Source organism: Nocardioides turkmenicus, from assembly GCF_011045035.1.
Classification (GTDB): domain Bacteria; phylum Actinomycetota; class Actinomycetes; order Propionibacteriales; family Nocardioidaceae; genus Nocardioides; species Nocardioides turkmenicus.
In genome coordinates this window covers 55,862-169,248 of sequence record NZ_JAALAA010000005.1, presented here as the reverse complement: position 1 = coordinate 169,248, position 113,387 = coordinate 55,862, and the positions used below count along the sequence as shown (strand labels likewise).

General features: G+C 70.2%; 104 protein-coding genes and 3 tRNA genes (2 of these 107 running past the window's edge). 30 read left to right on the top strand and 77 right to left on the bottom strand.

Annotated elements, in window-relative coordinates; all coding sequences use genetic code 11:
• The 3 genes in view from G5C66_RS07630 to G5C66_RS07620 are tightly spaced (at most 50 nt apart) and all read right to left on the bottom strand, a layout consistent with a single transcriptional unit that may run on beyond the window.
• On the bottom strand, window positions 1–913 hold the beginning of the coding sequence (locus G5C66_RS07630; protein ID WP_165110364.1) for a [protein-PII] uridylyltransferase. Its footprint begins 1,298 nt before the window's first position; 913 of the gene's 2,211 nt are visible here — the first part of the coding sequence; the start codon lies at window positions 911–913; its stop codon lies beyond the left edge, outside the window.
• A gap of 22 nt (window positions 914–935) precedes the next feature.
• The gene (locus G5C66_RS07625; RefSeq protein ID WP_008363338.1) at window positions 936–1,274 is read right to left on the bottom strand and encodes a P-II family nitrogen regulator; all 339 of its coding nucleotides are present in this window, start codon (window positions 1,272–1,274) and stop codon (window positions 936–938) included.
• Window positions 1,275–1,324: 50 nt separating this feature from the next.
• Window positions 1,325–1,663 (bottom strand): P-II family nitrogen regulator, encoded by a 339-nt coding sequence (locus G5C66_RS07620; protein ID WP_165110363.1) that lies wholly within the window; start codon window positions 1,661–1,663, stop codon window positions 1,325–1,327.
• Window positions 1,664–1,859: 196 nt separating this feature from the next.
• On the opposite strand from G5C66_RS07620, the gene G5C66_RS07615 reads away from it, so the two are divergent.
• Window positions 1,860–2,906, top strand: coding sequence for a class I SAM-dependent methyltransferase (locus G5C66_RS07615; RefSeq protein WP_165110362.1), 1,047 nt, complete (start codon window positions 1,860–1,862; stop codon window positions 2,904–2,906).
• A gap of 57 nt (window positions 2,907–2,963) precedes the next feature.
• Here the strand turns inward: G5C66_RS07615 and G5C66_RS07610 are convergent, their stop codons facing one another.
• Window positions 2,964–4,532 carry a glycosyltransferase gene (locus G5C66_RS07610; RefSeq protein WP_165110361.1) on the bottom strand — a complete coding sequence of 523 codons (1,569 nt, stop codon included), beginning with the start codon at window positions 4,530–4,532 and terminating at the stop codon, window positions 2,964–2,966.
• A gap of 102 nt (window positions 4,533–4,634) precedes the next feature.
• Here G5C66_RS07610 and G5C66_RS07605 point away from each other — a divergent pair, with 102 nt between their 5' ends.
• Window positions 4,635–6,530: a rhamnan synthesis F family protein gene (locus tag G5C66_RS07605; protein ID WP_165110360.1), complete on the top strand. Its 1,896-nt coding sequence runs from the start codon at window positions 4,635–4,637 to the stop codon at window positions 6,528–6,530.
• Window positions 6,531–6,536: 6 nt separating this feature from the next.
• On the opposite strand, the gene G5C66_RS07600 is transcribed toward G5C66_RS07605, so the two are convergent.
• The 19 genes from G5C66_RS07600 to G5C66_RS07510 form a co-directional block, all read right to left on the bottom strand.
• Window positions 6,537–7,487 (bottom strand): sugar phosphate isomerase/epimerase family protein, encoded by a 951-nt coding sequence (locus tag G5C66_RS07600; RefSeq protein ID WP_165110359.1) that lies wholly within the window; start codon window positions 7,485–7,487, stop codon window positions 6,537–6,539.
• A 41-nt stretch (window positions 7,488–7,528) separates the two neighbouring features.
• Window positions 7,529–8,536 carry a sugar phosphate isomerase/epimerase family protein gene (locus G5C66_RS07595; protein WP_165110358.1) on the bottom strand — a complete coding sequence of 336 codons (1,008 nt, stop codon included), beginning with the start codon at window positions 8,534–8,536 and terminating at the stop codon, window positions 7,529–7,531.
• 28 nt (window positions 8,537–8,564) lie between these two features.
• On the bottom strand, window positions 8,565–9,923 hold the full coding sequence (locus G5C66_RS07590) for an alkaline phosphatase family protein (RefSeq protein WP_165110357.1): 1,359 nt from the start codon (window positions 9,921–9,923) through the stop codon (window positions 8,565–8,567).
• Entirely contained in the window at window positions 9,920–11,104 is a 1,185-nt protein-coding gene (gene eboE / locus G5C66_RS07585; protein WP_165110356.1) for a metabolite traffic protein EboE, read from the bottom strand. Before eboE ends, G5C66_RS07590 begins: the two co-directional genes overlap by 4 nt.
• Window positions 11,101–11,958 (bottom strand): TatD family hydrolase, encoded by an 858-nt coding sequence (locus G5C66_RS07580; RefSeq protein ID WP_165110355.1) that lies wholly within the window; start codon window positions 11,956–11,958, stop codon window positions 11,101–11,103. The genes eboE and G5C66_RS07580 overlap by 4 nt, the downstream gene beginning before the upstream one ends.
• A complete protein-coding gene (locus G5C66_RS07575) occupies window positions 11,958–12,560 on the bottom strand; it encodes an EboA domain-containing protein (protein WP_165110354.1) in 603 nt (200 codons plus the stop codon). The genes G5C66_RS07580 and G5C66_RS07575 overlap by 1 nt, the downstream gene beginning before the upstream one ends.
• A complete protein-coding gene (locus G5C66_RS07570; RefSeq protein ID WP_165110353.1) occupies window positions 12,557–13,435 on the bottom strand; it encodes a sugar phosphate isomerase/epimerase family protein in 879 nt (292 codons plus the stop codon). Before G5C66_RS07570 ends, G5C66_RS07575 begins: the two co-directional genes overlap by 4 nt.
• Window positions 13,432–14,280, bottom strand: a complete 849-nt coding sequence (locus G5C66_RS07565) for an SCO3242 family prenyltransferase (RefSeq protein ID WP_165110352.1) — start codon at window positions 14,278–14,280, stop codon at window positions 13,432–13,434. The genes G5C66_RS07570 and G5C66_RS07565 overlap by 4 nt, the downstream gene beginning before the upstream one ends.
• A complete protein-coding gene (locus G5C66_RS07560) occupies window positions 14,277–15,449 on the bottom strand; it encodes an inositol-3-phosphate synthase (RefSeq protein WP_338144099.1) in 1,173 nt (390 codons plus the stop codon). Before G5C66_RS07560 ends, G5C66_RS07565 begins: the two co-directional genes overlap by 4 nt.
• Complete coding sequence (locus G5C66_RS07555; protein ID WP_165110351.1) at window positions 15,446–16,261, bottom strand: ThuA domain-containing protein; 816 nt, start codon at window positions 16,259–16,261, stop codon at window positions 15,446–15,448. Before G5C66_RS07555 ends, G5C66_RS07560 begins: the two co-directional genes overlap by 4 nt.
• Window positions 16,262–16,318: 57 nt before the next feature.
• Window positions 16,319–17,494, bottom strand: coding sequence for a Gfo/Idh/MocA family protein (locus G5C66_RS07550; protein WP_165110350.1), 1,176 nt, complete (start codon window positions 17,492–17,494; stop codon window positions 16,319–16,321).
• Between the two features lie 89 nt (window positions 17,495–17,583).
• Window positions 17,584–18,621: a substrate-binding domain-containing protein gene (locus G5C66_RS07545; protein WP_165110349.1), complete on the bottom strand. Its 1,038-nt coding sequence runs from the start codon at window positions 18,619–18,621 to the stop codon at window positions 17,584–17,586.
• 69 nt (window positions 18,622–18,690) lie between these two features.
• Window positions 18,691–19,755 (bottom strand): ABC transporter permease, encoded by a 1,065-nt coding sequence (locus tag G5C66_RS07540; RefSeq protein ID WP_165110348.1) that lies wholly within the window; start codon window positions 19,753–19,755, stop codon window positions 18,691–18,693.
• On the bottom strand, window positions 19,752–21,311 hold the full coding sequence (locus tag G5C66_RS07535; RefSeq protein ID WP_206443822.1) for a sugar ABC transporter ATP-binding protein: 1,560 nt from the start codon (window positions 21,309–21,311) through the stop codon (window positions 19,752–19,754). Before G5C66_RS07535 ends, G5C66_RS07540 begins: the two co-directional genes overlap by 4 nt.
• Entirely contained in the window at window positions 21,308–22,588 is a 1,281-nt protein-coding gene (locus G5C66_RS07530; RefSeq protein ID WP_338144098.1) for an ROK family protein, read from the bottom strand. The genes G5C66_RS07535 and G5C66_RS07530 overlap by 4 nt, the downstream gene beginning before the upstream one ends.
• A gap of 231 nt (window positions 22,589–22,819) precedes the next feature.
• Window positions 22,820–24,949: a PQQ-dependent sugar dehydrogenase gene (locus G5C66_RS07525; protein WP_165110346.1), complete on the bottom strand. Its 2,130-nt coding sequence runs from the start codon at window positions 24,947–24,949 to the stop codon at window positions 22,820–22,822.
• A 155-nt stretch (window positions 24,950–25,104) separates the two neighbouring features.
• Window positions 25,105–26,310: an ROK family transcriptional regulator gene (locus G5C66_RS07520; protein WP_165110345.1), complete on the bottom strand. Its 1,206-nt coding sequence runs from the start codon at window positions 26,308–26,310 to the stop codon at window positions 25,105–25,107.
• A gap of 29 nt (window positions 26,311–26,339) precedes the next feature.
• On the bottom strand, window positions 26,340–27,488 hold the full coding sequence (gene ftsY / locus G5C66_RS07515; RefSeq protein WP_165110476.1) for a signal recognition particle-docking protein FtsY: 1,149 nt from the start codon (window positions 27,486–27,488) through the stop codon (window positions 26,340–26,342).
• A gap of 18 nt (window positions 27,489–27,506) precedes the next feature.
• Window positions 27,507–27,758, bottom strand: coding sequence for a hypothetical protein (locus G5C66_RS07510; RefSeq protein WP_165110344.1), 252 nt, complete (start codon window positions 27,756–27,758; stop codon window positions 27,507–27,509).
• 162 nt (window positions 27,759–27,920) lie between these two features.
• Between G5C66_RS07510 and G5C66_RS07505 the strand changes: the two genes are divergently transcribed.
• Together G5C66_RS07505 and G5C66_RS07500 are read left to right on the top strand one after the other, a co-directional pair.
• Entirely contained in the window at window positions 27,921–28,913 is a 993-nt protein-coding gene (locus G5C66_RS07505; RefSeq protein ID WP_241248319.1) for a glycosyltransferase family 2 protein, read from the top strand.
• Window positions 28,914–28,938: 25 nt separating this feature from the next.
• The gene (locus G5C66_RS07500) at window positions 28,939–29,982 is read left to right on the top strand and encodes a methyltransferase domain-containing protein (RefSeq protein ID WP_165110343.1); all 1,044 of its coding nucleotides are present in this window, start codon (window positions 28,939–28,941) and stop codon (window positions 29,980–29,982) included.
• 16 nt (window positions 29,983–29,998) lie between these two features.
• On the opposite strand, the gene G5C66_RS07495 is transcribed toward G5C66_RS07500, so the two are convergent.
• From G5C66_RS07495 to G5C66_RS07395, 21 genes are all read right to left on the bottom strand, one after another.
• Entirely contained in the window at window positions 29,999–31,039 is a 1,041-nt protein-coding gene (locus tag G5C66_RS07495; RefSeq protein WP_165110342.1) for an FUSC family protein, read from the bottom strand.
• A gap of 56 nt (window positions 31,040–31,095) precedes the next feature.
• Window positions 31,096–31,503 carry a maleylpyruvate isomerase family mycothiol-dependent enzyme gene (locus G5C66_RS07490; RefSeq protein ID WP_241248318.1) on the bottom strand — a complete coding sequence of 136 codons (408 nt, stop codon included), beginning with the start codon at window positions 31,501–31,503 and terminating at the stop codon, window positions 31,096–31,098.
• Window positions 31,504–31,521: 18 nt separating this feature from the next.
• Window positions 31,522–34,680, bottom strand: a complete 3,159-nt coding sequence (locus G5C66_RS25870) for a glycosyltransferase (RefSeq protein ID WP_165110341.1) — start codon at window positions 34,678–34,680, stop codon at window positions 31,522–31,524.
• Window positions 34,681–34,786: 106 nt separating this feature from the next.
• Entirely contained in the window at window positions 34,787–35,239 is a 453-nt protein-coding gene (locus G5C66_RS07480) for an acyl-CoA thioesterase (RefSeq protein ID WP_165110340.1), read from the bottom strand.
• A gap of 18 nt (window positions 35,240–35,257) precedes the next feature.
• Window positions 35,258–37,327 carry an acyltransferase family protein gene (locus tag G5C66_RS26740; protein ID WP_165110339.1) on the bottom strand — a complete coding sequence of 690 codons (2,070 nt, stop codon included), beginning with the start codon at window positions 37,325–37,327 and terminating at the stop codon, window positions 35,258–35,260.
• Window positions 37,324–39,042 (bottom strand): glycosyltransferase family 2 protein, encoded by a 1,719-nt coding sequence (locus G5C66_RS07470; RefSeq protein WP_165110338.1) that lies wholly within the window; start codon window positions 39,040–39,042, stop codon window positions 37,324–37,326. The genes G5C66_RS26740 and G5C66_RS07470 overlap by 4 nt, the downstream gene beginning before the upstream one ends.
• Window positions 39,042–40,127, bottom strand: coding sequence for a glycosyltransferase (locus G5C66_RS07465; protein WP_165110337.1), 1,086 nt, complete (start codon window positions 40,125–40,127; stop codon window positions 39,042–39,044). The genes G5C66_RS07470 and G5C66_RS07465 overlap by 1 nt, the downstream gene beginning before the upstream one ends.
• Window positions 40,128–40,341: 214 nt before the next feature.
• The gene (gene smc / locus G5C66_RS07460; protein WP_165110336.1) at window positions 40,342–43,881 is read right to left on the bottom strand and encodes a chromosome segregation protein SMC; all 3,540 of its coding nucleotides are present in this window, start codon (window positions 43,879–43,881) and stop codon (window positions 40,342–40,344) included.
• A 199-nt stretch (window positions 43,882–44,080) separates the two neighbouring features.
• Window positions 44,081–45,568 carry a glycosyltransferase family 61 protein gene (locus G5C66_RS07455; RefSeq protein ID WP_165110335.1) on the bottom strand — a complete coding sequence of 496 codons (1,488 nt, stop codon included), beginning with the start codon at window positions 45,566–45,568 and terminating at the stop codon, window positions 44,081–44,083.
• A 5-nt stretch (window positions 45,569–45,573) separates the two neighbouring features.
• Window positions 45,574–47,235, bottom strand: coding sequence for a glycosyltransferase family 2 protein (locus tag G5C66_RS07450; RefSeq protein WP_165110334.1), 1,662 nt, complete (start codon window positions 47,233–47,235; stop codon window positions 45,574–45,576).
• A gap of 69 nt (window positions 47,236–47,304) precedes the next feature.
• Entirely contained in the window at window positions 47,305–49,104 is a 1,800-nt protein-coding gene (locus G5C66_RS07445; protein ID WP_165110333.1) for a glycosyltransferase, read from the bottom strand.
• A 58-nt stretch (window positions 49,105–49,162) separates the two neighbouring features.
• Window positions 49,163–51,199, bottom strand: a complete 2,037-nt coding sequence (locus G5C66_RS07440) for an acyltransferase family protein (RefSeq protein ID WP_165110332.1) — start codon at window positions 51,197–51,199, stop codon at window positions 49,163–49,165.
• 309 nt (window positions 51,200–51,508) lie between these two features.
• Window positions 51,509–51,706 carry a hypothetical protein gene (locus tag G5C66_RS07435; protein WP_165110331.1) on the bottom strand — a complete coding sequence of 66 codons (198 nt, stop codon included), beginning with the start codon at window positions 51,704–51,706 and terminating at the stop codon, window positions 51,509–51,511.
• Window positions 51,707–51,877: 171 nt separating this feature from the next.
• Window positions 51,878–52,678: a DUF6576 domain-containing protein gene (locus tag G5C66_RS07430; protein WP_165110330.1), complete on the bottom strand. Its 801-nt coding sequence runs from the start codon at window positions 52,676–52,678 to the stop codon at window positions 51,878–51,880.
• A 108-nt stretch (window positions 52,679–52,786) separates the two neighbouring features.
• Window positions 52,787–53,908, bottom strand: coding sequence for a glycosyltransferase family 2 protein (locus G5C66_RS07425; RefSeq protein WP_165110329.1), 1,122 nt, complete (start codon window positions 53,906–53,908; stop codon window positions 52,787–52,789).
• Window positions 53,909–54,239: 331 nt separating this feature from the next.
• On the bottom strand, window positions 54,240–55,109 hold the full coding sequence (gene mutM, locus G5C66_RS07420; RefSeq protein WP_165110328.1) for a bifunctional DNA-formamidopyrimidine glycosylase/DNA-(apurinic or apyrimidinic site) lyase: 870 nt from the start codon (window positions 55,107–55,109) through the stop codon (window positions 54,240–54,242).
• Between the two features lie 9 nt (window positions 55,110–55,118).
• A complete protein-coding gene (gene rnc, locus G5C66_RS07415) occupies window positions 55,119–55,760 on the bottom strand; it encodes a ribonuclease III (RefSeq protein ID WP_050800711.1) in 642 nt (213 codons plus the stop codon).
• 77 nt (window positions 55,761–55,837) lie between these two features.
• Window positions 55,838–56,023, bottom strand: a complete 186-nt coding sequence (gene rpmF / locus G5C66_RS07410; protein ID WP_008358292.1) for a 50S ribosomal protein L32 — start codon at window positions 56,021–56,023, stop codon at window positions 55,838–55,840.
• A gap of 68 nt (window positions 56,024–56,091) precedes the next feature.
• Window positions 56,092–56,655 (bottom strand): YceD family protein, encoded by a 564-nt coding sequence (locus G5C66_RS07405; protein WP_165110327.1) that lies wholly within the window; start codon window positions 56,653–56,655, stop codon window positions 56,092–56,094.
• A gap of 40 nt (window positions 56,656–56,695) precedes the next feature.
• Window positions 56,696–58,066: a hypothetical protein gene (locus G5C66_RS07400; RefSeq protein ID WP_165110326.1), complete on the bottom strand. Its 1,371-nt coding sequence runs from the start codon at window positions 58,064–58,066 to the stop codon at window positions 56,696–56,698.
• Entirely contained in the window at window positions 58,030–59,025 is a 996-nt protein-coding gene (locus G5C66_RS07395) for a lysylphosphatidylglycerol synthase domain-containing protein (protein WP_165110325.1), read from the bottom strand. The genes G5C66_RS07400 and G5C66_RS07395 overlap by 37 nt, the downstream gene beginning before the upstream one ends.
• A gap of 94 nt (window positions 59,026–59,119) precedes the next feature.
• Here G5C66_RS07395 and G5C66_RS07390 point away from each other — a divergent pair, with 94 nt between their 5' ends.
• The 5 genes from G5C66_RS07390 to G5C66_RS07370 all read left to right on the top strand — a co-directional run bounded on the left by G5C66_RS07390 (window position 59,120) and on the right by G5C66_RS07370 (window position 66,006).
• Window positions 59,120–60,226, top strand: a complete 1,107-nt coding sequence (locus G5C66_RS07390; RefSeq protein ID WP_206443821.1) for a glycosyltransferase family protein — start codon at window positions 59,120–59,122, stop codon at window positions 60,224–60,226.
• Between the two features lie 32 nt (window positions 60,227–60,258).
• A complete protein-coding gene (locus tag G5C66_RS07385; RefSeq protein WP_165110324.1) occupies window positions 60,259–61,014 on the top strand; it encodes a class I SAM-dependent methyltransferase in 756 nt (251 codons plus the stop codon).
• 81 nt (window positions 61,015–61,095) lie between these two features.
• The gene (locus G5C66_RS07380) at window positions 61,096–63,843 is read left to right on the top strand and encodes a YfhO family protein (protein WP_165110323.1); all 2,748 of its coding nucleotides are present in this window, start codon (window positions 61,096–61,098) and stop codon (window positions 63,841–63,843) included.
• A 145-nt stretch (window positions 63,844–63,988) separates the two neighbouring features.
• On the top strand, window positions 63,989–65,038 hold the full coding sequence (locus G5C66_RS07375) for a glycosyltransferase (protein ID WP_165110322.1): 1,050 nt from the start codon (window positions 63,989–63,991) through the stop codon (window positions 65,036–65,038).
• Complete coding sequence (locus G5C66_RS07370; RefSeq protein ID WP_165110321.1) at window positions 65,035–66,006, top strand: lysylphosphatidylglycerol synthase domain-containing protein; 972 nt, start codon at window positions 65,035–65,037, stop codon at window positions 66,004–66,006. Before G5C66_RS07375 ends, G5C66_RS07370 begins: the two co-directional genes overlap by 4 nt.
• On the opposite strand, the gene G5C66_RS07365 is transcribed toward G5C66_RS07370, so the two are convergent.
• From G5C66_RS07365 to G5C66_RS07335, 7 genes are all read right to left on the bottom strand, one after another.
• Entirely contained in the window at window positions 65,915–67,459 is a 1,545-nt protein-coding gene (locus tag G5C66_RS07365) for a phospholipid carrier-dependent glycosyltransferase (protein WP_165110320.1), read from the bottom strand. The genes G5C66_RS07370 and G5C66_RS07365 overlap by 92 nt on opposite strands.
• Window positions 67,460–67,818: 359 nt before the next feature.
• The gene (locus G5C66_RS07360; protein ID WP_165110319.1) at window positions 67,819–69,534 is read right to left on the bottom strand and encodes a hypothetical protein; all 1,716 of its coding nucleotides are present in this window, start codon (window positions 69,532–69,534) and stop codon (window positions 67,819–67,821) included.
• Window positions 69,535–69,595: 61 nt separating this feature from the next.
• Window positions 69,596–70,294 carry a class I SAM-dependent methyltransferase gene (locus G5C66_RS07355; RefSeq protein WP_165110318.1) on the bottom strand — a complete coding sequence of 233 codons (699 nt, stop codon included), beginning with the start codon at window positions 70,292–70,294 and terminating at the stop codon, window positions 69,596–69,598.
• An 89-nt stretch (window positions 70,295–70,383) separates the two neighbouring features.
• On the bottom strand, window positions 70,384–70,875 hold the full coding sequence (gene coaD / locus G5C66_RS07350; protein ID WP_165110317.1) for a pantetheine-phosphate adenylyltransferase: 492 nt from the start codon (window positions 70,873–70,875) through the stop codon (window positions 70,384–70,386).
• 26 nt (window positions 70,876–70,901) lie between these two features.
• Window positions 70,902–71,465, bottom strand: a complete 564-nt coding sequence (rsmD, locus tag G5C66_RS07345; protein WP_165110316.1) for a 16S rRNA (guanine(966)-N(2))-methyltransferase RsmD — start codon at window positions 71,463–71,465, stop codon at window positions 70,902–70,904.
• Window positions 71,466–71,474: 9 nt separating this feature from the next.
• Complete coding sequence (locus tag G5C66_RS07340) at window positions 71,475–73,739, bottom strand: helicase-related protein (RefSeq protein ID WP_165110315.1); 2,265 nt, start codon at window positions 73,737–73,739, stop codon at window positions 71,475–71,477.
• Between the two features lie 13 nt (window positions 73,740–73,752).
• Window positions 73,753–75,387 carry a DAK2 domain-containing protein gene (locus G5C66_RS07335; protein WP_165110314.1) on the bottom strand — a complete coding sequence of 545 codons (1,635 nt, stop codon included), beginning with the start codon at window positions 75,385–75,387 and terminating at the stop codon, window positions 73,753–73,755.
• A 235-nt stretch (window positions 75,388–75,622) separates the two neighbouring features.
• Between G5C66_RS07335 and G5C66_RS07330 the strand changes: the two genes are divergently transcribed.
• Entirely contained in the window at window positions 75,623–76,651 is a 1,029-nt protein-coding gene (locus G5C66_RS07330; RefSeq protein ID WP_165110313.1) for a class I SAM-dependent methyltransferase, read from the top strand.
• Window positions 76,652–76,776: 125 nt separating this feature from the next.
• Window positions 76,777–76,962 carry a 50S ribosomal protein L28 gene (gene rpmB / locus G5C66_RS07325; protein ID WP_008358326.1) on the top strand — a complete coding sequence of 62 codons (186 nt, stop codon included), beginning with the start codon at window positions 76,777–76,779 and terminating at the stop codon, window positions 76,960–76,962.
• Window positions 76,963–77,143: 181 nt separating this feature from the next.
• On the opposite strand, the gene G5C66_RS07320 is transcribed toward rpmB, so the two are convergent.
• Window positions 77,144–78,100: a thiamine-phosphate kinase gene (locus tag G5C66_RS07320; protein ID WP_165110312.1), complete on the bottom strand. Its 957-nt coding sequence runs from the start codon at window positions 78,098–78,100 to the stop codon at window positions 77,144–77,146.
• 155 nt (window positions 78,101–78,255) lie between these two features.
• On the opposite strand from G5C66_RS07320, the gene G5C66_RS07315 reads away from it, so the two are divergent.
• Together G5C66_RS07315 and G5C66_RS07310 are read left to right on the top strand one after the other, a co-directional pair.
• A complete protein-coding gene (locus G5C66_RS07315; protein WP_008358330.1) occupies window positions 78,256–78,492 on the top strand; it encodes an Lrp/AsnC family transcriptional regulator in 237 nt (78 codons plus the stop codon).
• Window positions 78,493–78,532: 40 nt separating this feature from the next.
• Entirely contained in the window at window positions 78,533–79,489 is a 957-nt protein-coding gene (locus G5C66_RS07310) for a D-alanine--D-alanine ligase family protein (protein WP_165110311.1), read from the top strand.
• Window positions 79,490–79,635: 146 nt separating this feature from the next.
• Here G5C66_RS07310 and G5C66_RS07305 read toward each other — a convergent pair whose 3' ends face one another.
• The 3 genes from G5C66_RS07305 to G5C66_RS07295 are packed head-to-tail and all read right to left on the bottom strand — an operon-like array spanning window position 79,636 to window position 83,022.
• On the bottom strand, window positions 79,636–80,751 hold the full coding sequence (locus G5C66_RS07305; protein WP_165110310.1) for a D-alanine--D-alanine ligase family protein: 1,116 nt from the start codon (window positions 80,749–80,751) through the stop codon (window positions 79,636–79,638).
• 19 nt (window positions 80,752–80,770) lie between these two features.
• Window positions 80,771–82,261: a UDP-N-acetylmuramoyl-tripeptide--D-alanyl-D-alanine ligase gene (locus G5C66_RS07300; RefSeq protein ID WP_165110309.1), complete on the bottom strand. Its 1,491-nt coding sequence runs from the start codon at window positions 82,259–82,261 to the stop codon at window positions 80,771–80,773.
• Between the two features lie 23 nt (window positions 82,262–82,284).
• Entirely contained in the window at window positions 82,285–83,022 is a 738-nt protein-coding gene (locus tag G5C66_RS07295; protein WP_165110308.1) for an alpha/beta fold hydrolase, read from the bottom strand.
• Between the two features lie 86 nt (window positions 83,023–83,108).
• Here G5C66_RS07295 and G5C66_RS07290 point away from each other — a divergent pair, with 86 nt between their 5' ends.
• Window positions 83,109–84,176 (top strand): trans-sulfuration enzyme family protein, encoded by a 1,068-nt coding sequence (locus tag G5C66_RS07290; RefSeq protein WP_165110307.1) that lies wholly within the window; start codon window positions 83,109–83,111, stop codon window positions 84,174–84,176.
• On the opposite strand, the gene ggt is transcribed toward G5C66_RS07290, so the two are convergent.
• Complete coding sequence (gene ggt, locus G5C66_RS07285; protein ID WP_241248315.1) at window positions 84,173–86,017, bottom strand: gamma-glutamyltransferase; 1,845 nt, start codon at window positions 86,015–86,017, stop codon at window positions 84,173–84,175. The genes G5C66_RS07290 and ggt overlap by 4 nt on opposite strands.
• 146 nt (window positions 86,018–86,163) lie before the next feature.
• Here ggt and G5C66_RS07280 point away from each other — a divergent pair, with 146 nt between their 5' ends.
• On the top strand, window positions 86,164–87,804 hold the full coding sequence (locus G5C66_RS07280; protein ID WP_165110306.1) for a glycosyl hydrolase family 18 protein: 1,641 nt from the start codon (window positions 86,164–86,166) through the stop codon (window positions 87,802–87,804).
• A 117-nt stretch (window positions 87,805–87,921) separates the two neighbouring features.
• On the opposite strand, the gene G5C66_RS07275 is transcribed toward G5C66_RS07280, so the two are convergent.
• Together G5C66_RS07275 and G5C66_RS07270 are read right to left on the bottom strand one after the other, a co-directional pair.
• The gene (locus G5C66_RS07275; protein ID WP_206443819.1) at window positions 87,922–88,935 is read right to left on the bottom strand and encodes an NAD(P)H-dependent glycerol-3-phosphate dehydrogenase; all 1,014 of its coding nucleotides are present in this window, start codon (window positions 88,933–88,935) and stop codon (window positions 87,922–87,924) included.
• Window positions 88,932–89,696 (bottom strand): 1-acyl-sn-glycerol-3-phosphate acyltransferase, encoded by a 765-nt coding sequence (locus tag G5C66_RS07270; protein ID WP_165110304.1) that lies wholly within the window; start codon window positions 89,694–89,696, stop codon window positions 88,932–88,934. The genes G5C66_RS07275 and G5C66_RS07270 overlap by 4 nt, the downstream gene beginning before the upstream one ends.
• 59 nt (window positions 89,697–89,755) lie before the next feature.
• On the opposite strand from G5C66_RS07270, the gene cofC reads away from it, so the two are divergent.
• Window positions 89,756–90,397 carry a 2-phospho-L-lactate guanylyltransferase gene (gene cofC / locus G5C66_RS07265; RefSeq protein ID WP_165110303.1) on the top strand — a complete coding sequence of 214 codons (642 nt, stop codon included), beginning with the start codon at window positions 89,756–89,758 and terminating at the stop codon, window positions 90,395–90,397.
• On the opposite strand, the gene G5C66_RS07260 is transcribed toward cofC, so the two are convergent.
• On the bottom strand, window positions 90,394–91,092 hold the full coding sequence (locus G5C66_RS07260; RefSeq protein WP_165110229.1) for a hypothetical protein: 699 nt from the start codon (window positions 91,090–91,092) through the stop codon (window positions 90,394–90,396). The genes cofC and G5C66_RS07260 overlap by 4 nt on opposite strands.
• Before the next feature lie 163 nt (window positions 91,093–91,255).
• On the opposite strand from G5C66_RS07260, the gene G5C66_RS07255 reads away from it, so the two are divergent.
• Window positions 91,256–92,542 (top strand): YncE family protein, encoded by a 1,287-nt coding sequence (locus G5C66_RS07255; RefSeq protein WP_165110302.1) that lies wholly within the window; start codon window positions 91,256–91,258, stop codon window positions 92,540–92,542.
• A gap of 151 nt (window positions 92,543–92,693) precedes the next feature.
• Here G5C66_RS07255 and leuD read toward each other — a convergent pair whose 3' ends face one another.
• Together leuD and leuC are read right to left on the bottom strand one after the other, a co-directional pair.
• Entirely contained in the window at window positions 92,694–93,299 is a 606-nt protein-coding gene (leuD, locus tag G5C66_RS07250; RefSeq protein ID WP_165110301.1) for a 3-isopropylmalate dehydratase small subunit, read from the bottom strand.
• 1 nt (window position 93,300) lies between these two features.
• On the bottom strand, window positions 93,301–94,713 hold the full coding sequence (gene leuC / locus G5C66_RS07245) for a 3-isopropylmalate dehydratase large subunit (protein ID WP_165110300.1): 1,413 nt from the start codon (window positions 94,711–94,713) through the stop codon (window positions 93,301–93,303).
• A 143-nt stretch (window positions 94,714–94,856) separates the two neighbouring features.
• Here leuC and G5C66_RS07240 point away from each other — a divergent pair, with 143 nt between their 5' ends.
• On the top strand, window positions 94,857–95,579 hold the full coding sequence (locus G5C66_RS07240; RefSeq protein WP_008358359.1) for an IclR family transcriptional regulator: 723 nt from the start codon (window positions 94,857–94,859) through the stop codon (window positions 95,577–95,579).
• 99 nt (window positions 95,580–95,678) lie between these two features.
• Here G5C66_RS07240 and G5C66_RS07235 read toward each other — a convergent pair whose 3' ends face one another.
• From G5C66_RS07235 to G5C66_RS07225, 3 genes are read right to left on the bottom strand one after another with little or no spacing between them, the layout of a single operon-like run.
• On the bottom strand, window positions 95,679–96,161 hold the full coding sequence (locus G5C66_RS07235; protein ID WP_165110299.1) for a hypothetical protein: 483 nt from the start codon (window positions 96,159–96,161) through the stop codon (window positions 95,679–95,681).
• Window positions 96,161–96,640, bottom strand: a complete 480-nt coding sequence (locus G5C66_RS07230) for a methylated-DNA--[protein]-cysteine S-methyltransferase (RefSeq protein WP_165110298.1) — start codon at window positions 96,638–96,640, stop codon at window positions 96,161–96,163. Before G5C66_RS07230 ends, G5C66_RS07235 begins: the two co-directional genes overlap by 1 nt.
• A complete protein-coding gene (locus tag G5C66_RS07225) occupies window positions 96,640–98,127 on the bottom strand; it encodes an Ada metal-binding domain-containing protein (protein ID WP_165110297.1) in 1,488 nt (495 codons plus the stop codon). The genes G5C66_RS07230 and G5C66_RS07225 overlap by 1 nt, the downstream gene beginning before the upstream one ends.
• A gap of 173 nt (window positions 98,128–98,300) precedes the next feature.
• Here G5C66_RS07225 and G5C66_RS07220 point away from each other — a divergent pair, with 173 nt between their 5' ends.
• On the top strand, window positions 98,301–99,467 hold the full coding sequence (locus G5C66_RS07220) for an LCP family protein (protein ID WP_165110296.1): 1,167 nt from the start codon (window positions 98,301–98,303) through the stop codon (window positions 99,465–99,467).
• A 15-nt stretch (window positions 99,468–99,482) separates the two neighbouring features.
• Here G5C66_RS07220 and G5C66_RS07215 read toward each other — a convergent pair whose 3' ends face one another.
• The gene (locus G5C66_RS07215) at window positions 99,483–100,055 is read right to left on the bottom strand and encodes a helix-turn-helix domain-containing protein (RefSeq protein ID WP_338144097.1); all 573 of its coding nucleotides are present in this window, start codon (window positions 100,053–100,055) and stop codon (window positions 99,483–99,485) included.
• A gap of 18 nt (window positions 100,056–100,073) precedes the next feature.
• Here G5C66_RS07215 and G5C66_RS07210 point away from each other — a divergent pair, with 18 nt between their 5' ends.
• On the top strand, window positions 100,074–100,571 hold the full coding sequence (locus tag G5C66_RS07210; protein ID WP_165110295.1) for an arsinothricin resistance N-acetyltransferase ArsN1 family B: 498 nt from the start codon (window positions 100,074–100,076) through the stop codon (window positions 100,569–100,571).
• Window positions 100,572–100,639: 68 nt separating this feature from the next.
• On the opposite strand, the gene G5C66_RS07205 is transcribed toward G5C66_RS07210, so the two are convergent.
• On the bottom strand, window positions 100,640–101,269 hold the full coding sequence (locus G5C66_RS07205; RefSeq protein ID WP_165110294.1) for a TetR/AcrR family transcriptional regulator: 630 nt from the start codon (window positions 101,267–101,269) through the stop codon (window positions 100,640–100,642).
• A gap of 56 nt (window positions 101,270–101,325) precedes the next feature.
• Between G5C66_RS07205 and G5C66_RS07200 the strand changes: the two genes are divergently transcribed.
• Window positions 101,326–101,838 carry a VOC family protein gene (locus G5C66_RS07200; protein WP_165110293.1) on the top strand — a complete coding sequence of 171 codons (513 nt, stop codon included), beginning with the start codon at window positions 101,326–101,328 and terminating at the stop codon, window positions 101,836–101,838.
• Window positions 101,839–101,859: 21 nt separating this feature from the next.
• Here the strand turns inward: G5C66_RS07200 and G5C66_RS07195 are convergent.
• The 8 genes from G5C66_RS07195 to G5C66_RS07160 form a co-directional block, all read right to left on the bottom strand.
• Window positions 101,860–101,932 (bottom strand) — tRNA-Glu (locus G5C66_RS07195).
• Between the two features lie 84 nt (window positions 101,933–102,016).
• A complete protein-coding gene (locus G5C66_RS07190; protein WP_338144096.1) occupies window positions 102,017–102,544 on the bottom strand; it encodes an RNA polymerase sigma factor in 528 nt (175 codons plus the stop codon).
• Window positions 102,541–103,110: a hypothetical protein gene (locus G5C66_RS07185; RefSeq protein WP_165110292.1), complete on the bottom strand. Its 570-nt coding sequence runs from the start codon at window positions 103,108–103,110 to the stop codon at window positions 102,541–102,543. Before G5C66_RS07185 ends, G5C66_RS07190 begins: the two co-directional genes overlap by 4 nt.
• A 123-nt stretch (window positions 103,111–103,233) precedes the next feature.
• Window positions 103,234–103,306, bottom strand: a tRNA-Glu gene (locus G5C66_RS07180).
• A 63-nt stretch (window positions 103,307–103,369) separates the two neighbouring features.
• Window positions 103,370–103,441 (bottom strand) — tRNA-Gln (locus G5C66_RS07175).
• Window positions 103,442–103,562: 121 nt separating this feature from the next.
• Window positions 103,563–104,501 (bottom strand): CPBP family intramembrane glutamic endopeptidase, encoded by a 939-nt coding sequence (locus G5C66_RS07170; protein WP_165110291.1) that lies wholly within the window; start codon window positions 104,499–104,501, stop codon window positions 103,563–103,565.
• A gap of 19 nt (window positions 104,502–104,520) precedes the next feature.
• Window positions 104,521–106,050 carry a glutamate--tRNA ligase gene (gltX, locus tag G5C66_RS07165; RefSeq protein ID WP_165110290.1) on the bottom strand — a complete coding sequence of 510 codons (1,530 nt, stop codon included), beginning with the start codon at window positions 106,048–106,050 and terminating at the stop codon, window positions 104,521–104,523.
• Window positions 106,047–106,859 carry a fumarylacetoacetate hydrolase family protein gene (locus tag G5C66_RS07160; RefSeq protein WP_165110289.1) on the bottom strand — a complete coding sequence of 271 codons (813 nt, stop codon included), beginning with the start codon at window positions 106,857–106,859 and terminating at the stop codon, window positions 106,047–106,049. Before G5C66_RS07160 ends, gltX begins: the two co-directional genes overlap by 4 nt.
• Before the next feature lie 70 nt (window positions 106,860–106,929).
• On the opposite strand from G5C66_RS07160, the gene G5C66_RS07155 reads away from it, so the two are divergent.
• From G5C66_RS07155 to G5C66_RS07145, 3 genes are read left to right on the top strand one after another with little or no spacing between them, the layout of a single operon-like run.
• On the top strand, window positions 106,930–107,799 hold the full coding sequence (locus tag G5C66_RS07155; protein WP_338144095.1) for a 3-methyladenine DNA glycosylase: 870 nt from the start codon (window positions 106,930–106,932) through the stop codon (window positions 107,797–107,799).
• Entirely contained in the window at window positions 107,796–108,059 is a 264-nt protein-coding gene (locus G5C66_RS07150; protein WP_165110287.1) for a hypothetical protein, read from the top strand. Before G5C66_RS07155 ends, G5C66_RS07150 begins: the two co-directional genes overlap by 4 nt.
• A 35-nt stretch (window positions 108,060–108,094) precedes the next feature.
• Window positions 108,095–108,385 (top strand): hypothetical protein, encoded by a 291-nt coding sequence (locus G5C66_RS07145; RefSeq protein WP_165110286.1) that lies wholly within the window; start codon window positions 108,095–108,097, stop codon window positions 108,383–108,385.
• Between the two features lies 1 nt (window position 108,386).
• On the opposite strand, the gene G5C66_RS07140 is transcribed toward G5C66_RS07145, so the two are convergent.
• A complete protein-coding gene (locus G5C66_RS07140; protein ID WP_165110285.1) occupies window positions 108,387–108,623 on the bottom strand; it encodes a hypothetical protein in 237 nt (78 codons plus the stop codon).
• A 53-nt stretch (window positions 108,624–108,676) separates the two neighbouring features.
• On the opposite strand from G5C66_RS07140, the gene G5C66_RS07135 reads away from it, so the two are divergent.
• A complete protein-coding gene (locus G5C66_RS07135; protein ID WP_241248314.1) occupies window positions 108,677–108,871 on the top strand; it encodes a hypothetical protein in 195 nt (64 codons plus the stop codon).
• 61 nt (window positions 108,872–108,932) lie between these two features.
• Here G5C66_RS07135 and G5C66_RS07130 read toward each other — a convergent pair whose 3' ends face one another.
• Complete coding sequence (locus G5C66_RS07130; RefSeq protein ID WP_165110284.1) at window positions 108,933–109,517, bottom strand: TetR family transcriptional regulator; 585 nt, start codon at window positions 109,515–109,517, stop codon at window positions 108,933–108,935.
• A 123-nt stretch (window positions 109,518–109,640) separates the two neighbouring features.
• Between G5C66_RS07130 and G5C66_RS07125 the strand changes: the two genes are divergently transcribed.
• Together G5C66_RS07125 and G5C66_RS07120 are read left to right on the top strand one after the other, a co-directional pair.
• Window positions 109,641–110,093: a GNAT family N-acetyltransferase gene (locus G5C66_RS07125; protein ID WP_241248313.1), complete on the top strand. Its 453-nt coding sequence runs from the start codon at window positions 109,641–109,643 to the stop codon at window positions 110,091–110,093.
• Window positions 110,094–110,160: 67 nt separating this feature from the next.
• Window positions 110,161–111,249 carry an alpha/beta fold hydrolase gene (locus G5C66_RS07120; protein ID WP_165110282.1) on the top strand — a complete coding sequence of 363 codons (1,089 nt, stop codon included), beginning with the start codon at window positions 110,161–110,163 and terminating at the stop codon, window positions 111,247–111,249.
• Between the two features lie 11 nt (window positions 111,250–111,260).
• Here G5C66_RS07120 and G5C66_RS07115 read toward each other — a convergent pair whose 3' ends face one another.
• Complete coding sequence (locus tag G5C66_RS07115) at window positions 111,261–111,830, bottom strand: TetR/AcrR family transcriptional regulator C-terminal domain-containing protein (RefSeq protein ID WP_165110281.1); 570 nt, start codon at window positions 111,828–111,830, stop codon at window positions 111,261–111,263.
• A gap of 112 nt (window positions 111,831–111,942) precedes the next feature.
• On the opposite strand from G5C66_RS07115, the gene G5C66_RS07110 reads away from it, so the two are divergent.
• The 3 genes in view from G5C66_RS07110 to G5C66_RS07100 are tightly spaced (each overlapping or abutting the next) and all read left to right on the top strand, a layout consistent with a single transcriptional unit that may run on beyond the window.
• Window positions 111,943–112,551, top strand: a complete 609-nt coding sequence (locus G5C66_RS07110; protein WP_165110280.1) for a biotin transporter BioY — start codon at window positions 111,943–111,945, stop codon at window positions 112,549–112,551.
• Window positions 112,544–113,248, top strand: coding sequence for an ATP-binding cassette domain-containing protein (locus G5C66_RS07105; RefSeq protein ID WP_165110279.1), 705 nt, complete (start codon window positions 112,544–112,546; stop codon window positions 113,246–113,248). Before G5C66_RS07110 ends, G5C66_RS07105 begins: the two co-directional genes overlap by 8 nt.
• Window positions 113,245–113,387 carry the beginning of a CbiQ family ECF transporter T component gene (locus G5C66_RS07100; RefSeq protein ID WP_165110278.1) on the top strand. 463 nt of this gene lie beyond the right edge of the window, so the window shows 143 of its 606 coding nt (coding positions 1–143); its start codon is at window positions 113,245–113,247; the stop codon falls past the right edge of the window. The genes G5C66_RS07105 and G5C66_RS07100 overlap by 4 nt, the downstream gene beginning before the upstream one ends.

Genomic DNA, 113,387 nt, shown 5'->3' with positions numbered 1-113,387 from the left:
GCAGCAGCATCAGCGGGTCGCGCGCCGGCCGGGCGCCGGGCACCAGCACCACCTCGCCGGAGGCGAGCGCCAGGCCACCGCCCAACGGCGCCAGCCTGGGACGCCGTGGCGCTCCGGGGCGCGAGCGCTCGAGCACCCCGTCCACCCGCCGCCAGGCCAGCCGGGAGAGGTGGGTGAGGCGGCGGCCGATGGTGCGGACGTGGGCCTGCGCGGTGCGAGCGTCGGCCAGCTCGAGCCGCTCGGCGAGCTGGTCCCACATCTCCGGCACGACCCGGTCGGTGGCCCGGCCGGCGATCTCCTGCACCAGGTCACGCACGTCGAGCAGGGCGCGGCGCGACTTCTCCAGGTCGACCGCAGGCACGTCGACCAGCCAGGTCGCCACGATCGCCTTGATCACGACCGCGTCGCGCAGCCCGCCGTACATCTCCTTCAGGTCGGGCACCGAGGCGTGTGCGAGCTCACCGGCGCGCCGGTGCCGCTCCACGCTCATCGTCCTCAGCTCGGGCAGCAGGGAGCGGGCGTGCTTGCGCCAGTGCGCCAGCATCGTCGTACGCAGCCGCAGCACGAGCCCGCGGTCGCCGGCCAGGTGCCGGATGTCGAGCAGCCCCAGCGCGACCCGGAGGTCGCCGGTCGAGGCGGAGAGCATCTCCGAGAACGACCGTACCGAGTGGTCGAGCTTGGGTGCGACGTCCCAGAGCGGGTACCAGACCTGCTCGGCGACCTCCCCGACGACGACATCGTCGTCGTGCACCAGCACCAGGTCCCAGTCGGAGAAGGGCGCGAGCTCCCCGCGCCCGTATCCCCCGACCGCGACCAGGGCGACCCCGACCTCGGGGCCGCCGGCCGCGGCGTACGCCTTGGCGCAGTGCTCGTCGGCCTGGGCCGTGCGCTCCGCCCGCCCCTCAGCGGTCACACTCGCCCCCTGGCTATGAGATTCAGATCGCGGCGTCGTCGCGGTCGCCGGTGCGGACCCGCACGATGGTCTCCAACGGGGAGACCCAGACCTTGCCGTCGCCGATGCGCTCGGTCTTCGCCGAGGTCTCGATGGCGCTGACCACCGACTCGACCTCCTCGTCGGGCACGGCGATCTCGATGCGGATCTTCGGGACCAGGGCGACGTCGTACTCAGCACCCCGGTAGACCTCGGTGTGACCCTTCTGCCGGCCGTAGCCCGAGACCTCGGAGACGGTCATGCCGGTGACACCGACAGCTTCGAGAGCGACGCGGACGTCCTCCCACTTGTGGGGTTTGATCACTGCCGTGACGAGCTTCATTTGTCTCCTCCGGTGGGGATTCGATGGACCGACACTGCCAGGAAGCCTAGTCAGAGCGCGTCCGTGTCGCGCGCACCGGTCCGTACACGGACGACGGACTCGATCGGGCTGAGCCAGACCTTCCCGTCGCCGATCCGTCCGGTCTGCGCGGTCTTCACGACGATGCCGACGACGTCCGCGGCGTCCTCGTCCTCCACCACGATCTCGATGCGGATCTTCGGCACCAGCGCGATGTCGTACTCCGCACCGCGATAGACCTCGGTGTGACCCTTCTGCCGGCCGTAGCCGGAGACCTCCGAGACGGTCATCCCGGTCACACCGAAGGCCTCCAGGGCCTCGCGCACGTCCTCCCACTTGTGGGGTTTGATCACTGCGGTCACGAGCTTCACGAGAGGGCGCCTCCAGAGGTCCTTGATCCTGCCATCTTCACCGCCACCCTCACCCGGGGACGTTTCGACACCCCGTGGCGTCTGTTTCCACTGTGTAACAGACCTTTTCCCCGTACGTCGCCATAGCACCGAAACAGCCCGCAAATCACCCGTGCCGGACCCGCGCGAGGCCACCAAAGGTCGCTACCCTCGTCGCATGTCGCACTACGCCGTCGAGATCGACCTCGATCACCGCAACACCAGCCACGTGCAGGTCCTCGACCTGGCTGAGTCGGCCGCCTCGGCGGGCGAGGGGAAGCGGGTCCTCGACGTGGGCTGCTGGACCGGCGAGGTCGGCCGGATCCTCACCGAGCGCGGCTGCACGGTCACCGGCATCGAGATCGACCCCGAGGCGGCCGGCCTGGCCGAGAAGGTGCTGGAGAAGGTCATCATCGCCGACCTCGACGCGACGCCCCTGACCGAGATCGTCGAGCCCGGCTCCTTCGAGGTGGTGATCTTCGCCGACGTCCTCGAGCACCTCGTCGACCCTCGGGCCGCGCTGGAGCAGGCCCGTGAGCTGCTCGCCCCCGGCGGCCGGGTGGTCATCTCGATCCCCAACGTCACCCACGGCTCGGTCCGGCTCGCCCTCCTGCAGGGCCGCTGGCAGACCACCGACACCGGCCTGCTGGACCGCACCCACATCAAGTTCTACTCGCGCGAGGGGCTGCTGGCGCTCTTCGCCGAGGCCGGCTACGCCGTCGAGGAGCTGCGCGGCACCACCGCCGACCCGCTCAACGTGGAGGTCTCGGTCGACCCCCGCCAGCTTCCCGAGGTCGCCGTGGAGTGGGTGCGTCAGCAGCCCGACGCGCTGGTCTACCAGTTCCAGCTCTCCGCCCGGCCGCTCGCCGAGGGCGAGGTCGCGCCGGCGCCGCCCGAGCTCGTCCAGGCCGCCCCGGCCGACGAGGTCCGGCTCCGCGACGAGCACACCCGGCAGTTCGAGGAGGTCACCCGCTCGCGGCTGGCCACCCGCGACCACATCCTCGGCATCCAGGCCTCGGCCAACTCCGCCCAGGCGCGGGTCGGCACCCTGTCCAAGCAGCTGCGCGAGGCCCGCGAGGTCAACCGCCGCCGCCGCGAGCGCATCGAGCGGCTGCGCGGCAAGGTCGCCGGCCTCGAGGCCGACCTGACGTACGCCAACCGGCACCCGGTGCGGAACTTCGGCCGCCGGGTCGTCCGCCGCCTCCGTCGCGCCGCCCAGAGCTGACCTCCCGTCGAGTCGGCCCGTCTTGACGAGCCGACTCGACGGGAGGTTCACCTCGGTTCACCTCACGTTGTTGGAGTAGCCCTCGCGGACGTGCTTGTAGTTGCCCCAGCGGTTGTTGACGAAGTCCTTCTCCCAGTCGTGGACGGCGTTGTCGCGGCTGACCGACTCGAAGTGGAAGAGGACGACGTCGTGGAGCCAGACCAGCCGCAGGCCGAGTGAGCGACGGACCTTGAGGCACAGGTCGACGTCGTTGTAGTTGACGGGCAGGCGCTCGCTGAACCCGCCGGCGTCGAAGAAGACCTCGCGCCGCATCGCCACGCAGGCGCCGGTGAGCGCGGAGGTCTCCCGGTTGATGTGCAGCTCGCCGTGGTTGCCACGCTCCTCGGGGCGGGCCCGGTAGTAGGCGTGGGTGATGGTGCCGCTGCCGTAGACGAGGCCGGCGTGCTGGATGCGGAGGTCCTCGAAGAGGAGCTTGGGGCCGGTCATGCCGACGTCGGGCTCGCGCAGCGGCGCGATCAGGTTCTCGATGACGCCCTCGGAGTACGCCTCCATGTCGTCGTTGAGGAAGACCAGCACGTCTCCACGCGCGTGCGCCGCGCCGACGTTGCACTTGGCGCTGAAGCTGAACTTCTCGGTGAACTCGACGAGCTTGATGTCGGCGCCCTCGATGGCCCGCAGCGCCTCCAGCACCGGGGCCGGGGTCGGGGTGTCGTAGACGATCACGAACTCGAGGTCGCGGTGCTTGCTGGTGGCGACCACGGAGCGGACGGTCTCGACGACCATGGCGCGCTTCTCGCCCCACACGATCGCGCTGGTGCCGATCGTCGGGATGATCACGCTGACCGGGGTCTCCAGGTCGGGCTCGCGCTCGACACGGTAGAGCCCGGGCGAGACCCCGCGGGTGGCCGTCGCCCGGATCCCGACACGGTCCAGGTGTGCCTGCACGGCGCGCACGCCGGCGTCCCAGGCGTACGGCTTGGCCTGGTTGTCGGCGGCGGCCGAGCCCGGGACCTGGCGCCAGTGGTAGAGCACGCCGGGGACGTGCACGATGCGCCGGGCTCGCTCGCTGACCCGCAGCACGAGGTCGTGGTCCTGGGATCCGTCGAAGCCCTCCCGGAACCCGCCGGCCTCCTCCACGACGGAGCGGCGGAAGACCGAGAAGTGGGTGCAGTAGTTGTGGTGGCGCAGCCGCTCCGGCGACCAGTCGGGCTTGTAGTAGGCGTCGCGGAGCTCGCCCGCGTCGCTCATCAGGTCCTGGTCGCTGTAGGCGTAGTCGAGGTCGTCGAACCGGTCGTAGGCGTCGACCATCTTGGCCAGCGCGTTGGGCTCGAGCACGTCGTCGTGGTCGAGGAGGGCGACCAGCTCACCGGTCGCCTCGGCCAGCGAGGAGTTCGACGCGGCCACGATCCCGCCGTTCTCCGGGCGCTCGACGATCCGTACGCGTCGGTCCCTCGCGGCCAGCTCACGCAGCCGCGGAAGCACCCAGGACTCCGGCGACTTGTCGTCGCTCAGGATCCACTCCCAGTCGTCGTAGGACTGGGCGAGGACCGACGCGATCGTGTCCTCGAAGGCATCGGCGGGCGGGTTGTAGACAGCAGTGATAAGCGATACCCGGGGCGATGGCATGGGCTTCAGCCTATGCCGCCCACCAGGGTTGGGCGGAACCCGACACGGGCCGCGACCTGGTTAGGGTGAAGGCCGACATCCCATCTTCTCGGAGGTTTCACCGTGCCGCGGTTGGTAGTGCTGGCGACGTACGACACCGAGGGCAGGCTGTGGCCCCATGTGCGCCACCAGATCGAGACGTACGCAGCCGCGGCCGAGGTCGTCGTGGTCTCCGCAGGGGGCCTGCGCGACGAGGACCGCGCTTGGGCGCAGGCCCGCGCACAGGTGGTCGAGCGCGACAACCGGGGCTACGACTTCGCCTCCTACCGGGCCGGGCTGGATGCCGCCGGCGACCTGGCGCGGTTCGACCTCGTGGTGCTGGCCAACGACAGCTTCATCGGGCCGGTGGTGCCGCCCGAGCAGATCTTCGAGGAGATGGCCGGACGCGGGGTCGACTTCTGGGGGCTGACCCGCAACCAGGAGATGGACGACCACGTCCAGAGCTACTTCGTGGGCTTCACCCCCGCCGCCGTCGCCTCGGAGGCGTTCGTCGCGTTCTGGCGCGACTTCGAGCCGCTCGACGACCGCGCCGAGGTGATCGTGCGCTACGAGGTCGGCCTGACCCGCCGGCTCGCCGAGGCCGGCCTGACCTACGACGCCTACTTCGTGCCGCGGGCGTACGAGCACCGGCGCGCCCGGGCACGCCGGTCCTGGATGGGCGTCAACATCACCTTCGACCCCGACGTCGACCCTCACCTGCTCCCGGCCACGACCGCCGAGTGGAACCTCGTACGCAACATCGGCAACCAGCCGCCCAACCCGTGCAACACGATGGCCGACAGCGTGCTCGACGGCGGCCGGCTGCCGATCGTGAAGATCGAGACGCTGCGCGACGACCCCTACGCCCTCGACGCCGAGGCGCTGCTGCGCCACTGCGAGCAGGCCTATCCCGACGAGTTCTCGGGTGTGCGCGCCTACCTCGACGAGACCCGGGAGGCGCGCGGGCGCCGACTCACCAAGGTGGTGCCGCTGACCGCCGAGCGTCGCCTCGACGGCAGGTCGCTGGCCTACTGCGCCGGCTACGGCACCACCGCCGGCCCCGCCGCCGGGCTGCGGCCCTCCAACCGGTTCGCGACCGGGTCGCTGGACGGTGACAACGCTCCCCCGGCCCAGATCGCGGCCCTGGTCGGCTCAGCCCCGGAGGTGCTCGAGGTCGGCTGCTGGACCGGCGAGATCGGCCGCCGGCTCGGCGCCCAGGGGTGCCAGGTGACGGGTGTCGAGAGGGACGAGGAGGCTGCTGCGTACGCGGGCCGGGAGCTGGCCGACGTGGTCGTCGCCGACCCGCTCGCCACTCCCCTGACCGATCTCTTCGCGCCGGGCAGCTTCGACGTGGTGGTGCTCGCCGAGCTCCTCGAGTACGCTCCCGACCCGGCCGCCGTGCTCGAGGACGCCCGCGGACTGCTTGCCCCGCAGGGGCGGATCGTGGTCTCCACCCCCAACGCCACCCACGGCTCGCGCAGGCTGGCGGTCCTGCAGGGACACTGGTCGACCACGCCGCTGCCGGTGGACCGGGAGCCGCTGCGGTCGTTCGACCGCGCTGGCCTGATGCGCCTGCTGGCCGACGCCAGTCTGGTCGCGACCGAGCTGCGCGGCACCCTCGCCGACCCGCTGGTCTCCGCCTTCGGGGTGCCGCAGAAGACCCTGCCGTACGCCGTCGCCGAGTGGGTCCGGGACCAGCCCGACGCGATGGTCGAGACCTTCCAGGTCGCCGCCCGCCCGGCCGTCCCCGGCGAGACCGTCGACGCCCCCGAGCTGGTCCCCGCCGTGGCCCCCGAGACCGTACGCCTCACCGACGCCCACTCCGAGAAGGCCCAGCTGATCAGGGCCGAGCGCCGCGCCGGCCGCCGGCTTCCCGAGCGGGTGGCCGAGCTCGAGGAGCAGGTACGCCACCTGGAGGAGGAGCTGGCCCGCAACCCGTTGCGGCGGGCGGCGGGCCAGCTCAAGCGGCGCGCGTTCTGACGCGGGTCAGTAGCGCAGACGGCGCAGGTAGGAGTAGCCGACCTCCGCGGTCTGGATCGGAGTGACCTCAGGGGTGTCGTTCTCGACGATGTACTCCTCCACCGCGTGGGCGGCGAAGATCTTCGAGAAGTCGATGAAGCCGGTGCCGAGGTCGCAGTGGTCGCCAGTGGCGGGGTTACGGTCCTTGACGTGGTACTGCCGCACCGCCTGCGGGGCGGCGGCGATCGTGTCGATGGCGAAGTCGATCGCGTCCTCGTTGGACATGCCGAGGTTCACGCCGCCCGTCACCGCCCAGTAGAGATCCACCTCGAGGTGGACGTAGGCCGGGTCCAGCTCGCTGGTGAAGACGTCCCACGGGGTGACGCCGCCACCGAGGTCGGTCGTGAACTCGTGGGCGTGGTTGTGGTAGCCGTACGCCAGCCCGCGGGCCTTCGCGGCCTGTGCCTCGACGTTCATCTGCGCGGCCCATCGCTGCCAGTCGGCCAGCGAGCTCGACGCCAGGTAGGGCACGTTGATGAACCGCTGACCCATGGTCTCGGCGTTGTCGAGCTTGGCCTCGAGCGCTGCCGGCGAGGCGCTGATGCCGTCGTGGCTCGAGGAGGACCGCAGCCCCAGGGAGTCGAGCGTGCCCCGCATGGCGGTGGCCGTACGCCCGTAGAGACCGGCGAGCTCGACCCGCGGATAACCGAGATCGGCCAGGGTCGCCAGCGTGCGGTCGACGCCGTCACCGCTCATCACGCTGCGCAGCGTGTAGAGCTGGATGCTGATCCGGCCCGGCGGGACCCGGCGGGTCCCGGCCACGGCCGCCGCGGCCGGGGACGGCAGGCCTGGTGCGGCGGCCAGGACGGCACCACCGGCGACGGCGCCCAGGGCGCCCTTGAGCATCGAGCGGCGGCTCAGACCTCGCTCGGCGAGTGATCGCCGCAGCGCGCTCTCACCGTCGTATCCGTAACACATGGATGGTTCCTCTCGGGGTTGTCGAACTCTCGGGGGTCGAGTCAGTCGTTGGTGCTGAACGCGGCGTCGAAGGCGGCGTCCGGGGCGTCGAAGGCGAGCCGGCGCACGAACTCGAGCGCCTCGGGGGCACCGACGAGGCGGTCCATGCCGGCGTCCTCCCACTCGATCGAGATGGGGCCCTCGTAGCCGATCGCGTTGAGCGTCCGGAAGCACTGCTCCCAGGGCACGTCGCCGTGGCCGGTGGAGACGAAGTCCCAGCCGCGGCGCGGGTCGGCCCAGGCGAGGTGGGAGCCGAGGCGGGCGTTGCGGCCGTTGCCGGTCTGCATCTTCGTGTCCTTGCAGTCCACGTGGTAGATCCGGTCGCGGAAGTCCCACAGGAACCCGACCGGGTCGACCTGCTGCCACACCATGTGGCTGGGGTCCCAGTTGAGCCCGAACGCCTCCCGGTGGCCGATCGCCTCCAGCGTCGCGACGGTCGACCAGTAGTCGTAGGCGATCTCGGAGGGGTGGACCTCGTGGGCGAACCGCACCCCGCACTCGTCGAAGACGTCGAGGATCGGGTTCCACCGGTCGGCGAAGTCCTGGTAGCCGGCCTCGATCGTCTCCTGGGAGACGGGCGGGAACATCGCGACGTACTTCCAGATGGCGGAGCCGGTGAAGCCGACGACGGTCTTGACGCCGAGGTTCTTCGCCGCCCGGGCGGTCATCTTCATCTCCTCGGCGGCCCGCTGGCGTACGCCCTCGGGGTCGCCGTCGCCCCAGATCTTGGCGGGCAGGATGTCCTGGTGGCGCTGGTCGATCGGGTCGTCGCAGACCGCCTGGCCCTTGAGGTGGTTGGAGATCGTGAAGACCTTGAGGTTGTGCTTCTCCAGCAGGTCCAGCTTCGCCTGGACGTACGTCTCGTCCTCGGCCGCCTGCCAGACGTCGAGGTGGTCGCCCCAGCAGGCGATCTCCAGGCCGTCGTAGCCCCACTCGGAGGCGAGGCGGCAGACCTCCTCGAACGGCAGGTCGGCCCACTGGCCGGTGAAGAGGGTGATCGGTCGGGTCATGGTTGTCCTTCCACGTGGGGTCTGAGGGTCAGAGCAGAGAAGCGAGCAGGTCGCGGACCTCGGTGGCCTCGAACCGGTCGCGCTTGGCGGAGGCCTCGGAGCAGATGAGCACGGGACCGTGCTCGGGGTCGTCCGGCAGCCGGCCGTGGCTGCCCGAGACCGGGGCGGGGTCGAGCGGCACGACGCTCATCGCGTAGCGCAGCCCGGCCGTCTTGCGGGCCAGGGTGGCGGCGGCCCGGAGCTTGACCCAGCGGTCCTCGGGGTCGAGGAACAGCTCGGCGGGGTCGTAGCCGGGCTTCTTGTGGATCTCGACGCCACGGGCGAAGTCGGGCGCGTTCGCGTCGTCGAGCCAGTAGTAGTAGGTGAACCAGGCGTCCGGCTCTGCCACCACGACGAGCTCGCCGGCACGCTCGTGGTCCAGTCCGTACGCCGCCTGGCCGGTGCGGTCGAGGACCTCGGCGACGCCGTCGAGGCGGGTGAGCAGGTCCCGGACTCGCTCCAGGTCGGCGGGGTCCTTGATGTAGACATGGGCGATCTGGTGGTCGGCGACCGCGAAGGCGCGCGACGTCCACGGGTCGAGCAGCTCGCCGGTGGCGTTGTGGTGCACGTGCAGGAGGCCCTCGCGGCGCAGCAGCCGGTTGACGTCGACCGGGCGGGACGCCTTCGTGATGCCGTACTCGCTCAGCAGCACGACGCGAACGCCAGCGGCGTCGGCGTCATCGAGCAGCGGCGCCAGGGTGGCGTCGACGTCTCGAGCCGCCTGGATCGCCTGCGGACTGTCGGGGCCGAACCGCTGCAGGTCGTAGTCGAGGTGGGGGACGTAGACGAGGGTGAGGTCGTGGTCGGGCATGACCTTGCGGGCGGCGGCGACGATCCAGGCCGAGCTCTTGATCGAGGCGGTCGGTCCCCAGTAGGTGAACAGCGGGAACGGGCCGAGCTCCTCGGTGAGGGTGTCGTGGAGCGACGGCGGCCAGGTCCAGCAGTCCGGCGACTTCTTGCCGTCAGCGTGGTAGGCCGGACGCGGGGTGACGGTGGTGTCGACGTCGGCGCCCATGGCGTACCACCAGCAGATGTTGGCGACCTTCGCGCCCGGTCGCCGGCGGCGTACGACGTCCCAGAGCTTCTCGCCCTGCACCAGCGCGTTGTGCTGGCGCCACAGCAGCACCTCGCCGAGGTCGCGGAAGAACCAGCCGTTGCCGACGATGCCGTGGTCGCGCGGCAGGGCGCCGGTCAGGAAGGTCGACTGGACCGAGCAGGTGACCGCGGGCAGCACGGTGCCGAGCTCGGCGGTGAACCCCGACTCCCCCACCTGACGCACCCGCGGCATGTGCCGGAGCAGGTCGGGGGTCATCCCGACCACGTCGATCACCAGAAGCCTGTCGCTCATGCCGATGCCTCCTGCAGCTGTTCCAGACCGGACTCGAGCAGCCGGTCGCGGGTCCAGGCCAGCTCGGCCGCGATGCCCGCGACGAGCCCGGCGTCACCGTCCGGGCGGGCCTGCTCGGGCAGGACACCCCAGGTGTAGGTCTCGACCTCGAGGTGGTCGGTGTGCGCCACCGGGCCGCCGAGCAGCGCGTCGAGCGTGCCGGCGAGGTGGTCGCGGGTGCTGCGCAGCGGCGGCGCCGGATCGGCATGAAGAGGTACGTGGAAGTGCACCCGCCAGGGATGCTCGGCCGGCAGCGGACGATGGCCGCCGAGCGCCTCGGGCAGGTCGTCGCGGCTGTCCACCCGCGCCCCGCGGGGCTCGCGGGTCTGGTGGAGGAAGCGGTCCTCGGCGTAGGACGCCAGGGCCTCGCGGGTCGCCGGGTCGCTCGGGTCGTCGGCGTGCAGGGCGGCGGAGACCTGGACCTTCACGACCGGCAGGTTCGCCACCTGCAGCCGGTCGAGCGCCTCGGCGGCGTCCTCGAACTGGGTGGCGAGGTGGCAGGTGTCGACGCAGATCCCGAGGTGGTCAGGCGCCAGCCCGGCGAGCCGGGTCACCGCGTCGCGGGTGGTCTCCACGACGCACCCGGGCTCGGGCTCGAACCCGACCCGGATCGTCCGGCCGTGCTCCGCCTCGAGGCCGGCCAGGCCGTCGGCGAGCTCGCCGATCAGCTCCCGGGCGGCCCGGTCGCGGTCGGTGAACCACGGGGTGCGCCAGCCGAGCGGCAGGGTCGAGATGCTGCCGCGGGCAGCGTCGTCAGGCAGCAGCGCCGCCAGCACCCGGGCGCAGTCGAGGGTGTAGTCGAGGCGGCGCCGCGTCGACCAGTCCGGTGAGTAGACGTCGCGCTTCACGACCGGGGCGTGGAACCCGGCGTACGGGAAGGCGTTGAGGGTGACCACCTCGAGGCCGTGGCGGTCCAGGTCGGCGCGGAGCCGGTCGAGGGTGGCCGGGTCGCCGGCGAGCTCGTGGGCCGTCGCCGCCGGAAGCCAGAGGCCGAGGCCGAGCCGGGTCTCGCCGAGGCGCGACCGGACCTCACCGGCGTAGCGGCGCAGCTGGTCGAGGATGCCGTCGACGTCCTCGGCCGGGTGCACGTTGCTGCAGTAGCCGAGGTGGACGACGGTGCCGTCGCGGTGCCGGAACCTCATGCCCGCTCACCTCGCAGCAGCGAGTTGCCGGCGAAGGTCGCACCCTCGTCGGCCGAAGGTACGTCCAGCAGCAGCCGCCCGCTCTGACCGAAGAACTCCACCGGGTTGCGCCACAGGACCTTGTCGACGTCGTCCTCGGAGAACCCGGCGGCGAGCATCGCCTCGCCGGTCGCCCGTGTCCGCAGCGGATCCGACCTGCCCCAGTCGGCGGCGGAGTTGACCAGCACCCGGTCGAGACCGCGGCGCTGAAGGATGGCGACCATCCGGTCGGGGTCCATCTTCGTGTCGGGGTAGATCGAGAAGCCCATCCAGGCGCCCGCCTCGTCCACGATGTCGACGGTGACCTCGTTGAGGTGGTCGACGACGACCATGCGGGGCTCCATCCCGGCCGCCTCGACCAGGTCGAGGGTGCGGCGGGTGCCGGCGAGCTTGTCGCGGTGGGGCGTGTGCACCATCGCCGGCAGCGCGAACTCCCGAGCCAGCTCCAGCTGCCGGCTGAAGGCCTTCTCCTCGTCCTCGGTCATCGAGTCGAAGCCCACCTCGCCGACCGCGACGACGCCGTCCTTGGCGAGGTAGCGCGGCAGCAGGTCGAGCACCGGCGTGCAGCGCGGGTCGTTGGCCTCCTTCGGGTTGAGCGCGATCGTGCAGTGGTGGGCGATCCCGAACTGCGAGGCCCGGAACCGCTCCCAGCCGACCAGCGAGTCGAAGTAGTCGACGAACGAGTCGACGCTGGTCCGCGGCTGGCCGAGCCAGAAGGCCGGCTCCACCAGGGCGCGGACGCCCGCGGCGTACATCGCCTCGTAGTCGTCGGTCGTACGCGAGCTCATGTGGATGTGCGGGTCGAAGATGCGCATCAGGACTCCCGAGTGGTGGTGGGGACGGGGGCGGAGAGGAACGGCAGGGCGTCGGAGGGCACCTCGCGGCCGGCGGCCTGCCGCTCGGCGGCGTAGTCGGCGACCATCCGGCGCAGCTCGTCGTCGGCGCGATCATCGAGACCCGACACCAGACGGAGCGGCACACCGACGAAGAGGCACTTCAGGACTGCCTGGCGCCACATCGCGTCGTCGAGACGAGCCGCGTACGTCCCCACGGCAGCGGCCACCAGCCGAGGGTCGTTGGTGCGCAGCGCGTCGTGGAGCAGGTCGACGGCCCGGTCCCCCAGCTCCTCGGAGAGGAGGCCGAGGCCGAGCACGACCGCGCGCCGCTCGTCGGCGTCGCCGAAACGGTAGAGGTCGTGCACCTCCGTGCTCAGTCGGTCGGCGTCGTCGGCGAGGCCACGCCCGAGGGCGCCCAGCAGCCGCAGGCGTACGTCGTCCTCGACCCGCTCCTCCCCCGGCTCGGTCGCGGTGCCGGGACTCCGTCCGAGCTCGCGCGCCGCGGCCGGGAACCGGGTGCGGATCCGGGTCGGTTCGGTCTGGATCTCGGCGCACCACTCGGTCAGCAGCGTCTCGTTCATGCGCGCACCTCCTCGGGGTCGGGAAGCGCCGCGAGGGTCTCGCGCAGGAACGCGAGGGAGCGCTCGGCAACGACCGGCGCGGCGTGGGACTGGCGGGGCAGCTCGAGCGCGGCGAGACCGGTGTAGCCGATCTCGACGAGCGCCCCGAGCGCCTCGGCGAAGTCGACGCGCCCGGTGCCGAGCTCGAGGTGCTCGTGGACGCCCTCGACCATGTCGTCGACCTGCACGTTGGCCAGCAGCAGCCCGGCCCGGCGGATGGTCTCGGCCATCCCCCGCGGCTCGTTGCAGACCACGTGTCCGATGTCGAGCGTGACCCGGAGCAGGTCGGGGTCGTCGAGCCGTCGGCGCAGCTCCAGCACGGCGTCGAGGGTGTCGACGAAGTGACCGGGCTCGGGCTCGACGGCGCACACGACCCCACGACGCTGCGCGAGGTCGAGGACCCGCCAGACCCCGTCGCACAGGCGTCCCCAGGCGCGATCCTCCTCGACGCCCTCGGGCAGGGTGCCCGACCAGAACGAGACGGCCTCGGCGCCGAGGTCGGCGGCGACCTCGACGGCCCGGTGCAGGTAGTCGACCCGCCGGCTGGCGTCCTGGCCGGGATGGAGCAGGGTCGGGTAGTGCTTGCGGCGCGGGTCGAGGATGTAGCGGGCGCCGGTCTCGATCACGACCGCAAGGCCGAGCTCGTCGAGCCGGCGTCCCACCTGCGCGACGCGGCTCGCCAGGTTGGGCCGGTAGGGATCGAGGTGGAGGTGGTCGAGGGTCAGCGCGACGCCGTCGTAGCCGAGGTCGGCCAGGATGGTCAGGGCGTCCTCGAGCCGGTGGCTGTGCATGCCGTTGGTGCCGTACCCGAACCGCAGGGTGCTCGTCGCGCTCATGTCGGGGACACCACCTTCGAGGCGGTCTTCACGATCGGCCCCGCAGCCAGCAGCCCGATCGCGGCCAGCGGCGAGCGCCGGGCGACGAGCGCGGCCTGCAGCGGGATCATCCCGCGGATCCCGGCCCCGGTCGCCCGCCGGACCGTGCCGGCATCCGGCGAGGAGACCGCGGCGAGCTGGGCGGAGCCGACACTGCCTGCGTACGTCGCGGCGAGGGCGACGGGAAGCGCCGCCCTCCCGTGGCCGGCCGCCACGGCCGCGGTCGCGACCGTGACCCCGCCGGCGAGACCGGCTGTGACGGGCTGGGTGCCGCGCACCTCGCCTCGGCTGAGCAGGGTGACCCCCGCGGTGTGGGCCGCCAGCAGCCCGGCGGGCACCAGCCCGGCCCTCGTACGCCCCGCGGCGCTCGCCCCGAGGAGCACGTCGAGACCTCGGGCCGCGGCCATCGCGACCGGCCCGGCGGCGGTGTCCTTGAGCACGGTGTCGTAGGCCCACACCGCCCCGGCCAGGGCGGCAGCCGTGGCCGCGGCCGGACGCCCTCCGGCGAGCGCGGCCAGCCCGACACCGGCCGCGGTCAGCCCGACGGCGGTCCCCAGCGCCTGGCGCGGGCTGATCCGCCCGGACGGGATCGGTCGCTCCGGCCGTTCGACGGCGTCGAGATCGCGGTCGGCCCAGTCGTTGAGCGCCATCCCGGCCCAGTAGAGCGCCACCGACGCGGCCGGCATCGCCAGCGACCGGGCGCCGAGCGGCCCGGCCGCGGCCGCACCGGCCAGGGTGTCGCCCGGCACGGTGAGGGCCGCCGGCAGCCGGACCAGCTCGGCGAAGGCTCGGGCACGAGACGTCATGCGCCCACCCGGGCACACCACGCGACCAGCTCGTCCCACTGCGTACCGAGACGGTGCTCGGTCGAACCGGCCGGGTCCTTGAAGAAGAACCCGAACGGCAGCGGACCGGCCTCCCCGACCTCGTGCGCGCGCAGGGTCAGCCGGGCCAGGTCGAGCACCAGCGGAGCGGCCAGCGCCGAGTCGCAGCCGCTCCAGGTGAACTGCAGCGACATCCGCACCCCGAGGAAGCCCTCGAAGGAGACGTGGTCGATGGCCGTCTTCCAGTCGCCGTGGTCGGGGACGTAGTCGATGTGCATCGGCCCCTCCACCGGGTGACCGAGCATCGCCTCCAGCCCTTGGGCCTTGGTGACCAGCTTGCTGCGCGCGTTGTCCGGGTCGGCGAGCGTGGCACCGTCGCCGCCGCCGAGCATGTTGTAGGACGCCCAGGCGTTGACCTGCAGCGCCCGGGTGGCGAACATCGGCGCCAGCGCCGACTTGAGCAGCGTCTCGCCCGTCTTGCCGTCCGAGCCCGCCCACGGCAGCCCGGCCCGCTCGGCGAGCGTGACGAGCACCGGCAGGCGTGGCCCCGGGCTGGGGGTGAACGAGACCACCGGGCAGCCGGCCCGGTAGGCCGCCAGCACGTAGACGGAGCTGGCCGGCAGCGGCGACTCCCCCGCCGCCAGCGCCGCGTCCAGAGCGTCGGGGTCGGCCAACGGCCCGCCGTGGACGACCTCTGCCGGCGGCTCGGTGCTGGCGACGTCCACCACGACCACCCGCTCGAGTCCGTGGGCCTCGCGGAAGGCGACGAGATCGGCACTCAGCCTCTCGATCGCCTCTCGTTGGTGCTCCTCGCTCGAGACGTCATACCCCGTACGCAGCCGCCCCTCGACCTCCTCGAGCTCGCTCGCGATCCCCGGCAGGATCCCGGCGGGGACGACCCCGCCGGCGGCAAGCCGCTCGGCCCGCTTCACCAGGGGGTCGGTGGCGAGGTCGTGGCCTCCGATGACGAGCTCGTCGAGGGAGGGCAGGCCTGCCGCAGCGATCTCCGGCTGCTCGGCCACGAGCCCGACCCGGCCGGCGAGCCCTGCCCGGACGGCCAGGGCTCCGACGATCGTCGTGACCCCGACCGAGCCGCGGGCACCGATCAGCCAGAGGCCGACTCTCCCCGAGCCGGTGCCCTGCCCGGTCACCGGTCTGCCCCGGCCCTGAGCGGCGCGACTCCGGCAGCCATCTGGATGCCGCCGAGCACGTGGGAGAGAAACTCCGGCTCGGTGAACGACTCGTTGGTGTGGCCCATCCCGGTGTAGAAGGCCCGGCCACCGTCGTACTCGTGGCACCAGGCGATCGGGTGCGGCTCACCCATCGCGAACCGGCCCGGGTCGTAGCTGCGCTCGTCGAGGTCGGCGAGGATCCTGACCGAGTCGGCCGGACGGGCGCGGAAGCTGTACCACTCGTCCCAGCGCGTCCACCGCTTCGGCAGCTCGGCCGTGGCAGCGGTGTTGTGCGCACGCACCTTCACCGTTGCGGTCTGCTGGGCGGGATGGCCGGCGAAGTACGCACCGACCAGGCCGCCGTACCAGGGCCAGTCGTACTCGGTGTCGGAGGCGGCGTGGATGCCCACGTACCCGCCGCCGCCCTGGATGTAGCGCTCGAAGGCCGCCTGCTGGCCGGCGTCGAGCACGTTCCCGGTCGTGGAGAGCCACACCACCGCCGCGTACGCCGCCAGGTCGGTGTCGTTGAACACCGCCGCGTCCTCGGTGGCGGTCACCGTGAAGCCGTTCTCGACCCCCAGCTTCTCGATCGCCGCGATGCCGTAGGGGATGGAGCCGTGCCGGAACCCGGCGGTCTTGGAGAACACCAGGACCTGGTACGTCCCCGCCGCCTCGCCCAGGCCGGAGCCGGCTGCTCGCGCGGCCGGTGCCGACGACAGACCCGGGGCCACTGCGGCCGCGGCCACCAGGCCAGCTCCCGCGATCACGTTTCTTCTCGATGCGTACTTCATGGTGCGTCCTTTCCGAACTGAGTGGCAGAGTCGTTCCAGGCGAGAGCGGGGGATGGGTCAGGCGGGGATCTCCTGCCACGTCCTGGTGTCGGAGCTGGTCTCGACGGCGGCGAGAACGCGCTGCACCTGGAGCCCGTCGGCGAACGTCGGTGTGGGCTCGGCACCGTCACCGAGTGCGCGGACGAGGTCGACGACCTGGTGGGTGAAGCCGTGCTCGTAGCCGAGACCGTGTCCCGGCGGCCACCAGCCCGCCACCCACGGGTGGTCCGGCTCGGTGACCACGATCCGCCGGAAGCCGCCCTCGGCGTCCGGCAGGGTCGCGTCGTGGAAGTGCAGGACGTTCATGTCCTCGAAGTCGAAGGCCAGGCTGCCCTTCGACCCGTTGATCTCGATCCGGATCGCGTTCTTGCGGCCGGTCGCGAAGCGGGTGGCCTCGAAGGAGCCGACCGCTCCCCCGGAGAACCGGGCCAGGAAGACCGCAGCGTCGTCGACGGTGACCGGACCGCGTCCGGCCCCGGCCGTCGCGGACAGCCCCGAGGAGGCCGAGGCCACCGGGCGCTCCTTGACGAAGGTCTCCAGCATCCCGGAGACCTCCTGGATCCGGTCCCCGGTGATGTGCTGCGTCAGGTCGATGACATGGGCGCCGATGTCGCCGAGCGCGCCCGAGCCGGCCTTGGTCTTGTCGAGACGCCAGCTCAGCGGGGTCTCGGGGTCAGCCAGCCAGTCCTGCAGATACTGCGCCCGCACGTGGTGGAGCTCCCCGAGCCGACCGTCCGCGACGAGCTTCCGGGCCAGCGCGATCGCGGGCACCCGGCGATAGGTGAACCCGACCATCGCCCGTACGCCCCGCTCCGCGGCCTGGGCAGCGGCCGCAGCCATCCGCTCGGCCTCGGCCACGGTGTTGGCCAGCGGCTTCTCGCACAGCACGTGCTTGCCGGCCTCCAGCGCAGCGATCGCGATCTCCACGTGGGTGTCGCCGGGCGTGCACACGTCGATCAGGTCGACGTCGTCGCGGGCTATCACCTCGCGCCAGTCGGTGGCGCTCTCCGCCCAGCCGAAGCGGGTCGCGGCCTCGGCCACGCGGTCGGCGTCACGGCCGCAGACGACCTGCATCCGCGGGGTGAGGGGGAGGTCGAAGAAGCGGTGGGCGCTGCGCCAGGCGTGGGAGTGGACGGCGCCCATGAAGGCGTACCCGATCATCCCCACCCCGAGTGTGGCGTTCTGCTCGGTCATCGGAACTCGATCCTGTGTTCGGTGGTGTCGCCCCGCGCCCGAGCGCGGAGCGACCTTGCGGTCTGGCTGGGTCTGGCTGGGTCAGGCGGTCAGGACTCGAAGGCCGTGGGGAGGAACTCCGCCACGTTCTCCTTGGTGACGACCGGCGCGTCCAGCTGGATCGTGCGCGGCACGGTCACCTCGACCAGGTCGGACATCGCCTTGTCCTGCGCCAGGAGCCGGGCGAGCTTGATGCCGTCGGCGGCCTGGGTCGACGGGTAGATGACCGTCGCCTTGAGGACGCCCTTGTCCGCCTCGATCTCGCGCATCGCGTTGGCCGAGCCGGCGCCGCCGATCATCGTGAACTCGTCGCGGCCGGCGTTGTTGATCGCGGCGAGGACGCCGACGCCCTGGTCGTCGTCGTGGTTCCACAGGAAGTCGATCTTCGGCGCTGCCTGGAGCAGGTTGGAGGCCGCCTTCTCGCCGCCCTCGACGGTGAAGTCGGCGGCGACCCGGTTGTCGACGTCGAGGTCGCACTTGGCCAGCGCGTCCTTGAAGCCCTGGCTGCGGTCCTGGGTCAGCGGCAGCGAGTCGATGCCGGCGATCTCGGCCACGACGGCGTCCGTCTTGCCGTCGGCCTGCTCGCAGACGTACTCACCGGCCGAGACGCCCATGCCGTAGTTGTCACCGAGCACGGTGACGCGGGCGGCGTTGGGGTCGTTGAACTCACGGTCGACGTTGATGACCGGGATGCCGGCCTCCATCGCCTTGAGCGCGACCGGCGTCAACGCAGCGCCGTCGAAGGGCAGCAGCACGATGGCGTCGACCTTGTCGTTGATGAAGGTCTCGACCTGGCTGATCTGCAGGCCGACCTCGTTGGTGCCTTCCGCCAGGCGGAAGTCGACGTCCTCGTACGCCTCGGCAGCGGCCTTGGCCTGCTCGCTGATCGCGCCCATCCAGCCGTGGTCGGCGGCGGGGGCCGAGAAGCCGATGACGACCGTGTCGCCCTTCTCGTCGTTGGAGCCGGCCTTGGCGTTGGAGGTGCCGCCGACGTTCTCGGACTTCTCCGGGGTGTTGCTGATGCAGGCCGAGAGGGCCAGCACCGAGAGCCCGGCGACGAGGATTCTTGCGGTGGACTTCAGTTTCATGGTGGTGCTCCTAGATCGTGCGAGAGGTGGAGGAGAGACGAGTCCGAGAGGGTCGAGGACATGTACCGGTCATGACCCTGGCCGTCGTGAGAACCGCTGCTGCAGCAGCACGGCGGCGACGATGATCAAGCCCTTGGTGAAGGCCTGGGCGGAGATCGAGAGGTTGTTGATCACGAACACGTTGGTGAGGGTCGCGAAGATCAGCACCCCGAAGACGGTGCCGACGATCGTGCCCCGGCCACCGGAGAGCAGGGTGCCGCCGATGACGACCGCGGCGATCGCCTCCAGCTCGTAGAGCTGACCGTGGGTGGCGCTGCCGGTGGTGGTCCGGGCGATCAGCATGACGGCCGCGATCCCGCAGCAGACCCCGACGAGCACGTAGAGGAGCACCGTGTGGCGGCGTACGTTGATGCCGGCCAGGCGCGAGGCCTCCGGGTTGCCACCGATGGCCAGCGTGCGCCGGCCGAAGGTGGTGCGGTTGAGCAGGACCCAGCCGATCACGGCCACGATGGCGAAGATCCAGATCAGCACCGAGATCCCGAGGATGTCGCGGGAGAACGCGTCGGTGAAGCCGGGGACGCTGACGATCTGGGTCTTGCGGGCGGAGATGATCTCCGCCAGACCGCGGGCGCTGGCCATCATCGCCAGCGTCGCGATGAACGGCACCACTCCGCCGTACGCGATCAGCAGCCCGTTGATCAGGCCGGCTCCCGCGCCGACCAGGAGGGCGGTGGTGACGATGATGATCCAGTGGACGTCGTTGGCCATCGCCTGGTTGGCCAGGGTCGTGCACCAGATCGAGGAGAGCGCGACCAGGGCACCCACCGACAGGTCGATGCCGCCCCCGGTGATGACGAACGTCATCCCGATGCTGACCACGCCGATCACCGCAGCGAGCCGCAGGATCGTCATCACGTTGTCGACCGAGGCGAACCGCTCGCCACCGGAGAGGACGCCGACCAGGGCCAGCAACGCCAGCGCCAGGACCAGACCGAGGTTGTGGCCGGCTCCGCCTTGCAGCAGCCGGCTGAGACCACCCGGATCGGCCCTGCGGGTCCCGCTACCGGCAGCCTCCTTCTCCACCCGGGCCGTGTCCGCCGGGGTCACAGCAGCGTCTGTGGGCGTGTCGCTCATGCGACCTCTCCTTCCATCACGAGGTCCAGGACCTTCGACTCGTCGATCTCGGTGGCGGGTCCCTCATGGACGACGGAGCCCTCGCTGATGACGAGGACCCGGTCGGCGAGACCGAGCACCTCCTCCACCTCGCTGGACACCACGACCACGGCGACGCCTTCGTCGGCCAGACGGCGGACGAGGTTGTAGATCTCGGTGCGCGCCCCCACGTCGACGCCCCGGGTGGGCTCGTCGAGGAGCAGCACCTTGCAGTCGCGCAGCAGCCACCGGGCGAGCACGACCTTCTGCTGGTTGCCGCCCGACAGGTTGCGGACCGGCCGGTCCACCCCGGCCGGACGTACGTCGAGCGAGCGGCTGAGCTCCTCGGCGGCGCGGCGCTCGGCGCCGCTGTCGAGGAAGCTGCCCTTGGAGAAGCGGTTCAGGGACGAGACCGTCACGTTGCGGTAGACGGCCTGGTCGAGCAGCAGCCCCTGGCTCTTCCGCTCCTCGGGGGCTAGACCGATCCCGGCGGCGACCGCGGCGCGGACCGAGCCACGGCGCAGCCGGCGGCCGTTGACCGTGACCGTGCCCGCGCTCGAGCGGCGGGCACCGTAGATGGTCTCCAGGATCTCCGAGCGGCCGGAGCCGACCAGGCCCGCCAGCCCGACGATCTCGCCGGCGTGGACCCGCAGGTCGACGTCGCGGAAGCGGTCGCCGGACAGGCCGCTGGCCTCGAGCACCGGCGCGGCGTCGTGAGCGGGCCGCGTGGAGGGGCGGTCGGGGAAGACGTACTCGATCTCCCGGCCGGTCATCAGCGTGATCAGCTCCCGCGTCGGGGTCTCCGCGACCGAGAGGCCGGTGGCCACCGTGCGACCGTCCTTGAGGACCGTGATCCGGTCGCCGATCTGGCGGATCTCCTCGAGGCGGTGGGAGATGTAGATGATCGCGACGCCCTCCGCGGTGAGGCCGCGGACCACCCGGAAGAGGTTGTCGACCTCCTCCTGGTCCAGGACCGCCGACGGCTCGTCGAGGATGAGCAGGCGGGTGTCGTGTGACAGCGCCCGCGCCATCGAGACGATCTGCTGCCCGGCCGGCGAGAGGTCACCGACCAGACGGTTCGGGTCGACCTCGCTGTGCCCGAGCCGCTCCAGGAGCGTACGCACCCGCTGGGTCGCCTCGGCGCGGCGGCTGAACCCGGCCGTGGCGAGCTCGTGGCCGAGGAAGATGTTCTCGGTCACGGTGAGCCCGGGCACCAGGTCGAGCTCCTGGTAGATCGTCGAGATGCCCAGCTTCATGGCGGCGACCGGCGTGGCCAGCCGGACCGGCTCGCCCTCCCAGAGGATCTCCCCCTCGTCGGGCTGGTACGCCGCCGAGAGCACCTTGATCAGGGTCGACTTGCCGGCGCCGTTCTGCCCGAGCAGGCAGTGCACCTCCCCCGCGCGGACGTCGAGGTCGACGCCACCGAGGGCGAGCACGCCGGGGAACCGCTTCACGATCCCGGTCATCTCCAGCAGCACGTCACCCCCGCCTGCGCCGGCAGCGGGGCCGTCGGGCGACGGCGTCGGGGTCTGGGTCATCGAGTTCCTCCGTGCAGTTCGGGCAGGTCGGCGAGGACGGTGGGGTCGGAGAGCACCGGCTCCAGGGAGACCAGTGCGCCGCCGCGGACCGCGGCGGTGGGGCCGAAGGCGGAGACGGCGACCCGGGTGCCGCCGGCCCGCGGCGCGAGGACGTCGGCGGCGAGCCGGGCCTCGACGGCAGGACGCAGCCACTCGCCGAGCGCGGCGTAGTAGCCGCTGAGCACGACGGTGCCGGGGTTGAGCGCGTTGACCAGCACGGCGGCGCCGGTGCCGAGCCAGGTGCCGACCTCGTCGAGCGCGGCCAGGGTGCGGCCGTCGGCGAGCCGGGCGCGCTCGACCAGGGTGGCGAGCCGCTCCTCGAGGGTCAGCGCGGGGTCACGGATGGGGTCGTCGGGATCGGTGGCCGACTCGAGCAGCGCCCGGAGGCCCACCACGGTCTCCCAGCAGCCGGTGCGACCGCAGCCGCAGCGGCGACCGCGCGGGTCGACCTGGAGGTGTCCGATCTCCCCGGCCCAGCCGTGGCGGCCCATGGCCACCCGGCCACCGCTGACGATCGCGCCGCCCAGGCCGACCTCGCCGTAGAGCACCACCATGTCGGCACGGTCGGCGTCGGCGGGGTCGAGCTCGGCGGTGGCCGCGAGGGTGGCCTCGTTGGCCACCCGTACCGGCGGCACCGGGCCCAGCAGCCCGGCCGTGGCGGCCAGCCGGTGGCGTACGTCCTCGGCGACGTCGATGTCGCGCCAGCCGAGGTTGGGGGCGAGCGTGACCCGCTGGGTGGCGGTGTCGACGAGGCCGGCGACACCGACGGTGATGGCGGCGACGGTGGTGCCGGCCGTCCGTGCTTCGGCGAGGGCGTCGGTGATCAGGTCGGCGAGCTCGGCCAGCACACCCTCCGCCGGGAGGTTGCGGCCGTCGATGCCGCGGCGGGCCTCGGCGATCACGGTCCCGGCCAGGTCGACGGCGACGACGGCGAGGTGGTCGACGTTGACCTCGGCGCCCACCCCGCACACGGCACCGCCGACGAGTCGGACCTGCACCCCGGGGCGCCCCGCGCCACGGCGGTCGGCGTCCTCGCAGAAGACCAGGCCGAGCTCGACGAGCTCGTCGACCAGCCCCGTCGCGACCGTACGGGTCAGGCCGGTCTCCTCGGCCAGCCGACCCCGTGAGCGCGGACCGCGGTCGCGCAGCGACCGGAGCAGCAGACCCAGGCGCGCGGAGCGCACGGCAGCCGGGTCGGCGGTGGCGGAGACCCGCACGGTGATGTCTGCGTCGCGCACGGTCGCCTCCTGTCCGGGTCGTGGGGTCATGCAGCGGCCACAGCCTGTGATAGCAGTCACAGAATTCCGTGGCCGAGAGACAAACTAGTGACCCGGCTCACGTTGTACAACCCTTTCTTGACGGTTTCTGAAAAGTTTCTGTTGGACTTTGAAAAGTTGTTGGACAAAGTAACTGAAAAGAGCACCCGGCCACTGACGGCCGGGTGCCCCTTCAGGTCGATCAGTCAGGCGTCACTTGCTGGGCGCGATCACCACCTCGTCCGTGCCGGTGAGCGCCGGGATGTCGCCCTCACCGGGGTCGGTGTACTCCGCCACGAAGACCGCGTTCAGGTCGTCCTGCCCGGGGTCGTGGCCGCCGGGGACGGTCGTCACGATCGAGCCGCTGCACCCGTTCGCCGTGGTCTGCGGGTGGCCGTGCTCGTCATGACCCAGGACGTACGTCACCGAGACCCGGTCGCAGTCGACCGGCTGGTCGTCGGACACCTCGACCTGGAACTGCACGGTGTCGCCGAAGTGGAACGCCTCGCCGGGCGCCGGGCTGGTCGTCAGGGTCACCACGGGCACGTCGTTGCCGACGATCACGTCCACGTCCGCCGAGGCGTGCTTGCCGCGCCCCGCGCCGCCCTTGTCCGTGACGGTCAGGGTCGCGCGGTAGGCACCCGGCTCGGCATAGGTGTGGGTGGCGGTCTTCCCGGTGGCGTCGAACGTGCCGTCACCGTCGAAGTCCCACTGGTAGACGAGCTTGTCGCCGTCGGGGTCGGTCGTCCCGGCGCTGTCGAAGGCGACGGTCAGCGGCGGCTGGCCGGCGGTCTTGTCGGCGCTGATGACCGGCTTCGGGCTGTGGTTGCCGGTGCGGGCGATGTAGTCGATCCGGGAGACCTGGGCCTCCTCGTTCTCGCTGAAGAACCCGTCACCGTACTCGAGCATGTAGAGCGAGCCGTCCTTGCCGAACTCCAGGTCCATCACGTTGTCCGTGGCGAAGGTGGAGAGCACCGACTCGATGCCGGTGAGCTCGCCGTCCGCGTCGAGACGCATGCCCTTGATGTAGTCCCGGCCCCACTCGGCGAACAGCGGGACGCCGTCGTAGTACTCCGGCCAGGCCCCGGAGAGCGGGTCCTTCGTCGTCGACTTCTGGAAGTCGTACGCCGGGCCGGCCATCGGGGCGATGCCGCCGGTGCCCAGCTCGGGGAACTGCTCGGACTGGCCGTAGGTGTACCAGACGGTCGGCTGCGTCACCGGCGGGAGCTGGGTCAGGCCGGTGTTGTGCCGCGAGTCGTTGACGGGCGCATCGCAGTCGAAGGCCGGACCGGAGACCCCGGTCCCGAAGTCGTAGTCGCGGTAGGGCATCTCAGCGGTCGCGCACAGCGGCCAGCCGTAGTTGGCCGGCTCGGTGACGACCGTCCACTTGCCCTGGCCGGACGGGCCACGCTCCGGGTTCGCCGCCGAGGCGTCGGGCGAGTAGTCGGCCACGTAGATGCGGTCGGTCTGCGGGTCGATCTCGATCCGGAACGGGTTGCGCAGACCCATCGCGTAGATCTCCGGGCGGGTCTTGTCGGTGCCCGGCGCGAACAGGTTCCCGGCAGGGATGGTGTAGCCACCGCCGGCCTTCGGCTTGATCCGCAGGAGCTTGCCGCGCAGGTCGTCGGTGTTGGCCGACGTACGCCGCGCGTCGAAGGCGGGGCTGCGGTTCTCCCGGTCGTCGAGCGGAGCGTAGCCGTCGGACTGGAACGGGTCGGTGTCGTCGCCGGTGGCGAGGATCAGGTTGCCCGCGGAGTCGAAGACGATGTCGCCGCCGACGTGGCAGCAGCGCCCGCGGTCCACGGGTACGTCGATGATCTGTTGTTCCGTGGACAGGTCGATCTTCCCGCCCGAGTACTGATAGCGGGAGAGACGGATCGCGCCCTTGAACGGCTCGAAATCTGCAGGCGTGCCGAACTCCGGGGCGTCGCCCTCGTTGACGTCCGGCGTGGCCGGGTCGTCGACAGGGGTGTTCATCGGGGGCGAGTAGTAGACGTAGACCCACTTGTTGGTGCGGCCGTTGTATCCGGGGTCCAGAGCGATGCTCTGCAGACCCTCCTCGTCGTGCTGGTAGACGTCGAACTCTGCGGCGATGCTGTTGACGCCGGTGTCGGCGTCACTGAGCCAGACCTTGCCGGCCCGAGTGGTGTGGAGGACGTCCCCGTTGGGCAGGACCGCGAGGTCCATCGGCTCGCCGGGGCGGTCGTTGAGGGTCACCTTCTCGAAGTCGGTGTCCGGTGGCGGGTCGGCCGTGGGGGCCGCGTCCGCTGACGTCGTGAGTGGGAGAACCAGGAGGCCTGAGACCACGGTCGTGGCGACGCTCCAGAGGGTGAATCTGCGCACGGTCCATCTCCTTCTCTCGCTGTCGTGGAGGGGAGCGAGATCGTCCGCGAACGTAGCGATGTGACGCCAGTCACGTCAAGCGACTTGCGTTCTTTCGCAGGAAGATTTCGAAAGATGGGACGATGAAGGGCTTTTGGAGCGGTCTGACGGCGGGTCTACACCTCTCCGCTGCTGGGCGCGTACACCGAGGCGCTGATCAGATGCGCGGCACCGATGACCCCGCCCTCGTCGCCCAGCTCGCTGAGCACGATCGGAAGGTTACCGGTGGCCAGCGGCAGCGAGCGGCGGTAGGTCACGCTGCGGATCTCGGCGAGCAGCCCATGGCCCAGCTTGCTGACCCGGCCGCCGATCACGATGAGGCCGGGGTTGAAGAACGAGACCAGGCTGGCGAGCACCTGGCCGATGCGGTGGCCGCTCTCCCGGATGAGCTGCACCGCCTGGGCGTCGCCGCGCGCCACCGCGACGGCGATGTCCTCGGCGCTCAGCTCACCCTTCTCCGCGAGCAGCTCGGCCAGCACCGGAGAGCGCCCGGAGCGGGCCGCGGCGAGCGCCTCGCGGGCGAGCGCCGCTCCCCCGGAGAACGCCTCCAGGCAGCCGGTGTTGCCGCAGGCGCAGGTGGGGCCGAAGTCCTCGACCCGGATGTGGCCGATGTCGCCGGCGCAGCCGTCGACACCACGGTAGAGCTCCCCGTCGACGACGATCCCGCAGCCGATGCCGGTGCCGATCTTGACGTAGAGGAAGTCGCGGGCGGTCCGGGCGACGCCGGCGTGCTGCTCCCCCGCCGCGAGCACGTTCACGTCGTTGTCGAGCACGACCGGGCAGCCCAGCTCCCGGGCGACCGCATCGCGCACCGGGTAGCCGTCCCAGCCCGGCATGATCGGCGGCGACACCGACACGCCACGATGGAAGTCCACCGGTCCGGGTACGCCGACCCCCGCGCCCATCGGCTCGCTGACGCCGTGCTCGTCCAGGAGCGCGCGGACCTCGTCGAGCGCGGTCGCGAGCACCTTCTCCGGGCCGCTGCGGATGTCGCAGGCGCGGGTGCGGGTGCCGATCACCGACAGCCGCCCGTCGGTGAGACCGACCGACATGCTGGTGGCGCCGATGGAGATGCCGACGAACCGGATGTCGGGTGCGAGGTCGACCAGGGTCGAGCGCCGGCCGCCCCGAGAGGCCGCCGGCCCCACCTCGTGGGCCATGCCCAGCTCGGTGAGCCGGCCCACCTCGGCCGCGATCGTGGTGCGGGAGACGTTCAGCCGGTCGGCGAGCTGCACTCGCGACAGTGGGCCCTCGTCACGGAGCTGGGCGAGCAGCCGGGCCTGCATGGAGGTCTCGGCCCTGCCTGCGAGTGAATGACGCATACCGGGATCCTGCCATGCCTGCCCCCGGGTCAGCCCAGAAGCGCGTCGACGAAGGCCTCGGGAGTGAACGGAGCCAGGTCGTCGGGGCCCTCACCGAGGCCGACCAGCTTCACCGGGACGCCGAGCTCGCGCTGGACGGCCACGACGATGCCGCCCTTGGCGGAGCCGTCCAGCTTGGTGAGGACGATGCCGGTGACGGCGACCGCCTCGCTGAAGACGCGGGCCTGGATGAGGCCGTTCTGGCCGGTGGTGGCATCGAGGACGAGCAGCACCTCGGTGACCGGGGTCTGCTTCTCGATGACGCGCTTGACCTTGCCGAGCTCGTCCATCAGGCCCGCCTTGTTCTGCAACCGGCCGGCGGTGTCGACGATGACGGTGTCGACGCCGGTGTCGAGGCCCTCCTTCACCGAGTCGAAGGCGACGCTGGCCGGGTCGGTGCCCTCCGGGCCGCGGACGACCTCGACGCCGACGCGCTCGCCCCAGGTGGTGAGCTGCTCGGCGGCGGCGGCACGGAACGTGTCGGCGGCACCGAGGACGACCTTGCGGTCCTCGGAGACCAGGATGCGGGCGAGCTTGCCGGTGGTGGTGGTCTTGCCGGTGCCGTTGACGCCGACCATCAGCACCACGCCGGGCGCCCCGTCGGCGCCGCTGACCTGGAGTCGGCGGTCCATGCTCGGGTCGACCAGCTTGATCAGCTCGTCGCGCAGCGCCGCCTTCGGGTCGGCCGTGCTGCCCTCGACGCGGAGTCGGGTGCGGAGCCCCTCGACCAGCTCCTGGGTCGGCGCGACGCCGATGTCGGCGGTGAGCAGCAGGTCCTCGATGGACTCCCAGGTGTCCTCGTCGAGCCGGTCGGTCGAGAGCAGGTTGAGCAGGCCTCGACCGAGCGCGTTGGAGCCGGCCAGGCGCTGGCGCAGGCGCACCAGGCGGGACGCGGTGCTCTCCGGCTTCTCGATGACCGGGGCGGCGGGCTCGGCCGGCACCGTCTCCGGCTCGGCCTCCCCGACGGTCGGCTCCTCGACCGTCGGTTCCTCAGGACGAGTGATGACATCGGTCCCCGCCTGCGGCGGCAGCGAACGGTCCTTGCGGCGCCGGCTGCTGGTGACCAGACCGACGATGCCGCCGCCGATGATCGCGACAGCGGCGACCGCGATGATGACGATGAGGGTGACCATTTCCATGGGCCTCATCCAATCAAACTAGGGGTTGGTTTCCGTAGTTCCTGGCTTGCGCTCACCGAGCAGCTCGGTGAGATGGTCCTCACGGCGGGTCTGTAGGCGCGTGGCCGGACCGAGGGTGGGGGCCGTGTCGACGGCCCGCTCCATCGCCTCGCCGAGCTTGGTGGCGTACGGCATCTTCTGCCCGCGATGGGGGAAGACCGTGTAGACGATCACGAGTCCGGCCAGCGCGACGATGAGCAGCATCGCCACGAAGATGACAAGGATGGTCAACACTGGCTCGGCCAGCCCCCTTCTGGATACGCACGGACGACGTCCACCTTCGCACAACCGGCGCCCGGAGCCCACAACGCCACGCTCGACGGCGCCGGGGTGCGTCCCGTCGTACGGCGCGGGATCTCGACAACGTCCACCGGGCCGGTAGTGTTTCACGGCATGAGGATCATCGGGACAATGATGGTCCGGGACGAGGTCGACATCGTCGCCGCGATGATCGAGCACCACCTGGACCAGGGTGTCGACACGTTGATCGTCACGGACAACGCATCGGTCGACGGCACCACCGAGGTACTCGAGCGCTACGCCGCGACGGGACGTGTCGAGCTCCATCACGACCCTGTCCACGAGAAGCAGCAGGGCAAGGTCGTCACCGCGATGGCCCGGCGGGCGCGCACCCATTTCCGCGCCGACTGGGTCCTCAACCTCGACGCCGACGAGTTCCTGGTGCCGAAGGACAAGGGCCTGACCGTGCGCCAGGCGCTCGAGGCCACTCCCCTGTCGCTCAACGCGTTCACCGTCGAGGTCGAGAACCTCGTCGGCCCGCCCGCCTGGACGGGCGGCGGCATCAACCGGCTGCAGTGGCGCGACCGGCGCTCCGACGAGCGGCTCGAGGCGGTCGGGCTGCACGCCCACCCGACGCCCAACGCGATCCACCGCGGCGAGTCGGACATCAAGGTCGTCCAGGGCAACCACTTCGTCTCGCTGAAGAGCAACGGCCAGCCGGACGACGAGGTCGCGATGGAGGTGCTCCACCTCCCCTGGCGCTCGTGGTCCCAGCTGGAGCGCAAGGTGATCAACGCCGGCAAGGGCTACCAGGCCAACCCGGAGCTGAAGCCGAGCCCGCGCCACCACGGGATGCGCGACTACCAGCGCTATCTCGCCGGGACGCTGCAGGACGCCTACCTCGCCCGTACGCCCACCCGCGCCGAGCTCGCCGCCGGGGCCTTCTCGGGCGACTACTCGTTCGACGACTGGCTCACCTACCACCTGCAGATCGTGCAGAGCCGCGCGCTGATCCCCGACCTCCTCCGCGACGTGCTCGACCCGGAGAACGACAAGGCCGTCCCCGACGACGAGCACGCGCTCGGCGCCGAGCGCGGCCGGGCGGCGCTGGCCGCCGAGCCCTACATCCCACCCCGCACACGCTGAACTTCTCTCTCCAGGAGGACCTGTCTTGCCCACCTTCAGGGGCGCCGTACGCCGCGGCCTCGCCGCCGCGGGTCTGCAGACCGTCCGTGCCGCCGATGCCGAGGCCGCGCGCCTGCACGACCGGATCGACGAGCTCAAGCAGCGCAACCAGAGGCTGCGTACGAAGGTGGAGGGGCTGCAGGGCGACCGCAACCGCACCACCGCGGTGCCGGCCATCCCGGGCATGGACCGGCTGGAGCTGCGCCGCGAGCAGGTGCTCGCCGGCGTCAAGCCCGACGCCCTGATCCTGGAGATCGGCCCCGCGCACAACGCGATCCTGCCGAAGCGGGACGGCTACGACGTACGCATCGTCGACTACCTCGACCGCGAGGGTCTGGTGCAGCGGTATGCCGGGTTCTCCCAGTACGACCCGGACGACATCGAGGAGGTCGACTACGTCTTCCGGCCGGGGACGCCCTGGTCAGAGGTGATCCCGGAGCGCTTCGACCTCGTCGTCGCCTCCCACGTCATCGAGCACACCACCTCGATGATCGACTTCATCAACGAGTGCGAGAAGTTGCTCAACCCCGACGGCGTGCTCGCCCTGGTCATCCCCGACCACCGCTACTGCTTCGACCGGTTCCGCGAGCGCGCCTCGCTGTCGCGGGTCATCGACGCCTCGCTCTACCCGACCTCGGTGCACACCATGGGCGCCGTCATCGAGGAGCGGCTCAACGCCGCCAAGCACGGCGGCATCACCGCCTGGGGCCCGCGTCACAAGGGCGACTACTCCTTCGCCAACAACCTGGAGACGGTGAAGGCCAACGGCGAGGAGGCGCGGCGCGGGGAGCGCTACATCGACACCCACAACTGGGTCTGCACCCCCAACCACCTCCGTCTGCTGCTCCAGGACCTCGCCGACCTCGACTTCATCTCGATGCGCGAGACCTCGTTCCACGACACGGTCAAGCACGAGTTCTTCATCAACCTCTCCCCCTCGGGCGAGGGCACCGGCCTCGCCCGCGAGGATCTCCTCGTCCTCGCCGACGACGAGCGCCGGGTCCTCGACCAGGCGGTCTTCGAGAAGTAGGTCGCAACCGGGGCTGTCAGCGGCGGCGGAACTCGCGGAGCGCGAGGGCCGCGGCGAGACCCACGACGACGCCGAGGAGCGTCTCGGCGAGACGCGACCACAGCAGGTCGCCGACGGGCTGCGGGTGACCGAGCTGCACCATCAGCAGCGAGAGCGGCGTGATGGCGACGAGCGCGAGCCCGTAGTGACGCCCCACGAGCAGCTCGGTGACGGCCTGGAGCGCCGCGACGACGACCGCGACGACGAGGGCGGGTAGGGAGACCGAGAGCAGCACGGCCGCCAGGACCAGCCCGACCACGGTGCCCACGACCCGCTGCAGGCCGCGCGTCGTCTGGGCCATCAGCCCGGTGACCCCGAACGGCACCGCCGCGGCCACCATCGCCCAGTAGGTGTGGCTCAGCCCGAGCGCCGTCGAGACGGCCCCGGCGACCAGGACGGCGACGACGACCGCCGTCGCGTGGTCGACCCGGACGTCGCCTCGACTCACCTCGACCGGGGCGCCGCTGCCGATCAGCCGCTCCTCGAGCAGTCCGAGGAGCACCGCGATCAGGGCCGCGGCCACCGCCACCCCGACCGCCACCGCGACGCCGGAGAGAGTCACCGGAAGCGCCGCACACGTCGCCACCGCGAAGACCGGGAACATCGGGCCCGGCGGCCGCAGCACGAACCGGTCCGACAGCATCGACCCGGCGGCGGCCCATACCGCGGCGACCGGGACGACGAGCCAGGCGCGGTGCGAGGACGTCGCGACCAGCGCGCCGCACAGGACGGCGACGCACATCAGCGCGCCAGCCGCGGCCTGGGTCCGCCAGCGTCCTCGCAGCGGCTGCCGGCCACCGTAGATCGACGCGAAGGTGCCGAAACAGGCGTACGCGGCCAGCTCGATGTGTCCGGTCACGGCCAGCGCCACGAGTCCGACGAGCAGGGTCACGCTCGCCCGCCATGCGGGCGAGTGGCTTCCGGGTGCTGGGGAGATGCGTACGGACTCCTGCATCAGCCGCTCGAGCCGGCTCCGCTCGCTGCTCGACCCGTCTCGTCCCTGCCGTACTGCCCTCATCGCATCAGACACCTTACGGCGCACCCAGAACCACCAGATAGTCCAGCGGGTTCAGCTCAGCCGGCCGAGAGTCCTTCGGGGTCGGGGTCGTGCCGGATCCCGAGCGGCCGCCGGACGTCCTCGCCGTGCACGATCATCTCCCCCAGCCCGCCGACGCTCTCCGTACGCGGCAGCCGGATCGGACCGATCCCGGCGAACCTCGCCAGCGTCTCCTCCGGCGTGGCCCCACGGAACTCCTCGAGCCGCCGGCGGTTGTGTACGTCCGGATCGAACCGTGCCCCGATCATGCTGCGCAACCATCCCGGGAAGGAGAGCCGCGAGGCCGCACCGAGGTGGGCCACGACCTCCTCCGCGTCCCACTCGCCGCACAGCGTCGCCGATCGCCACTGGCCGGGCGAGAGCGATCTCAGGTCGTCGACCAGGGCGTCTCGCTCACGCAGCTGGATCGTGGAGAGCTTCGTCATGTGGACACTCTGACAGTGCTACGCACGGTCCCGCTTGGAACGCTCCTCGAGCGCGATGTCGAGGAGGGACCGGGCACGAGCGTCGAAACCGTGGTCGCGGTGGATGCGGGCCGCCTCGGCGCGGATGTGCTCGTCGGTGCCGAAGACGACCGACGGGTCGGGCATCGAGGACCACTTCACCAGGTCCTCGGGGGTCTCGTAGACCTGCACGGTGTCACCGAAGACCTCACGGAGGCCGACGACGTCGTCGGAGATGACCCGGGCACCGGACGCGACGGCGTCGAAGAGCCGGTTGGAGATGAAGCCGTAGTCGCGCATGTCGGCCCAGTGGTCGTTGAGCACGACCCCGGCAGCGCGGTATTCGGCGCCGAGCCGGGTGTTGGACATGTGCTGGGCCTTGACGTAGTGACGCGGGATGTAGGGCTCCCAGCCGTGGCCGTAGACCGACAGCGGCAGTCCCGCCTCGACGGCATCGTGGATGATCGGCCGCTCGACGTCACGCGAGGTGCCGACGAAGAGCACCGCGTGACCGGAGTCGGGCAGCGCCCGGTCCGGGTTGAACAGCTCGGGGTCGGTGGCCTGCAGCAGCGGGTCGATGCGGATCCCCCAGCGTGCGGACATCAGCTCGGCCCACCGCGGCCCGGCCGCCAGCAGCCGGTCGAAGGCGGCCGCCTCGGCGCGGGTGACCGCGTCGGGGTGGGAGATCACCCAGCCGATGTTGATCCGGCCGTCAGGGGCGGGGAAGTAACGGGACAGGCCACGCAGAGTGACCACCACGTCGTCGTCGAGCGAGCTCGGCCGCTCCCACTCGTAGTGGTGGTCGACGACCGCCGACTGACCGAGCTTGCGCAGCGACCGGGCCAGCGCGCGGGCGAAGTGGGTGTCGCCCCACCGCTCCCCCTCGGGCGCGCCGGGCGCCGAGATCTTGATCGACCAGCGCAGCTGCGGGACGCCCTCGATCACGGAGGCGCGCGGCAGGGGCGCGAGGATCGGGCGGGTGGCTGCGTACGTCTTCGCCTGGCCGGTCGGCTCCCCGGCCATCGCTCGGCCGACGACCTGGTAGCCGCAGGCGGCCCAGGCGGCCTCGTCGTCGCGAGGCTCGGTGCGCCCGGCCCAGCGGTCGAGGTAGATCAGCCGGTTGCGCGGGGCGCGGGCGAAGCGGCCCTTCGACTTCGACTCGTGGTGGACGACCTGTGACGACGTCACGACCCGGAACGACCCCTGCCGCAGCTCGGCGAGCCGGTGGCACAGGTCGACGTCCTCCATGCCGTTGGTGAAGATCGGGTCGAACCCCTGCAGCGCGACGACGTCGCGGTAGCGCATCACCAGCGCCGCGCCGGTGAGCGCCGAGAACGGGTGGCCCTCGAGCCCGGCTGCGTCCTCGGGCGGATACTCGGCGAGCATGTTGTAGGGCAGACCGCCGTAGGGCGGGAAGACGACCCCGGCCGACTGCACCGACCCGCTCGGGTAGAGCAGCAGCGGCTGCACCGCGAGCACCTCGGGATCCTCGAGCGCCTCGACCAGCGGCTCCAGCCAGCCGGTCAGCGCGGTGGTGTCGTTGTTGAGGAAGACGACGGTATCGCCGGTGACGTACGGGATGGCGAGGTTGTTGCCGAGCGCGAAGTTGTGGTTGACGCTGCTGTGCACCACCTTCACCTCGGGGAACCGCAGCGACAGCGAGTCGAGCACCCCCGAGACGCGGGCCGAGGAGCCGTTGTCCCAGACCACGATCTCGAGCCGCTTCTCCCCCGCGCCGTGCTCCATCACGGCCTCGACGGCGGCCACGGTCAGCAGCGAGTCGTCGTAGGTCGGGATGACCACCGAGACCACGTCCGGGTCGGGGGTGCGTGCGGCGAGCGCGGCCCAGTCGACGAAGGTGCGGTTGCGTACGACGTCCTCCCACGACTCCAGGTCGTAGGGGTCGAGCGGGAGCCGGTCCCGGCGCGGACGGCGCGGGTTGATGCCCTGGCGCCGCTCGACGCCGACCTCGGGCACGACCTCGACGACCGCCTTCGAGGTCAGCCGCAGCGCCAGGTCGTAGGCCCAGCCGACGCCGATGTCGTCGCGCGGCCCGCCGGCCTCCGCCAGCAGATCCGCCGAGATCAGCAGCCGCGAGAGCAGCGTGCGCATCAGCGGACCGGGGACATCGGGACCCGGCGAGGCCGGGGGTACGTCGACCGCGAACCGCTGCTCCGGCTGCCACGGGCGCTCCAGCACGTCGGCGACCAGCGGCCGCCCGGCCGCCTCGGACACCGAGACCAGCCGCGCGAGGCGACCGGGCTTCCAGACCTCTCCCCCGGCGACGTACGCGACGAAGTCGCCGCTCACCAGGGCGAACGCGGCAGCGACGCCGGGCTCTCCGTGGTCCGGGTCGCCGACCACGACGCGGGCGCCGGGCACGACATCTGCGATCGAGTCGGCGACCAGCGGGGTCAGGCCCCGGTCGATGACGATGACGTCGGTGCTCACCCCGTGCTGCGCGGCGACGCTGTCCAGGGTGGCCCGGGCGAGCTCGTCGGAGGCGCCCAGGTCGACGATGACGCTGACCGTGCCGACGGGTTCCCGACCGGCCGGAACGGCGCGAACCGGCTCGATCGTCGTCCGCCAGGTCTGCGGGCCGCCCTGCCGGGCCTGCCACTCCGCACGCCGGTCGCGGATCCAGTCGCGCAGGTCGGGGAACTTGCCGTCGACCTGCTCCATCCAGTCGTTGGCACGCCGTCCGTTGCGGGCACCGCGGTCGACGTAGTGGCCGATCGCGCCGCCATAGAAGCGCTCGGTCTTGCGTCGTTCGGTGTAGCCGTCGGTGTCGAAGAGCGGGTGGGTCGGCTGCAGCCACAGCTCGGCCCGCAGCCAGTAGAGGAACGGGTCCTGGTCGCCCATCTGCTTGCGCAGCCTCGGAGTCAGCCGGGCGACGAAGAACTCTGGGTCGAAGAGCGGGCTGGGCTGGGCCAGCGGCTTGGCACGGTCCTGCTCGAGGTAGTGCCGGGCGGCGCGCTTGCGGTCGAGGCGCTGGCCGACCTGCTCGGCGTACCACTCGTGGTCGAACAACGGGCAGTCGACGAGCAGCCGCACGTCGTCGGCCCGGCCGTAGAGAGGCGAGTCGTTGTAGACCTTGCGTGCCAGGTCTCGCCCTCGGCGCAGGCCGCCACGTGCGATGCGCTTCAACTCTTCGTCCACAGAGGTCCCCCAAGACGCTCTAGATCGTGCAATGACGGTGGATCACCCTGTCACAGGGCCCGACTCGCGTGAATGGCGCCACGCAAGGTTCAGCCAACCGTCAAGTTCAATTCTGCCGCCACAGCGGCATGACCGCCTCCCGGATCTCGTCGGGCATCGGCGTCACCGGGCGCGACGGGTCGGTGTTGTCGACGTAGACGTGGACGAACCGGCCCTCGGCCGCGGCCTCCTCGCCGGGCCCCTGGAAGAGCCCGATCCGGTAGATGACCGACGAGCTCCCGACCTTGTCGACGACGAGCCCTGCCTCGACCGGCTCCGGGAACCCGATCTCGCGCAGGTAGCGGCACGAGGTCTCCGCGACGATGCCGATCTTCGGCAGCTTCCGCACGTTCACGCCGGTCGTCTCGAACAGGTAGGCGTTGACCGCGGTGTCGAAGAACTCGTAGTAGGTCGCGTTGTTGAGGTGACCGTAGGCGTCGTCGTCGCGCCAGCGGGTGGTGATCGTGCGCCAGTGCACGTAGTCGGCGCGGGTCGGGGCCTTGCGGTCAGGAGTGCTCATCGCGGCTGATCTTAGATCCTAGAGCTCGTCCTCGACCGCACGGACCAGATAGGGCGCCAGCGTCATCGAGAAGGTCGCGGTGATGTGGCTCCGGTCGCGATAGGCCTGCACGTGGCCGACCACCAGGGGACACCGGTCTTCGTCGCAGTAGGCCGCAGAGAGGTCGATCAGGGAAGCTCCCGGCCCTGCCAGGCGGACCGCCTCGGCGAGCGGGTCAGAGGTGGCGTACGCCTCCTGGCGGGTCATCTCGCACGCGCCGGCGTCCGCGAGCGTCTCGATCTCGTCGAGGCAGGTCGCCGCCTCGGTGGTGAGGTACGGGTTGTCGGCGAGCGCGACGATCTTCGTGCCCCGCTCGAGGATCGGCTTCCAGGCCCGGGCGAGCTGGTCGGCGGCCGGGTCCGGTTCGCCGGCCGCGAGGTTCGGATTGCGGCGTTGGGTGACCAGCACGACGTCGTACGCCTTCTGATCGAGGTGCTCGATCAGCGCCTCGCGATAGGCGCGGCGCGGGTCACCCGCGGTGGCCGGGAGCAGCCCTCCGCCGTTGGCGACCAACGTGTCGACAGACCATCCTGACCTCTCGGCGACCCGGGTCAGGCCGGGGATCAGCGAAGCGCCGTGGGAGTCACCGACCAGCGCGACCCGGAGCGCATTCGGGTCGTCGGAGCCGAGGTGGCAGACCTCGGGGCGGGCGTCGGCGGCATACGTCTCGTTCTCGGGGAGATAGCACCGGTAGGCCCGGCCGGTGTCATCCTTGCGAGCGATCGGCGCAGGGAGAAGTACACCGTCGAGCTCCGGGTTCCGGCACCCCTCCATCAGGGCGGCGGCGCCGAAGCACTCGGTGTCTCCCGAGGCGAGCGCCTCAGCCTGGCCGCGGCTCTCCTCGACCAGGTTGCGTCCATGCAGGATTCCGGGGACCGCGGCGGCGACGACCAGGGCCGCTCCGAGCACCCCGAAGAGGAAGGCCCGCGGGGTGGTCCCCAGGATCGGTCCGGTGCGGAACGGCGTCTCCACGAACCGGTAGGTCAGGGCCGCGAGGCCGATGGTGACCAGGAGGATCAGCGGCTCGCGGAGCCAGGTGCCGAGCACGGGGCCGGTCTCGGGGAGCACGACCACGAGCGGCCAGTGCCACAGGTAGAGCGAGTAGGAGACCGTCCCGATCCACTGCACGACCGGATGGCCGACGACCCGAAGCCCGAGGCCGCGGGGCGCGCCCGCCCAGATGACCAGCGCGGTGCCGACGACCGGCAGCAGCGCCACCCAGCCCGGGAACGGCAGCGAGTCGTTGAAGAGCAGCAGCGCGCCGAGCACCCCGAGCCAGCCGGCCACCGCTGCGTACGGCGCCCAGCGCCCGGGCACGCGCTCGAGGGAGAGTGGCAGCACAGCGATGAGACCGCCGACCGCGAACTCCCACACGCGCGCGTAGGTGACGAAGTAGGAGTCGGCGCCTTTCGTCGCGGTGACATAGACCGACGCCACGAAGCTGACCACGAAGACGGCGAGGAAGACCGCCCGGATCGCCGTCAGCCGCACCGTCGGCCGTCGCCGAGTCAGGAGCGCAACCACGACGATCAGCAGCGGCCAGACGAAATAGAACTGCTCCTCGACCGAGAGGGACCAGTAGTGCTGCGCTGGCGATGGCGGGTCCTCGGCGGCGAGATAGTCGACCGCCGCCCAGGACAGCTGCCAGTTCTCCACATAGAACGCAGCCGCGACCGTCTCCCGCAGGAACTGCTGCCACAGCGCCTCCGGCACCAGGACGTACGTCGCCCCGGCGCTGCACATCAGCACCAGCAGCGCCGCGGGGAGCAGCCGCCGGATCCGGCGGGCCCAGAACGCGCCCAGCCGCACCCCGCCGGGCTTGGCGGCTTCGCGCACCAGGTGGGAGGTGATCAGGAAGCCCGAGATGACGAAGAAGACGTCGACGCCTGCGTAGCCGCCCCGGATCGCCCCCGGCCACAGGTGGAAGAGGACGACGCCGAGCACTGCCGCCGTTCGCAGCGCCTGGATCTCCGGCCGCTTGTCCCGCACCGGCTTCCCGGTCTGCGCGGGCTGCCCGTCCGTGGCGGGCGCGACCGCGACAGCGGTCACCTGCGCACGCGACGGACGATACCGCCCGCCACCCGGCGGGCCTTGCGGACGCCGCGCTCGCCGAAGCTCAGCGGGATCTCGATCCCATGGCACGGGCGACCGTCGAGCTGGACGACCTGCGCCCTCTCGCCGATCCGCTCGCCGATGACGTCCTCGCGGATGATCACCGGACCGTCGAACTCGCCCAGCGCGTCGCGGCCCTCGAAGCGCACTCGCCAGCGCCCGCCCGGGAGCGTTGAGGTCGGCACCACCACCTCCAGCTCACCCGAGGCGAGCTCCGCCGTGTCGTAGTCGAAGGTTCGGCGCCGGCTGTCGCGGACGAAGACCACCTGGAGCCGCTCAGCACCCACCATCGTATGGGCGAGCCGCAGATGGACGCGTCCGTCCACGAGCGAGAGTGATGTGGCTGTCACGGGGTCAGTCGCGCCCGCAACCACCTGGCGAACCAGTTCGGGACCGTCCTCGAGCGCCACCATGATCCGGTTCAGGCGCCAACCCGGGTCGGCGGCGGCTTCGGCGACCGCCGTGAACAGGTCGCGATGCTTGAGCACGAGGTCGGCGAGGTCGTCGCCGACCAGCGACTCGTCGCTCGGCGCGATCGTCGTCATGACATGGATGAGCGGCTGTTGAAGCGTACGGAGTGGCACCACGTCGCTGTCTGCGACCAGACGCAGCGACTCGAGGAGGTCGGCAGTGGTTCGGTCGCCCCAGCGGACGTCTTCGCCGATCAGCCGGGCCACGGTCGCCCACTTGCCCGACTCGACGAGCCGCCAGCCCCATCGCTTCACATCGTCCAGGTCATCGATGACACCGTCGTCGAAGAGACCGACCAGCTCACTGATCATCAACCGTGCGGGCTCCAGCGCGGCCGCGTCGACCACCGGCATCCCTCGCAGTGCCCGGGCGATCGCCGTCCAGCCGTCGGCAGCGAAGACCAACGAGGCATACTCCGCACGCACCTTCGGGTCGCCCACCTCGATGATCCGGCGCGCACAGCGCAGCTCCTGTTCCAGATAGCTGATGAGGCCCGCGGCCGAGTGTGACTTCGCCGTCATCGATCCAGGTCCCGGCCGGTCACGGTAGACGTAGACCGTATCGGTGATGATGTCGAAGCGAGCGGTGGTCAGGGCGTGCACCATCGGCTCGATGTCGTTGGACCGAGTCGCGTCGGGGAACGAGATCTGCGCGGAGTCCCAAAAGCTGCGCCGGAAGACTCTGTTCCAGCAGGCACGGTTGCGCAAGGCGGAGGGCGCGTCCGCCAACCTCACCAGGGTGCGCTCCTCGTCGAATGCAGGCCACGCTCGCACCGGCCACCAGACCCGGTCGCTGAACAGCTTGAAGAACCGGCCGACCACCATGTCCGAGCCGGTCTCGCGTGTCTTGCGCAGCATCGCGGCGTACGCCCCGCGGGGCACCAGGTCGTCGCCGTCGGCGAAGGCGAGGAACTCGCCACGCGCCAGTGACACACCGTGGTTGCGTGCCTGTCCACCGCCCGTGCCGGGCGAGCGGACCACTTTCAGGCGAGGGTCTCGGGCTGCGTACGCCTGAGCGATCTCGAGGGTGTCGTCCGTGGAGCCGTCGTCGACGAGGACGACCTCCAGATCCAGCGACATCTGGTCGGTCGACTGGTCCTCCAGGATCGAGGAGAGCAGCTCACCCACCCACGGCCCCAGATCGCGGGTGGGCACGACGACGGACAGCTCGGGTTCCGTCATCAGGCCGCCAACTCCACAGCGCCAGCCAGGCTCTCGAGCAGCCGCAGATAATCGCGCGACATGTCATAGGGCGTGTAGGCGCGGGTGTACGCGCGGGCGGCGCGACGCCGCTCCTCCCGCCCCTGGAGCGCCTCGACGATCGCCGCCGCCAAGGCAGTCGGCTCGTCGGGCTCGGGCGCATAGGTCACCACCCACGGCTGCTCCGCGAACTGTCGTGCGATCGGGGTGCCCTCAGGGATCAGGGCCGTGCGACCGAACGTGCCGGCGGCAAGCAAGGAGCCGGAGTTGAGGATCCGGCGGTACGGCAGTGCGACCACGTCGCTGGACCGCATCCAGTCGGAGAAGTCGGCAGTTTCCACGAATTCCAGTCGCTTCACGATGTTGGATGCGGACAACATGGCTTGAACGGTGTGGTGGTCCTCGGCAGGCACGACCTTGCCGGCCACGACGAAAGTCAGGTCAGGGACCGTCCGTGCGGCGATCTCGACCGCCCGGCAGAGTACGTCGAGTCCTTTGTAGGCGCGAATCTGACCGATGAAACCGACAGTCGGAACCCCCTGAGGCACGCCGACACGCTCGCGCGACGCAACGTCGTCACCGCCGTCGGGGTAGACGCCGAGGTAGGACGAGTGCGGCAGGTCGACGACCTTCTCGGGCGGGAGCGTGTAATAGGCGGCGGTCTCCTCGATGGTCGCCGGGTTGATCCGGATGATCCGGGTCGCGTGCTTCGCCAGCATCTTGGCGACCGCGAGCTCGACATCCATGTGGTCGGCCTCGTGGGCGATCAAGTTGTGGACCGTCCAGATCACGTCGGCACCGCGGCTGCGCACGCCGGTCAGCACATCCTCGAACCGAGCAGCCTTGGCCCACGCCTCCTCGGCGCTCTGGCACCCGCTGGTGACCGGCGAGGTCCAGTGCACGTGGAGCACGTCTCCTCGGCCGAGGTGCTCGGCCCTCATCTCCAGCCGCCGAAGTGTTCGGATGCCGTCCACCACGTCCCACCCGGCCGCTCGCGGCGCGACGGTGAGCATCGTCAGATACGGGTTGCTCGCATAGTGAGGAAACGACAGCAACGTCGAAGGCATGTGGGGGTCCTCGAATTCATTGACCGTGACGATCCCCCGAGCGTCGAGACCAGGTCTCGCCGAATGTCCCGGCTGGCCGGTAACCGGAGGATTGTAGTCAGGTAAAGGAAGCCTCCTTGACCACTCTGACGAAATCCCCGCGGTCGTGTACCAATTGTTCCTCAATTGTTCACGGAACAACCATCCCGAGGACGACGCCGATCTTCGGCCTCCGTCAGGCCGGCTGCGCGTCGCGCAGCCGCTGCGAGATGACGGTGGTGACGCCGTCGCCGCGCATGGTCACGCCGTAGAGGGCGTCGCCGACCTCCATGGTGCGCTTCTGGTGGGTGATCACCATCAGCTGGGAGTTCTCGCGCAGCTCCTCGTAGATCTCCAGGAGCCGGCCGAGGTTGGTGTCGTCGAGCGCCGCCTCGACCTCGTCGAGGATGTAGAAGGGCGACGGACGCGCCTTGAAGAGCGAGACCAGGAAGGCCACCGCGACCAGCGACCGCTCGCCACCGGAGAGCAGCGAGAGCCGCTTGACCTTCTTGCCCGGAGGCCGGGCCTCGACCTCGATGCCGGTGGTGAGCATGTTCTCCGGGTCGGTGAGCACGAGCTTGCCCTCGCCACCCGGGAAGAGCCGCGCGAAGACGTGGTCGAAGGCGACGCGTACGTCCTCCCAGGCCTCGGTGAAGACCTGCTCGACGCGGTTGTCGACCTCCTTGACGATGTCGAGGAGGTCCTTGCGGGTCTGCTTGAGGTCCTCGAGCTGCTCGGTGAGGAACTTGTGGCGCTCCTCCATCGCGGCGAACTCCTCCAGCGCGAGCGGGTTGACCTTGCCCAGCGCGCGCAGGTTCTTCTCGGCGATCTTGAGCCGCTTGGCCTGCTCGGCGCGGACGTACGGGATCGGCTCTCGCTCGTTGCCGTCCTCGTCGGGGTGCTGCGGGACCAGCTGGTCGGGCCCGTAGTCCTTCACGATCGTCTCGGCGTCGAGGCCGAGCTCCTCGAGGATCCGCTCCTCGAGCTGCTCGATGCGCATCCGCTGCTGGGCCCGGGCCATCTCGTCGCGGTGGACGGAGTTGACCAGCTCCTCGAGCTCCTTGCCGAGGTTGCGCAGCAGCGAGCGGCACTCACGCAGCGCCTGCTCCCGCCCGGCACGGGACTCCTCGATCTCGGTGCGCGCCTTGGCAGCCTGCTGGACCGAGACCTCCAGCCGGTCCAGCGCGTACGCCACCGCGGTCCCGACCGCTCGGGCAGCCTCGCCCTCGCGGCGCATCTGCTCACGCCTGGCGGCCGCCTTGGCGCGCTGCTCCCGCTCCTGCCGGGCCGCGCGGAGCAGCCCGTCGGCACGGCCGGCGAGCGCCCGGGCGCGTTCCTCGGACGTACGCAGCGCCAGCCGCGCGTCCATCTCCCGCTGTCGCGCGTTGCGTGCGGCCTCCGCCAGGCTGTCACGCTCGCTCAGGTCGGGCTCGTCCTCCGGCTCCTCCTCGGCCATCGCGAGGCGCTCCTCGAGCTCGGCGAGCCCGGCGACGGCGTTCTCCCGGGCCTCCTGGGCCTGCTCGACGGCGGCCAGCAGCCGCTCCGCCTCGCCCCGCGCCGCACGTGCCTGCGCCCCGAACTGGCCGAGCTCCTCGGCGACGGCGGCCAGGGTGGCATCGGACTCGTGCAGCTTGGCCAGCGCGACGTCGACCCGCTTCTGCGCGGCCTGCCGCTCGGCCTCCAGCCGGGAGGTCTCGAAGGTCGCCCGCTCGGAGACCGCGTGGGCCTCGGCCAGCTGGGCGGCAGCCTCGTCGACCGCGGCCTGCACCTCGATCAGGCTGGGCACGCTGGAGGAGCCGCCCGAGGCGAAGTGGGCGCCGATCAGGTCGCCCTCGCGGGTCACCGCCGTGATCTGCGGCTCCGCGGCCACGAGCGCCTGGGCGGCGGCGAGGTCGTCGACCACCGCGACCTTGTCGAGCAGCCGGGCCACCGCCGGCCGCAGCACGGCCTGGCACGCCACCACGTCCAGCGCGTACGCAGCGCCAGCCGGCAGCGCCGGCCAGCCGCCGGTCTCCTCGGGCGAGCCGCCCAGGAGCAGCCCGGCGCGGCCGAGGTCCTCGGCCTTGAGATGCTCGATCGCCCCGATGGCGTCCTCGGCGGAGGAGACGACGACGGCGTCCGACGCGCTGCCGAGCGCGGCGGCCACCGCGGCCTCGTAGCCGGAGCGCACCGCCAGCAGCGACGCGACCGAACCCAGCACCCCAGGAAGCGACGAACCGAGCAGCGCACCGGCGCCGTCCTTGCGGTTGAGCCCCATCTCCAGCGCGTCCTTGCGGGCGGCCAGGGTGGAGCGGTCACGGTCGGCCTGCGACGCCTCGGCCTGCAGCTTGGCCAGCCGCTCCTCGATGTCCTCGAGCGCGGCAACGGCGGCCTCGTGCTCGGCATCGAGGCCCTCCTCCCCCGCGTCCAGGCCGGCGACCTTGGTCTCCAGGGCGGTGAAGTCCCGCTGAGCCCGCTCCGCGCGCGCCAGCGCCTCCTCGCGGGCAGCCGTCAGCCGCCCGACCTCGTCGTCGGCGGCAGCGGCGCGCGACCTGAGCGCATTGACCTGCCCGGCCAGCCGGGCCAGGCCCTCGCGACGGTCGGCCGCGGCGCGCTCGAGTCCCTTGACCCGGCGCTCCTCCTCGGCGGCAGCATCTTCAGCGGCCTTCCGGGCCTCGACGGCCTCCTCGAGGGAGTAGCGGAGCTCCTCGACCTCGGCCTCCGCGGCCTCCTCCTGCTCGCGCGCCACCTCGGCCTGCGCCTCGAGCTCCTCGGGGTCGCGGCCCTGGCGCACCTCGAGGTCCTCGGAGCCGGCCGCGTTGCGTACCCGCTCGGAGGCCAGCGACTGGGTGCCGCGCAGCCGCTCCCGCAGGGAGTTCAGCGCGAACCAGGTCTCCTGCGCGGCGGCCAGTGCCGGCAGGTCCTCGCGCAGCGCGGCCTCGAGCACGGCCTCCTGCTCGCGCCCCTCCGCGATGGTCTCCTCGACCTCGGCGCGGCGGGCCAGGAGCGCGCCCTCGTCGGCGAGCTCCTTGTCGAGCTCGGTCTTCGCGGTGACCAGGTCGTCGGCGTAGATGCGGGCCTTGGCGTCGCGTACGTCCATCTGCACCGTCTGCGCCTGCCGGGCGACCTCAGCCTGGCGGCCGAGCGGCTTGAGCTGGCGGCGGATCTCGACGAGCAGGTCCTGGAGCCGGTCCAGGTTGACCTGCGTGGAGTCGAGCTTGCGCAGCGCCTTCTCCTTGCGCTTGCGGTGCTTGAGCACCCCGGCGGCCTCCTCGATGAAGCCGCGGCGGTCCTCGGGGGTCGCGCGCAGGATCGTGTCGAGCTGGCCCTGGCCGACGATGACGTGCATCTCGCGGCCGATACCGGAGTCCGACAGCAGGTCCTGGACGTCGAGCAGTCGGCACGGGCTGCCGTTGATCGCGTACTCCGAGCCACCGTTGCGGAACATCGTGCGTGAGATGGTGACCTCGGCATACTCGATCGGCAGCGCGCCGTCGGTGTTGTCGATGGTCAGCGACACCTCGGCCCGGCCCAGCGGGGCGCGTCCCGCCGTGCCGGCGAAGATGACGTCCTCCATCTTCCCGCCACGAAGCGACTTGGCGCCCTGCTCGCCCATGACCCAGGCGAGCGCGTCGACGACGTTGGACTTGCCCGACCCGTTGGGCCCGACGATGCAGGTGATGCCCGGTTCGAGCTCGAGGGTCGTGGCGGAGGCGAACGACTTGAAACCCTTCAGCGTCAGACGCTTGAGGTACATCGACTTCTCCCCCGGCTCAGGACCACGTGGTCGTACACAGTTCGCAACACATCAGCGTGGCTGAGGTGAGCCAGCAAATCTAATCGTCGCTGCTCAGGGGAACCCCAGCGGGTCGAGGATAACCCGCTGACGGCGCTCATCGACGGACCTCGAGCTCGAGCTTGTCGTCGGCCAGCCGCGACAGGGTGACGCCTCGCCTTCAGCGCTGCCTCGACCACGCGGCCAACCAGGCCGGGGCCCACGGCCGATCCAGACGCCCGACGAGCTGGAGGAGAAGGCTCAGGTCGACGGTGTTGTCGGATACGACCATGGCCCGATAGTCGACCCCGAGGTGCTTGGCCCTGAGATAGAAGTTGGGTTTCACGAACGTCGAGGGGAACAGCTCCACGAGCCGGGTGCCGGATCGGGAGAAGACGAGATTGGTCAGGCCGGCTCCGTGCGGCGCGACGATGACGTCGGCGGAGCCGAAGACATGTGCCTGCTCATCGATGTCCATGTCTTCGGCGTAGACGATCCGGTAGCCGAGGCGGGCGAGAGTGCTCTCGACGTCTGCCTCGTTGTCGAAAGAGCGCATCGACCGTGCCCGGGACAGGTAGACCCGGCGGTAGCGACGGTCGATGTCACCCGACCCGAGCCGGCCGAAGAAGTCATAGACCCAGCTCGCCCACAGGAACGGCGGCGGGTCCGGCCAGTAGGCACAGGCGATGAGGGTGGTCTCGAGATCCTTGGCCGCGACCAGGCGCGACGGGTCGAGCCCAAGCCGCTCGAAGACGAAGGGCAGGACACCGAAGCGGTCCTCGACGTATACGATCGGGACGTGGTCGGGCACCCGGTGGACGCTCCGTAGCCCAGCCGCCGTCTCAGCGATCGCGTGATAGTAGTTCACGTAGTTGTGCGCGAACGGCAAGACGTACGCAGCGGGGATCTGGTCGGTGACAGGCGCCGCGACGTTGAGGCTGCTGGCCTTGGCGTACCGGGAGGCGCGGATCACGCGGGTACGGCGCTGTCCGGTGAAGGCCGTTGCGACGTCTTCGTTGCTGATGCAGAAACGAACGTCTCGGGCGAGGAAGACCCGCTCGACGTCGGTCTCGGTGTGTCCGCGGTCGAACCCGGCCGCAAGGAGGGCCTGGCGCTGGTCGGCCGGCAGCTCGGCGAAGTCCTGGTCGAACGTGGAGGGCTGGTCCGCGATCTTCGCCCCGGTCTGGAAGCAGACCAGGTCTGCCTCGGTGTCGAGCGGCAGGCGATCCGGCATCGGACGACGCTCGAACTCCCGCGCTTCGGTGAGCCGGACGAACTCGTATGCCCCGCTGTCGACGTGCTTGGTGAACTCCTCGAACTGACGACGCACGCCGTCGATGACACTCTTGGCGCTCTCCAACCGCTGGTCACCGCCGGGGAGCAGCCCGATCTGCTCCACCTCGCCAACCACCCCGGCCGCCAGATCCTGCAGGCCGTAGAAGCTGAGGAAGCGCACGACGGCGTTGAACATGCTTCCGTCAAAGGTCCCGTCCGACCGGACCAGACGATCGGCAACGAGACGACCGGCGCCGTGCTGCAGGGCCTCGACGGCGATCAACAGCCCCTCGTCAGGACTCCGCCCGCTCTGCCGGCGCCATTCCTCGAGCGCGCCTGCGGCCCCGCCGACGTCCCTGGCCTCGACGAGCCCTTGGATCTGCTCTTCGGTCATCCCGTTCATGAACGCCGCAGACCGCGCGTAACCCGCCCGACCTTGTTGCGCACGCGACGCTTGATGCCCAGTGCCTCGGCACGTGCCTCGGCGATCTCGGCGCGCTTTCGGTTGGCATGTGCCCGGTTCCTGATGTTCTCGATCCGCTGGCGAGCCAACGCCAACTGCTCCCGAAGGTCTGCCATGGCCAGGTCACTGTCGCCCCGGGTGATCTTCTTGACCGGCTCAGCGGTGCGGAGGTCGATGAGACCGAGCTCCTTGCTGGAGCGCCACTCGACCCCCCACACTGCGTCAAGAGCCTCGATGGGGCTGACCGTCTCGGAGGCGTATCGCAACGCCCGGCTGTAGGCCTGGGTCGGCCTGATCGTCAGGACCTCGGTCTGCTCGACGCCCTCGGGCGGGAAATAGTTCACCACGCCGAGGTCGTTGCCGTATACGTCCCGCATGATCTCGTTCAGCGCGCTCGGTCCCAGTCCGAGGGTCACCGGTACGTCGAGGCGGTAGGGCGAGGGGAAGACATCGTCGGGGTCGTCCTCGACCATCGTGACGCGCCCCTCGCACCGGTACCACTCCTGCAGCAGGTGAAGCTCGACCGCTGGGTCGGCGAGCACCCGACGCCGCCCGGTCTCCAGGGTCGACCAAGGACCGACAAGCAGCACCTGCAGGTCGGACTCGGTCTGGTTGAGCAGCATGTCGACGCAGCGCCGGGCCACCTCGGCAGTGTCGACGTCGACCTTCACGACGGCGGTGACGAACGGCACCTCCCACTGCCGGTTCGTCGCGGCACGCCGGTAGCGCGGGATCGGCATCCGTTGCGCGAAGTGGACGTCGTTGAAGTGGGCGACCTCGCGGCCCTTGTCCTGCACCGTCGCCCGACCCAGGTGATAGGTCTGGGCCGACTGCACCGGGATGAAGACCGCGCCCCGCTGCCAGATCTGGTAGGCGATCTCGGTGTCGTCTCCGAGCTTCAGCTCTGGACGCTGCCCGAAGGTCTGCTCGTAGACCGAACGGGTAACCGTCGCGCACGCCCCCATGTGCGTGGAGTAGTTGCGACCGCCACTGGCGTTGAGGTCGTCGGTCTCCTCGTAGATGTCCAGCGACCAGTGCCGGTGCAAGGTCTCCAGGTCGTGGTGCTTGCGGATCTCGCCGGATCTGACCTCCTCGAAGACCTGCTCGGGAGTGAAGTCCCACTCCTCGATGAACCCCTTGTGACCGATGGTCGCCGCCTCGGGGATGAAGTGCGCCCACTTCGCGTGCTCACGCACGTTGTCGGAGAAGAGGATCATGTCCGAGTCGACCCAGTAGATGATGTCGCCGTCGGATGCCTCGATGCCGATTCGCAGCGCGTTGGAGCGTCCCCAGCCCTCGCCGAGTTCCTCGTGGACTCGGATCAGGCGCGTGTTCTTCGGTGCGTACGTCCCGATCTCGACCGCCGGCTCACTGCCGTCGTCGATGACGATGACCTCGAGGAGCTCCTCGGGATAGTCCTGCGCTGCGAGCGAGGCAAGGGTGAGATCGAGGGTCTTGGAGTTGAAGGCGGCGGTGACCACCGAGACCTTCAGCGTCGGCTCCCAGCCCTCCGGGACGGTGCCGTCGAACACGTCGCGCCATCGGTTCTTGAAGACGACGTCGCTGAGCGCGGGATTACGGGTCAATGACTTCGGCATGGGTCCTTCTCTGGGCCTTCTGTGAGGGTTTTCGCTAGGGGGGTTCTGGACGACCGAGCGGATGAGCGCTCAGCCTTCGACGATCTCGGGCATGAAACGAGGCCACTGTTCGTAGGAGCCGGCGACCAGGCTGGAGTCGTCACGCCGCCAGGTGTGTCCGTCGGCGTGACGGATGTAGACGTACCCGAGCCCGTGGGTGCGGTAGCCGATCGCACCCGCGTTCCCCGCACGGATCAGCACCGAACGATCGGTCGAGTTGGGCGTGGGCCGCCATCCACCGATCTCGTTGAGCATGCCGGTGGAGAGCATCATCGCGCCGCCGGCGAGCTGGTAGTGGTACGTCTCGGTCGCGAAGGTGCGGTGGACGGTGTGGTCGAGCGCCTCGAGGTACAGGTACTCGGTCGTCTTCCCGACCATGTCGGCGCCGGAATAGAGGTAGGCGAGCACCAGGTCGCCGATCACCCGAGGACCGTAGACGTCGTCGTCATCGATCTTCACGACCAGGTCTCCCGACGCCACCCGCGCCGCGTCGGCCAGAACGGAACCGAACGCCTTCGCCTTCTCGTGGCGGGTGACGATCGCGCCGGTGTCTGCGATGACCTTCTCCAGCCGCGGCGGGAGCGGCCCCTCGGCACCGTGGACGGCGACGATGATCTCCAGGTGCGGATATCGCTGCGCGGCGAGTGCCTCGATCACCCCGGCGACCCGTCCCGGCCGCATCGTGGAGAGGACGGCGCTGACCTTGGGGAGCAGCCGATGCCCGTGCTCTTGGACGTGGCCGGCGAGCTCGAAGAAGCCGCCGAAACGCTCCATCGCCTCGCGTCGCTGCGGCACGGACCGCAGCTCGCGCACCAGGCCGCCGCCCGGTCGGTATGGCTGGCGCAGCATCGCAGCCAGCTCCTTGCCGAGTACGTCCTCGGCGAGCCGCATCGTGGCGGGGAGCGAGTGCAGGATGACGCCGGTGGCAGCCAACTCGGCCAGCCGGCAGTAGAGCGCGCGCTCCTCGCCGACGCCGGTCACCTCGAGCCCGGACAGATCGACCGACTCGATCCGACGCAGGCTGCGTACGTCCGCAGCGCGCAGTGGCTCCGTCAGTGCCTGAGCGAACCCGGCTGCCGCGGGGCTCGAGGCCGCGGTCGGCTCGAGACGCAGCTGCCCGGAGGCGAAAGTCGCCGTCAGCCAGCCGTCGGGGTCGTACCAACCCTGGAACCGCCCGACCGGGTTGTGCACACTGAGGTCGACCAACGGCGCGATGCCACGGTCGGAGACGACCAGGTGTCCGGTCGTGGCGTCGACGGCCAGCGGGTGCCGGAAGACCGTGTCCGACGGGTCATCCTTGACTGCATTCAGCTCCGCCAGTCGCGCCTGGTCGCTGACCAGGCCGAAGTCTGCCAGGCTCAGGCCGACGCCATCGAGGTGGTCGACCGGCAGCTCCGGGATGCCGGGAGCCACCGGCGTGGGCAGCAGCTTGAGCCCGGCAGGCGCGAGCGCGTCAGTGCCGAGCTCGACGTACCCGTAGCCGTGCTGCCCGCGCGTGACCGCGAAGAGCGGGTAGACGGCGCGAACGATCGCCGCGAGCGAGATCGGCTCGCGCAGCACGATCTCGACCTCGGCGGTGCCGACGCCGCTTCGCGGATAGCGCACCTCGTGGCGAAGCACTCCCGGCGCCCAGCCGAGGCGACCGTTCCACCGACTGTGCGGGGACTCCCATCGCTTGATCCGCATCGCGAACCGTTGCGCGGTCACCTCTGGGTCGGCGAGCGTAAGGACACGGACCAGGTCCACGTCGGCAACCACGATGGACACCTGGCGGGCGGCCTGTGGCAGCTGCGCGAGGTAGGTCCATACGTCCTCGGTGCTCGCCAGCACCGTGTCCTCGCAGGATTCGGCTGGTGCACTTGTCAAGGGATGTGTGGGCATGGGTCCTTCAATTTCCTAGGGCTGCCGTCGTGGCCGCGTCGAGGCGGCCCGTCAGACTCTTCACGTATGTCGCGGTCACGTGCGAGCGGTCGTAGTAGGCCACCACCCCGCCGATCGTCGCGTAGCACCTGCCATCACGGCAGAAGTCGGTGGTGGTGTCGAGCACGTCGACACCGTCCAGGGGTGAGGTGCGGGCGACGGCCGCCATCGGGTCTGGTGAGGCGGTCTGCTTCACGCTCCCGTCGCACGCGCCGAGATCACGCGGGTTGGCGGCAACGCAGTCCGGCGTGTTCGGCGTCGGCGGCATGGGCGGGTCCTCGATCACCAGGACCCTCTTGTCGGCGGCCACCCAACGCTTCAGCACCCGGCCGGACGCCTTCCGGGCCAGCTCGAGGCTCTCGCCCCGATCACCGTCAGCGCCAGCCATGGTTCGGTAGTAGCGGTTGCTCACCACGACCAGCCGTTCTCGACCATCGGCGACCCGGTTGATGACGTACCTGTTCCAGTCGGCGCACGCTTTCGTCGCCGCCCGGTCCGGCAGCTCAACCGGCCGGTCGACGGTGTAGCACTCGTACATCAGGTAGGTCGTGACCTGCCAGTTGCGCTGCCGGGCGACGAGCTCCAGCGCTGGCGCCCACATCGCCGCATGCGAGTTGCCCACCAACGCGACCGGAGTCGCGTCGGGTGCATCGCTCCCGAAGGTGCAGGTACGCCGGGACACGTCGTCCATCTGCAGGACGCATCCGTTCTCGAAGAGGCGTGACCTGTCATCGACCGCAGCCAGCGGCGGCAGGTAGAGCTCGCCCGAGCCGTGCGGGGCGCACGACCCCCGGGACAGCGCCGCCGCCGCGTAGCAGGGGTCCTCGGTGGGCGAGGGCGCCGCCACCTGCCGGGCCTGCTCCTCCGACTCGCGGTGGAGCGCGAACCCGCAGCTGCCGATGACCAACGCTCCCGTCAGCGCGAACACGAAGCTGCGGCGCAGCGGAAGACCGAGCGGACGCCGCCCGCGCAGGGGGTCTTCCACGTAGGTCTTGGTCACCCACGCGGCCAGCACCACAGCACACAGGCCGAGGAGCTTGACCACACCCGGTACCGGACCGTCCAGCGCGTAGGGCAGCAGGACGACCAGCGGCCAGTGCCACAGATAGATCGAATAGGACAGGTCGCCGAGCACCTGCACCGGACGCCGTGCCATCAGCCACAGCGGAGACAGCGGACCGCGGCGTACGTCGGCTGTGATGACCAGAGCGGCACCGACGACCGGCACCAGCGCAGCGGTGCCGGGGAACACGGTGGCGTGATCGAACACCACCGAGGCGTAAGCCACCAGCCCCAGCCCGCTCCAGACAAGCGCCAAGCGTGCGGCGGCCGGCAGTCGGCTCAGGCGCGGTGCGGCGACCGCTACCAGGCCGCCCAGGCCCAGCTCCCAGACCCGAGTCTGGGTCACGAAGTAGGCCGAGGCGTCGGTGATCAGGACCGAGCAGAGCAGCGAGCCGGCGACGAGGAGCGTCACTGCCACGCCTGCGACGCGGCGGACGGATATCCCGCGACGGCGGGCAACCACGCCGACGGCGAGCAGGAGCACGGGCCAGAGGACGTAGAACTGCTCCTCGACCGAGAGCGACCAGTAGTGCTGCACTGGCGTGGCGGCGTTGTCGGCGGCGAGGTAGTCGACTGCCTCCCCCGCGAGGAACCAGTTCTGCACGTAGACGGCGGAGGCGACGGCCTGCCGGGCCGTACCGTCCCACAGCGTCGGCGGAGCGATCCACCAGGTGGCCGCCAGCGTCACCGCGATCACGCTCAGCGCGGCCGGGAGCAGCCGCCGGATCCGCCTCCCCCAGAACTCGCCGAGATCACCCAGGGAGGCCGGGACGTGGTCCAGCAGATGCGTGGTGATCAGGAAGCCGGAGATGACGAAGAAGACGTCGACGCCGACGTAGCCGCCGGTTAGCCGGTGCGGCCAGAAGTGGTAGACGACGACGAGCGACACCGCAAGAGCCCGCAGCGCCTGGATGTCGAAGCGCGGGCCGGGACGGCCTCTCATCGTGCGGCTTCTGGTGGCAGCACCGCGCACGCCGAGTCCAGGGCATGGCACAACGAGTACAAGGGAGGAGCTCCTGTGGGGGAGGATGCAGATGCCCGCCGTCCATGGCGAACCGCGTGATCTTAACCAAGTCGGTTGTTCCTCGCCACCTGAAGGGTCAATTTCAGGGGACGCCCCGCACCTTGTGTGGACTCCGCTCGAAAAGGTCGAAACCGACCCTGAGTGCCAGAGCCGGTTCCCCCTGAGCGAGGGGCTACGCCTTGATCAAGAAATAGCCCTCGCCCGTGGTGTTGCAGAGTTGCCCGCAGGTCAGGCGGGCTGCATCTCCTGCATCGAGGAGTCGAGGTCCGCGGTGTGGGCCGCGACCAATGCGTCGTTCTCCGTCTTCAGAGTGAGAACGAGATCCTCGAGCTCACGCACACGCGCACGAAGCCGAGCATTCTCGGCTGTGAGGTGGGCGGGAGTCCGCAGGTCGCTGCTCATGTAACCGATCAGCGCCTTCGCCATGAATACGTTTCCTTCGTTGGAATCACTAGAAGTTCCCGCGATACCGGGCCGTCTACAAGAGTGACACCGTTATCGACAAGCGTCAACGTCGCGCGTCCAAAGCCGGGACCTCAGACCGTGCGATACCCGGCTTTCCCGGCAAAACCTGAGTGCGTCGCACTCAACTTCGGGTCAGCCGCGGCGGCGGCGCTCACGCAGTTGCATGAGCTCCTTCTTCTCCTTGCTGGTCAGCGAGTCGGCGCCCTGGGCGTGGATCTTGTCGAGGAGCTCGTCCATCCGCTGCTCGTCCTTCGAGACGGTCGAGGACTCCCACGGGCCGGTGACCACGGTCGGGCCGGACTTGCGCTTCTTCGCCTTCGCAGGCTTGGCCGCCTTGGGCTGTCCGGAGCCGGCGACCTGCGGGATCCAGGCGAACCGGTCGAGCAGGCCGAACTGGCGCGCGACGAACGCGTTGACGGCGAGGCCGACGACGAAGACGAGCAGCATCACCCAGCTGCGGTAGCCGAGATACTGGATCAGCTGGATGCCGACCAGGATCACACCGAAGAGCCAGGCCGGGATGTTGAACATGAACATCCGGTCGGGCCACTGCGCGATCCACAGCAGCACCACCATCATCTCCAGCATGCCGAGACCGGCGAGGAGATAGCTGGGGTCGAGCACCGAGCCGAAGAAGACGGTCAGCACCGAGAGCACCGCGGTGAACGCAACCAGCAGCCAGGCGAACTTGACCCGACCGAGCTCGTTGCGCTCGAGGTCGGAGCCGAAGTACCAGAAGAAGAAGATCGCCAGTACGTCGAAGATGCTGAACTGCGGATAGGCGAACGGCCAGGTCATCAGCGTCCACAGCTTGAGCTCTGCGAGGTTGGGCTGGATCAGCGCCAGTCCGCCGAGCACGCCCTCGCCGCCCAGAGCCGCGAAGAGCACCAGCCCGACGATGCTCGCGAAGACGACGAGCCATGTCGTGGTCACCCCCAAAGAACCGATGTGGAACCAAGGCTCGTGGGGGTAACGACCGCCTGGGGTCAACCGGAAACGTTCTCGCACGGGGCCGAGCCTATCCACGCATTGGTTGCCACGTCAGCAGGGCACTCCCACCGAATTCTCGATCGCACGCACTTCCGCGGGCAGCGCCGGATCCTCGCGCCACGGATGCTGCCGGAACGCCCGGCCCGCGCCGTACCTGTCGATCATCGCGACGAACGCGGCGAGGTCCTCGGCCCGGTCCTGGGCGACCAGCCACGCCATCAGCCGTTGAGCCGGCGGAACCGTCGTGGACTCGAACGGCACGCCGGCGTCGTACCAGAACTCCAGGACCGCGGCCCGCAGCAGCTCCCAGTAGCGGCGCGGCTCCTCGGTGTCGGGGTGGACCGCCGCGCGGAAGTGCTCCCACATGTCGATCGGCAGGATCTCCGCGAGCAGCGTCTCCATGAGAGGGGCCGAGCCGGACGCGCGGACGAGCTCGAGGGTCTGGCGCTTGGTGCCGATCCGCTCGACGAGGTTGGCGATCTGCGCACGCTTCTGCGTCGCCGAGGACCGGTCGGCACGCACCTGCCAGTCGTAGACGATCTCGGTCATCACGTCGAAAGAGTCGGCTGCCAGGAAGACCTGGGTGAGCGCGACCTGATCCTGGTAGCGGGTTCGCTCCGGGAAGGCGATCGCGTTCTTCGTCCAGAACGACCGGCGGAAGATCTTGTTCCACACGAAGATGTCGGCGAGCATCAGCGGCGCGTCCTCGATCCGGCACCTGAGCCGCTCCTCCGCGTGGTTGCGACGCATCAGCGGCGTCATGAACCTCCGCTCCACCCCATTCTCGACGCTGACCCGCTCCGCGGCCCCGACCGCGAAGTCCGAGCCCGTACGCCGCAGCGACCGGATCATCGCCGACCACGCGTCCGGCGGAAGGACGTCGTCAGGGTCGACGAACGTCAGCAACTCGCCGGTCGCCGCGTCGATCCCGGTGTGACGGGCCCTCGACACGCCCGAGTTCGGCTGCGTGATGACGGTGACGCACGGCTCCTCGGCGGCGATCCGCCGCAGGACCTGCGCAGATCCATCGGTCGAGCCGTCGTCGACCACGATCACCTCGAGTCCCGAGATCTCGTCCCGCGGCTGGTCCAGGACGCTCCGGAGGCTCTTCTCGACGTACTCCGCGACGTTGTAGACCGGCACGACCACGCTGAGCGTGGGCCTGATGCGCATCAGCCCTCTCACCCAGCGTGCAGCTGTCACAGAGGGAGGTACGGCGAGCTTGTGGGGAGCCACCTGTTGTCCTTGTCGAGCTTGACCACCCGAGGGCACGGCGTTGTGGTTCACGCCTGTGCCGGTGCGCGAGGGCCTTGGTTTGGCATACCCGAGATCCGGATGACCACGTCGCCACCCGGTTGGTCCGCTGGCCCGAACGCAGCGGTGTGTCGTCAGCTTCACGGCCGGTACAGGGTGCTGCACCACGACGAACGACCGAGAGCCTAGCCCACGCCTTTACGAAATTCTCAATGACCGACGAGGAGACCCGGAAGCCGGCCCGAAGTGACTATTTCGCCGGGATCCTCCGGACCCGAAGGGCCGGCTGGCACGTCGGGCAGAAGTAGGAGGAGCGGTTCATGAAGGCGATGCGGCGCATCGGCGAACCACACCGGTCACACGGCTCGCCCTCACGCCCGTACGCAGCCAGCGACCGCTCGAAGTAGCCCGACTCGCCGTTCACGTTGACGTAGAGCGCGTCGAAGGAGGTGCCGCCCTGGGCGAGGGCCTCGGTCATCACGTCACGTACGTGGCCGAGCAGCTCGCGCACCTTGGCGGCGGTCAGGCGCTCCCCCGGCCGTTCGCCGTGCAGCTTCGCGCGCCACAGCGCCTCGTCGGCGTAGATGTTGCCGACGCCGCTGATCACGGTCTGGTTGAGCAGGATGCGCTTGATGCCGCTGGCCGATCTCCGAACCCGCCGGACGACCGCCTCGGCGTCGAAGGCGGCCTCGAGCGGGTCGGGGGCGATGTGGGCGATCTCGGGCGGGAGCTCGGCTCCGCCGGGGCTGATCGAGAGGCCGCCGAACATGCGTTGGTCGACGAAGCGGAGCTCGCGGCCCTCGGCGGCGCCGTCGAGGCGGATGCGGACGCGCAGGTGCCTCTCGTCGGGCGACGACGGAGGCTGGACGAGCATCTGGCCGCTCATGCCCAGATGGGCCATCAGGGCGTCGCCGGAATCGAGCGGCAGCCAGAGGTACTTGCCGCGACGGCGGGCGCCGGTGAGGACCCGGCCCTGCAGCTCGTCGGCGAAGGCCGAGGCCCCGGCGAGGTGGCGGCGTACGGGCCTGGGGTGCAGGACCTCGACGGCGACGATCCTCGCGCCGAGCACGTGGCGCTCGAGGCCGGCGCGTACGACCTCGACCTCGGGGAGCTCAGGCATCTGGGCCTTCTAGGCCGAGGAGGAGGCGGAGGCCTGGATCTCGCCGTAGGCGGTCTCCGCGGCGGCCTGCTCGGCCTCCTTCTTGGAGCGGCCGACGCCGTTGCCGTAGAGCTGGTCGCCGACCCGGACCTTCGCGGTGAAGGTCTTCATGTGGTCGGGGCCCTCGTCGGTGATGACGTACTCGGGCACGCCGAGAGCCCGCTCGGCGGCGAGCTCCTGCAGGGAGGTCTTCCAGTCGAGACCGGCTCCGAGGTCGGAGGCCTTCTCGATGAGCGGGTCGAAGAGGCGGTGGACGAGGACGGTGGAGACCTCGATGCCACCGGAGAGGTGGACCGCTCCGATCACCGCCTCGACGGTGTCGGAGACGATCGACGCCTTCTCGCGCCCACCGGTGGCCTCCTCGCCGCGGCCCAGCTTGATGTGCTGGCCGAGGCCGATGGCCTGACCGACCTCGGCCAGGGCGCGGGCGTTCACAACCGCCGCCCGCAGCTTGGCCAACTTGCCCTCGGGCAGGTCGGGGTGGGTGCGATAGAGGGTCTCGGTGACCACGACGCCGAGCACCGAGTCGCCCAGGAACTCCAGGCGCTCGTTGGTGGGCAGGCCACCGTTCTCGTAGGCGTAGGACCGGTGAGTCAGTGAACGCTCAAGCAGCTCGGGGTCCAGAATCGGATCCCCGAGCGCTTTGCGTAGCTCGGCGTAGTTGGTCAGGAGACTAACCGCGTGTCAGATCAGAGGACCTGGCGACGCTCGGCGCGAGCGCCGTACTGGCCGCACTCGCCGCACGCACGGTGCGGGATGTGCTTGGCACCGCAGGCGGGGTTCGCGCACGTCACCAGGGTCGGCGCGACGGCCTTCCAGGCCGAGCGGCGGTGACGGGTGTTGCTGCGCGACATCTTCCGCTTCGGAACAGCCACTGTTATCTCCTCATAATTCGACCGGCCGGATCTCGACCGGCTACTGAAGCCTGTTGTGCTGGGTGATCTTAGTTGCTGGAGTCGTCTTTCAACGAAGCCAGCCCCGCCCAGCGCGGGTCGATCTGCTCACCGTGGTTGTGCCCGGGCTCGTCCGCGAGCCGCGCCCCGCACTCGGGGCACAGTCCCGGACAGTCGTCCTGGCACATCGGCTGGAACGGCAGCGCAAGCACCACCGCATCCCTGAGCACCGGCTCGAGGTCGATCAGGTCGCCCTCGGTCCGGCTGGTCTCGTCGTCCTCGCCCTCCGGGCCGGTGTCCTGGCCGTCACGAGAGTCGTCGTAGACGTACAGCTCCTGGATGTCGACCTCGACGTCGTCGTCGATCGGCTCCAGGCACCGCACGCACTCGCCCTCGAGGCCGGCGAACGCCGTCCCCGTGACCAGCACACCCTCCATGACCGCCTCGAGCCGCAGGTCGAGCTCGACCGGCGATCCCTCGGGGACAGAGAGAACTTCGATACCAAGATCTGCCGGGGCCGGCACCGTCAGCTCCACGTGACGTTCGGACCCCGGGCGGCGGCCGAGCTCGCGAGTATCGAGCACGAGCGGCGCTCTCGGGTCCAGGCCAGTCATGTTTCACTTCCGGATGAGGGCACGACAGATCAGAGAGATCTTAACGGGACCGGGCGACGGCGACCAAAAGGACGGTCGCCACGCCGGCCACGCACGCGACCCCCGCGACGCCCGCCGCGACCCAGGCCGCGGTCTGGAACACCGGCGCCGTGGCCAGGTCGCCTCCGGACGGGTTCGGCGGGGCGATGTGGGCCGCGAAGACCGCGTACGTCGCCGCCGCCCAGATCACGACCGCCGGCCCCGCCACCCGTGGGGTGGCGGTGAGTCCGAGCGCGGTGAGCAGGCTGGTGACGATGGTGAGCGGGAGGAGATAGCGCCAGTACGCACCCCCGCCCCCGGCCGCGTAGTTGAGCTGGATCGCGACGATGACGACGGTGAGGGCGAGCAGCAGCAGCGCCGTCGCGACCCGGACGGGCTCCCGCCGTTCCCTGGAGAAGGCGCGGAGCCCCACGATCGCCCCGAGCACGAGCGGGACGATCGTGAGGACGATGCCGACGACCACCCGCTCCTGGAGCGCCGGCGGGATCAGGAGCTGGTGCCAGATGTCGGGATCGGTCGCGACGTCGAGCACGGAGCGCACCTTCCGCTCGTGCAGCGGGCCTCCGGCCTTGCCGACCAGGTCGGTCTGCATGCCGGACCAGTTGCCGGTGGCCTGGAAGTTGCGGACGTAGAACCACGCGTTGGCGGCGACCGCGAGGAGCACGGCGACGCCCAGGCGGACGACGGCCGCCCAGTCGCGGCGCGGGCCGGTGAACAGCCAGACCAGGCCGAGCGTCGTCGCGCACAGGCCGATGAAGACGACGCCGGGAAGGCGGGTGCCGAGGGCGGCGGCGGCGTACAGACCGAAGAGCGCCACCCCCCGGGTACGCGGCCCGTGACGGAGCAGCCAGACGGTCTGTCCGACCAGGAGGGTGGCCCACAGGACGAAGAGGTTGTCGTTGAAGACGACGCCGCCGAGCCGGGTCAGCGCCGGGCTGAGCGCGGTGACCAGGCCGGCCGCGACCGCGACCTCGGGGCGGCTCGGCACGATCTGGCGGGTCGTCCACATCACCGCGGCCACGACCAGGCAGGTGATCACCAGGACGATGCCGCGCGCGGTCAGCCCGGCGGCGAGCAGGTGGCCCGCGTCGGTGAGCGGCCCGACCACCGGCGCCAGCAGCAGGTAGAAGAGCGGCGGGTGCTGCCCGGTCCAGTCGAACGGCAGGGTGTAGCCCCAGATCTGCGGCATCCGCATCGGGTCGCCGATCGCGATCAGCGTGCCGTGCCAGAGCTGGTAGGCGTGGTCGACGTGGGCCACCTCGTCCTTGGCGCCGTAGAGCGGTGAGGAGAGGGCGTAGCCGGCGCACACGCCGGCACAGGTGATGAGGTTGGCGATCAGTCCGACGGTCCAGAGCTGCCGTGCGGTGGGCACAAGGATCTCCCGGGCGGTTCGTTGGCGGCGTGCGAGGAAGACGTCCCCAGCTCACCGGCTCGGCGGGTCAGGAACGCCGCTACCAGCGCTACCACGACATCGGCCAGGACGGCGATCCCACGAGCCAGCAGGGCGACCAGGAGCGCCAGCCCGGGCGAGAGGACACCGGAGAGCGCGACCACCAGGACCGCCTCCCGCAGGCCCGCGCCGGCAGGGAGCCCGATCGCGGCCATGCCCAGGCTGAACCCGAGCGCGTAGCCGCCGACGCTGGCCAGCAGCGAGGGCAGCGGGTCGCCCCCGAGGCCGACCACGACGACCCAGATCTGGAGCCCGAGCAGGAGCCAGACCAGGCCCTGCAGCGCCAGCGCCTTGCCGATCCCCCGCCAGGTGGGCAGCACCTGGAGCGGCTCCCGCCCCAGCAGGCGCAGCCCGGTGTCGACCACCTTCGCGAAGACCGGCGGATGCAGAGCCACCAGGATCAGCGGCAGGAGCAGCACCGCCCACCAGTAGCGGGCGAACGTCTCCCGGCCGAGGAACGGCATCAGCAGCACCGACACCATCACCCCGGCGCCGACGGCGATGGCCAGCACCAGGACGCCCTGCGTCAGGGACGTACGCCGCGGCACCCGCTCCGCGCGGGCGAGCTCCATCTGCCCCACGATCGTCCAGACCGAGCCGGGCAGGTACTTCCCCAGCTGACTGACGTAGAAGATCCTGGCGGCGGGCACCAGCGGCAGCGGCGAGCCGAGATCGGCCAGCACCACCCGCCACATCAGCAGCGCGATGCCCTGGGCGAGCACGGTCAGCACGAAGGCGACGCCGAGCACCCACAGCGGCAACTCATCGAAGCCCCGCACGAGCGCGTCCCAGTTGCGGTGGACGGCGTACGCCGCCACCACGACGACGATCGCGACGACCACCGCCTTGAGCGGCACCACCTTCGTCCAGCCTCGGCCCACAGGTCCTCCCTGGCAGCACTTTTCGGGTGCCGACATCTCAGATGCGGGGTGTGCTGCTCGATCTTTCCTTGACCTCAACCCTAACGTTGAAGTGATGCACATCGTCGCCTTCGGCACCTACGACGTGACCTCCCATCCGCGGGTCGCGGTACTCATCGAGGGCCTGCGCGCCTGTGGCGCCGAGGTCACCGAGGTCAACCGGCCACTGGGTCTGGACACCGCGGCGAGGGTGGCGATCCTGCGACAACCGTGGCGACTGCCGCTGCTCGTGCTGCGGCTGATGGTCTGCTGGAGCGGCCTGGCCGTGGAGTCGCTGCGACAGCGCCGCCGCGGACGTCCCGATGCCGTCCTGGTCGGCTATCTGGGCCACTTCGACGTGCACCTCGCCCGCCTCCTGCATCCCCGTTCGACCATCCTGCTCGACCACATGGTCTCGGCGGCCGGCGTCGCCACCAACCGTCGGTTGGCCGGGTCCGGCGGGCTGAAGCTGCGCCTGATGAAGGCGATCGACGCGATGGCGCTGAAGCAGGCCGACGTGGTCATCGTGGACACGGTCGAGCAGCAGGAGGCACTGCCTGAGGACGTACGTCTCCACTCGGTCGTGTGCCCTGTGGGTGCCACGAAGGAGTGGTTCGACGCGGGCGCCAAGGCGCTCGAGCGCCCGACCGAGGCGCCGTTGCAGGCGGTCTTCGTCGGCCTCTTCTCCCCCACCCACGGCGCCCCGGTGATCGCCGACGCGCTCGACATCCTCGCCGACGACGACCGGATCGAGGTGACTATGGTGGGCCAGGGCCAGCAGTACGAGGAGGCCCGGCGCCTCGCCGCCGCCAACCCGCGGGTCTCCTGGGTCGACTGGGTCGATGCCGAGGACCTGCCCGACTTCGTCGCCGGGTTCGACGTGAGCCTCGGCATCTTCGGCACCGTTCCGCAGGCGCGCCGGGTGGTGCCCAACAAGGCATTCCAGGGCGCGGCCGCCGGCGCGGTCGTCGTCACCTCCGACACCGAGCCCCAGCGGCGGATGCTGGAGAGCGCGGCCATGCTCGTCTCGCCCGGGAGCCCCGAGGAGCTCGCCTCGGCCCTGACCAAGCTCGCCGACGACCCCGACGAGGCCCAGCGGCTGCGCGAGGCGGCCTACCAGCAGGCGCGGGAGCACTACACCCCGCAGGCCGTCGCCTCGCCCCTCATCGAATGCCTCAGCTGAACCCAGCGACTCCACCACGACCCAGGAAACAGATGCCGATCACCGCCACCGACCGCCCGCTGCCCCCGCTCGCACCCCGCGCCTGGCTGCGCTACGACGTCGTCAGCCGCATCATCGACCGGCTCGCGCCGACCACGGCGCTGGAGATCGGCTGCGGCCAGGGCGCCTTCGGCGCCCGCCTGGCCACCCGCGCCGACTACCTCGGCGTCGAGCCCGACGCGGACTCGTTCGCGGTGGCGTACGAGCGGATCACGGCGGTCGGCGGCACCGTGCTCAACGCGATGTCGTCGGAGCTGGAGACCGGGGTGACGTACGACCTGGTCTGTGCCTTCGAGGTGCTCGAGCACATCGAGGACGACAAGGGGGCGCTGGCCGAGTGGGTCACCCACATCCGCCCGGGCGGCCATCTGGTGCTCTCGGTGCCGGCCTTCCAGGAGCGGTTCGGCCCGATGGACCGGCACGCCGGGCACTTCCGGCGCTACAGCCCCGCAGAGCTCACCGAGCGGCTCGAGGAGGCAGGTCTGGGCGAGGTCGACATCACCGTCTACGGCTGGCCGCTCGGCTACGCCCTGGAGGCGGTCCGCAACCGGATCGACGCCAGAAAGCTGGAGAAGGTGGGCGACCTCACACCCGAGGAGCTGACCCGGGCGACCGGCCGTACGTTCCAGCCCAGCGGTCACCTCAAGGGTGCCGCGATCGCCCTCGCGACCAGCCCGTTCATGGCTCTGCAGCGGCTGCGGCCCGACACCGGCACCGGGCTGGTGGCCGTCGCGACCAAGCGCGACTGATCCGGTCGCCACGCAAGACTTGACCGAACTCCCGCGTGCGCTACCGGCGCCCGGTTCCGACTACTCATAGATTTTCGGCTTGTGTTCTCAACCGATCGGTGGCGCTCGGGCGTCGTGCTGGCGCTTCTCGTCCTCTTCGTCGCGGTGACCTTCGGCCCCGCGCTCGTGGGTCACGGGATGCTGCTGGACACCGGGTGGCTGCACGCGATGATGCCGTACGCCGCCGACGGCCCGATCCCGCAAGGGACGCTGTGGTGCCGCGGCGACACCTGGGACTACTACCTGCCCGGCGTCGAGAACATCATGGAGGGCGTACGCCACGGCAACTGGCAGACCTGGGCGCCCTACGAGGTCGGCGGCACACCGCTCGCCTCGCTGCCGAACCACGCGGTGCTGAGCCCGGTCTCGTGGCCCTACTGGGTGATGCCGATGTGGCTGGCCCCGGCGTGGGTGAAGCTCACCGAGCTGGTCCTGGTGCTGGTGGGGATGGTGCTCTTCCTCGGGCGACTCAGAGTACGCCGCAGCGCGGCCCTGGTCGCCGGGCTGATCTTCTTCACCTGCGGCTTCATGATGATGTGGACCAACTGGCCGCACACCAAGGTCGGCTGCCTCATCCCGCTGCTCTTCTGGGCACTCGACCGGACGGTCCACGAGCGCAGGCTTCGAGACGTCGCCGCACTCGGAATGGTCGTTGCCGCCATGCTGTTCGGTGGCTTCCCCGCGGTCACGATGTTCGCACTCACGCTCGGAGCCGTCTATGTCGTGGTTCGCGCCGTCGCGCTCCGCGACATTCGCCTCACCCTGGGCGCGGGTGTCGCGGCTGCCGGCGGGGTGCTGCTGGGTGTGGCGCTCTCTGCGGTCCAGATCCTCCCCTTCGTACTGAACCTCAGCGTGATGGGCGCCGAGAGCAGGCTGCCGAACGAGGCCAAAGACACGAGTCTGATGCTCACGATCCTCGCCGGCGATGCCTACGGCACGTGCGTCGACATGCGCTGGTACAACGAGGGCAATGCCATCGAGAGCGTCAGCTTCCTCGGCGCTGGTGCACTCGTCCTGGCGGTGGCCGCGCTCGTCATCCGCCAGCGCGACCGACGACGTGGCGTATCCGTCCTGCTGGGGGTCTGCCTCGCGGCGGTCGGGTGGTTGATCTGGGTGGGTGGCCTTCCGCTGGATCTGCTCCAGAAGGTCCCTGGGTACGACATCAACAGCTTCAACCGAGCGAACTCGATCTTCGGGTTCCTCGGTGCCGCTCTGGCCGGTATCGGACTGGAACGGCTGATGCAGCGGGCAGAGGCCGACACGGCGCCGCCCCGTGAGCCGAGACGATGGCTCCCGACGGTCATCACGATCGTGGTGGTCGGCGCCGCTGTTGCGTACGGCGCTGTCGCTTCGTACAGGCATATTCGAGCTGCCGACGGCGGAATCCCCGGATTGGAGAGGTCTCTTCTCGTCGCCGGGATCCTCTTGGCAGTGGCCCTGGCTGCGGCCGTGGCGACCTGCTGGCTCCCCCACAGACTGCGGTTCATCGGCCCGGTGACGATCGCCCTCACGGTGTTTGCGCAGAGCACGCTCTTCGCCAACCACGTGCTCCCGCTGACTGACCGATCGCTCTTCTACCCCGTCACGCCGGCGCACGAGTTCATGAAGAAGAACCTGGGGCAGGAGCGCTACGGCGCCTCCGGCTGGGAGCATTCCGGGGTCGCCGACCACTACCGACTGCGTACGCCGACAGGCCATGAGTTCACGTCGCCGGAGTGGAAGTCGCTGCTCGCGGCGGTCAGCCCGGATACCCAGCAGTCGCCGACCTACAGCGACTTCCCCGCCAGAGTGCCCACGCCAGGGCACCAGCCGGTGCTCGACCAGCTCTCGGTCCGCTACTGGGTGACGCAGCCCATGGAGGTCATCGGCGCCGTCGAGCCGACGCGGGTGCCACCCGCGCAGCGCCGGGTCCTGAGCGTGATGCCCGGCCGGCACGCGACCTGCCAGGTCCCCCAGGGCGATCTGCGCGGGATCGAGGTCACCGTGCCCGAGGGCCTCAAGCCGCGGGTGCAGAAGCCGACCGTCGTCCGGGTGAGCGTCGGGACCGGTGCCGAGAAGGTCACCTCCGAGCGGGCCATCGCCGTGAACCGGCCGCTCAAGCGTGGTGAGAAGCTGCGTGTCGCGGTGCCCGACCACCGCTTCGCCTCCGGCCCGGTGCCGGTCACCATCACGTTCTCGGGGAAGCGCAAGCCCGTCGACCTCGCCGGTCGCACCGACGGCTCCGCGATCTGCGCCGCGGTCCGGCCCGAGAAGGGCGACGGCCTGCGGGTCGTGCACGCCTCGGCGGGCGCGGTCGTCTACGAGCGCGCGAGCGCGCTCCCCCGGATCCGCTGGGCCGGCACCAGCGAGGTCGTCCCCGACGGCCCGACCCGGGTGCGGCGGCTGACCGAGGGCGTCGCGCCCGGCACGGTGCTGCTGGACGACGACTCGACCCCGGCCGCCTCCGGCTCGACCGCCCGGGTCGACGTACGCCGCGACGAGGCCGAGACGATCTCGGCGGAGGTCACCGCGGATGGCGCCGGCTACCTGGTCGTCGCCGACTCGATCGCCCGCCCGGGCTGGTCGGCCAGAGTCGACGGCCGCGAGGTGCCGATCGTCGCCGGCAACCACGCCTTCGCCGCCGTGCCCGTCCCCGATGGCACCCACACAGTCACGCTGCGCTACGAGGCCCCGGGGCTGCGTACGGGTGCGGTGGTCTCGCTCCTCGGGGCCCTGGTGACGCTCGGTCTGCTGGTCGTGCCCCGGGTGTTGGGCCGGCTGCGCAGCAGACGCCGTATGGACCCGTCCTGAACGCCAGGTTTCCTTAGCACATACGCCGGATGACACCCGCGAGGGGGCGTGGGGCCGCAGAATCCACGCGGTAATGTGGCGGGTCAGAAGCCGCTCGCTCACCCCCGAACCCGTGTTCGGTCCCACTACTTGCCCTGAGGTCCCTGTGAAGCTTGTCGTACAAGTCCCCTGCCTCAACGAGGAGGAGACCCTCCCGTCCGTCCTCGAGTCGATCCCGAAGCAGATCCCGGGAATCGACGAGATCGTCGTCCTCATCGTCGACGACGGGTGCACCGACCGGACGGTCGAGGTGGCCAAGGAGCACGGCGTGCGCGAGTTCGTGCACCACTCCCGCAACCAGGGCCTGGGCCGCTCGTTCCACGACGGCGTCGTCCGCGCGCTCGAGCTGGGCGCCGACATCGTGGTCAACACCGACGGCGACAACCAATACCCGCAGGAGCGCATCGCCGACCTCGTCCAGCCGATCATCAACGGTCAGGCCGACATCGTCATCGGTGACCGCCAGGTCGACCAGATCGAGCACTTCTCCGGACTCAAGAAGAAGCTGCAGAAGATCGGCTCCAAGGTGGTCAACATGGCCGCCGAGACCGACCTGCCCGACGCGGCCAGCGGCTTCCGCGCCTACTCGCGCGAGTCGCTGATGCTGCTCAACACCGTCACCCGCTTCTCCTACTGCATGGAGACGATCATCCAGGCGGGCAACAAGCGGATGAAGATCGCCTCGGTGCCGATCGTGACCAACGCCAAGACGCGTGAGTCCCGGCTGTTCAAGTCGATGCCCGAGCACATCATGAAGTCCGGCGCGGCGATCGTGCGCAGCTACATGATGTACAAGCCCTACGCCATCTTCGTCTGGCTCACCGCGTTCTTCTTCGTCCTCGGCGCGATCCCGTTCGTCCGCTACCTCGTGCTGTGGCTCAGCGGCGACAACGGCAACCACATCCAGTCGCTGCTGCTCGGCGGCGTGCTGATCAACCTGGCCTTCATGTCGGCGATGCTCGGCGTGATCTCCGACCTGATCCGCACCAACCGAGTGCTCATCGAGGACGACCTGGAGCACACCAAGAAGGCCCGCTTCGGCAAGTCCGGCACCGAGATGCTCCGCGACCAGACCTCGGTCGCCGAGTTCGACCTGCCGCACACCAAGGCGCGCGCGACCGCCCAGTCCGGCGAGACGTGGACGACCAGCCTGTGACAGCGACCGACTCCGACCCGGTCTCCCCCGCGGAGGCCGGGTCGTCGGCTACGCCGAGCCCCGCGAAGCCCAGCCTGAAGAAGCGGCTGCTCAAGATCGGGCTCGCCCTCGTGGTCGTGCTCGGCGGCGCCTACCTCGTCTGGCGCCAGCGCGAGGACCTGGCCACCGCGGTCCAGGAGCTGAGCATCGGGCGGTTCGCGATCGCCGGGGCGCTGGCGGTCGTCGGCACCATGCTGATCGGCCAGATCTGGGTCGCTCTGCTGCACGGCATGGGCATCCGGCCGTCGCTGCGCGACTCCCACTCGGTCTTCTACGTCTCCCAGCTGGGCAAATACCTGCCCGGCTCGGTGTGGCCGGTGGTCGCGCAGATGCAGTTCGGGCTGCGCTGGGGCGTCGCCCGCCGGACGATGCTCGGCGCCAACATCCTCTTCATGGGCATCGTCGTCGCCAGCGGCATCGGCGTCGGCGCGCTCCTGCTCCCCTGGTCCTCCTCCGAGGGCCTCAGCCGCTACTGGTGGCTGCTGCTCCTGCTCGTGCCGTTGGCCGTGTGCCTGCACCCGCGGGTCGTCCCGGGCATGCTCGACTGGCTGTTCGCCCGGCTCGGGCGGGAACCTCTCGGCGTACGTCTCACCGCTCGGGGGCTCTTCACCGCGATCGGCTGGGCGGTGCTCGCCTGGGTCGCCTTCGGCCTCCACCTGGCGGTGATGATGCAGTCGTACGCCTCGGTGGGGCTGCTCGAGGTCGCGGCCGCGACCGGCGGGATGGCCCTGGCCTGGGCCGCCGGGATCGCGTTCATCCCCGCGCCCGCCGGCGCCGGGATCCGCGAGGCGCTGCTCGCGCTCACCCTCGGCCCGGTCATCGGAGTCCCCGAGGCACTCACCGTCGCGCTCGCCTCGCGGGTTCTCCTGCTGATCGCCGACGTCGTGCTCGCCGGTCTGGGAGCGGTAGCCGGGCGGCGTACGTCCTAGCCGGGCGGGCCACGAGGCAGACGGCGACCAGGCCGCATGCCACCCCGGCGGCGAGCACGAGACCCGCACCCCGCGACTCGGAGTTCGGCAGCCGGCCGACGTACGTCGCCGAGTCCACGAACCAGCCGAAGATCAGCAGGGCGTAGCCGCCCAGAACCAGCGTGATCGCAGCCGCCGCCCGAGCGGCCCGCGAGTCGCGGGATCGGGGCGGGATCAGATCGACGAGCGCCATCACACCGACGGCGAGCGCCGATGCCAGCAGCGGCATCAGCGGCATCAGGTAGCGGTCGTTCGGGTTTCCGCCGCCCGCGACGAAGCCGACCAGGTTCGCCAGGACGACCGCCGCGTGGACCGCGAGCAGCAGCCACCCGGCGCGTGGGACGGTCGGACCCGGCGGCGCGCCGGTCGCCCGCCGCACGAGCAGCACGAGCAGGCCGATCACCGCGACCACGGCGAGCACGTCGGCACCCACGGCGTAGCCCTCGGCCGGCAGCGGCGCCCACAGCCGCTCGTACCAGTCCAGCCAGAGCGAGCCGTCCGTCAGCACCTGCCACCGGGGCCCGTTCGGCTCCCGGTCGAACTTCTCCAGCAGCGCGTCGGTGGCGGTCGGATCGCCGTAGAGGACGATGTTGCGTACGTAGAACCAGCCGGTGGCGAACGCCGGGACACCGGTCGCGACGGCCGAGGCCCCCAGCGCGCGGACCACGCCGCGCCAGGAGCGGTCGGTCACGAGAAGAGCCACCGCGATGGCTGCCCCGCACAGGACGACGGTCAGGACTCCCGGCGCCTTCGCCCCCGCGGCAGCGGCGCCAGCCAGCGCGACCAGGGACAGGCGCCTCACGGACAGGCCGTGGTCGAAGATCCGGATGGTCGCCAGCAGGGTCAGCGACGACGCCGCGACCGCGACCCCGTCGTTGGCGATGTGGCCACCTGCGGTCACCAGCACGGCGCAGGAAGCGGCGATCCCTGTCGCCAGGAACGCGGTCGCCTCCCGGCGGGTCACCTCGAAGGCGATCAGTCCCACCAGCAACACGCACAGCGCGGAGCCGGCTGCGTTGATCAGCCGCATCCCGACGATCATCACCTGGGGTGCGTCGAGCGCCCCGGCGGCGGCCACGAACGGCAGCGACATCAGGTAGTAGAGCGGAGGATGGTTGGCGGTCCAGATGTGGCGGTGCGGCTCGTCCACCATCGTCGCCCGGCCTTCGACCACCTGAGGGTAGCGATCCGCGTCCGTCGTCACGGGCGTGTCGATCGTCGGCAGTCGTCCCGACGCCACCTCCACCGCGTAGCCGGCGTTCGGCCCCTCGTCGCGGGTCTGATACTGGAGCGATCTGGTCAGCGCGACGTAGCTGCTCAGGCTCAGCGCGAAGAACGCCACCAGCACCATCGCCGCGAGCAGCCGCTTCGGGAGGCGTACGTCGGCGCCGTCCTCGGGTGTGGAGCGGGGCATTCGCTACTTTCAGGTGGGCTTGGGGCTTGGGCTGCGAGCCTATGACGGCTGTGTGCTCTTCTGCTCTCGGTGTGCGGCGTGTTCAACGACTGTTGTTTGTGGCTGGTCTGGGCCGCCGACCCTGTCCTCGAGTGTTTCTCGACCTGCCCCGGAGTGGCCGCAGGACAGTCGCTCCTCGGGAGGATAGACGCCCCCGCGCGAACGAATTTTCATTCACCCAGCGACCCGAATCCCGTCCCGGCGCGAACGAAAAATTCGTTCGCCACCGATCCCAAGCCCCCTCTCAACCCAGACCGCCGCGCCAGACCCCTGCCGCCGACCCGATAGCCAGCCAGAATTCTCAGCGACGGCCGGCAACCTCAGCGAGTCGGAACGAGCTCCCCACCCCGAACGCTGAGATCACGCCGCTCCACACTCCCCCGAGACTTGTGCGTCCAGATCGTCACAGTCGTCGCCTGCTTCTCGATCCTCACGATCGAGCAGGGGACGTAGTTGGTGTGGATGGCGTCGGTGAGCCAGGGCTGCGGGGTGTGCAGCGGCATCGTCTCGATGATGACCGGGACCGAACCGTCCTCGAGCTGAGGCACCAGGACGTCCTCGTACTGAGCGAAGTCGTAGTGGAACAGGTAGTAGGGCGTCGGGTTGGTGATGTCGAGGGTGTCGTAGAGCTCGAGGTGGTTGGGCATGACCAGCGCCTCGCGGGTGCCGGCGCTGCAGCGCTCGTACTCCGGGCCCGCCCAGCGGGTGATCGCGTCGGTCACCTGGAACGACTTGGCGTCGCGGCGCATGTCGTCGAGGTGGTCGACGGAGGCGAGGGCGGGTACGCAGCCGAGGACCACCAGGGCACCGGCCGAGACCACCGCGACAGTCCCCCGGAGGAACGCGGCGCCGAGGACCGCCCCCGCCACCGCCAGGGCCACGAGGATCACCCCGCCCGCCATGCTCTGCAGGCCGAAGCCGATCCAGAGGGTCGCGGCCGCCCAGAGGGCGCCGGCCGCGGCGAGAGGCAGCGCGATCACCGGCGCTCGCACCCCGGCGGCCGGGGACGTACGGCGCTCGTAGAGCTCGGCCACCGCGATGACGACGGCGAGGAGGACGAGCGCGGAGACGGTGGTGGTGTGGGGGTTGTCGACGCGCCGGATCGGGACGACGACGAGGACCAGCCCGGCCAGGGCGATCAGCCGGGTGGAATCGGAGACCCGCTGCCACACCAGCGGCACGAACGGCAGCAGCAGCGCGAACGGATAGAGGGCGAGGATGAAGAAGCGCCCGGACTCGGTCGGCAGGTCGAAGAAGTTCCACACGGCGTACTGCGAGCCCTCGTGGGTCTCGGTCTGACCGAGGATCACCTGCCGGTTGAAGTCGGCGAAGGAGAGCCCCCACAGCACCTTGTACGCCGCCGCCTGGACGGCCAGTCCGAGCACAAAGCCGCCGGCCAGCTGGACGCAGTTGACGATCCGGGTGCGCCAGGAGGCCTCCCGGCGGGCGAAGAGCTCGAAGAGCCCCGAGGCGCCGGTGAGGAGCACCGCCAGCTCGACGTACTGCCAGAAGACCAGCGCCGGGAGCAGCACCCGCGCGGCCGCGGCCAGGCGCGGGCGCGACTCGAGCCACCCGGTCGGCAGCAGGACGAAGACCCACAGCAGGCAGATCGTGTACTTGATGTGCAGCGGGGTCGCCAGCAGGAGCACGCCGAGCGCGGCCGCGATCATCACGGCCGGGTGCAGCCGCAGCCGCAGCCCGATGGCGGCGGCGAGGACCGCGCCGAGTCCGGCGCCCAGCAGACGGCCCCAGAGGAAGTACCAGATCGTCGGGGAGCCGGACGCGGCCGCGTAGAGGACCGCGGAGACCCAGAACGAGCCGGCGTTCCAGCCGTGCTCGAAGTCGACCAGCGGGATCGCGCCGTGGGCGGTCATCTTCGCCAGGTGGTACTGCGCACCGAAGTCCTGGGTCAGGAAGGTGCCGTTCTGGGCGCCGACCGAGTAGGCCGACCAGAGCAGCGCCAGCACGCACACACCGGCGAACGTCGCCCACCTGACGGTCCCCACACGTTCGGTCTGCTCCCCCGATGTCGCCATGAGGAGGACCCTAGGGCGAGCACGTGGCGGCGCGGAAACTCCACGCCGCCACGTACGAGAATCAGCCTTTGGTGAGAACGGAAGTGCGCTCCGGGTAGGGCAGGGTCGGGGTGAGACCGGCGTGGATGGTCTCCTTCAGCCCCGAGGCCGCGATGGCGTCGACGTAGCGCTTGCGGCGGCTGTTGTCGAAGACGATGATCCCGCCGGGAGCGAGCCGGTCCTTGGCCTTCTCCAGGCAAGCCTCGCGGGCGCGCCCGTCGATCACCACGAGGTCGAACTCGCCGGCGACGTCGTCGATGGAGTTGACGTACGCCTCGAAGTCGAGGCCCGCGTGGCCCTCCTTCTGGGAGGGGATGACCGGGTTGTCGCTGGCGACCGGCTCGATGACCCGCAGCGAGATCTTCTCCTCGCCGGCGAGCTCGGCCTGCATCATCTCGCCGAAGCCCTTGTGGTGCTCCACGGAGTGGATCTCGTCGGCGCGACGGGAGAGCCAGATGGTGGAGGCGCCGGAGCCGTACTCGTAGACCCGGATCGGGCGCTCACGCTCGCTCAGCCAGGCGTCGACGGCGGTGATCGCGTCGTAGGTCCACCACGGCACGTCCAGCTTCGCCATCGCCAGGGAGTCGTAGACCTTGGTGAGCGAGTGGGCCCAGTGGCGCCAGCGCTGCTCGACCGGCGGCGCGGTCTCCTTGGCGAGTCCCGTCTTCGTCAGCCCGCGACCGACGGCCTTGAGAGAAGCGGCGTAGGACTGCTTGGCCAAGGAAAGCGGGGAACGGCCTGAGGTGGACATTGATCTCCAGAGAAAGAATGGCGGACTGCACTTGAGACGATACCGGCGAACCGTGCCCGTTACTCGGAACGTTCTGCCAAACGCTTGGTGAGTCGTGAGAGAACATCGGGCGGCAGGAAGGCCGACACATCCCCACCGAACGTCGCCATCTCCTTGATCAGACTCGACGAGACCGCGGCCCAGCGAGGGTCGTTGAGCAGGAAGACGGTCTCGACCCGGGTCATGTGGGCGTTCATCTGCGCCATCGGTGCCTCGTACTCCAGGTCGGGCGCGCCGCGCAGGCCCTTCACGATCGCCTGGGCGTCGATCTCGACGCAGAAGTCGGTGACCAGACCGGTGAACGCCTGGACCCGGACGTTGCCCAGCGGGGCGGTGATCTCGGTGATCATCTCCATCCGCTCCTCGGGCGTGAACAGCCGCTTCGACTTCGAGGGGTTGACCCCGACGGCGACGACGACCTCGTCGAAGATCGCCGAGGCGCGGGTGAAGATGTCGAGGTGGCCGAAGGTGGGCGGGTCGAACGACCCCGGGCACACCGCGCGACGCGTCATTGTTTCTCTCTCCTTGTTCAGTGCGGTCAGTCCGGCGCCGTGCCGTACCAGAGCGTGGTCTCGCCGTACTTCTTCGACCTCTGGTCGGTGAACCCGTCGGGCCACACGGGCTCCGGGCTGCGCGCGGACCGCTCGACGACGACCAACGCGCCCGGCACCAGCCAGCCGTGCTTGACCAGCAGCGCGATGTCCTCGGCGACCGCGTCGTCCGAGAGCGGATAGGGCGGGTCGAGGAAGACCATGTCGTACGGAGCCGCCGGCGGCGTCACCAGGGTGCTCGCCACGGTCGCCGCGACCACGTCGGCTCTTGGGAAGCCGAGCTCTTTCGCGTTGGAGCGGATCACCCCGGCCGTACGCCGGTCCGACTCGACCAGGGTCACGACCCCGGCGCCGCGGGACCACGCCTCCAGCCCGACCGCGCCGGTGCCGGCGTAGAGGTCGAGGAAGCGCAGCCCGGCCAGGGAGCCGTAGGCGGACTCGATCGCCGAGAAGAGCGCCTCGCGGACCCGGTCGGTGGTGGGACGGGTCCGCACCCCTTTGGGAGCGAGCAGGCGCCGCCCTCCGGCGACGCCTCCGATGATCCGAGTCATTGGGACACCTTAGGACTTTTCCAAGTAGTCGGCGGAGGCGGACTCCTCGATCTCGGCGACCCGCTCGGCCAGGAGGGGTGCGCTGGCGAGCTCGACGTCCTTCTCCAGGAGGGACTCGGCCGCCTCTCGGGCCTGCAGGATCGTCTCCTCGTCGCGGAGCACCCGCAGGCTCTCCAGGCTCGATCGCCGGCCCGACTGGGAGGCACCGAGCACGTCTCCCTCGCGGCGCTGGTCGAGGTCCACCCGGGAGAGCGCGAACCCGTCGGTGGTCCCGGCGACCGCGTCGAGGCGGGTGCGGGCCGGGGTGCCGGCCTCGGCGTGGGAGACCAGCAGGCACAGCCCGTGCAGTCCGCCACGGCCGACCCGGCCGCGCAGCTGGTGGAGCTGGGAGACGCCGAAGCGGTCGGCGTCGAGGATGACCATGGTGGTGGCGTTGGGTACGTCGACGCCGACCTCGATCACCGTGGTGGCGATCAGCACGTCGATGTCGCCGGCGGCGAAGGCGCTCATGGTGCGCTCCTTCTCCTCGGCCGGGAGCTTGCCGTGGAGCTTGGCGACGCGCAGCCCATGCAGCGGGCCGCTGGTCAGCTCCTCGGTGACCTCGTCGACGGCGGAGAGCTGGACCTTGGCGGAGGTGACCTCGTTGCCGTCGGCGTCGAAGTCGCGCTGGTCGCTCTCGCCCTGCTCGGACTCGTCGCCGCTGATCCGCGGGGCGACGACGTAGACCTGGTGACCCTTCTCGACCTCTTCCCGGACGCGTTCCCACACCCGGGTGATCCACCCCGGGTGGTCGACCAGGGAGACCAGGTTGGTCTGGATCTCGGCCCGTCCGGCCGGGAGCTCGGTGAGCGTGGACACCTCGAGGTCGCCGAAGACGGTCATCGCGACCGTACGCGGGATCGGCGTCGCGGTCATCACCAGCAGGTGGGGTGGGGTGCCGGCCTTGTCGGTCAGGGCGGCGCGCTGCTCGACGCCGAAGCGGTGCTGCTCGTCGACGACGACCAGGCCGAGGTCGTCGAACATCACCTGGTCCTGCAGCAGCGCGTGGGTGCCGACGACGATCCCGGCCTCGCCGGTGGCGATGCGGCTCAGCGGGCCCTTGCGCTGGGTCTTGGTCATCGAGCCGGTGAGCAGCTCCACGTGGGTCTGCTCCTGGTCACCGGCGAAGAGCCCGCCGGCCATCCCGCTGGCAGCGAGGTCGCTGAGCATCGCGGTGATCGAGCGGTGGTGCTGCTGGGCGAGCACCTCGGTCGGCGCCAGCAGCGCGGCCTGACCGCCCGAGTCGACGACCTTGAGCATGGCGCGTAGTGCGACCAGCGTCTTACCGGAGCCGACCTCGCCCTGGAGCAGGCGGTTCATCGGGTGAGGCTGGGCCAGTGCCGTCTCGAGCTCCTCCCCTATCTGCTGCTGCCCCTTGGTCAGGGTGAACGGCAGCCGCTCGTCGAAGGCCTCGAGCAGGTGGTGGACCCCGCCGGTGCGGGCGGTGGTGCCGAGCGCCTGCAGCGCCCGTCGCCGCCGGCCGAGGACCAGCTGCAGCCCGACCGCCTCCTCGAACCGGAACCGGTGCTGGGCCCGCTGGACGTCATTGAGCTCATGAGGCGCGTGGATCAGATCGAGCGCGTCGCGCAGCCCCGGCACGTCGTACGTCTCCCGGAGCTGCTCCGGGAGCACGTCGGTGACGTCCTCGACGACCTGTCGGGCGAACCGCACCGCGCGCATGACGTCCCAGTGCTGGAGCCCCGCGGTGAGCGGGTAGATCGGGAAGAGCTCGGTCAGCTCCTCGACCGCCATCTGGTTGTCCGCGGCCTCGGCGGCGTTCTCGGAGTCGGAGGGGTCGCCGAAGACGACCATCTGCGGGTTGGCCAGCTGCCACTCGCCCCGGAACGAGCCCGCCTTGCCGACGAAGACGCCCCGGGTGCCCGGGGCGAGCACACCGCGTCGCCACTCGGCGATCCGCTGGGACTTGGAGAAGAAGGTGAGCTGCAGATCGGCGGTGCCGGCTTTGAGCTGGGTCTCGACGCGGAAGGCGGGCCTGCCGGTGCGGCGGTCGGTGTGCTGGCGCACCACGCTCCGCACCACCTCGCCGAGCACGGTGAGCATCTCGCCCTCGTGCAGCTGCGGGGTCTGGCTGAGATCGGCGGTGCGCAGGTAGCGCCGCGGGAAGTGGTAGAGCAGGTCACCGACGGTGCGCAGCCCGAGGCCCTTGGTGAACTTCGTGGCGTGCTTGCTGTTGCCCAGCACGGACTCGATCGGCGACTCGAGGGTGATCGCCACCGTCTCTTCTCCTCTACTCGACCGACATCAGGAGGGGGTAACGCTCCTGGCCTCCGTCGTACACCATCACATCAACGGCCGGATGGTTGGCGGCCAGCCACGCCGCGACGCTCCGGGCGAGCTCGCCGGTGGGGTCCTCCAGGCCGGAGACCAGCGTGACCAGCTCGCCACCGCCGCCGATGAGCCGGGCGAGGACGTAGGTCGCGCATGTCTCCAGGTCCTGGCCGACCTTGACGAAGTCTCCGTCGAGCACCCCGAGCGCGTCGCCCGGCATGCACGGCCCAGCCATCGTAATCGCTCGGGTGTTCGAGATCGTGACCGCGCCGTGCCGCGCGTGTCGCGCGGTGGCGGTCATCTCCAGCACGTCCTTGTCGAACTTCCGGCCGGGCTCGTGCACCGCGATCGCCGCCAGACCCTGCACCTGGGTGCGGGTCGGGATCACCGCGACGTTGATGTCGAGGTCGTCCTCGGCGGTGCGCGCGGCCGCCTCGGCCGACTGCCGCGTCGGGGCGTCGTTGGGCAGCACGATCACCTCGGAGGCGCCGGAGGCGGTGATCGCCTCGAGCAGCTCCGAGGTCGTCGGCCGCCGATGCGGGCCGCCCTCGATCACGATCGCGCCGGCGCCTCGGAAGAGCTCGGCCAGTCCCGGGCCCGCGGCGAAGGCGATCACGGCACGACCGCTCCGGGTGCCATGGCGATGGGCCTGGCCTGCGATCTGCTCGGCGAAGTGGGTCACATGGATCCGGTGGGGCCGCCCGGCGTTGATCCCGGCCTCGATCGCGGCACCGACGTCGTCGACGTGGACGTGGACGTTCCAGATGCCCTCGCCGCCGACGACGACCAGCGAGTCTCCCAGCGGCTGGAGCCGCTTGCGGAGATCGGGGATGGCGGCGTCCTCGGCGTCGAGCAGGTACATCACCTCGTACGCCGGGCCGCCCGGCTCCAGGGCGTGACCGTCGGCGCCGCCCAGACCCGGCGGGATCGGGATCGGGATGTGCGAGGCCGGCTCCTGGGGGCTCGGACGGCGACCGGTCAGTGCGGTGTCGAAGGCGTCGAGGAGCACGCAGATGCCGCGGCCGCCGGCATCGACCACCCCGGCGGCGGCCAGCGTGGGCAGCTGCTCCTGCGTACGGGCGAGAGCGGCGCGGGCCGCGCTCGCGGCGACCGACATCACGTCACGGGTGCGCGCGGTGTCATCGATCTCGACGCAGGCCTCGGCTGCGTCGGCCGCGGCACTGAGCACGCTGAGCATGGTGCCCTCCTGGGGTTCCCCCACCGCTGCGTACGCGGCATTGGCGGCCTTGCGCAGGGCGTCGGCGAAGACCGCGGCGGTGCGCTCGTCCTCGGTGGCCTGGATCAGGCGGCGCAGCAGGGCGCCGATCATCTCGGCCAGGATCACGCCCGAGTTGCCGCGGGCGTCCAGCAGCGCGCCGCGGGAGAAGGCGCGCAGCCCCTCGCGCCAGTCGGTGCCGGTGAACTCGCGCAGCCGGTCCCGGGCCGCGGCGATGGTCAGGTAGAGGTTGGTGCCGGTGTCGCTGTCGGGCACCGGGAAGACGTTGAGCGCGTCGATCTCCTCGCGGTGCGACGCGAGCGCATCGGTCGCCAGGTCGCCGAACCGGCGGAACAGATCGAGCTTGACCTCGGCCACGCTGCCCTCCCTACTCCTCGACACCTGCATGCAGCCAGACACGTGACGCCGGACACACTTCCCGGTATCGCGGCCCCAAGGTTAGGCGGTGCCTGGGTACGGGGTAAACGACGGGTGAACAAATCCAAGGCTGCAGCAAAGACACGAGCGAGTAACAAGATCCGCCACGTCGCACCTCGCAGCGGTGACGATCCATCCCTAGTGTGGAGACCTCCCTACGCGAAGGACTCACCGGATGTCGATCCCGACCCCGACCCCACGCGCTCGTCGCGTCGCTGAAATCTTCGACTTCTCACAGGGCCGCGGCCTGGAGATCGGACCGCTGCACATGCCGCTGATCCCCCGCAGCGCCGCAGACGTGTCCTATCTCGACCTCTACGACCGCGACCGGCTCTACGAGACGAACAAGATCAACCCCGTCATCACCCACGAGACCATCCCCGACATCGATTATCCGATGTGGGACGGAACCCGGATGCGTACGCTCGAGGAGGCCGCCAAGGAGGGCGCCCCGTTCGACTGGGCGCTGGCCAGCCATGTGATCGAGCACGTGCCCGACCTGATCGGCTGGCTCGGGCAGGTCGAGGCCATCACCGCCCCGGAGGGGGCTCTGGTCCTGGTCGTACCCGACCGGCGCTACACCTTCGACGCGCACCGCCCGCCGACGACGATGGGCCAGATCCTGCACGCCCACGAGACCCGCGACGTCGTCCCGTCCGTGCGCGCGGTCTTCGACCACCACCGCTCCGCGGTCGTCGCCGACCCCAAGCGGCTCCACCGCCACGGCCCCAGCGAGGCCGAGCCCTGCGTCCACGACCTCGGCTACACCAAGGACCAGGTCGAGCGGGCACGCCGAGGCGAGTACGTCGACTGCCACGTGTGGACCTACACCGACCGCTCGTTCCCCGAGATCATCGCCGAGCTGCGCCGCCTCGGCCTGACCGGCTGGTCGGTCGAGACGATCCTGCCCGTCCCCGAGAACGAGATCGAGTTCTACGTCGTCCTGCGCCGCGGCCTCTCCCCCGACCTCCCCGAGGCACCCGGGCTTCCCGACTGGGTCGAGCACGGCCTCGAGCTGCGCGAGGAGATCGCTCGGCTCCGCGAGGTCGTCGCCAAGCAGCGCCGGCGGCTCGAGTCGCAGCGCAAGCAGCTGGCCGGCCAGCGCGCCGAGATCGACGACCTGCGCGGGTCGAAGCGGTGGAAGCTGGCCACCACGATCGCCGCCCCGCTGGACCGGTGGCGCGATCGCCGCTCCGACGACTGACGATTTCGCCGGGCACAGCCCGACGGGCTACGCTTGTTCGGTTGTCTCGGCTGGGCAGCCGTTCATCGCGCCCGCCGGCAATATCTATTCGACCTCGATCATCTATTCAACCTCAGGAGTTCACGGTGGCTGCCGTCTGCGACATCTGCGACAAGAAGCCGGGCTTCGGCAACAACCGGCCGTGGTCCAAGAAGGCGACCAAGCGCCGCTTCGACCCCAACATCCAGCGCGTCCGCGCCGTCATCAACGGCACCCCGAAGCGCATGAATGTCTGCACGACCTGCATCAAGGCCGGCAAGGTCGCACGGTAGTCATCGAAGCACGAAGGGCCCCGCGGCAGCGCGCAAGCGCTGAGCGGGGCCCTTCTGCTTCGATCCGGCAGGCGCCGACTCGGCGCAAACGGACCGGAGCGAAGCGAGGACCGGATTGCGCCGCGTCGGCGCAAACCCGACGTAAGCCGAGCCGAGAGACCGAACCCGGACACGGCAGGGTTCAGAAGTGCGTCCACCCCGCCGGCCCCTCGTAGACCTCTCCGTCGACCGTCACCGGCTCACCACCGGGTTCCCCGATCGTCCCGATCACGGTGAACCCTTCCGGCAGCTCGACATCCGGCGGGAACGCGGCGAGCAGCGAGTGGTCCTCTCCCCCGCCCAGCACGAACGCGAGCGGGTCGGCGCCGGTCGCCGAGGCGACCGCGTTGAGCTCGTCGGGGATGGTCAGCGCCGAGGTGTGCACGTCGATGGAGACCTCGGAGGCCTCGGCGATGTGGCGGGCCTCGGCCAGCAGCCCGTCCGAGACGTCGATCAGCGCCGACGCACCGGCCGCCGCGGCGGCGGGGCCGGCTGCGTACGGCGGTTGCGGGCGGCGGTAGGCGTCGACCAGCACGCGCGGTGACCGGAACCCTCGCTTGAGGATCGCCAGGCCGGCAGCGGCCCATCCCTGGCGTCCGCACAGCGCGAGTACGTCGCCGGGCTCCGCCCCGGAGCGGAGGACCGGAGCCTGGGCGACCGCGCCGATCGCGGTCACCGAGATGACGATCTGGTCGGCGCCGGTGACGTCACCACCGACCACGGAGGCGCCCACCAGCGAGCACTCCGAGGCGAACCCCTCCGCGAAGTCGACCGCCCACTCGGCGGGAAGGTCGGAGGGAACCGCGAGACCGAGGGTCATCGAGTGCGCGACGCCGCCCATCGCGGCGATGTCGGCGAGGTTCTGACCGGCCGCCCGGTGACCGATGTGGGACGCCTCCGCCCAGTCGCGGCGGAAGTGACGCCCTTCGACGAGCAGGTCGGTCGAGACCACCACATGACCCTGCTTGACCCGCAGCAGCGCGGCGTCGTCACCGGGGCCGACCAGCACCTGCTCCCCCTGGGCGAAGTGCTTGGTCATCTCGGTGATCAGCCCGAACTCGCCGACGTCGGCGAGTGTCGTGTCCCTCGGAAAAGCCATGGCTCCATCCAACCCTCCTCGCCATGCGCAGAGATACCGGGACACGCATCACCGTGTCTTATCCCCAGGGTCGGTGTAGGTCGAGCGACAGATAACGCGATAGGTTACTGGCCTGACGTTGTGCCAAGGAAGGCACGGAGAACAGGAGCAGCACGATGGTCGTACAGGCGTACATCCTCATCCAGACCGACGTCGGCAAGGCCGCGGAGGTCGCCACCGAGATCGGCAAGATCCAGGGCGTGACCCTGGCTGAGGACGTCACCGGTCCCTACGACGTCATCGTCCGTGCCGAGGCCCGCAATGTCGACGAGCTCGGCAAGATGGTCGTGGCGCGCGTCCAGAGCCTCGAGGGCATCACCCGCACCCTGACCTGCCCGGTCGTCCACATCTGAGATTGACGGCTCTTCCCGGCCGTCTGTTAGAACGAACCCCATGAGCAAACCTCCTCTTCCCGGGCCCGTCGCTGTCATCGCCGGCGGGCTGAGCCACGAGCGCGACGTGTCGCTGGCCTCCGGCCGCAACCTCGTGCGCGAGCTGTCGGCCCTGGGCGTGGAGGTGGCTGCGTACGACTTCGACCGGGCCCTGCTGCACAACCTCGAACGCGACAAGGCGGTCGTGGCGCTGCCGGCTCTGCACGGCCAGTTCGGTGAGGACGGCGAGATCCAGACGCTCCTGGAGCTGATCGGGATCCCGTACGTCGGCACCGTCTCCACCTCCTGCCGCGTCGCGTTCGACAAGGCGGCTGCCCGGGAGCTCCTGCGTCGCGGGGGCATCCCGGTGCCGGACTCGGTCTCGCTGTCGTCCACGACGTTCCGCGACGTCGGTGCGCCGGTGCTGATGGAGCACGTCATCTCGCGGATGGGCGAGCGGGTCGTGGTCAAGCCCTCGCGCGGCGGCTCGGCCCTCGGCGTCACCGGCGTCGACGGCCTCTCCGCCCTTCCCGCGGCGCTGGTCAAGACCTACGCCTACTGCGACGAGGCCCTCATCGAGCGCTTCTACGCCGGCATCGACGTCTCCGTGGTCGTCCACGAGACCGACGAGGGCGTCAAGCCGCTGACGCCGATCGCGATCGACTTCAGCAAGGGTCACGAGTTCGACTTCGCGGCCCGCTACACCGCCGAGTTCGTCGGTTTCGGCCGCCCCGACCTCCCCGACGAGCTGCTCGCCGAGCTCGGCGAGACCGCCGTACGCGCCCACGAGCTGCTCGGCATGCGCGACATCTCCCGCACCGACTTCATGGTCACCCCCGACGGCAGCTTCGTCGTCCTGGAGGTCGCCATCACCCCTGGTGCCACCGAGACCAGCGTCTTCCCCTTCGCCGCCAAGCACGACGGCACCTCCATGGGCGAGGTCACCCTCGCCCTCCTCAAGCGCGCCCTCGCCCGATAAAACGCTGGTCGAGCCGCCGGAGCCGCTAGGCGGAGGCGTGTCGAGACCAACACAGTCCCCTCGGCGCTCGACGGGACTGTGTTGGTCTCGACACGCTCGCTGGCGCGAGGGTCTGAACGAAGTGGCCCTCGACCAGCGGCGTGGGCTCAGCTCAGGCCGGTGAGCTTGCCGGCGATGCCGCCGGCGGCCTTGAGGGCGACGCCCTCCTCGAAGTTCCGGGTGACCTGGGGAACGTGCTTCTCGGCCTCGGCGATGGCGCTGGTGAGCACCTCGGAGGCCGGGGTGTCGGGCCACAGGTAGAGCGAGAGGGCACCGGGGATCGAGTTGACCTCATTGATGAAGACCTCGCCCTTGCCGTCGGAGAGGAAGTCGATGCGGAGGATGCCGGTCAGGCCGGTGAGCTCCACGACGCGTACGGCCAGGTCCTTGATCTGCTTGGTGACCGACTCCTCGACCTGGGCCGGGAACTCGCGCGGGGACGAGGAGAGTCCGTCGGTGTGGACGTACTTGGCGGAGTAGTCGTACATCTTCGCCTCGTCGGAGCGCAGTGGGCGCTCGATGTCGCTCACCGCGATCTCGGGCGCGGTGCGGACCGAGGCGTTGAGGTCGAAGAGGTCGGGGCGGTACGGCTCGACGACCGCGCCGGCACGCAGGTGCGGCGAGGTGTTGAGGAGCGCGAGGCCGGTTTCGTAGTCGTCGACGACCTCGATGCCGATCGAGGAGCCGCCGAAGCGGGGCTTGACGATGTAAGGACCCTCGAAGGACGGGGCGGCGTAGCGGGAGAGCAGCTCGCGCTGCAGGGACGGCAGGCCGGCGTTGAGCATGACCGCACCGAAGGCGAGCTTGTCCATGCCGAGCGCGGCGGAGGCCGGGGTGGCGCCGGTCGCCTTCAGTCCGGCGAGCTCGAAGAGCCACTGGATGCCGCCGGCCTCGCCCGCCCCGCCGTGGAAGGCGGAGAGGATCGGGCCGGTCTCGAGGCGCTTGCCGCCGCCGAAGCCGCCGACGGTGTAGAAGCCGTCGCCCTTCTCGGTGCCGAGGCGGAACTCGACGGGCTTGGAGCCCTTCGGCTCACCGCCGAGGAAGTCGCGCGCCTCCTGCTTGGCGGGCACCAGGAACCACTTGTCGGAGCGCGCCCAGTAGAGGCACGTCACCTCGACGCCGGCACCGGAGAGGACCCGCTCGGCCTGCAGGCCGGTGAGGATGCTGATGTCGTGCTCGGCGCTGGGACCGCCGAAGACGATGGTGGCCTTGGTTACGCTCATGGTGAAAGCTCCTGGGGTCCTACGCGTAGTGATCGGGGAGGTCGTTCTCGTAAAGCACCACGTCGCCCTCCTTGGCCGCGGTCAGAGCATGATCCGCCGCCGCCTTGCGGCTGTCGAACTCGTGGGTGCGCGCCGGGTCCCCCGCACGCAGCGCTTTTCGGTTGGTGCGACCGACGATGCACAGCTGCATCTTGTCGGAGGCCGTGGCAGCCTGCGCGAACGCGATGTTGCGCGCGGCCTGCTCGGTGCCCAGCTCGACCATACCGGGCGTGATGGTCCACACCGTGCCCGACTCCCCTGCCAGCCGCTTCGCCTTGGCGAGCGCGGCGGCGGCGCCGGTCGGGTTGGAGTTGAAGGTGTCGTCGACGACCCACACGCCGCCGGGGGTCTTGTTGGCCTCGGCGCGGTGAGGCGTGCCGGGGATCGACGGCAGCCGCTGGGTGATCGTCTCGATCGGGACGTCGACCGCGAGCGCGAGGCCGACGGCGATCGCCACGTTGATCGGGTGGCCGACCTCGTCGGGCAGCTCCACGGCGTACGTCTGGTTGTTGATCGTCAGCGTGCCGTCGGTGACGATCACCTCGGCGGCGGTGCCGGGCACGGCGGAGCAGGCGATCACGCGCTTGCTGGCACGGAGGTTCTCGGCGATGAGGGCGAGCTCGGGTACGTCGATGTTGAGCACCACGGTCGACGCCTTCGGTAGGATCTCCGACTTGGCCTTCACGATGGTCTCGCGGGACTTCATCCGCTCCAGGTGGGCCTCGCCGATCGTGGTGATGGCGGCGACCTCGGGCGGGAAGATCTCGGTGAGCTCGGCGATCTCGCCCGGGCCGTACGTCCCCATCTCGGCCACGAAGATGTCGGTGCCGGGCTGGAGACGGTCGTTGACGGCGCGGGAGAGACCCATGGCGTTGTTGAAGCTCGCCGGCGAGGCCAGCGTCGACCAGCGTCCCTGCATCAGGTGGGTGGCGTAGTTCTTCGTCGAGGTCTTGCCGTAGGAGCCGGTGATCGCGACGATCTTCGGGCTGACCTTCCGGATCGTGGCGGCGGCCTGCACCTGCCACTTCTTCGCCATCGCCTTCTCGATCGGCCACATGATCGCCAGGGCCGCCTCGGCCAGCGGGACCGCGAGGATCGGGAGCAGGCCGGCGGCGATCGGGACGAACAGCGCGATCAGCACCGTGACGACGGCGTGCAGCGCGAAGAGCACACCGGCCAGCCGCTTGACGCGGTCGGTCCAGACCAGCCGCTTCGCACCGGTGAACGACATCCCCACCGGCCAGCCGACGAACAGCAGCGCGCCGACGAGCGCGCCGTAGGGCAGCACGAACGACGCCAGACAGACCACGACCACCGCGCCAAGCAGGATCGCCTCGACCGGGCGGGCCTTGATCCAGATCCACTCGATCGCGAACAGCCGCGTCGGCTCGTAGTGCTCACGCTGAGCGACCCGCAGCCAGCGGTAGTAGGAGACCAGGGTCAGCGCGGAGGTGACCAGGACGATCCACATGCTTCTTCTTCAGCCCCTCAGATTCAGTTCGTACGAAGTTCGTCGATGGCGCCGCGAAGGCTCTTGACGAGGCCCGCGTCGAGCAGGTGGGCGGATCCGGGGACGATCTCCAGGGTCGCGTTGTCCCCCAGGATCTCCATGGCCTCACCGGGCATCCAGACCGGGGCGGCGGTGTCGTTCTCGCCCCAGATCAGGCGGACCGGGAGGTCCTTCGGGATGGCGGCCAGCTGGTCGGCGTAGGACTCGTTGACGACCTTCACGAAGATGTCGCGGATGATGCCCTTGGCGTTGCGGTAGTCGGTCGAGCCGTACTTCTCCCGCAGCGCCTCCATCCTGGCCTCGGGGATCAGTCCCTTGCCGTGGAGCCAGCGGCCGACCCGGTAGGCGAGCTTGGGCTTGCCACCGGTCTTCGGGCGGAACAGCGGCACCCCGGTGAGGATGACCCCGCGGACGAGCTCGGGGCGGGTCGCGGCGAGTTGCACGGCCACCCGGCCGCCGAAGCTGTGACCGACGAGCACCGGGCGGTCGAGACCCTCGAGGATCTGGGCGAGCCAGTCGGCGTACTCCTTGCTTCCCCAGACCTCCTCGGGGGCCGGGGTCGCACCGAATCCGGGCTGGTCGAGCGCGAGCGCATCCAGGCCCTCGAGCGTCGATCCCCAGTCGCTGCGGTTGCGGGCCCAGCCGTGCAGGGCCACGACGGTGGCAGCATCCTTGCCGTGCTTCTCACCGAAGGCACGTCCATCCAGCAGGGTCGTCAACACGGCCGCAACCTTATCCGGGACGGCACGCCGACCCGTAACCGCGCGGCGCGTGAGACCCGTCGCCGAGGGCTAATAGGGTCGAAGCCATGGATCACAAGCCCGCCACGATCGCCGTCCACGCCGGGCGGCCGGCCCACGAGCCCGACCAGCCGCTCAACGTACCGATCACGATGGCCTCGACCTACGTGGCCGGCGGCGACAAGGAGTACGGGCGCTACACCAACGACGCCTGGGTGGCGTTCGAGGAGGCGCTCGGGAGGCTCGAGGGCGGGCGCGCGCTGTCCTTCGCCTCCGGGCTCGCGGCGGTGGCGACGCTGCTCGACCTGGTCAACGACTCGGTCGTCGTGGCGACCGAGCAGAGCTACCTCGGCACGATCGGCCAGCTGGCCGACCTCGAGGCCCGCGGCCGGCTGACCGCCCGCCTCACCGACTTCTCCGACACCGACGCGGTCGTGAAGATGCTCGAGAAGCTCGACGGCGAGGTCGCGCTGGTCTGGGTCGAGACGCCGACCAACCCCGGGATGCAGCTCGCCGACCTGCCGGCGGTCATCGACGCGGCCCACAAGGCCGGGGCGCGGGTCGTGGTCGACAACACCTTCGCCACTCCCCTGCTCCAGCAGCCGCTCGCGCTCGGCGCCGACATCGTCATCCACTCGGCCACCAAGTTCATCGCCGGTCACTCCGACGTCGTCATGGGTGCGGTCGTGGTCTCCGACGACGTGCTGTGGGATGTGCTCAAGGCCCGTCGCGACCTCCTCGGCGCGATCCCCGGCCCGTTCGAGGCGTGGCTGGCGCTCCGCGGCCTTCGTACGCTGCACCTGCGCGTCGAGCGCTCCGCCGCCAACGCGGCGACGCTCGCCGAGCGGCTGGCGGCCCACCCCGCCGTCGCCGAGGTCCGCTACCCGGGCTTCGGCGGCATGCTGGCCGCGGTCCTCCCGACCGCGGAGCAGGCCGACCTCCTCACCCGCTCCACGTCCCTGTGGGTCCACGCGACGTCGCTCGGTGGCGTGGAGTCCACCTTCGAGCGCCGTCGCCGCTGGAAGACCGAGTCGGCGACGGTGCCCGACGGGCTGGTGCGGATGTCGGTCGGGATCGAGGACGTCGACGACCTCTGGGACGACCTCTCCCAGGCACTGGAGCGACTCGGGAGCTAGTCCACCGGACTGACCACGAGCGCGGACCCGCCGCCGCGGCGCCAGGGCTCCGCGGTCGAGGTCAGCAGCCCGTCCGGGCCGATCTCGATCGCGGTGGCCGCGCCGAGCTCGGCTGTCGAGGCGAAGCGGTGTCCGAGCGAGGTCAGCGGTCCTCCGTACAGCTGGATGAACGCCGGCTCGGCGCCGGTGTTCGCGGCGTTGCGTTGAGAGACCCGCGGCGCCGCCATCGCCTCCGGCAGGGTGCGGTCGCGCGCGAGCCGCTCGATCAGGATCTGGAGCACGGTGGTGATGATCGTCGAGCCGCCCGGGGATCCGACCGCCAGCACCGGCCGGCCGTCGGAGAGCACGATCGTGGGCGACATCGAGCTCCGGGGACGCTTGTTGGGTTCGATCCGGTTGGGGTCGTCGGGCCGGTAGGTCGTCGAGAAGTCGGTCAGCTCGTTGTTGAGGATGAACCCGCGTCCCGGCACGGTGATCCCGGAGCCGCCGGTCTGCTCGATGGTCAGGGTGTATTCGACGACGTTGCCCCAACGGTCGACCACGGTCAGGTTGGTGGTCTCCAGGTTCTCGGTGTCCTTCGCAGTCACACCGGGGCCGGCCGGGTCGTCGCAGACGCCGTCGTATTCGTACGCATCGCCTGCGGCCACCGGCTTCGGCCGGGCCGCCGCCGGGTCGATGCCGCAGGCCCGCTCGGCGGCGAAGGTGTCGTCGAGCAGGGCGTCCACGGGTACGTCGACGTGGTCGGGGTCGCCGAGGTAGGCGCCGCGGTCGGCGAAGGCGATCGCGCTCGACTCGATCAGGTGGTGGTAGGCCTCGGTGTCGTTCATCCCGGCGAGCTCGTAGCGCTCCAGGATGTTGAGCGCCTCGCCGACCGAGGTGCCGCCCGAGGAGGGCGGTGCCATCCCGTAGACGTCGAAGTCCCGATAGGTCGAGTGGGTCGGCTCGCGGTCGGGTGCGGTGTAGGCGGCGAGGTCCTCGGTGGTCACCCAGCCCGGCGGGACCGGCAGGTCGGTGTCGTCGGTCTTCGGCGGCTCGGCCACCGTCGCGGCGATCTCCTCGGCCAGCGGACCGCGGTAGAACGCCTTCACGCCCTTGCGGCCGAGCAGGTCGTAGGTCGCGGCGATGTCGGGGTTGCGGAACCGGCTGCCCACCTCGGGCGCGGATCCTCCGGGAAGAAACAGTTCAGCAGTGGAATCGATCGCTGCGAAACGTTCCTGGTTGTCGACGGTCTGCTGGCGGAAGGTCTCGTCGACGACGAATCCTTCGCGAGCCAGCCGCGCAGCCGGCCGTAGCGAGTCGGCGAGCGAGCGCGTGCCCCACTTCCGCAGCGCCTTGTCCCAGGTCAGCGGGGTGCCGGGCACCCCGACCGAGGCGCCGCTGGTGACCATGTCCGGGAAGAACGGGTACTCCATTCCGGTCTCCGGGTCGATGAACGCGTCGTGCGGCATCGCCGCCGGCGCCTTCTCGCGGCCGTCGATCGTCTCGACCTTGCCGGTGCGCGCGGAGTAGTGCACGAAGAAGCCGCCTCCGCCGATCCCGGCCGAGTAGGGCTCGGTCACCCCGAGCGCCGCGGCCGTCGCGATCGCCGCGTCGGTCGCGTTGCCACCCTTGCGCAGCACCTCGAGCCCGATCCGGCTCGCGTCGGCGTCGACGCTCGCCACCGCACCGCCGTAACCGACCGCCGTCGGCACCTTCGGTGGCGGCGCGAGCCGGTCGTCCGGGGCGGCAGCCGCCCCTGCGTACGGGACCAGGGTGGCCAGCGCGAGCGCGCCTCCGGTCAGTGTGGCAACGAGTGCAGAGCGACGTCCGAGCATGGCGATCTCCCAGGATTGACGGCCCATCGAACGTACTACTACCGCGCCGGCATCGAATTACGTTCTGAAATTCCTTAATTAGTAAGGGTTGCTTACAAATAAACGGGCTGCCACCATCGAAAGGCGATCGGGCGCCTGGTGCCCGAGCAAGCCATCACCTCGGAGGTGTCACCATGCATGTCGCCTTGCCCCCACGAAGATCACGCCGGATCGCCGGCCTTCTCATCGGCGCTCTCGCCGGAGCACTCGCCCTCACCGGCACGCTCGCCCTCACCAGCACCCCGTCCAGCGCATCGCTGCAGACGGCCGCCGCGGAGCCGACCGCCATCAACGGCTACCGCAACGTCGGCTATTTCGTGCAGTGGGGCGTCTACGGCCGCGGATTCAAGGTCAAGCAGCTGGAGACCTCCGGCGTCGCCGACGACCTCACCCACCTCAACTACGCCTTCGGCAACATCCACCACCAGACCCTGACCTGCTTCGAGGCCAACAAGGCCCAAGGCGAGGGGCCCAACGGCTCCGACGGCGCCGGTGACGCCTACGCCGACTACGGGATGTCGTACGCAGCCGACGCATCCGTCTCAGGCAAGGCCGACACCTGGGACCAGCCACTGGCCGGCTCCTTCAACCAGCTCAAGCAGCTCAAGGCGAAGCACCCGGGCCTGAAGGTCCTGCTCTCGCTCGGCGGCTGGACCTGGTCGAAGAACTTCTCGCTGGCCGCGGCGACCCCGGAGTCGCGCCGCAAGCTCGTCTCCTCGTGCATCGACCTCTACATCAAGGGCAACCTGCCCGTGATCGACGGCCGCGGCGGCCCCGGCGCGGCGGCCGGCGTCTTCGACGGCTTCGACATCGACTGGGAGTGGCCCGGCTCGCCCAACGGCAACACCGGAAACCACGTCGACCCGGTCAACGACCGCGCCAACTTCAAGGCGCTGCTGGCCGAGTTCCGCTCCCAGCTGGACGCCCTGGGCGCGACCACGGGCAAGGACTACCAGCTCTCGGCGTTCCTCCCGGCCAACCCGCAGGACATCGAGGCCGGCGGCTGGAACGACCCGGCGATCTTCCGCTCCCTCGACTTCGGCAACATCCAGGGCTATGACCTGTGGGGCGCCTGGGACCCGAAGCTGACCGGCCACCAGGGCAACCTGTACGCCGACCCCGCCGACCCGCGCCCCGACGGCAAGCGGTTCAGCGTGGACGAGTCGGTCCGCGAGTACCTCGACGCCGGCATCTCACCGGCCCAGCTCGGCCTGGGCATGGCGGCGTACGGCCGCGGCTGGCAGGGCGCGACCTCCGCCCAGCCGTGGGGTCCGGCCACCGCCGCGGCACCGGGGACGTACGAGGCGGGCAACGAGGACTACGACAAGCTCAAGACCCGCGGCACCGACCACTACGACGCCGCCACCGGTGCCGCCTGGCGCTACGACGGCAACCAGTGGTGGACCTACGACAACGTCTCCACGATCAGGCAGAAGGCGGCGTACGCGATCTCCAAACGCCTCGGCGGAGGCATGTGGTGGGAGCTGTCCGGCGACCGCCAGGGCGAGCTGATCGGCACCTTCGCCGACGCCATGCGCAACGGCACCGGCGCCCCCGTCGAGGAGCCCGACCCGACCGACCCGCCGACCGAGGAGCCCACGGACCCGCCGACCGACCCGCCGGGTGGGGCGGCCGCGTGGTCGCCCACGACGGTGTACGTCGCCGGTGACCGGGTCACCTACGGCGGCCACCTGTGGGAGGCCAAGTGGTGGACCCAGGGCAACACGCCCGGCACCGAGGAGTGGGGTCCGTGGAAGGACCTCGGCACCGTCTAGTCCGCCGGTCGAGCCGCCGGAGCCGCTAGGCGGAGGCGTGTCGAGACCAACACAGCTCATACGCGACTGTGTTGGTCTCGACACCGCTCGCTGGCGCTCGCGGGCTCGACCAGCGGTTTACTCGGTCTCCGCCTTCGTGGGCCGCTCGAGCATCTCGTCCATGATCTCGCTGACCGTCTTGGCGCCGGAGACGACATCGTCGACGTACTGCGCCAGCGGCACGTCCACGCCGACCTTCGCCGCCAGCTCGCGCAGCGAGTGCGAGGACTTGGCGCCCTCGGCGACCTGGTGGCTGGAGGCGAGGATGTCGGCGGTGGTCATGCCCCTGCCGAGCTTCTCCCCGAACGTACGGTTGCGCGACAGTGGCGAGGAGCAGGTCGCGGCGAGGTCGCCGAGGCCGGCGAGACCCATCAGGGTCATCGGGTTGGCGCCCAGCTTCACCGCCAGCCGCGCGGTCTCGGCGAGACCGCGGGTGATCAGCGAGGCCTGGGTGTTGTCACCGAAACCCATGCCCGCGGCCATCCCGGTGGAGATGGCGACCACGTTCTTGTAGGCCCCGCCGATCTCGCAGCCGACGACGTCGGTCGAGGTGTAGGGGCGGAACGCGGGCGAGTGCACGCGCGCCTGGATCGTCTTGGCGACCTCCTCGTCGGCGCACGCGACCACACCGGCGGCAGGCTCGCGACGGATGATCTCCTTGGACAGGTTGGGGCCGCTGACCACCGCGATCCGCTCCGGCCCGGCGCCGGTGACGTGGGCGATGACCTCGCTCATCCGCTCCAGGGTGCCGAGCTCGACGCCCTTCATCAGCGAGATCAGCGGCACGTCCTTCGGCAGGAACGGCGCCCAGTCGGTCAGGTTGGCGCGCAGCGTCTGCGACGGCGCCGCGAGGACGACCAGCTCGGCTCCGTACGCCGCCTTCTCGATGTCGTGGGTGGCGCTGATGTTGTGGGGCAGCTCGGTGCCCGGGTGGTAGTCGGGGTTCTCGTGGGTGTCGTTGATCGCCGCCGCGACCTCCTCACGACGCGCCCACATGGTCACGTCGTTGCCCGCGTCAGCGAGGATGACCGAGAACGCGGTGCCCCATGAGCCCGCTCCGAAGACCGCTACCTTGCCACCACTCACGCTCAATTGCCGTCCTTCTTCTTGGTCTTGCGGGGGTCGCCGGTCGCATTCACCCCGGCCTTCTTCGGGTCGAAGAGCTCGCTGGGCGGCTCCTCGTCCCGGATGTCGGCCACCAGGCCGACGATCGCCTTCATGATCCGGTCGGTCGCCTCGTTCACGACCGCCGGCGTGTGCTCCTGGACCTCGAGATCCTTCAGGTCGACCGGGTCACCGATCTTCATCTGGATCATCTTGCGGCCGATCAGGTGAGGCTTGAGAGAGTACGCCGGAAGCAGGTCCTGGGCTCCCCACTGTCCCACCGGGTAGACCGGGGCACCGGTGGCGAGCGCGATCCGGGCCGCACCCGACTTGCCGCGCATCGGCCAGCCGGTCGGGTCCTTGGTGATCGAGCCCTCGACGTAGACGACCACGATGCTGCCCTCGTTGACGGCCTTCACGGCGGCGTCGAACGCCGACGCGCCGGCCGTGCGGTCCACCGGGATCTGACCGGCGGCCCGCAGGAACTTGCCCAACGCGCCTTTGAACAGGGCGGCCTTGGCCAGGTAGCTCGGCCTACGTCCGTAGTCCCAGACGATGTGCGCCGCGGTGAACGGGTCGATCTCGGAGACATGGTTGAGCGCGATCACCGCTCCGCCGCTCTCCGGGATCTTCTCGCCGCCGTCCCACTGGTGCTTGGTGGTCGCGAGAAGGACGGGCTTCACGATGCCGACGGCCACCACCCATGGCCAGCCGACCTTGCCCTCCTGGAACTTCCGGTACTTTCCCACGCACGCAGGCTACCGGGCCGTCACCTCGGGGTTGTGAGATACCTGTCAGGATCTACCCTGTGCCTGCACCTGCACCCGGTTACGTCGTCCTGCTGCCCGTCAAGCCTCCAGCGCGCGGGAAGTCCCGGCTGGTCGGCATCGAGTCGCACGAGCGTGCCGACCTCGCCCGGTCGTTCGCGCTCGACACCGCGGAGTCGTGCCTGGCAGCCGCCGGCGTCGGTGCCGTCCTGGTCATCACCGACGACTCCTACTTCGCCGCCGACGTCGCCCGCCTCGGTGCCGCCGTCATCCCCGACGGGGTCAGCGGCGACCTCAACGAGACCCTCGTCCAGGGTGCACGCGAAGCCCGTCGCCGCTGGCCGGACCTCCGGCCCGCGGCCCTGTGCGGCGACCTGCCGGCCCTTCGCTCCGCCGACCTGGACGCGGCACTGACCGCCGCTCGGGGCTTCGAGGCTGCGTACGTCGAGGACGCGGCGGGCGGGGGCACCACCCTCTACACCGCGCCCCACGACCGCTTCCGGCCCGCGTTCGGGCCCGGGTCCGCCGCCGCCCACCGCGACGGCGGCGCCCATCCGCTCGACGGCGACCTCCACTCGCTGCGCCACGACGTCGACACCCTCGAGGACCTCGAGGCCGTACGCAGGCTGGGGCTCGGGCCGCGTACGGCTCTGGCCTCGGTGCGGGTCGCCAGTCTCGGCTAGGAGTCGCTCGCGGGCTTCTCGGCCGGCTTCTCGGCCGGTGCGGAGGGAGTCGCCGGAGTCCCGTTCGCGGGGGCCTTCTTGGCGGGCGTCTTCTTGGCCGCGGTGGCCTTCTTCGCCGTCGTCTTCGCAGGAACCTTCTTCGCGGGCGTCGCCTTCTTGGCTGCGGTCTTCTTCGCTGCGGTCTTCTCCGCCGGAGTCGTCGGGGTTGCCGAGGTCTCGGAGGTCGCGGAGGTCGCAGTCGTCGTCGCGGCGGCGGTGGTCTTCTTGGCCGCCGGAGCCTTCTTCGCGGTCGTCTTCTTGGCCGCCGGAGCCTTCTTCGCGGTCGTCTTCTTGGCCGCGGCAGCCTTCTTCGCCGCGGGCGCCTTCTTGGCCGTCGTCTTCTTCGCCGGGCTCTTCTTGGCCGTCGTCTTCTTGGCAGCGGCCTTCTTCGCCGGGGCGGGCTTCTCGGCCGGCTCGGCCGCCTTCTCGGGGGTGGCCTGGGCGGGCTTCACCTCAGGATCCACGACAGGCGCGGCCGCGGTCTCAGGCATCGCGGCGGGCTTCGCAACCGGCTCGCCACCAGGCTTCACGACGGGCTCGGCAGCCTTGGCCGGCGACTTGCGCCCGGGCCTCGGCACCCTGACCTTCGGCACGGACGGGACCTTGACCTTGCCGGACACCACGTCGGCGACCAGCTTCCCGGCCGTGTCCTTCACCGCGCCGACTACTTTTCCGGCCTGTTTGCTTGCATCAGCTACTCGTTTTCTCACCACACGATCGACCTTAGGCCATGCCTGGTCCTTCCGAACATACCGACGGCATGTGAAAACGGACTGTTCACCTGATCTCTCCTGTTTCCGCCGGCTTCGCGTGGTTACGGTGGAGAGACTCGGGGCACGTCCGCAGCACAGCTTCGACATCTCAGCCTTCGGGAGACTGGACGAGGAAGGTACGACCATCACCGACGTGCACATCGACGAGGAACAGCCGCCCGTGGTGCTCGAGGAGCAGCCGACCACGGTGAGGCACAGCCGTGCCGGGATCCTGTTCTCCGCCTGCATCATCCTCGCCCTGATCGCCTCCGTGGCCTGGCTCGCGGTCCACACGACGCGGCTCGCCGAGGGACGCACCGGCGCCAACGTCCCCACTCCGGCACCGCCCGCGCCGACGGTCCGCAACAGCGCACCCGCCATCCCGGCGACGTACGCAGACCTGCCCGTCGGTCCCGCGACGACCCTGCCCTTCGTCGACCAGGCGGGCCGGCTCCAGCTGGGCGCGAAGCCGCAGAAGGTCTACGGCTCGCAGACGAGCGTGGCGGCATGGACGGTGCTGATGTACGAGCGCGCCGACAAGCCCGGCCCGGTGTGGGTCGCGCGACGCGGGAGGACCATCCAGGTCCCCGGTCTGTGGATCCAGCCGGTCCTGAGCAAGGACGGCAACCACCTCTTCGCCGTGCAGCAGACCGACGACGAGGCCTCCGCCCTGGTCGCTGTCGACACCGCGACCGGCGAGGAGGTCGACCGGCTCGTGCTCGAGGGCACCCCGGCCGCGACCGCGATCGTGGGCACCGACCGCACCCGCGTCTACTTCCGCACCGGCATCGAGCCCACCCCGGCGCCCGTACCCGGCAACTACGGCGAGCTCACCGTCTCCCGGCCGCCGGCGACGGTTTGGGATCCCGGCCATGCGACCCAGCGGATCTCGCTGCCGCTCGGCTACCAGCAGCTGATCCCACTGCGCCGCGGCGTACTCCTCCACAACCCCAGCGAGTGGGAGGCCCGCTTCGCCGCCATCGAGGCCGACGGCAGCCTCACCCAGCCCGGCGTCCATGCGCCCCTGCCCGGCTCCGTCGCGGACTCCCCCGACGGCTCGATCGTCGCCATCGCCCGCAATCCCAGCGACCCCGGGATGATCAGCTACGGAGCCGAGCGCGGCATCGCGGTCAACATGAGCACCTCCGAGCACATCGACCTGCGCGTACCCGACGCCGTCGAGAAGGTCTACGTCGCCGGCTTCGAGTCCGACCGCAGCGTCGTCCTCTACACCGCGACCGCCACCGAGTCGTGGTACCTCCGCTGCTGGGTCGACACCGGCTCCTGCGACCGCATCACCGGCTCCCAGCGCGGCACCGACGGCCGCCAGATCCGTCTCCCCGGCCTCCCCTGACCCGCCGAGCCGTCAACTGCGTCGGCCGAGAATGCAGTTGTGGGCGACGAGAGTGCACTCTCGTCGCCCACAACTGACAATTCGATCTACGTAACTGACGTCTCGGCCGACCCGACTGACGTCTCGGCCGACGCGAGCGCCTTCTCGGCGGTCAGGCGTGCTGGGTGACCGGCTTGAAGGAGGGCCGGGTGGCCTCGTACGCCGCGATGTCATCGGCGTGGGACAGCGTGATGCCGATGTCGTCGAGGCCCTCGAGGAGGCGCCAGCGGGTGTAGTCGTCGATGTCGAAGGAGTCCTCGATGGCGTCGACGCCCTCGCCGGCCCGGACGGTGCGGGACTCGAGGTCCACCGTGATCGAGGCGCCGGGGTTGTCGTCGAGGTAGTCCCACAGCTTCTGGACGACCTTCTCGTCGACCTTCGCCGCGAGCAGGCCGGCCTTGCCGGAGTTGCCGCGGAAGATGTCGCCGAAGCGGCTGGAGATGACGACCCGGAAGCCGTAGTCCATGAGGGCCCAGACGGCGTGCTCACGGGAGGAGCCGGTGCCGAAGTCAGGGCCGGCGACGAGGACGGAGGCCCCGGCGTACGCCTCGTTGTTGAGGACGAAGGACGGGTCGTTGCGCCAGGCGGCGAAGAGACCGTCCTCGAAGCCGGTGCGGGTGACGCGCTTGAGGTAGACCGCCGGGATGATCTGGTCGGTGTCGACGTTGCTGCGGCGCAGCGGCACGCCGACGCCGGTGTGGGTGGTGAACTTGTCCATGTCAGGCCTCCACGAGAGTCAGGTCGGCGGGCGAGGAGAGGGTGCCGCGTACGGCGGTGGCGGCAGCCACCTCCGGCGAGACCAGGTGGGTGCGTCCGCCCTTGCCCTGGCGGCCCTCGAAGTTGCGGTTGGAGGTCGACGCGCTGCGCTCGCCCGGGGCGAGGGTGTCGGGGTTCATGCCCAGGCACATCGAGCAGCCCGCGCCGCGCCACTCGGCGCCGGCGTCGAGGAAGATCTTGTGCAGACCCTCCTCCTCGGCCTGCAGGCGCACCTTGGCCGAGCCCGGCACGACCAGGAAGCGGGTGCCCTCGGCGACGTGGTGGCCCTGGATGATGTCGGCAGCCGTACGCAGGTCCTCCATGCGCCCGTTGGTGCAGGAGCCGAGGAAGACGGTGTCGATGTGCACCTCGCGCATCGGGGTGCCGGCCTCGAGGCCCATGTAGGCCAGCGCCTTCTCGGCCGCGATCCTCTCGTCGGCGTCCTCGAAGTCGTCGGGGCTCGGGACGGCAGCGCCCAGCGGGACACCCTGGCCCGGGTTGGTGCCCCAGGTGACGAACGGGGTGACCTCGGCGGCGTCGAGGACGATCTCCTTGTCGAAGACCGCGTCCTCGTCGGTGACCAGGGACTTCCAGTGCGCGACGGCCTGGTCCCACTCGGCGCCCTTGGGGGCCTCGGGCTTGTCCTTGATGTAGGCGAAGGTGGTCTCGTCGGGGGCGATCATGCCGGCCTTGGCGCCCCACTCGATCGACATGTTGCAGATCGTCATCCGGGCCTCCATGGAGAGCTCGCGGATGGCCTCGCCGCGATACTCCACGATGTAGCCCTGGCCACCGCCGGTGCCGGTCTTGGAGATCAGGGTGAGGATCAGGTCCTTGGCGCTCACGCCCTCGGGCAGGGTGCCGTTGACCGTGACGGCCATGGTCTTCGGCTTGTCCTGCATCAGCGTCTGGGTCGCCAGCACGTGCTCGACCTCGGAGGTGCCGATCCCGAACGCGATCGCGCCGAACGCGCCGTGCGTGCTCGTGTGGGAGTCACCGCACACGATGGTCATGCCCGGCTGGGTCAGGCCCAGCTGCGGGCCGACCACGTGGACGATCCCCTGCTCGGCGTCGCCGAGCGGGTGGAGACGTACGCCGAACTCCTCGGCGTTCTTGCGCAGCGTCTCGACCTGGGTGCGGCTGACCGGGTCGGCGATCGGCTTGTCCCAGTCGAGGGTCGGGACGTTGTGGTCCTCGGTGGCGATGGTGAGGTCCGGGCGGCGGACCTTACGGTTGGACAGCCGCAGGCCGTCGAAGGCCTGCGGGCTGGTCACCTCGTGGATGAGGTGAAGGTCGATGTAGAGGAGATCAGGCTCTCCCGCGGTCGACCGGACGACATGCTCGTCCCACACCTTCTCCGACAAGGTCCTGCCCATGACACGTTCTCCATCTGGCATCTTTGGTCTGTAGTGGCCGGTGGCGGCTCGAGCGTTGAATCGCGATGTCAGATCCGCCACTTCCAGTCTGCTTCTCCGAGCGTAACGTTGCATCTCAGGTTCTGAGAAGTTAGTCTTGCGATATGGACAGTTCCAGTGGTGTGGGCGTGCTCGACAAGGCCGCCCTTGTGCTCACAGCTCTCGAATCCGGCCCGGCGACCCTCGCGGGTCTGGTGGCCGGGACGGGTCTCGCCCGTCCGACCGCGCACCGTCTGGCGGTCGCGCTCGAGCACCACCGTCTGGTCGCCCGCGACATGCAGGGCCGCTTCGTCCTCGGCCCACGCCTCGCCGAGCTCTCCGCTGCCGCTGGCGAGGACCGACTGCTGGCCACCGCCGGACCCGTCCTGGCGCGTCTGCGCGACATCACCGGCGAGTCGGCGCAGCTGTGGCGGCGCCAGGGCGACTTCCGCGTCTGCGTCGCTGCCGCCGAGCGCCCCTCCGGCCTGCGCGACACCATCCCCGTCGGCTCCCAGCTGACGATGCGTGCCGGGTCGGCCGCTCAGATACTGATCGCGTGGGAGGACCCCGAGCGCCTCCACCGTGGCCTGCAGAACGCCGCCTTCTCCGCCGCTGCCCTCTCCGGCATCCGCCGCCGCGGCTGGGCGCAGTCGATCGGCGAGCGCGAGGCCGGCGTCGCGTCGGTGTCGGCCCCGGTCCGCTCCCCCGGCGGCAAGGTCATCGCCGCCGTCTCCGTCTCCGGCCCCCTCGAGCGGCTCACCCGCCAGCCCGGGAAGATGCACGCTCCTGCTGTCCTCGCCGCTGCCGACCGCCTCTCGGAGTCGTTGCGGCGCGCGGCTGCGGAGTAGCGGCGCCGGATGCTCACCGAGTTACCTCGGTGAGCGCGCGCTTTCTTCGCGGAGTTCCACGAAGGAAGCGTCACCCGACCGAGGTACCTCGGTGAGCATTCAGCCGCAGATCTCCCGCACCGCCTCGCGCACAGCCTTGAAGTCCTCGGCCCGCGACTGATCCTCGGCCAGTCCGACGATCGCGGCGACCTGATAGTCGTCGAAGAGTCGCGGCTCGGCGTCCTCGAGGTCTCCGGCGACCAGCACGACCACACCCGCGGCGGTGCTCTCCGCGAACCGCACCGACCAGGTCGGCTGCTGCAGCCCACCGACACGTTCGACCGTGTCCTTCGCCTCGTCGCTCGACACGTCCTGGTCGCAGGTCACGTCGCCGTTGACCAGCAGCTGGTTCTCCTCGACACTTCGGACGCTCTCACCGGTCGTCGCCGGCATCACCGGCTCGGCAGGCGATCCGGCCCCTGCCGGGCCGGCGGTCTCCTCACCACACCCAGCGAGCACGGCGAGCACGCCGGCGAGCGCACAGACAGCCAGCGACGTACGCCACAGCTGACGAGTCGGCCGCCACTTCTGCAGTCTCGCCATCAGAAGAGGGCACCGCTCTCCAGGCCCAGCAGCTTCGTCTTCCGGTCCAGGCCGCCGGCGTAGCCGGTCAGCGAGCCGTCCGCGCCGACGACGCGGTGGCACGGGATGACGATCGGGATCGGGTTCTTCCCGTTGGCGAGCCCGACGGCACGGGCACCATGACCGGTCATCTCGAGACGCCCGGCGATCTGGCCGTAGGAGCAGGTGGTGCCGTACTCGATCTGCTGCAGCTGCTCCCACACCCTCACCTGGAACGGTGTCCCCACGGGAGCCAGCGGGAGGTCGAAGACGACCCGGTCCCCGGCGAAGTACTCGGCGAGCTGACGCGCGCACTCCAGCAGCAGCGGGTCCGAGTCGGAGCGCTCCCCTCGCGGCCGGCCCTCCGCGTACAGCGCGGGCATGAAGTCGATCGCGGTGATCGCGCCGTCGAGCGCGACCAGCCGGAGCTCGCCGACGGGCGAGTCGATGATGGTCCACATCAGAGTTCCTCCAAGGCAGTCAGTGAAGTCCACAGGTAGAGCAGGGCGTACGAGCGCCACGGCCGCCACGCGGTGGCATCCGCCACCGGTGCGCCGAGCACGTCCAGCGCTCGCCGGATGCCGACATCGGTCGGCAGGAAGACATCGGGATGACCGAGCGCGCGCAGCGCGATGTAGTCGGCGGTCCAGGGGCCGACGCCGGGCAGGCCGAGCAGCTGCTCGTGCACGACGTCGCGGTCGGTGCCGCGGTCCAGCTGGAGCTCGCCGGAGGCGAGGGCCGCGGCCAGACCGGTGACCGCCCGACCGCGCGAGCGCGGCATCGGCATGCCGGCGGGGTCGGCAGCGGCAAGGGCCTCGGCGGACGGGAACAGATGAGTCAATCCTTCGATCTCGGTCGCGATCGGGCGACCGTGCTCGGCGACGATCCCGGCCAGTACCGTGCGTGCCCCGGCGACCGAGACCTGCTGCCCCACGATCGTACGCAGCGCCAGCTCGCCCCCGTCGACGGTGCCGGGCACCCGAAGCCCCGGGAGCGCCAGCGCCAGCGGGCCGATCACCGGGTCGCCGGCGAACACGTCGCCGACAGCGCGCGGGTCGCAGTCGGCGTCGAGCAGGCGCCGGGCCCGCTCGACGGCCGCGGTGGTGTCGCGCAGGTCGGCGAGCTTGAAGGTCGCGTGGACGAAGCCGGTCTCGCCCTCAGGGATGTCGGCGAGCTCGAGGCGCAGCGTACCCGGCCCGTTGGGCAGGTCGAGCGTCCGCGCGAACCACAGCCGCCCGTCCTCGACTCCGGCGACCTCGACACCCGGCACCAGGTGGTCGCGCAGGAAGGCGTGCAGGGCGCGACCGGCGAACGGGGTGCGGACGGCGAGCCGCAGCGCGATCGTCCCGTCGGCCCGGCGCCGGGAGCCGCGGCGTCCGCGGAGCTCGGTCGGCGAGGCCGCGTAGACCTCGCGGACGGTGTCGTTGAACTGGCGTACGCTCGAGAAGCCCGCCGCGAAGGCGATGTCGGCGAAGCCGAGCTCGGTGGTCTCGACCAGCGTCCGGGCGGTCTGCGCGCGGCGTGCACGGGCCAGCGCGAGCGGGCCGGCACCGAGCTCGGTGGTCAGCAGCCGGGTCAGGTGGCGCGGCGAGTAGCCGACCCGGCGGGCCAGCCCCTCGACGCCTTCACGGTCGACGACGCCGTCGGCGATCAGCCGCATCGCCCGACCGGCCAGGGTCGCGGCCACGTCCCACTCCGGGCTGCCCGGGGTGGCGTCGGGACGGCAGCGCTTGCAGGCGCGGTAGCCCGCCGCCTGGGCCGCCGCCGCGGTCCGGTGGAAGGAGACATTGGTCAGCGCCGGGGTGCGGGCCGGGCACGAGGGACGGCAGTAGATCCCGGTCGAGGCCACCGCCGTGTAGAAGACGCCGTCGAAGCGTCGGTCGCGCGACCGAACGGCGCGGTAGCACGATTCGAAGTCGAGTCCGTTCACGCTCGTCGTCCCATCCATGCCCTCAATGTTGCCGTGTCAGGAACGAAATTACGCGCGGTTTTCGGACAGCGCCTTCCTCATGGTTTCACATTGCCGTTACCTGAAGAAGCAACCTCTCGGCTCACTGGCGCGTACAACCTGTGTGGGCTGCACATGCAGACGGTCTGCTCACGGACGGGCGAGGGAGGGTGATGAGGTCGGAAACCAGGTCGGGCACACGTACGGTCGTGCTCACCGTCGTGGTCACGATGCTGTTTCTGGCGGTCGGCACAGGGATCGGCACCTGGGCGTTCTACGGCCACCTCAACCGCAACCTCGGCTCGGGTGGCGACATCCCTCACCTCGTCGACGAGCCGGAGGACGAGGACGACGGGCCCAGGCAGCCGCTCAACATCTTGATCCTCGGCACCGACGGGCGCGACTGCAAGGGCTGCTCGATCGACGGCGAGGGCGGCGCCGGCGGGTCCGACAGCACGATCCTGCTGCACGTCGCCGCCGACCGGAAGTCGGCCTACGGGGTCTCGATCCCCCGCGACGCGCTCGTCGACCGGCCGGAGTGCACCGCGCCGGACGGCACCACGATCCCCGAGGCACGCGGCGTGATGTGGAACCAGGCCTACTCCCTCGGCGGCCCGATCTGCACCGCCCGCCAGACCGAGCTGCTCACCGGCATCCCGATCGACCACTATCTCGCCCTCGACTTCGCCGGGTTCCGTGGCATGGTCGACGCCGTCGGCGGCGTCACGATCTGCATCCCCGAGGAGATCAACGACGAGGAGCACAACATCTTCCTGCCCGCCGGCACCCACAACCTGCGCGGGAAGCAGGCGCTCGACTACGTACGCAACCGCTCCTCCACCCCCAACGCCGACCTGGGCCGGATGCGGCGACAGCAGTACTTCCTCACCGCTCTCGCCACCAAGGTCCTCTCCGCCGGCACCCTCACCCGGCCGCGCCGGCTGGCCACGTTCGCCACCGAGCTGTCCAAGTCGATCACCACCGACATCGGCTCCGTCGCGGGCCTCGCCGACCTGGCCGGCCAGATGCGCGACGTCGACCCGAGCAGCATCGAGTTCGAGACCGTGCCCAACCGGGCCTTCCCCGAAGGCGATCCCAGCTGGGGCCGCCTGCAGATCCTTCCGGAGGCCGACGAGCTGTGGCAGCGGATGCTCGAGGACCGCCCGCTCCGCGGCCCGACGAGCAGCCCGGCGCCCACGCCCACCAGCTCGCCCAAGGGCTCCGCCACGTCCGGAAACCGCGAGGTCAGCGTGTCACCGGAGGTGTCCCCGACCGAGTCCGTGACCCCCGAGCAGCAGGAGAAGGACGCCGCCGACAACGGCCTGTGCGCGCCTGCCTGAGCGTGATGCTCCGACTCACCCGCGCCGTTTGCCGAGCACGACCAGGTAGCGGCAGGGCTCGTCGGTCGGGTTGACGAAGACGCAGTCGGAAGGCGGACCCAGCTGCAGGCAGTCCCCCGCGTCGAGCTCGTGAACGAGGTCGCCCTCGATGAAACGCAGATGGCCCGAGAGGACCCAGATCTGCTGCTCCTTGAAGGAGTACGCCGCGGCGGGCGCCGCCACCGACGCACCCGGCGGGAACTCGACCTCGACCAGCTCCAGGATCCCGCGCGCCGGCGGCGAGACGGCGCGGCGTACGTAGCCGGTCTCGGGATCCCTCCACTCGGGCTGCTCGGAGCGTCGGGCCACCCGCACCATGTCGCCCTCGGCTCGAGCGATCAGCTCCGACAGCGTCAGCTCCAGCGCGCCGGAGAGGCGGGTCAGCAGCACCGCCGTCGGCTGCGCCTCGCCCCGCTCGATCTTCGAGATCATCGCCCGCGAGACGCCGGATGCCTCCGCGAGGCCCGCAACGGTCATCCCGACCGATTCCCGCGCCGACCTGATGTTGGCCGCCAGGGCATCACCGAACATGTCACTATCATCAGCCACGCGACTACTATAGGAGACATGCCTCCTGCCTGGACGATCCGAGACGCCACACCCGACGACGCCGCGGCCTGCGCCGCCATCTACGAGCCGTACGTCCGCGACACCGTCATCTCCTTCGAGACCGAGCCGCCGTCGGCCGAGGAGATGGCCGAACGCATCAAGGCCGCCCAAGCCGAGCACGCCTGGCTCGTGCTGGAGACCGACGGCGGCGTCGCCGGTTACGCGTACGCCACCAGCCACCGCACCCGGGCCGCCTACCGCTGGGCGTGCGACGTGTCGATCTACCTCGAGACCGGCCGCCGCCGCAGCGGCGCCGGAAGAGCCCTGTACGCCGCCCTCCTGCCGCTCCTCCGCGAGCGTGGCTATCGCCGGGCGCTGGCCGGGATCGCGCTCCCCAACGATGCGAGCATCGGCCTCCACCGCTCCTTCGGGTTCACCGACGTCGGCGTCTATCGCCGCATCGGCTGGAAGCTCGACGCCTGGCACGACGTCGCCTGGATGCAGCTGGACCTCTGAGCCTCGGACGGCGCTTGCGCCGGCCGAACGCGAAGAGATCGAGCGGGTCGAGATCTACGTCCCGAGGATCAGGCGGGAGCGAGCACCTCCGTCAACGTGCGCCGCAGCCAACCGCGATAGTCCCCCGACCCCCACCCCGTCGTACGCCGCAGCAGCAGGTAGGTCTCCGCCTGACAGGCGAGGGCCACCGTCTCCTCCTGCCACACCGGGTCGGCCACCTCCGCGAGCAGACCGTCGGCCCGGGCGGTCCGGACGAACCGCCGCAGGAGCTCTCGGGTGTCGGCGCGGCCCGCCTGGAAGGCCTCGGCCAGCTCCGGCTCGGAGGCCTGCGCTTGCAGGACGACCTCGAACAGATCACCGGCCCGCTCCATCAGGTCGGCGATCCCACCGACGAGCACCTCGACACGGTCCACAAGAGCCGGCTCTGTGAGCGCCGCCTGGAACCACTCGCGTTCACCGACGGTCCGCTGCTCGGCATCTCCCCCGACGGCCACATCGACGACGCTCCGCAGCAGAGCCGCCTTGGTGCCGAACCGGACATAGACGGTGCGGTGCCCGACCCTGGCCCGGTCGGCGACCGCCGTCAGGGCGGTGGCGTGGTAGCCGTCGCGTACGAACAGCGTTCGCGCGGCGTCGAGGATGCGCTCCTGGGTCTCGGCCACCTTCGCAGCACGAAGTCCCTTGACAGGCGTGGTCATGAGATGCAGCATAACTGCATGATTGCAGTATGACTGCATCGAAAGGGAGGTGTTTCATGATCGCCACCGACGCTCCCGCCCTGGACGGGGTGCACCATGTGAAGCTGCCGGTCGGCGACCTCGAGCGCTCGCGCTCCTGGTACGCGTCCCGGCTCGGCTACGTCACGCTGATCGAGTTCACCAAGCGCGGTCGCACGACCGGCATCACCATGCGCCATCCGAACGGCGGCCCGCTGATCGGATTCGTCCTCAACCCGGATCTCGCCGTCCGGGCGAGCGGCTTCGACTACTTCTCGATCGGCGTACGCAACAAGGCGGATCTCGAGGAGCTGGCCGATCGTCTCGCCGGGTTCGGCGAGGAGAACGCCGGCGTCCACTTCGCCACCATCGGCTGGATCCTGCCGGGCACCCACGACCCCGACGGCCACGAGGTCCGCTTCTACACCAACGATCATCACACCCTGATCCCCGACGGCGAGCTTCCCTTGGTCGTCGACGACCCGATCGGGACCGAAGCCGAGCGCGAGCGAGCCCACAACGCGAAAGCGGTCCCTCCCAGCGCTTGCTGAGAGGGACCGCTTCGGTACTTGTACCCCCGACCGGATTTGAACCGGCGTTACCGCCGTGAGAGGGCGACGTCCTAGGCCGCTAGACGACGGGGGCTTGCACCTGCCATCAGGACCGATCCGGTCCCGCTGACGAGAGAAAACACTACCCGAACGACCGCCGATTCACTCAATCGAGGCGTCATTCGAGCTGCTGCCGCAACCGTGCACGCACCCGGTGATAGCGACTGCGCACGGTCGCCTCTCGCATGCCGATCACGGTCGCCGTCTCGACCAGGCTGAGGCCGTCCCAGTGCACGAGGCGCAGGATCTCCTGGTCGATCGGTTTGAGCCGGTCGAGCGCCGCGCGTAGATCCATCACGCGCTCGTCGGCCGGGTGCGCGACCTCGTCGACCGACGACAGCTCGCTTCTCAGTCGGCCGGCAAGCGCGGACCGCCGCTGGTTGGTACGTCGATGCCCGCGCAGCACATTGCGGGCAACCCCGAACGCGTACATCCGAGCGTCGTGCGGGTCATCCAGCAGCGCGTCCGCGCGCCGCCAGAGCTGCAACAGCGTCTCGCCCAGGAGGTCGGCCGCGTCCTCCGCGGAAACCACCCGACGTACGAAGTAGGCCAGGAGCGTCGGCGCGATCGAGACCAGCCAGTCGTCGACTTCACTCACCATGACGCTGTCGGTGACTGGGTCAGGCGCCGCCTGCCGCGCGGTCACTCGCCGGCCTCACAGCTGGTGCCGAATCCGGTCAGGCGTGGCCCGTCATCGGCCGGCTCCCCCAACTCGGGAACGACGCCCCGAAGCTCGGCGCCGAACTGGTCCTCGAGGCCCGGCGAATCGTCCGTTGCCGCATCGCGGAGATCGTCGGTCCACGCACTCCAGTCCTTCCGTCGTACAAACCGGCCGAGCTCCTCCATCTCGCCCTCGTCGAGGTCACGGAACTCGAGGAAGAGCTGGCACGTACTCCGCTGACCGTCACCCGTGGTCACGACGAACTCGATCGGCTCGTACAGACGTTGTCCGCCCGGCTCGATCGTCATGTGCGGCGGCACGCCCATCATCCACGCGTCCTGAGTCATCGCAGCACTGAGCGCCAGGGCCCCGATCGCGACACCGCCGATCACGTACGGACGCCGTGGCCGCCTCCGTCGGGGCCACGCCCGGTCACTGAGCCCCGCGCCGTGCGCGACGCTCGTTGCCAGCTCCTGGGCCAGCGCAGCCTCACCGTCGCTGAGCTGCGGCGCGGCTGCGTCCAGCAACCGATCGAGCTCACGATCGTCCATCGAGTCCTCCCTGGTGCGGTGGGTTCACCCCTACCTGGCCGCACGATCCCGAAGCGTTGCACCGCACAGCAAGAGAAATGACGAAGGGCCCCGAGTCAGTGACTCGGGGCCCTTCCTGCGTTGTACCCCCGACCGGATTTGAACCGGCGTTACCGCCGTGAGAGGGCGACGTCCTAGGCCGCTAGACGACGGGGGCTTGCAGCGGGTGAAACCTTAGCGAACCGCTTCGGTGACTCCCAAATCCTCCGGAGAGGATCCGCTGGGCTACTAGGACTCGAACCTAGAATAACTGGACCAGAACCAGTCGTGTTGCCAATTACACCATAGCCCATCGTCTTGCAGGACTAAGCCTCACAAGAACGATCCGGCCCTCGGGATTTCTCCCTCGAACCGAGAGGAAACATTACCGGCGAGGTCCCCCGGCGACGAAATCGGCACGCCCACTGTGCGACTCACGGGCTCTTCGTCGTGGTCGAGAGGCCCGCTGATCGCGCCGCCCACACGGTCAGGGCGAGGAAGACGCCCGACTGGACGAGGGTGACCGGGATCCGCCACCACGAGCCCTCGGTGGTGTTGAGCACGGTCGAGATGTCGCCGAAGGCGACCGCCATGCCGAGGCTGACGAAGTTGTTGAGGACGTGCAGCGCGATGCCGGCCTCGATGCCGCCGGTGGCGATCACACAGATGCCGGCGACGATCCCGAAGGCGAACCGGTCCAGGAACAGCGGCAGGTCCTGGGACCCGTGGGCGAAGGCGAAGAGCAGCGCGGTGATCGTCACCGACACGGTCCGCGCCCAGGCCATCCCGCCGAAGAGGGACCCGAAGGTCTGGAAGATGTAGCCACGGAAGAGGTATTCCTCCCCCGCCGCCTGCAGCGGGGTGAGCAGCACGATCACAAGCACGAAGTCGCGCATCGTGCTCGTGTAGGGGTTGAGCGTGCTCGGCCCGAGGTCGTCGCCCGGGATCGGCAGCCGGGAGGCGATGATGATGGTGACCACCATCGTGACCGCCGCGATCCCGAGGCACTGCAGCAGCCACGGCCAGCGGATCCGGCGCTCGACCGAGGCCAGCCACCCGGGCCGCAGCCCGTGCAGCCCCCAGCACAGCAGCATCGCTGCCGGGATCGCCCCAGCCAGAGACAGCAGCAGGAACGCCAGCGACTCCGGGGTGACGTTTTCCACGTCGGCCACACGGGCCATTCCGGTCTCGACCTCGTCGCCGGCGAGCGTGAAGAAGAGCTCGAAACCGGCCAGCACCACCGCCGGCGAGACGAAGAAGACGCACAGTCCGATCAGGATGAGTCCGACCAGCGGTCGCCCCCAGCCGCTGCGCCCGCTGCGCTGCACCTGGTAGTACGCCAGTCCCGAGGGCGGCTCCATGACCGTGCTCATCCTGCCCGTCCTGCCACGTTCAGCTCCTCCCGAGAACCGCCTTCAGGCGCCCCAGCGTACGCTCCCGGCCGAGCAGCTCGATGGATTCGAACAGCGGCGGGCTGATCCGCTTGCCCGTCACCGCGACCCGCACCGGGCCGTACGCCTTGCGTGGCTTGAGGCCGAGACCGTCGATCAGGGCCGCGGTCAGCGCGTCCTGGATCTCGGCCGTCGACCACGTCGAGAGACCCGAGAGAGCGTCGTACGAAGCCCGGACGACGCCCAGGCCCTCCTCGTCGAGCAGCTTGGCGGCGTCCTCCTCGTCGAGGGTGAACTCGGCCTCCGGGACGAAGAGGAACCGCAGCATGTCGGAGGCCTCGCCGAGCTTGTTGATCCGCTCGGCCACCAGCGGCATCGCCGCCTCCAGCATCTGCGCGTCGGCGTCGTGCACCGGGTCGCCGATGACGCCGTCGGCCTTGAGGTAGGGAATCACCCGGTGGGTGATCTCCTCGACCGGCAGCAGCCGCATGTGGGAGGCGTTGATCGCCTCGGCCTTCTTGATGTCGAAGCGGGCCGGGTTCTTGACCACGTCGGAGATCTCGAACGCCTCCACCATCTCCTCCATGGTGAAGATGTCGCGGTCGGCCGCGATCGCCCAGCCGAGCAGCGCCACGTAGTTGAGCAGCCCCTCGGGCAGGAACCCCTCCTCGCGGTACTTCAGCGCGTGCGCCTCCGGGTCGCGCTTGGAGAGCTTCTTGTTGCCCTGGCCCATCACGTACGGCAGGTGACCGTACTCAGGCGCACGCTCGGCCAAGCCGATCTCGACGAACGCGTCGAAGAGTGCGATCTGACGAGGCGTCGAGGAGAGCAGGTCCTCGCCACGGAACACGTGGGTGATGTTCATGGTGGCGTCGTCGACCGGCGCGGTGAGCGTGTAGAGCGGGTCGCCGTTGGCGCGCGCGAGCGCGTAGTCGGGGACGTGCTTGGTCTCGAAGGTCACCTCGCCGCGGACGAGGTCGTTGAAGGTGATCGAGCCGTCGGGCATGCGGAACCGCGGCACCGAGGAGCGGCCCTCCGCCTCGTACGCCTTGATCTGGTCCTCGCTCAGGTTGCGGCAGTGGTTGTCGTAACCCTGAGCGGGCGCCTCGCCCTTCTCGCCGGCGGCCTTGGCGGCCTTGTAGGCGGCCAGCCGCTCCTCGTAGCGGGCGGTGGTCTCCTCGCCGGTGCAGTAGCACTCGTAGACGTAGGAGGAGGCCCGCAGGCGGCCGAGCGCGTCGGCGTAGATCTCCGAGCGCTCCGACTGGCGGTAGGGGCCGTACGGGCCGCCGACCTCGACGCCCTCGTCCCAGTCGAGGCCGAGCCAGCGCATCAGGTCGATGAGCCCGTCGTAGGACTCCTGCGTGTTGCGGGCCTTGTCGGTGTCCTCGATGCGGAAGACGAAGGTGCCGCCGTGGTGGCGGGCGAAGGCCCAGTTGAACAGGGCCGTCCGGACCAGGCCGACGTGGGGCGACCCCGTCGGCGAGGGCGCCATCCGGACCCGGTAGTCCTTGGGCTCGAGTGTGTTGTTCAACGCTGTGCCACCTTGTTCGTCAGAGCTCCGAGCCCTTCGACGAAGATCTCGATCTCGTCGCCGGGCTCCATAGGGCCGACACCCTCGGGGGTGCCGGTGAGGATCACATCGCCCGGCAGCAGCGTCATGACGCTGGTGGTGTGGGCGATCAGCTTCGGGATGTCGTGGACGAGGTCCTTCGTGGACCCGTCCTGGACGACGTCACCGTTGAGGAATGTCTGGATGCGTACGCCGGCGGCGAGCTGCTCGAGCTCGACGTCGGTCTCGATCCAGGGTCCGAGCGGGCAGAAGGTGTCGTAGCCCTTCGCCTGGGAGAAGTGCTTCGTCCGGCGCTGGACGTCGCGGGCGGTCACGTCGTTGGCGACCGTCATCCCGTAGATGACGTCCTTCACCTTCTCCTCCGGGACATCGCGGCAGATCCGGCCGATCACGATCGCGAGCTCACCCTCGAAGTGGAGGTCCTCGACCCCCGCGGGGCGCTGGATCGCGTCGTCCGGCCCGCAGACCGCGGTGTTGGGCTTGATGAAGAAGAGCGGCTCCTCCGGCACCTCGTTGCCCAGCTCGGCGGCGTGCTTGGCGTAGTTGCGGGCGACCGCGACCACCTTGCTGCGCGGGATCACCGGCGCGAGCAGCTTGACGTCGTCGAACTTGTGGACCTGGTCGGTGAGGTTGATGCCCGAGAACAGCGGGTCGCCCTGGAGGGCGACCACGGTCGCGTCCTCGCTGAGCTGGCCGTAGCCGTCGAGGTCCCCCATGACGACGCCGAACTGGGGCTCGCCACCCTTGGTCGTGAATCTGGCGATGCGCACAGGCTGAGCCTATCCGGACCCGTCGCCACGATTCACTTCACGATGCGCCGCCTTCGTAGGCTTGTACGTCGTGGAGGTGCTGTCGCGTTCGGAGTGGACCGCTCGCGCGGACGCCCACCGCGCGCGCCTGGCACCCTATGTCGAGCCGCATCTCGCCCGCCGGGGCGCCCGGATCAAGCACCCGGTCAACGACTTTCTCTTCACCTACTACTCCTACCGTCCCGCGCAGCTGCTGCGCTGGCACCCGGGGTTCGGCGTGACGCTGTCGGACGCCCCGGAGTACGCGGATCTGCGCGGCTATTCGAACGGCACCGTCTCGACCGACTTCCTCGCCGACAAGCGTCTGCTCGTCGAGACGCTCCTGAAGCTGCTCCGGGCCACCGCGGGGCGAGACGCCCACTTCGGCTGCTTCGGCCTCCACGAGTGGGCGATGGTCTACCAGCTGACCCCGGAGCAGGTCCGCCACGCCGACTGGCCGTTGCGGTTGGGGACTGCGGGCACCGACCGCGTGGTCGAGTCCCACCGCATCGCGTGCAGCCACTTCGACGCGTACCGCTTCTTCACTCCCCCGGCGCTCCCGCTCAACACTCTGTCCCCGCGCTCGGACGACCGGGCGGCCTTCGAGCAGCCGGGGTGCCTGCACGGCAACATGGATCTCTACGGCAAGGTTGGGGTCAGGTTGATGCCACTCATCTGCTCCGACCTCTTGGCGGATGCGTTCGAGTTGGCGTGGGACATACGAGCGCTCGACATGCAAGCTGCTCCGTATGACTTGAGTGATCTTGACGAGGGATGGACTCCAGTCAAGATCGAGACAGCGGAAGGGAAGCGCGAGTACGCCGACCTCCAACGGCAATTGGCAGAGCGAGCGGCACCCATCCGGGCGGCGCTGATCGACGAATGCGAGCGCCTCATCGCTGAACTACCATCCGCTTCATGAAACGGCTCGTCCTTGGTGCTGTCGGTATCTACTTGGCTGCCGGCCTCGCCTTCTCGATCAACACGCAGCCGGATCAGATGTGGACGTGCCCCGACCCTTCCCAACCACACGGCACCATGACCTACGGCAGCCTCAGTGACGTCCCCAACGACGATGACTGCAGGCCGACTGTCAGTACCGCAGATCGTTTCCGATGGACCGCTTTCGCTACGCCAGCATGGCTGCCACTGGTCGCGGCCAAAGGACTGTCGAACGACTGAGCCCGCCACATGCCGGGCATGCCTGCAACCGGCAGGTGACCATAGACCTCTACGGCAAGGTTGGGGCCAGGTTGATGCCACTCATCTGCTCCGACCTCTTGGCCGACGCGTTCGAACTGGCTTGGGACATACGGGCTCTCGACATGCGAGCCGCTCCGTATGATTTGAGTGATCTCGACGAGGGCTGGACCCCGGTCAAGATCGAGACACCCAGCGGAAAGCGCGAGTACGCCGAACGACAGCGCGAGTCCCCTGAACGAGCCATGCCGATCCGCGAACACCTGATCAAAGAGTGTGAGCGCCTGCTGACGACATCGCCCGCATGACTTACCAGCCCATGTCGCGCGCAACATCAGCCGATGCCGCGTCGATGTCCTCCTGAGTCACACCAGGAATGTCCGTCTCGGTCTCCAAACGAGTGAACAGATCCATCAGCGCCTGCTTCTGAGCAGGATGAGTGATCGGAACCTGATTGAGGTCCACCGAAGCCAGCCAGTCGAAGAGCACCACTGCGTCGGCACGCCACAACCGGATGTCCACCATGTCAAGGCCCTCGGGATACATAGCGAGCATCCTGCCCGACATCGCGCGAGGATGCCTCCAGCCTTCGAACGTCTATGGACCTCTACAAGCACGCCTTCCGGCTCTCCCCGCTGGTCTCCTCCGACCTCGTCGCCGACTGCTTCGAGCTCGCCTGGGAGATCCGCACGATGGACATGCCGGCCACCCCACGACCTCGCCGAGCTCGGCCTCGATCCGATCCACATCGAGACGGCCGCCGGCAAGCAGGAGTACGCCGCCGCCCAGCGTGACTTCGCCGAGCGCGCCGCTCCGCTGCGCGAGCGCCTGATCGCCGAGTGTGAGCGGCTGCTCTCAGGACTCGACTGGACTTCCGAGGGCGGCGACTTGTAGCTCGACCGCGGCCGCGACCCGCTCGGCGTCGCCTGTGGCGAGCAGGTCGAGCAGTGCGCCGCGCAGGGTCGCGAGGGCGAGAGTGCGGAGGGTCAGTCCACGGTCGGTGGTCCGTTCAGGTTCGGGCTGACAGGCGGCGAAGACCGCAAGCCAGTCGTTCACTGTCGACTCGGCGAATCCAGCCCAGGCTCCGTCCGGCTCGACCAGGGAGCGGGCGTACGCCTCCGCCCACAGCCGCAGGAGCGGCCGGTGCTCCTCGGCGGCGAGCCAGGTCCAGACTTGGGAGACCGCATCGGGCAGCCCTGTGGCCGAGGACTGCAGGGGCTCGATCATCGCCAGCTCGTCGACCCGTGCCCGGGCCAGCAGCGCCTTGACCAGTCCGTCCTTGTTGCCGAACAAGAACATCAGCACGCGAGGGCTCGACCCGATGGCGGCGGCCACCGGCCGTAGCGACAGGTCGGCGAGCCCGTGCTGGAGGGCGTAGGCGTACGCCGCCTCGAGCAGCTCCGTCTTGCGGGCGGACGGTGTTGGCTCCTTCGCGGTCACGGACCTACCATAACTCGTACTGAAACAGTCGTGTCAGCAGGAGGAACGATGACGTCCGAAGATCGAGGCGTGCAGGTTCTGGTTCGCCGGGCAGACCATCCCGGAGACCTGGGTTGGATGGTCATGACCCACGGCGAGATCTACGCCGAGCAGTTCGGCTGGAGCACCGAGTTCGAGGCGCTGGTCGCCCGGATAGTCGCCGACTTCGCGAGCGACCACGACGCCGCGACCGAGGCGGCCTGGATCGCCGAGGTCAACGGCCGCCGGGCTGGCTGCATCCTTCTCGTCGCGGGCGAGCGGCCCGGCGTCGCCAAGCTGCGGATCCTGCTCGTCACCGCCGCGGCCCGCGGTCTCGGAGTGGGCTCGCGTCTCGTCGAAGAGTGCCTCGGCTTCGCCCGAACCGCCGGATACGACCAGGTGACGCTATGGACCAACGACATCCTGACCTCCGCGCGGCGGATCTACGAGGCGTACGGCTTCATCCTCATCGACGAGGAGAGGCATCACAGTTTCGGCCACGACCTCGTCGGGCAGACGTGGACCCTCGACCTGGGCGACCGAGCACCGACCGCGTAACGGACGTCACACGCGGTGGGCGCTGCTGCCGCCGTGACCTCGATCGGCGGGATACGTTAGTCCGGCAATGGCCATCCTTCCCCGCCCTCGACACGCTGCCGCCTCGATCGCCACCAGGGTCGGCGCCGCGGCGGGGAACGTCGCGCACTCGCTGCTCTACGGCGGGCTCGCCGACATCCGGCCGATGCCGCGTACGTTGATCGACGACGGCACCCGGCGCGAGCTCTACCACTACCGCCCGGTGGCGGGCGAGACTCCCCAGGGCGACCCGGTGCTGCTGGTGACGCCACTGGCGGCGCCGGCGATCTGCTACGACCTGCGGCGCGGCTGCTCGGTCGTCGAGCACCTGGTGGAGACGAACCGGCCGACCTATCTGGTCGAGTACGGCGAGGTGAACTTCGCCGACCGCAGCCTCGGCATCGAGCACTGGATCGCTCATGTCGTGCCCGAGGCGATCCGGTCGGTCTCCGAGCATGCCGGCGGGCGGCCGGTGCACGTGGTCGGCTGGTCCCTTGGCGGGATCTTCACGATGCTCACCGCCGCCGACGCCCCCGACCTCCCGATCGCCTCGCTCGCGGTGCTCGGCTCGCCCTGCGACGTACGTCAGGTGCCGCTGATCGCGCCGCTGCGGCCGCTGCTCAACCTGCCGCCGGGCAACCTGGTGACCACGGCCTACCAGGCCTTCGGCGGCGCCCCGAAGCCGCTGGTCAGGTGGGCTTTCCAGCTCTCCTCGGTCGACAAGATGTTCACCAAGCCGGTGGGGAAGCTGTCCAACCTGGCCGACCGTGAGTTCCTCGCCCAGCTCGAGGCGGTCGACCGGTTCACCGACAACATCATCGCCTACCCGGGGCGTACGTTCGGGCAGCTCTACCACCACTTCTTCCGCACCAACGCGCTCTTCAGCGGGCAGATCGACCTCGGCGACGGACACAGCGTCTACCTGCGCGACGTCAAGCAGCCCACCCTCGTCGTCGCGGGCGCCAACGACGGCATCGGTCCGGTCGCCTCCGTCCGGCCGCTGGTCGACCTGCTCACCGGCGCGGACGAGCTCCGCTTCGAGATCGTCCCCGGCGGCCATCTCGGCCTGCTCACCGGTCGTGCCGCCCGGGAGACCACCTGGCCGCTCCTCGACGACTGGTTCGCCCAGCACGACTGAGTCGTGACGGGTCAGCGGTCGGCCGAGGCCTCGCGGACGGCCTTGGCCATCGAGATGCCGGCGGCGATCAGGCCGAGGCCGGTGACGAAGTCGTCGGTGTCGCGTACGTCGTCCTCGATCGCGCCCGCGGCGGCCGCCTGGAGATGAGTCTGCTCGTCGACGGCATGGCCGTAGATGAAGTGGAGCAGGGTGCGGGCGGCGGTCGGGGCCAGGTCGCCGAGGCCGCCGTCGCTCAGCGCCGCGACGAGGTCGTCGTAGGGCTGGGTCGCGCCGAGCCCGAAGGCCCACACGGTCGCGACCACCTCGGCACCGTCGCGGTAGGCGAGCAGCGAGTCGCGCAGGTCGGTGCAGATCCCGGTGACGCGTACGTCCCAGGCCCCTGCCTGCTCGTGCCGGCCGCGCAGCAGGATCTCGTCGGCCACCGCGGCCAGCAGGGACTGCTTGTTGGCGAAGTGGTGGTAGAGCGCGCTGGGACGTACGCCGAGCTCGGTGCCGAGGCGGCGCATGGTCAGGTCGGCGAGGCCGTAGTCGTCGAGGACCTGCAGCGCGCGGGCGACGACGTCCTCACGGCGGTATCGCATGTTGCTCCCCAGGGGCCGGGTGGTGGGACGAAGTGGACGAAGACGTACGTCGACCTTAACCTGAACACCGTTCACCTGACCAAGGTTCAGGTCTGAGTACGCAGGAGCGAGTATGACCGAGTCCCCCACAAGCACCGACGAGACCCCCGCAGCCAAGTCGTCGCGTCTCGACACCACCGACCTCGCGCTGATCGCTGCGTTCGCCGCCCTGATCGCGGTCTGCTCCTACCTCGCCGCCATCCCGATGGGCGGCGCCGGAGTGCCCCTGACGCTGCAGGGCTTCGCGCTGCTGCTGACCGGCGCCCTGCTGGGCCCGCTGCGCGGCACCGCCGCAGTCGTGCTCTACCTCATCCTCGGCGTCGCCGGCCTGCCCGTCTTCGCCGGTCACGCCGCCGGCCCCGGAGTCTTCGTCGGGGTGACCGGCGGCTACCTGTGGTCCTTCCCGATCATGGTGCTCGCGGTCGGCCTGATCGTGAAGTACGTCCTGCGCACCCGCCGCACCAACCCGCTCCTGGTCTTCGCCGCGTGTGTCGTCGGCGTCGTGATCAACCATGTCGGCGGGATCATCGGGATGGCCATCGTGCTCCGCGTCGGCCTGCCCGAGGCGGCGGCGTTCGACGCCCCCTACTGGATCGGCGACTTCATCAAGGCCGCCGTCGCCGCGGTCGTCGCCTCGCAGGTCCACCGCGCCTTCCCGAAGCTGCTCGCCCGACGTGCCTGAGATCCGCTTCGAGGCCGCCGAGGTCCGGGTCGAGTCCCCGGACCTCGGCGGCTCACGCACCATCCTGCAGCCGACCACGCTCTCGCTGACCGAGCAGCGCATCGGGATCATCGGCAGCAACGGCTCGGGCAAGTCGACCCTCGCCCGTCTCGTCAACGGACTGGTGCTGCCGAGCGCCGGGACCGTCACCGTCGACGGCCTCGACGTGGCTCGTCGTGGTGCCGAGGTGCGGCGCCGGGTCGGGTTCACCTTCACCGACCCCGCCGCCCAGCTGGTGATGCCGACCTGTGTCGAGGACGTCGAGCTGTCGCTGCGCAGGACCGTGAAGGACCGCGTACGCCGCAAGCAGGTCGCCCTCGAGACGCTAGCCCGCTTCGGGCTCGCCGAGCGCGCCGAGGTGAGCGTGCATGCTCTGTCTGGCGGCCAGCGTCAGCTGCTCGCTCTGGCCGGGGTGCTCGCGATTGAGCCCGAGGTGCTGGTCGCCGACGAGCCGACCACGCTGCTCGACCTGCGCAACACCCGGATGGTCGGCGACCTGCTCTTCTCGCTGCCCCAGCAGCTCGTCCTGGTCACCCACGACCTCGACCTCGTACGCCGCTGCGACCGCGTCCTCGTCGTCGAGGACGGCCGGGTCTGCTTCGACGGCGACGCCGACGCCGCGGTCAAGCACTACGTGAGGACGGTGAGCGAGGGATGAGCATGACGATCGGGCTCTACCGCCCGGGCGACACCGTGCTCCACCGGCTGCCCGTCGGCGCCAAGCTGCTCGGCCTGGCCGTCCTCAGCATCGCGATCGTGGTGCTGCGCGGACCGCTCCTCGCGGTCGGCTTCCTCGG

Excerpts from the sequence above, each read along its gene's own strand:
- G5C66_RS07625 (WP_008363338.1), bottom strand. The coding sequence starts at position 1,274 with ATGAAGCTCGTCACGGCAGTGATCAAACCCCACAAGTGGGAGGACGTC.
- G5C66_RS07615 (WP_165110362.1), top strand. The coding sequence starts at position 1,860 with ATGTCGCACTACGCCGTCGAGATCGACCTCGATCACCGCAACACCAGC.
- G5C66_RS07610 (WP_165110361.1), bottom strand. The coding sequence starts at position 4,532 with ATGCCATCGCCCCGGGTATCGCTTATCACTGCTGTCTACAACCCGCCC.
- G5C66_RS07600 (WP_165110359.1), bottom strand. The coding sequence starts at position 7,487 with ATGTGTTACGGATACGACGGTGAGAGCGCGCTGCGGCGATCACTCGCC.
- G5C66_RS07595 (WP_165110358.1), bottom strand. The coding sequence starts at position 8,536 with ATGACCCGACCGATCACCCTCTTCACCGGCCAGTGGGCCGACCTGCCG.
- G5C66_RS07590 (WP_165110357.1), bottom strand. The coding sequence starts at position 9,923 with ATGAGCGACAGGCTTCTGGTGATCGACGTGGTCGGGATGACCCCCGAC.
- eboE (WP_165110356.1), bottom strand. The coding sequence starts at position 11,104 with ATGAGGTTCCGGCACCGCGACGGCACCGTCGTCCACCTCGGCTACTGC.
- G5C66_RS07580 (WP_165110355.1), bottom strand. The coding sequence starts at position 11,958 with ATGCGCATCTTCGACCCGCACATCCACATGAGCTCGCGTACGACCGAC.
- G5C66_RS07575 (WP_165110354.1), bottom strand. The coding sequence starts at position 12,560 with ATGAACGAGACGCTGCTGACCGAGTGGTGCGCCGAGATCCAGACCGAA.
- G5C66_RS07570 (WP_165110353.1), bottom strand. The coding sequence starts at position 13,435 with ATGAGCGCGACGAGCACCCTGCGGTTCGGGTACGGCACCAACGGCATG.
- G5C66_RS07565 (WP_165110352.1), bottom strand. The coding sequence starts at position 14,280 with ATGACGTCTCGTGCCCGAGCCTTCGCCGAGCTGGTCCGGCTGCCGGCG.
- G5C66_RS07555 (WP_165110351.1), bottom strand. The coding sequence starts at position 16,261 with ATGAAGTACGCATCGAGAAGAAACGTGATCGCGGGAGCTGGCCTGGTG.
- G5C66_RS07550 (WP_165110350.1), bottom strand. The coding sequence starts at position 17,494 with ATGACCGAGCAGAACGCCACACTCGGGGTGGGGATGATCGGGTACGCC.
- G5C66_RS07545 (WP_165110349.1), bottom strand. The coding sequence starts at position 18,621 with ATGAAACTGAAGTCCACCGCAAGAATCCTCGTCGCCGGGCTCTCGGTG.
- G5C66_RS07540 (WP_165110348.1), bottom strand. The coding sequence starts at position 19,755 with ATGAGCGACACGCCCACAGACGCTGCTGTGACCCCGGCGGACACGGCC.
- G5C66_RS07535 (WP_206443822.1), bottom strand. The coding sequence starts at position 21,311 with ATGACCCAGACCCCGACGCCGTCGCCCGACGGCCCCGCTGCCGGCGCA.
- G5C66_RS07520 (WP_165110345.1), bottom strand. The coding sequence starts at position 26,310 with ATGCGTCATTCACTCGCAGGCAGGGCCGAGACCTCCATGCAGGCCCGG.
- ftsY (WP_165110476.1), bottom strand. The coding sequence starts at position 27,488 with ATGGAAATGGTCACCCTCATCGTCATCATCGCGGTCGCCGCTGTCGCG.
- G5C66_RS07505 (WP_241248319.1), top strand. The coding sequence starts at position 27,921 with ATGAGGATCATCGGGACAATGATGGTCCGGGACGAGGTCGACATCGTC.
- G5C66_RS07495 (WP_165110342.1), bottom strand. The coding sequence starts at position 31,039 with ATGAGGGCAGTACGGCAGGGACGAGACGGGTCGAGCAGCGAGCGGAGC.
- G5C66_RS07490 (WP_241248318.1), bottom strand. The coding sequence starts at position 31,503 with ATGACGAAGCTCTCCACGATCCAGCTGCGTGAGCGAGACGCCCTGGTC.
- G5C66_RS07480 (WP_165110340.1), bottom strand. The coding sequence starts at position 35,239 with ATGAGCACTCCTGACCGCAAGGCCCCGACCCGCGCCGACTACGTGCAC.
- G5C66_RS07470 (WP_165110338.1), bottom strand. The coding sequence starts at position 39,042 with ATGACGGAACCCGAGCTGTCCGTCGTCGTGCCCACCCGCGATCTGGGG.
- G5C66_RS07465 (WP_165110337.1), bottom strand. The coding sequence starts at position 40,127 with ATGCCTTCGACGTTGCTGTCGTTTCCTCACTATGCGAGCAACCCGTAT.
- smc (WP_165110336.1), bottom strand. The coding sequence starts at position 43,881 with ATGTACCTCAAGCGTCTGACGCTGAAGGGTTTCAAGTCGTTCGCCTCC.
- G5C66_RS07455 (WP_165110335.1), bottom strand. The coding sequence starts at position 45,568 with ATGACCGAAGAGCAGATCCAAGGGCTCGTCGAGGCCAGGGACGTCGGC.
- G5C66_RS07450 (WP_165110334.1), bottom strand. The coding sequence starts at position 47,235 with ATGCCGAAGTCATTGACCCGTAATCCCGCGCTCAGCGACGTCGTCTTC.
- G5C66_RS07440 (WP_165110332.1), bottom strand. The coding sequence starts at position 51,199 with ATGAGAGGCCGTCCCGGCCCGCGCTTCGACATCCAGGCGCTGCGGGCT.
- G5C66_RS07435 (WP_165110331.1), bottom strand. The coding sequence starts at position 51,706 with ATGGCGAAGGCGCTGATCGGTTACATGAGCAGCGACCTGCGGACTCCC.
- G5C66_RS07425 (WP_165110329.1), bottom strand. The coding sequence starts at position 53,908 with ATGCGCATCAGGCCCACGCTCAGCGTGGTCGTGCCGGTCTACAACGTC.
- mutM (WP_165110328.1), bottom strand. The coding sequence starts at position 55,109 with ATGCCTGAGCTCCCCGAGGTCGAGGTCGTACGCGCCGGCCTCGAGCGC.
- G5C66_RS07405 (WP_165110327.1), bottom strand. The coding sequence starts at position 56,655 with ATGACTGGCCTGGACCCGAGAGCGCCGCTCGTGCTCGATACTCGCGAG.
- G5C66_RS07390 (WP_206443821.1), top strand. The coding sequence starts at position 59,120 with ATGCACATCGTCGCCTTCGGCACCTACGACGTGACCTCCCATCCGCGG.
- G5C66_RS07385 (WP_165110324.1), top strand. The coding sequence starts at position 60,259 with ATGCCGATCACCGCCACCGACCGCCCGCTGCCCCCGCTCGCACCCCGC.
- G5C66_RS07365 (WP_165110320.1), bottom strand. The coding sequence starts at position 67,459 with ATGCCCCGCTCCACACCCGAGGACGGCGCCGACGTACGCCTCCCGAAG.
- G5C66_RS07360 (WP_165110319.1), bottom strand. The coding sequence starts at position 69,534 with ATGGCGACATCGGGGGAGCAGACCGAACGTGTGGGGACCGTCAGGTGG.
- coaD (WP_165110317.1), bottom strand. The coding sequence starts at position 70,875 with ATGACGCGTCGCGCGGTGTGCCCGGGGTCGTTCGACCCGCCCACCTTC.
- rsmD (WP_165110316.1), bottom strand. The coding sequence starts at position 71,465 with ATGACTCGGATCATCGGAGGCGTCGCCGGAGGGCGGCGCCTGCTCGCT.
- G5C66_RS07330 (WP_165110313.1), top strand. The coding sequence starts at position 75,623 with ATGTCGATCCCGACCCCGACCCCACGCGCTCGTCGCGTCGCTGAAATC.
- G5C66_RS07320 (WP_165110312.1), bottom strand. The coding sequence starts at position 78,100 with ATGGCTTTTCCGAGGGACACGACACTCGCCGACGTCGGCGAGTTCGGG.
- G5C66_RS07315 (WP_008358330.1), top strand. The coding sequence starts at position 78,256 with ATGGTCGTACAGGCGTACATCCTCATCCAGACCGACGTCGGCAAGGCC.
- G5C66_RS07310 (WP_165110311.1), top strand. The coding sequence starts at position 78,533 with ATGAGCAAACCTCCTCTTCCCGGGCCCGTCGCTGTCATCGCCGGCGGG.
- G5C66_RS07305 (WP_165110310.1), bottom strand. The coding sequence starts at position 80,751 with ATGAGCGTAACCAAGGCCACCATCGTCTTCGGCGGTCCCAGCGCCGAG.
- G5C66_RS07300 (WP_165110309.1), bottom strand. The coding sequence starts at position 82,261 with ATGTGGATCGTCCTGGTCACCTCCGCGCTGACCCTGGTCTCCTACTAC.
- G5C66_RS07290 (WP_165110307.1), top strand. The coding sequence starts at position 83,109 with ATGGATCACAAGCCCGCCACGATCGCCGTCCACGCCGGGCGGCCGGCC.
- ggt (WP_241248315.1), bottom strand. The coding sequence starts at position 86,017 with ATGGGCCGTCAATCCTGGGAGATCGCCATGCTCGGACGTCGCTCTGCA.
- G5C66_RS07280 (WP_165110306.1), top strand. The coding sequence starts at position 86,164 with ATGCATGTCGCCTTGCCCCCACGAAGATCACGCCGGATCGCCGGCCTT.
- leuD (WP_165110301.1), bottom strand. The coding sequence starts at position 93,299 with ATGGACAAGTTCACCACCCACACCGGCGTCGGCGTGCCGCTGCGCCGC.
- leuC (WP_165110300.1), bottom strand. The coding sequence starts at position 94,713 with ATGGGCAGGACCTTGTCGGAGAAGGTGTGGGACGAGCATGTCGTCCGG.
- G5C66_RS07240 (WP_008358359.1), top strand. The coding sequence starts at position 94,857 with ATGGACAGTTCCAGTGGTGTGGGCGTGCTCGACAAGGCCGCCCTTGTG.
- G5C66_RS07235 (WP_165110299.1), bottom strand. The coding sequence starts at position 96,161 with ATGGCGAGACTGCAGAAGTGGCGGCCGACTCGTCAGCTGTGGCGTACG.
- G5C66_RS07230 (WP_165110298.1), bottom strand. The coding sequence starts at position 96,640 with ATGTGGACCATCATCGACTCGCCCGTCGGCGAGCTCCGGCTGGTCGCG.
- G5C66_RS07225 (WP_165110297.1), bottom strand. The coding sequence starts at position 98,127 with ATGGATGGGACGACGAGCGTGAACGGACTCGACTTCGAATCGTGCTAC.
- G5C66_RS07220 (WP_165110296.1), top strand. The coding sequence starts at position 98,301 with ATGAGGTCGGAAACCAGGTCGGGCACACGTACGGTCGTGCTCACCGTC.
- G5C66_RS07210 (WP_165110295.1), top strand. The coding sequence starts at position 100,074 with ATGCCTCCTGCCTGGACGATCCGAGACGCCACACCCGACGACGCCGCG.
- G5C66_RS07205 (WP_165110294.1), bottom strand. The coding sequence starts at position 101,269 with ATGACCACGCCTGTCAAGGGACTTCGTGCTGCGAAGGTGGCCGAGACC.
- G5C66_RS07200 (WP_165110293.1), top strand. The coding sequence starts at position 101,326 with ATGATCGCCACCGACGCTCCCGCCCTGGACGGGGTGCACCATGTGAAG.
- G5C66_RS07185 (WP_165110292.1), bottom strand. The coding sequence starts at position 103,110 with ATGGACGATCGTGAGCTCGATCGGTTGCTGGACGCAGCCGCGCCGCAG.
- G5C66_RS07170 (WP_165110291.1), bottom strand. The coding sequence starts at position 104,501 with ATGAGCACGGTCATGGAGCCGCCCTCGGGACTGGCGTACTACCAGGTG.
- G5C66_RS07150 (WP_165110287.1), top strand. The coding sequence starts at position 107,796 with ATGAAACGGCTCGTCCTTGGTGCTGTCGGTATCTACTTGGCTGCCGGC.
- G5C66_RS07140 (WP_165110285.1), bottom strand. The coding sequence starts at position 108,623 with ATGTATCCCGAGGGCCTTGACATGGTGGACATCCGGTTGTGGCGTGCC.
- G5C66_RS07135 (WP_241248314.1), top strand. The coding sequence starts at position 108,677 with ATGGACCTCTACAAGCACGCCTTCCGGCTCTCCCCGCTGGTCTCCTCC.
- G5C66_RS07125 (WP_241248313.1), top strand. The coding sequence starts at position 109,641 with ATGACCCACGGCGAGATCTACGCCGAGCAGTTCGGCTGGAGCACCGAG.
- G5C66_RS07120 (WP_165110282.1), top strand. The coding sequence starts at position 110,161 with ATGGCCATCCTTCCCCGCCCTCGACACGCTGCCGCCTCGATCGCCACC.
- G5C66_RS07115 (WP_165110281.1), bottom strand. The coding sequence starts at position 111,830 with ATGCGATACCGCCGTGAGGACGTCGTCGCCCGCGCGCTGCAGGTCCTC.
- G5C66_RS07110 (WP_165110280.1), top strand. The coding sequence starts at position 111,943 with ATGACCGAGTCCCCCACAAGCACCGACGAGACCCCCGCAGCCAAGTCG.